This is a genomic window from Arthrobacter sp. 10T419, assembly GCF_056394105.1.
Genome location: NZ_JBFTHF010000008.1, coordinates 112,137 through 216,863, shown reverse-complemented (window position 1 = coordinate 216,863; position 104,727 = coordinate 112,137). Strand labels below are relative to the sequence as shown.

Below are 104,727 nucleotides of genomic sequence, written 5' to 3'. Positions count from 1 at the left end.
CAGCTCAAGACTCTTGGGACGAAGCTGCAGGCCGGTTCTCAGGAGATCGACAACCAGAGGTCGATGCTGACCAAGGTCCTGGCCGGTACCCAGTGGCTGGGACCGGACGCGGAGAAGTTCCGCAACGAGTGGAACGGCGAGCACGTTGCGGCCCTCACCCGGGTGTCCCAGGCGCTGCAGCAGGCCAGCCAGCAGGCCAACCGCAACGCCACCGAGCAGGAAAGCGCCTCCTCGCGCTAGCCGGAACCCTCTCCAGATCAGCCCGGACGCAACCGCGTCCGGGCTGTTCGTTTAGAGCGGCCCGCCCAAAGCGGCCGGGCACCGGCAGGCTGCGCCGCCCGGACCCGCTCCTGACCGGACAATGTCCGGGATCTAGGGCAGGATAGGTCTGTGAGCACAGGGAAGACAGCAGCAGATACCGAAACCCTCAGCCCGGCCGGGGAATTGGTCCCCTCGGAGGCCATCCGCGCCGAGTATGAAGAACTGGTCGAGGAGGTCCGCAAGCACCGCTTCGCGTACTACCAGGAGGACGCCCCGATCATCTCCGACGCCGAGTTCGACGAGCTCTTCCGGCGGCTGGAGACCATCGAGGCCATGCACCCCGAATTGGTCGCCAACGATTCGCCCACCCAGGAGGTGGGCGGCGAAGTCTCCGCCGCCTTCGCCGCCGTCGAACACCTGACCCGGATGTACAGCCTCGAGGACGTGTTCTCGCTCGAAGAGCTGGAGGCCTGGATCGCCAAGGCCGAGGCCGGCGTCGCCAAGCTCGGTAACGGCGGCAACCCGCCGTCGTGGCTCACCGAACTCAAGATCGACGGCCTGGCCGTGAACCTGCTCTACCGCGACGGCGTGCTCGTCCGCGCGGCCACCCGCGGCGACGGCTTCACCGGGGAAGACATCACCCACAACGTCCTGACCATCAAGGAAATCCCGCAGCAGCTCAAGGGCGGGAACTTCCCGGCCGAGATGGAGATCCGCGGCGAGGTCTTCATCCCGTCCAAGGCGTTCGCGGAATTCAACGAGGCGCTGATCGAGGCCGGCAAGGCGCCGCTGGCCAACCCGCGCAACGCCGCCGCCGGCTCGCTGCGGCAGAAGGACCCGGCGGAGACCGCCAAGCGGCCGCTCAAGATGTACGTGCACGGCATCGGCGCCCGCGAGGGCCTGGAAACCGTCAGCCAGTCGGACACCTACCGCCAGCTCGCCGACTGGGGGCTGCCCACCAGCCCGTACTTCGAGGTGCTGCCCGGCCTGACGGAAGTGCTGGACTTCATCCGGCGCTACGGAGACAAACGGCACAGCCTCAGCCATGAGATCGACGGCATCGTGGTCAAGGTGGACGACTTCGCCACCCAGCGCGCCCTCGGCTACACCTCCCGGGTCCCTCGCTGGGCCGTGGCCTACAAGTACCCGCCGGAAGAGGTCAACACCAAGCTGCTCGATATCGCCGTCAACGTGGGCCGCACCGGCCGCGTCACCCCCTACGGCGTGATGGTGCCGGTCAAGGTGGCCGGCTCCACGGTGGAAATGGCCACCCTGCACAACCAGGAGGTCGTCAAGGCTAAGGGCGTCAAGATCGGCGACATCGTGGTGCTGCGCAAGGCCGGGGACGTCATCCCGGAAATCGTCGGGCCCGTGCTGGCCCTCCGCGACGCCCAGGACCCGCCGGTGCGCGACTTCGTCATGCCCACCGAATGCCCCGCCTGCGGCACACCGCTCGCACCGGCCAAGGAAGGCGACGTCGACATCCGCTGCCCCAATGCCCGGTCCTGCCCGGCGCAGCTGCGCGAACGCGTCTTCCACCTGGCCGGCCGCGGCGCCTTCGACATCGAGGCCCTCGGTTGGGAAGCGGCGATCGCCCTGACCCAGCCGGCCGAGCCCGACGTCGCACCGCTCACGACGGAGGCGAACCTGTTCCGGCTCACGCCCGAGGACCTTGCCGGGGTCCGGATCCGCCGCGAAAAGCGCTCCAAGGGCGTGGCGACCGGCGAGTTCGAGCTGGTGCCGTACTTCTACACCAAGGGCACGGCCAAGGTCCCGTCCAAGCCGACCGCCACCACCGAGAAGCTCTTCAACGAACTCGAAAAGGCCAAGACCCAGCCGCTCTGGCGCGTCCTGGTGGCGCTGTCCATCCGCCACGTGGGACCGCGGGCGTCGCGTGCACTGGCCACCGCCTTCGGAACCATGGATGCCATCCGCCAGGCCTCCGAGGAGGAACTGGCCAACGTCGACGGCGTGGGGCCGGTGATCGCCGTCGCGCTCAAGGAATGGTTCGCCGAAGACTGGCACCGTGAAATCGTGGACACCTGGGCCGCCGACGGAGTCCGGATGGAGGACGAGCGCGACGAGTCGACCCCGCGCACCCTGGAGGGCCTGACCGTTGTGGTCACCGGCAGCCTGGAGGGCTTCAGCCGGGACGAGGCCAAGGAAGCGATTTTGGTCCGCGGCGGCAAGGCTGCCGGATCGGTCTCCAAGAACACCAGCTACGTGGTGGCCGGTGAGAACGCGGGCACCAAGCTGGACAAGGCGGAACAGCTGGGGCTGCCGGTCCTGGATGAGGACGGCTTCCGCGCGCTGCTCGCTAACGGCCCGGCCGGGCTCGGCGACGACGCCGGCTCGGGCGGCGACGCCGGCTCGGGCGACGACGGCGACGGCGGCGCCGGGAGTGACGGCGAAGACCACCAGGAGGCGGGCGAGTGAGCTCCGGCCCGGAAGAATTTCCCGCGCCGGCCGCGTTCCTGGAACTGGCGCTGGAGGCGGCTGCCGCGGGCGCCGCGGTGCTGGCCGGCCGGAGTGCCGCCGCGCTGGGCGTGAGCAACAAGGGTGATTCTGGGGACTGGGTGACCTCCTTCGACCTCGCGTCCGAGGCCGCCGTCCGCGAGGTCATCACCCGGGCCCGGCCGGAGGACGCGATCACCGGCGAGGAGGGCGGCACCGTGCTGCCCGCGAACTCCAGCGGTTTCCGCTGGTCGATCGACCCGCTCGACGGCACCACCAACTTCATCCGCAACATCGTCTACTACGGAACCTCGGTGGCAGTGGCCGGCCCGGACGGCGCCTGGCTGGCCGGCGTCGTCCACGCGCCCGCGCTGGGGCGCGTCTACTATGCCTCCCGCGGCCACGGCGCCTGGCTCGAGGAGAGCGGGCAGCGCTCGCAGCTCTACGGACCGGTGCCGGGCCGGACCGGCCAGATCCTGGCGACGGGCTTCAGCTACGACAGGGGCGTCCGGGCCGAACAGGCTTCCGCGCTGGGCGGCCTTATGGACGGCTTCGCGGACGTCCGCCGGCTGGGATCCGCGGCGCTGGATCTCTGCCTGGTGGCGGACGGCACGCACGATGCCTACGGCGAACGCGGACTCAACGAACACGACTTCGCCGCCGGCGCCCTGATCGCCGAGGAGGCCGGCTGCTGGGTGCGCCGTCCCCGGCTGACCAGCGTGCTCGACGGCGGGCCCTCCGACGACGAGCGGCTCGCGGCATGGACCTGCGCGGGGCCCCTGGAGCTCTCCGGCAAGTTCCCGCTCTGACGGCACGTCCGGGCTGGCGCAGCCGGCCCGGCGCCTGATAGTTCAGTCACGGAAACCGCCCGTTGGTCCCTGACCCTGCGCGGGCGCCCGTACCATAGACAGGTGCATTCGCAGATCCTCATTCGCCCCGCCGTCCCGGCCGATTACGATGCCGTCGCCCGCATCACCCGGGACGCCTACCTGGCCGCGGGCCACTTTGAGGACGCGGACCACCCGTACATGCAGGAAATCCAGCGGGTCGCCCAGCGGCACGGGAACGCGACCATCTGGGTGGCGGAGCGCGCCGGCCGGATTGTCGGTTCGGTGACCCTCGCCGTCGCGGGGGAGCCCTACGCAGACATCGCCCGGGCGGACGAGCTGGAGTTCCGGATGCTCGTGGTGGACCCCGCGGTGCAACGCAGCGGCGCCGGCAAAGCCATGGTGCAGGCCATCATCGAGCACGCCAGGTCCCTGCCGGGCATCACCGGCGTCGCCCTCACCACCGGCCGGACCTGGGAAAGCGCCCACGGCCTGTACCGGAAGACCGGCTTCCAGCGTGTCCCCGAGCGCGACTGGTTCGTCCCGGGCACGGACATCAAACTGCTCGTCTACCGCCTCGACCTCTAGAACCAGCCCCTAGCTTCGGACCGCTCAGGGTAGGGTTGCAGCCAGCACACCACCCCAAACCCACGCTGGAAAAACAGCACGAGTACGGCTGGAGGATCCATGGCACCGCACATCCCCGACACCATCGACGAGAAGTTGCTCGGCCTCTATCTGTCCGACCACCTGACCGGCGCCACCGCCGGACTGGGCCGGATCGAACGGATGGTCAAGGACTTCACGGATACCCCGGTCCACACCGAGCTCGCCACCGTGGCCGCGGAGATCCGCCGCGAGCGCGAGCTGCTCCGCAGCCTGCTCCGCGAGCTGGGCGTCCGCACCCGCCCGCACCGCCAGGCTGCGGCATGGCTCGCGGAACATGCGGGCCGGCTCAAGCTCAACGGCCGGCTGCTGAGCCGTTCGCCCATGACCCTGGTGCTGGAATCCGAACTGATGCGCGCCGCCGTCCTGGCCAAGATCGGCGGCTGGCAGACGCTGGAGGAACTGGCGCCGGAACTGGGTCTCGATCCGTCCAGATTTGCCGATCTCACCGCCGAGGGGCAGGCGCAGATCGAAGCCCTGGGCCGCGTGCACGAACACGCCCGCCGCAACGCCTTCCGCAGGGGACGCAGCATCACCGGCTGAGCGGCCGGTCGAGGGTGTTCCTAGCGGCCGGGGAGCGCGGGCACCCCGTAGCGGTGCTCCGGGCGGCCCGTCGTGCCGTAGCGCAGCTGGATGTCGACGGCTCCGTCGTCCGCCAGCGAGGAGAGGTAACGCTGCGCGGTGGCCCGGGAGACGCCCACGCGGGCGGCCACTTCCGCCGCCGAATACTGTTCCCCGGGTTCCAGCGATTCCAGCACCGCCGCCTCCGTGGCGGACCGCGGCCGCGCGGAGGCCGTGACGTCGCCCGGGATGAGGGCGCGCTTGGCCCGTTCCACCGTCTCCTGCGTGAGGTTCCCCGGCTGGGCCAGGATGCGGCGGTAGCGCGCGTAGGAGCGCAATTGCTGGGAGAGCGACTCGGCCGTGAACGGCTTGAGCAGGTAGCCCAGGGCACCGCGCCGGAAGGCGACCCGGATTGACGCCGCATCCGAGGCGGCGCTGAGGATCATGGTGTCCACATCCAGCTGGTGCAGCAGGTCCAGCCCGGAGGCGTCCGGCAGGTACACGTCCAGCAGCACCAGGTCCGGGCGGAGGCTGTGGATGGACTGCAGGGCCTGCGACGCCGACCCGGCGGGCGCCAGCGCCAGGAAGCCCGCCACGGAATCCACATAGGCCGCGTGGAGCTTGGCGACGTGGAAGTCGTCGTCCACAATCAGCACCCGGAAATCTTCAGACATCGTTGTCTCCTTCGGTCGAGTCGGCGATGGTCCCGGGGAGGGTCGCCATGAACACGGCTCCCGGCCCGCCGGGCGCACCCCGCTCCAGCACCGTCACGTCACCGCCGCGGCGCCGGGCCAGCTGCCGGGCCAGGGCCAGCCCCAGGCCCTGCCCGGCACCGGCCCGGGCGGGTTGCCCCGAGGTGGTGAAACCCTCGGCAAAAACGTCTTCCGCACCGCCGTCGGCACCGCCGCCGTCGGCAGTCGTGAAACCGTCGCCGCCGCCGGGCAGGCCGTCGCCGGAGTCGCCCACGATGATGTGCAGTGTGCCGGCGGCCCCGCCATCGCCGGGTGCGTCCAGCACCTCGACTTCCACCCAGCGGTCGGCCGCGGCGCCGGCGACCGCGGCGTTCACGGCGTTGTCGATCAGGTTGCCCAGCACGGTGGTGACCTCCTGCGGCTCGATGACGTGGCCGCGGACCAGGGTTTCGGGGCCGAGCCGCAGGCTGACGCCGCGCTCGTCGGCTTCCACACCCTTGGCGCCCAGGAACGCCTGCAGGTAGGGGTCCTGCAGCAGTTCGGCCTGTTCCACCGGGAACTTCAACGGCCCGGTGGCCGCCAGCCGGGCCAGGTAGTCGCGCGCTTGCTGGTGCTGCCCGATGCTCATGAAGCCGGCGATCGTGTGCAGCTGGTTGGCGAACTCGTGGCGTTGGGCGCGCAGGGCGGTGGACATGGTGCCCACGGCATCGAGCTGGCGGGTGAGCTGCTGGAGCTCGGTCCGGTCCCGGAGCATGACCACCCAGCCTAGGTCCTCCCGGCCGTGCAGGGCCTTGCGGGCGCTCGCCACCAGCACGCGGCCGTCGGCCAGGAACTCCACGGCGTCGCCCTCGGCGGCGTCCGGCCTGGTCAGGGCCTTGAGCGGTACGGGCACCGGCGCCGCCGCCCAGCTGGTTCCGGCCAGGTCCGGCTGGGCCAGCATCCGCCGGGCCGCGGCGTTGAAGACGCTGATCCGGCCGTCGGCGGACACGCCGATAACGCCGTCGTCCACGCCCTGCAGGACCGCCACCTGGTCGTGGACCAGGGTGCTGATTTCCTCCGGTTCCAGCCCCAGGGTCAGCCGGCGGAGCCGGTGCCGCAGCAGGAATGAGACGAGGATGCCGGCCAGCAGCGCGCCGGCCGCCGTCAGTGCGATCGGGACGATGTCGCGGGCGAGGCTCTGGCCGATGGTCTCGGTGGAGTAGCCCACGCTGACCTCGCCCACCACGGCGGACGAGCCCGGCGCGAAGACCGGGACCTTGGCGCCGGCCGAGGGGCCCAGGGTGCCGGTGTTCCGGGTGGTGACCTCCTTGCCGGAGAGCGCCTCGGAGGGATCGGTACTGACCCGTTGGCCCAGCCGGTCGGCGTCGGGATGCGCCAGCCGCAGTCCGGTCTCGTCGGTGACGACGACGAACAGCGCGCCGGTGCGCGCCCGGGCGCCCTCCGCGGCGGCCATCAGCGGGCCGGCGAGGAGCTCTGCGGGCGGGGGAGTGCCGGGCCGTGCGCTGATCTGCTGCACCTCGGCCCGGACCGCCGGGTCCGACGCCACCGTGCGGGCCAGGGTCAGTGCCTGGTTCTCCGCCTCGCGGCCCAGCCGCTCGTACGTCAGCCAGGCGTGCACGGCGCTGCTGAGCAGCACCACGAGGGCCACCACGCCGAGCTGGAGCAGCAGGGTCTGGGTCGTGAACCGCAGGGGAGGGCGGCGTTTGAGGGCTCCCACGGCGGCCCTCCTTCGATGATCCGGTGACTTCAACAGCTGTGAGCAAAATGCGCAAAATGCGTCCAACAAGCAGTATGCCAATCAATTGAGGCAAAGGCACTCCCGTGACGCACGCCACCCTAACGTCTGTAGTGCGCATCACAGCGGAGTGGTGCGGAACACAGAAGAAGGAGCCGGCCGTGCTGGTATTACTTGGATTCGCCATGATTGCGGTCTTCATGGTGCTGATCATGACGAAGAAGCTGACGCCGGTACTGGCGCTCATCATCGTCCCCACCGTTTTTGGACTGTTCGCCGGCGCCGGCCTGGGCATCGGCCCCATGGTGCTCGACTCGATGAAGTCGATGACGTCCACGGCCGCGCTGCTGATGTTCGCCATCATCTACTTCGGCCTGATGATCGACGTCGGGCTCTTTGACCCGCTGGTCCGGTTCATCCTGCGCAAGCTCGGCAACGACCCGGCCAAGGTGGTCCTGGGCACCGCGATCCTCGCCGCGGCGGTCTCGCTCGACGGCGACGGCTCCACCACCTTCATCCTCACCACCGCCGCCATGCTCCCGGTCTACCTGCGGCTGAAGATGAGCCCCGTGGTCCTCACCTGCGTGGCCGGCCTGGCCAACGGCACCATGAACATCCTGCCCTGGGGCGGACCGACCGCCCGCGCCGCCTCCGCGCTGAAGATCAGCGTCTCCGACGTCTTCGTCCCGATGATCCCCTCGCTGGTCGCCGGCCTCGTCATCGTGTTTGTCTTCGCCTGGCTGCTGGGCCTGCAGGAACGCAACCGGCTGCGCACCGTGGCCCCGGAGATCTGGGCCGAGGGTGGTCAGTTCGACGGCGGAGCCGGCGGCACCGGCCGCCTTGGCCGCTTCGGCTCCGGACGGAAGGTCACCGGCCCCGCCGGGGGAGCCCCCGCCGCCGGCGGCGGGTCCGCCGTCGCCGTGCTGGAGCGCACCGAAGACCTCGTCGACGAGCGCGACTCCGCCATGGCGGACACCGCGCTGGATCCCAACCGCAAGACCCTGCGTCCCCAGCTCTTCTGGTTCAACCTGGGTCTGACGGTCGCCGTGATGGTGACACTCGTTGCCAACATCATTCCGCTGCCGTTCGTCTTCATGGTGGGCGCCGCCGTCGCCCTGCTGGTCAACTTCCCCAAGGTCAAGGACCAGAGCGCCCAGCTGATCGCGCACGCACCCTCGATCGTCGCCGTCGTCAGCATGGTCATGGCCGCTGCGGTCCTCACCGGTGTGCTCAACGGCACCGGCATGGTCAAAGCCATGTCCGAATGGCTCGTCGCGATCATCCCGGCCGACATGGGCCCGTTCATGGCCGTCATCACCGGCGTCCTGAGCATCCCGATGACGTTCTTCATGAGCAACGACGCCTTCTACTTCGGCGTCCTGCCGGTCCTGAGCGAAACGGCCGCCCACTACGGCGTCGGCGCCGCGGACATGGCCCGCGCCTCGATTACCGGCCAGCCCTTCCACCTGCAGAGCCCGCTGGTGCCGGCCATCCTGCTCCTGGTCTCCCTGGCCAAGGTGGACCTGGGCGACCACCACAAGAAGGTCCTCTGGCGCACCGCCGTGATCTCCCTGGTCATGCTGGGAGTAGGGGTACTCACCGGAGCCATCGGCATCGGCTGACAAACCGCACGAGATGACAGTTCGCGGCAGTGTTTGCACAAAACATTGCCGCGAACTGTCATCTCGGCGTCCGACGGTAACAGCACTTCAACCCACGTAGACTGGGACGGAAAATAATCCGAACTTGCAGGGGAGATCCATGGCTGCGATCAACCGCGACGACGTCGCGCATCTCGCGCGTCTCGCGCACATCGAGATGAGTGCTGAAGAGCTGGACAGGATGGCCGGCGAACTCGCCGTCATCGTCGATTCGGTTAAGTCCGTCAGTGAAGCCGCCGGTGATGACGTCCCGGCCACATCCCACCCGATCCCGCTGACCAACGTGTTCCGCGAGGACGTTGTGGGCCACACCTTCACGGCCGAGCAGGCACTTTCCGGAGCCCCCGACGCGTATGAGGGCCGCTTCAAGGTCCCGGCAATCCTGGATGAGGACTAAGACCATGACTGAAACCACCCCCGAGCTGTTCCGCCTCTCCGCGGCCGCGCTCGCCGAGAAGCTCGCTGCGCGCGAGGTCACCGCCGTCGAGGTCACCCAGGCGCACCTGGACCGGATCGCCGCCGTCGACGGCCAGGTCCACGCCTTCCTGCACGTCAACGCCGAGGAAGCCCTCGCCGTCGCCGCGGAGGTGGACGCGATCCGCGCCGCCGGCGGCGCCGCTGCCGAAGAGCTGCACGTGCTCGCCGGCGTCCCGATCGCGGTCAAGGACCTGATCGTCACCATCGGCCAGCCCACCACCGCCGGCTCCAGGATCCTCGAAGGCTGGCACAGTCCCTACGACGCCACCGTGGTGGAGCGCCTTCGCGCCGCCAAGATGCCGATCCTGGGCAAGACCAACCTGGACGAGTTCGCCATGGGCTCCTCCACCGAGCACTCCGCGTTCGGCCCCACCCACAACCCCTGGGACCTGGAGCGCATCCCGGGCGGCTCCGGCGGCGGTTCCGCTGCCGCCGTCGCGGCCTTCGAAGCCCCGCTCGCGCTCGGCACGGACACCGGCGGGTCCATCCGCCAGCCCGGCGCCGTCACCGGCACCGTCGGCGTGAAGCCCACCTACGGCGGCGTCTCCCGCTACGGCGCCATCGCGATGGCCTCCTCGCTGGACCAGATCGGCCCGGTCTCCCGCACCGTGCTGGACTCGGCCCTGCTGCACCAGGTGATCGGCGGCCACGACCCGCGCGACTCCACCTCACTGCCGGACCCGCTCGAGGACCTCGTGGCCGCGGCCCGGACCGGCAACGTCGAGGGCATGAAGATCGGCATCATCAAGGAACTCCACGGCGAGGGTTACCAGGCCGGCGTCGAAAACCGCTTCAACGAGGCGCTGGAGCTGCTCAAGGGCGCCGGCGCCGAGATCGTCGAGGTCTCCTGCCCCAACTTCAAGTACGCGCTGGGCGCCTACTACCTGATCATGCCCTCCGAGGCCTCCTCCAACCTGGCCAAGTTCGACGGCGTCCGGTTCGGCCTGCGGGCGCTGCCCGCAGAGGGCCCGCTGACGATCGAACGCGTCATGGGAGCCACCCGCGCTGCCGGCTTCGGCGACGAGGTCAAGCGCCGCATCATCCTGGGCACCTACGCCCTCAGCGCCGGCTACTACGACGCCTACTACGGCTCGGCCCAGAAGGTGCGCACCCTGATCCAGCGCGACTTCGACGCCGCGTTTGCCCAGGCCGACGTGCTGATCTCCCCGACGGCGCCGACCACGGCCTTCAAGCTCGGCGAGAAGCTCAACGACCCGCTCGCGATGTACCTCAACGACGTCGCCACGATCCCGGCCAACATGGCCGGCGTCCCAGGGCTTTCCCTGCCCGGCGGCCTCGCCGACGAGGACGGACTGCCGGTGGGCGTCCAGCTGCTCGCCCCGGCGCGCCAGGATGCCCGGCTCTACCGCGTCGGCGCCGTGCTCGAGTCGCTGCTTGAGGCGCAGTGGGGCGGACCGCTGCTGGACAAGGCCCCTTCCCTGACGGGCTCCGCCCTTTCTGACGCTGCCGCTTCGAGCCACGGAGGTTCACACTAATGACTGACGCAACCCTCAGCTTCGAAGAGGCGATGGAGAAGTACGACCCCGTCCTGGGCTTCGAGGTCCACGTCGAGCTCAACACCAAGACCAAGATGTTCTCCTCCGCCCCGAACGTCTTCGGCGACGAACCGAACACCAACGTCAACGAGGTGGACCTTGGCATGCCCGGCGTGCTGCCCGTGGTGAACAAGACCGCGATCGAATCCTCGATCAAGATCGGCCTGGCGCTGAACTGCAAGATCGCCGAGACCTGCCGCTTCGCCCGGAAAAACTACTTCTACCCGGACACCCCGAAGAACTTCCAGACCTCCCAGTACGACGAGCCGATCGCGTACGACGGCTACCTGGACATCGAACTCTCCGACGGCACCGTGTTCCGGGTCGAGATCGAACGCGCCCACATGGAGGAGGACGCCGGCAAGCTCACCCACATGGGCGGCGCCGCCGGCCGCATCCAGGGCGCGGACTACTCGCTCGTGGACTACAACCGCTCCGGCGTGCCGCTGGTCGAGATCGTCACCAAGCCGATCGAGGGCGCCGGCAGCCGCGCGCCCGAGCTGGCCAAGGCCTACGTCGCCGCGGTCCGCGAAATCGTCAAGAACCTCGGCGTCTCGGACGCCAAGATGGAACGCGGCAACGTCCGCTGCGACGCGAACGTCTCACTCCGCCCGCACGGCCGCGAACGCTTCGGCATCCGTTCCGAGACCAAGAACGTCAACTCCCTGCGCGCCGTCGAACACGCCGTCCGGTACGAGATCCAGCGGCACGCCGCCGTGCTGGAGTCCGGCCAGCCGGTCATCCAGGAGACCCGGCACTGGCACGAGGACACCCGCTCCACCACCTCGGGCCGGCCCAAGTCCGACGCCGACGACTACCGCTATTTCCCGGAACCGGACCTGGTGCCGATCGTCGCGTCGCGCGAGTGGGTCGAGGAGCTCCGGGCCACGCTGCCGGAGCCGCCGGCCGCCCGCCGCAAGCGCCTGCAGGCCGACTGGGGCTACTCCGACCTGGAGTTCCGCGACGTCGTCAACGCCGGCGTGATGGACGAGATCGAGGAAACCATCGCCGCCGGCGCCTCCGCCACCGTGGCCCGCAAGTGGTGGATGGGCGAGATCGTCGGACGCGCCAAGAACGCCGACGTCGACCCCGGCCAGCTCGGCGTCGCCCCGGCCACCATCGTGGAACTGAACCAGATGGTCGAGGACGGCAAGATCAACAACAAGATGGCCTCCGAGGTCCTGGACGGCGTCCTCGCCGGCGAGGGCACCCCGGCGGAAATCGTCGAGAAGCGCGGCCTCGCCGTGGTCTCCGACGACGGCCCGCTGCTCGAAGCCATCGACGCGGTCCTCGCCGCGCAGCCCGGAGTCGCGGACAAGATCCGCGCCGGCAAGCTCCAGGCGATCGGCGCGATCGTCGGCGGCGTCATGAAAGCCACCCGCGGGCAGGCCGACGCCGGCCGCGTCAAGGAGCTGATCCTGCAGCGCCTCGGCGTCGAAGGCTAGGCCCTAGCCGCCCACTAGATCGGTCATGATGGTCTGCAGCGCTTCGCAGACCATCATGACCGATTTGCGTTTAAGGTTCTCCGGCCGGGCCAGGATGTCGATCCGGCGCCGGGTGCTGATCCCCTCCAGCGGCCTGAGCACGATCTCCGGGTTGAGCACAGGGCGCGCGGTGTGCCGGGGCAGCAGCCCGATCACGCTCCCGGTCGCCACCAGCGCCGCCACCGTGGAGTAGTCATTGATCCGGTGCACGATGTTCAGCTCGCGGCTGGATACGGCCGCGACGGCGGAGAGCACGTCGGCGGGGGAGTAGCCGGTGTGGCTCGTCACCCAGGGTTCGCCAACGACGTCGTCGGCCGTCACCGCCCGCTGCCCGGCGAGCCGGTGCCCGGCCGGCAGCGCCACGTCCAGCGGCTCGTGCGCGAGCGGGATCACCGCCACCCGCTCCTGGGGCCACCGAGGGCTGTGGTCCATCCGGTGCGCGAGGACCAGGTCATACCGGGCGGTCAGCGCCGGGAAGTCCTGCTGGGCCACGTCCTCGTCGGAGAGCTGGATCCTCGGCTGCCCGGGTCCGGCCAGCAGCCGGGCCAGCGGCGCGAACAAGGCCTGGCCGGCGCTGTGGAACCCGCTCAGGGACACCGGCGCCACCGGCGAGCCGTGGTACGCGCCGATCGCCGTCCTGGCGTCCGCCATCGCGCTCACGACGGCGGCCCCGGCGTCTGCGAGCACCTGGCCGGCCTCGGTGAGGACCAGGTTCCGGCCCTCCTTCCGGGTCAGCGGCACGTCCACGGACTTCTGCAGGGCGGCCAACTGCTGGGACACCGCCGAGGGCGTGACCAGAAGCGTTTCCGCGACGGCCTTGACGCTGCCCAGGGCGCCGAGTTCGCGGAGCATTTCGAGCTGGTGGATTTCCATGGCCACCATCCTAGAGCTAAGCCAGTGCTAAATCGTCGATTGAGAAAAATCCGGTTGTGCTAATGCTTTCCGCCGGGTCTAATGAGGTGAGTTGTCCCACACCACCGCTCCCGTCCCGGAGCGGCCAGCACAGTTAGGCAGGCCCATGAAGGCTCTCTACAAGTCCGGCGCCCACGCGGGATTCGAACTGGTCGACCGCCCGGAGCCGGAGACCGGGGCCGGGGACGTCAAGATCCGCGTCATGACCACCGGAATCTGCGGCACCGACCTGCACATCCAGTCGTGGGACGCCTGGGCGCAGGGCATCATCAACGCGCCCCTGATCGCCGGCCACGAGTTCTACGGTGAAGTCGTGGAGATCGGCGAGGACGTCATGGACGTCAAGGTCGGCGACCGGGTTTCCGGCGAGGGCCACATCGTCTGCGGCATCTGCCGCAACTGCCGCGCCGGCCGCAAGCAGATGTGCATCAACACCGTCAGCGTCGGCGTCCAGCGCGACGGAGCGTTCGCAGAGTACGTCGTCATCCCGGAAACCAACGTCTGGGTCCACCACGATCCGTCCGTGACCCCGGAGCTCGGCGCCATCTTCGACCCGTTCGGCAACGCCGTGCACACCGCGCTCAGCTTCCCGCTGGTGGGCGAGGACGTGCTCATCACCGGCGCCGGACCCATCGGCCTGATGGCGATCGCCGTCGCCCGCCACGCCGGGGCACGCAAGATCGCCATCACCGACGTCTCCGCCCCGCGCCTGGAACTGGCCCGCCGGCTCGGCGTCGACCTCGCGATCGACGTCTCCCGGATGCGGGTCAAGGACGGCCAGCGCGAACTGGGCATGCGGGAAGGCTTCGACATCGGCATGGAAATGTCCGGGCACCCCACGGCGCTGCCTGAGATGATCGACAACATGAACCACGGCGGCCGGATCGCGATGCTGGGGCTGCCCAGCCAGTCCATCGACATCGACTGGGGCAAAGTGGTCACGCACATGCTGACCATGAAAGGCATCTACGGCCGAGAGATGTTCGAGACCTGGTATGCCATGAGCGCCATGCTGTCCTCCAACCCGGTGCTGCACGCGAACATTTCCGCCGTGGTCACCGATACGCTGCCCGCCTCGGACTGGGAGAAGGGCTTCGAGATCGCCCGCGCCGGCGTCGGCGGCAAAGTCGTCCTCGACTGGACCGTCTTCTAGCCCCCGCCCGTTTCCGGTACCGTACAAAAATTCACCCCTGCACAGGAGCGCACCCCATGTATTCAGCCATCAAGGACCAGCTGCAGCACGAACTCGACGAGATCCGCGGTGCCGGCCTGTTCAAGACCGAACGGCACATCGATTCCCCGCAGGCCGGCCACATCAAGGCGGGCCAGCTCGGCCAGGGCAGCTCGGAGGTGCTGAACTTCTGCGCCAACAACTACCTCGGCCTCGCGGACCACCCCGAGATCATCGCAACCGCCAAGGAGGCCATGGACGAACGCGGCTTCGGCATGGCCAGCGTGCGCTTCATCTGCGGCACCCAGGACCTGCACCTGGCCCTCGAGGCACGGGTGTCGAAGTTCCTCGGCACCGAGGACACCATCCTGTTCTCCAGCTGCTTCGACGCCAACGGCGGCGTCTTCGAGTCGCTCTTCGGCCCGGAAGACGCCGTCATCTCCGACGCGCTGAACCACGCCTCGATCATCGACGGGATCCGGCTGTGCAAGGCCCAGCGCTTCCGCTACGCCAACCAGGACATGGCGGACCTCGAGTCCCGGCTGATCGAGGCCACCACTCAGGAGAACCCGGCCCGCCGCAAGATCATCGTCACCGACGGCGTCTTCTCGATGGACGGCTTCCTCGCCCCGCTCGAGGCGATCTGCGACCTCGCCGAAAAGTATGACGCCATGGTCATGGTGGACGACTCGCACGCCGTCGGCTTCATGGGCGCCACCGGCGCCGGCACCCCGGAGCACGCCGGGGTCTCGGACCGGGTGGACATCTACACCGGCACCTTCGGCAAGGCCCTTGGCGGAGCCTCCGGCGGCTACGTCTCGGGCCGGCGCGAAGTCATCGCCATGCTCCGCCAGAAGGCGCGCCCCTACCTGTTCTCCAACTCGCTGGCACCGGCCATCGTCGCCGCCACGCTGAAGGCCCTGGACCTGGTGGAGAACTCCGGCGAACTGCGCAGCAAGCTCTTCGCCAACGCGGAACTCTTCCGCCGCCGGATGGGCGAGGAAGGCTTCGAGCTGCTCGACGGCGAACACGCGATCGTCCCGGTCATGTTCGGCGACGCAGTGATGGCGGCGAAGGTCGCGGACGCAATGCTCGCCAACGGCGTCTTCGTCACCGCCTTCAGCTACCCGGTCGTGCCGAAGGGCGCCGCCCGCATCAGGGTCCAGCTCTCCGCCGCGCACAGCGCGGACGACGTCGAGAGCTGCGTCCAGGCGTTCGTCCGCAGCCGCGAGACGGTGGCCTGAAAGTACTGACGCGACCTCCCGCCGGGTGCAAGGATGGAGGCATGTCAGCTAAATACGATGTCGTGATCGTGGGCGGCGGCATTGCCGGCCTGTCCCTGGCCTCCGCCCTCGCCGGCAAATGCAGCGTGGCCCTGGTCGAAGCCGAGCAATCGCTGGGCTACCACACCTCCGCGCGCTCGGCCCGGCAGCTGATCCCCAGCTACGGGCCGCCCGTGGTCCAAGAGCTCACCATGCGCACGCTGGAGCTCATCGGCACCAAGGAGGGTACCCGGCCCGAACCCGTGCTCTCACCGCGCCGCTTCATGCTGATCGGTGACGAGGACGCCGTCCGGCAGCAGGCAAGCGGCTTTATGCACCGGATCAGCCACGCCGAGGCCCTGGAAATCTGCCCCGCGCTCAAACCGGACTCCTTCGCGGCCGCCGGCCTGGACTCCGGTTCGTTTGCCTGCAACGCGTCCCTGCTGCTGGAGGACCACCGCGAGCGGGCCGTCGAGGGCGGCGTGGACATCATCACCGGCGCGCGGGTCCACTCGGCGCAGCGCCTCGGTTCCGGCTGGGAGCTCGGCGCCGGGCAGGAAGGTTTCGAAGCCGCGGTCGTGGTCAACGCCGCCGGCGCCTGGGCGGACGAATTCGCGGTGCTCAGCGGCGTCGAAAAGCTCGGACTCCAGCCCTACCGCCGCACCGCGGCGATTGTCGACGTCGAGCACCCCCTCCCGCAGGGCTGCCCGATGGTGGCGTCGGCCGGCAGTTTCTACTTCCGCCCGGACGGACGGCGGCAGGTGCTGATCTCGCCGTCGGAAACTGTGCCCAGCGGCCCCGAGGACGCCCAGCCGTATCCGGGCGACATCGAGGCGCTGATCGCGCGGCTCAACACGGTGACCACGATGGGGATCGGTAGCGTCAGCCGGGCGTGGACCGGGCTGCGGACCGAGGCCTCCGACGGTATCCCCGTGGTGGGATTCGACGCCGAGGCCACCGGCTTCTTCTGGCTCGCCGGGCAGGGCGGCTACGGCTTCCAGACCTCCTCCGGCATCGCGGAGCTGGCCGCGGAGCTGATCCTCGCCGGCCAGGGGTCGGCACAGCCGCTCCCGGCCGACAGTCCGGCATCCCGGACAGCCGCGGCACTGGCAGCGACCCGGATGTCTATCCGGGGCTGAAGAATGGACCCATGAGCACCCTCATCACCAACATCGCCGAACTGATGACCCAGGACGCGGACCACCGGGTCCTGAAGGATGCGGCCATCGTGATCGAGGGCGAACGCATCGCCTGGCTGGGTGCCGCCGCGGACGCCCCGGCGGCGGACGACGCCGTTGACGCCGCCGGCCGCGCGCTCCTGCCGGGCTGGGTGGATTCACACACGCACCTGATCTTCGCCGGCGACCGGACCGCGGAATTCGAGGCACGGATGGCGGGGGAGAGCTACAGCGCCGGAGGCATCGCCGTCACCACCGGAGCCACCCGGGCCACGGGCGACTTCGACCTCACCCGGCTCGCGCTGGGCCGGGTGGCGGAAGCCGTCGCCCAGGGGACCACCTACCTGGAGACCAAGACCGGCTACGGCCTGGACGTGGAGAACGAGGCCCGCAGCGCGAGGATCGCCTCCACCGTCGCGGACGAGGTCACCTACCTCGGCGCGCACCTGGTACCCGAAGGCCTGGACGCGGAGGAGTACACGAAGCTGGTCTGCGGACCAATGCTCGCCGCGGTCCGGCCCTACGTCCGCTGGGCCGACGTGTTTTGCGAACGCGGCGCGTTTACCGAGGACCAGTCCCGCCGGGTGCTCCAGGCCTGCCGGGACGCCGGACTGGGCCTGCGCGTGCACGGCAACCAGCTGGGCGAGGGTCCCGGGGTGCGGCTGGCGGTGGAGTTCGGCGCCGCGAGCGTGGACCACGTCAACTACCTCTCCCGCGAGGACGTCCACGCCCTCGCCGACAGCTGGTCCGGCTGGGAGGCAGCGGCCGGCGCGGGCGAGCGCGGCACCGTCGCGACCTGCCTGCCGGCCTGCGACCTGTCCACCCGGCAGCCGCTGGCTCCGGCCCGGGAACTGCTTGACGCCGGCGTCCAGCTGGCGCTCGCCTCCAACTGCAACCCCGGCACCTCCTATACGAGCTCGATGGCGTTCTGCGTCACCACCGCCGTGCTGCAGATGCGGCTCAGCGTGCACGAGGCCGTCCGGGCGGCGACGTACGGCGGTGCGCTGGCGCTGGGCCGGGAGTCCGGGAACGACGTCGACGGCGAGCGGGCGGTCGGCTCCATCGCCGTGGGCAACCGGGCGGATCTGCACCTGCTCAACGCCCCGTCCGCCACCCATCTGGCATACCGGCCAGGCATGCCGCTCACCCACGCCGTCTGGCGCGCCGGGGTCCGCGCCCGCTGACCGGCGCGCACCGGAGGCCAAGGAGGAACGCCATGACCGGCTTCGCCAGGGAACTCGCCACCATGATCGACCTGGTGCGGGCCAAGCGCGGCGGAGTGCCGGCCCTGGCCCGGCGCCGGGACGCCCGGCTGGCCGCCCTCGTGGCCCATGCCCGCACGAGCTCCCCGTTCTACCGGGAGCTCTACCGCGGCCTCCCGGCCGAGGACATCCCGCTCCGGGACCTGCCGCCGGTCACGAAGCCGCAGCTGATGGCACGCTTCGACGACTGGGTGACCGATCCGGCCATCACCCGGGCGGACCTCGAGGGCTTCGTCGCCGACCCGTCCCTGGTCGGCACTCGCTACCGCGGCCGCTATTTCGCCTGCACCAGCTCCGGAACCACGGGCCACCCCGGATTATTCGTGCACGACCAGGCCGCCGTCGCCTGCTACCGGGCCCAGGGCGTTCGGATCGTCGGGACCGCCCTCGACGCCCGCCGGCTGATCGCGATGCTGCGGCGGGGAATCCGCGCCGCCGCGGTGCTGGGCACCGGCGGCCACTTCGCCGGGGCCGTCTGGCTCGAGTCCGAACGGCGCCGCAGCCGGGGCCGCCGACGGGCCTACCGCATGTTCTCCGTGCAGCAACCGCTGGAGACGCTGGTGCAGGCGCTTAACGCTTTCGACCCGGCCCTGCTGGTGGCCTACCCCAGCGCCCTCGAACTGCTGGCCGAGGAACAGGACGCGGGCCGGCTGCACATCCGGCCCGTGATTGTGGAGTCCAGCGGCGAATCCGTCGGGGACCGGGAGCGCCTGGCCGCGGCGCTGGGCGGCGCGGTGCACAATGTCTACGCTGCCTCCGAGTTCACCCCCATCGCCCTGGACTGCCCCCGCGGCTGGCTGCACGTCAACAGTGACTGGGTCATCCTCGAGCCGGTCGAGGAGGACTACGGTCCCACGCCCGCGGGGGAGCCGTCCCACACGGTGCTGCTGACCAATCTCGCCAACCGGGTCCAGCCGCTGATCCGCTACGACCTCGGTGACTCCGTCGTCGCCAAGCCCGGCCCTTGTGAGTGCGGCAACCCGCTGCCCGCCATCCGGGTGGCCGGCCGGCACGATGACGTCCTGCACCTGGACAACGGCCGCGGCGGCACGGTGAGTGTCCTGCCCCTCGCTATCACAGCCCCCATCGACGACGCGCCGGGCGTCCACCGCTGCCAGCTGGTCCAGTCCGGTCCGGCGGCGCTGCGGGTGCGGCTCCAGCTGGAGCCGGGCGCCGCGGCGGACGCGGTGTGGCAGGACGTGGCGGCGAAGCTGTCCGGGTTCCTGGCCGCCCAGGGCCTGGCGAACGTGGAACTGGTCCGGGCGGAGGAAGCACCGGATCAGACCGGCGCGAGCGGGAAGTTCCACCAGGTCATCGCCCTGAGGCCCGCCCCGGACAGCGTCTGGAAGAACATCCCTTAGAAGAACATAGGCGGGGCGTCCAGCACGGTCTCGTCCACCCGCCGGTCCTCCCACTGGCTGAACGGCTTGTCCAGCTCGTACTTGCCCTGCCGGGTGCGCAGCAGGGTCCGGATTTCGGCATTGTCCGGGTTGTTCAGCGACTCGAAGTACTCCACCGACCAGTGGAACCAGCGCATGCAGAACAGCCGCATGGTCAGCCCGTGCGTCACGAACAAGGCGTTCGGCGCATAGTTCGGCTTGGACCAGTGCCGGTAGAGGGTCTCCATGAACGAGGAGATCCGGTCGTAGACGTCGGAGCCCGATTCGCCTTCCCGGAACCGGTAGAAGAAGTGGCCGTAGGCGTTGCGGAGCTCCTTCTGGTCCTCGATGTCCCCGGCGATCTGGAAATTCGCCCAGTCCTGTTCGCGCAGCCGCGGCTCTTCGATCACGCGTTCGATCAGGGAGCCCAGCTGGAGCGCCTCGAGGGTCTGGTAGGCCCGCAGGTAGGGAGAGACGTAGACGCACACCCTTTGCCCGTCCAGCTCCCGCCGCAGCTGCTCGCCCGCGGCCGTGGCCTGCTCGACGCCGAGCGGGGTCAGCGGGATCCGGTAATCGGGCACCCGGTTGTAGATCGAGGTGTCGGCGTTGGCGGCGGACTGGCCATGCCGGATCATGATGATTTTCCCGGGCGCACTCACAGCCCAAGCATAGGCACTTGCAGTCAACTCCCGGCAACGGCAGGCAAGATAGAACCATGTTGGTTCCCTCCCGCCGTCGGCTGCGGCTAGAAGTCTGGATTGTCCTGGGCCTGTCCCTGGGGCAGTCGGCGGTGTACTCGGTAGTGCAGCTGCTGGACAAGATGACCAGGGCGCCGCTGGCGCAGGGCACCTCGACGCTGAACCGCTCGCAAAGCAGCCGGGAGTATTTCGACCTCACGTACCAGTTGCTGGACATCATCTTCGCCCTGGTCCCGGTGGTGCTGGTGATCCATTTCCTGACCGAACTCCGGCCCGCCGGCATGGCCGCCGGCACGGGCAGCTCGGCGTTCCGGAAGCTGGGCTTCAACTTCGCCCGGCCCGGCAAGGACCTGCTCCAGGGCCTCGGCCTCGCTGCCCTGATCGGCATACCGTCGCTCGGGCTCTACGCGGCCGGGCGGGCGCTGGGGATCACGACGGCGATCATCCCCAGCGCACTGGACTCCTACTGGTGGACGGTGCCGGTCCTGATCCTCTCCGCGATCCGGCACGGGATCGTGGAGGAGGTGATCGTGGTGGGCTACCTGCTGGACCGGCTCGGCAAGTTCGGCTGGGGCATGCCGCTGGCGATCTTCGCCAGTTCGATGCTGCGCGGCAGCTACCACCTCTACCAGGGCTTCGGGCCGTTCATCGGCAACGCCGTCATGGGCGTCATCTTCGCGCTGATCTACACGAAGACGCGCCGGGTGATGCCGCTGGTGATTGCGCATGCGCTGCTGGACATCGTGGCCTTCGTCGGATTCAGCCTCTTCGGCAAGGCGATCGGCCTGGGCTGAGCAGGCATAACCCGCGTTGCCCCCAGTGGCCCGCCGCCGGCGACGGGTTAAAGTGTTTCGGCCGCCAGCGGTGGGTGGCATCATTGGCACCCGCTGCTGGCGGCCGAAGTTTTTCGGGCAGGAAGCGTCAGATCGTGACGGCTCCGGAATCGGTTTCGAAGGTGACGGACAGGATTCCCGGCGTCCCGTGCGGGGCCAGCCAGTTCACGTCCACGTCCTCCAGCGGCTTCTCGACCGGTTCACCCAGCCACTCGGTGACCCGCTCGGCCGAGCCCGCGATCGTGAGGGCAGACATCTTCACGTTGCTCTCATAGGCGTTGGACGGGTGCAGGGCGGGGTCGCCTTCCCACTTGAGCATGTAGGGGACCTGCGGATCCGCGATCAGGCCCAGGATGCCGATCTGCTTCCAGACCAGTTCGCGGCCGTCGGGGAACTTGCGGTTGCCGTTGACGGCGGAGCGGCCCAGCCGCTCCTCGAACGGTGCCAGGTCGTCAACCTCGACGCACCAGCCCATCCAGCCACCGCCGGCGGCCGAGCGGGCGCGGACTGCCTGCCCGAACGGCGCCTTGTCGGAGGCCGGGTGGTCCAGGACCTCCACGACCTCGAGGTACTTGTGCCCGGCAAGCGGGATAATCATGTTGCGGGTCCCGAACCGGGGGTGTATTCCGCCCTTGACGGCTTCGACCCCGAGGGCGGTCGCAATACGTTCGGTGGTGGCAGCCAGGCCATCTTGTTCACAGGCGTAAGAGACGTGATCCATGCGCATGCCCTCATCTTGGCACTTTGTGATGGAGCTCTCAGCTTAGGATGCCCTTACCGTGATGGGATGTCATTTTCCGGAGCTCACCGCGCGGATTTGCCCGGCCAGAACCACGGCACTTTCCGGCTCCCGGGCGTGCGCCGGGCGGCGGTGGGGCCGTTCTTCATTTTCGTCACAAAGCTATCCAGGCGTAATGGCGCGTTCGTAGACTGAAGCCAGGTCATGAGCGCCAGCATCGAGCCCCGGCTTGCTGGCCGGCAACCCTCCTTGCGCGGTGGGGTGCCCCGGGTGAAGACCTGGCCCGCCGGCGTCCGCCGGCAGGCAAGCGCGGCGCCAGAGCCGTTCCGGCCCCAGAGGCCAGGGGCGGCCTGTGCCCAGTCATTAGGGAGCTCTCCGATGTCCAACGCCTGGTCCTTTGAAACCCGCCAGATCCACGCCGGCCAGGAGCCGGACTCCGCCACCGGCGCGCGGTCGCTGCCGATCTACCAGACGACGTCGTTCGTCTTCCCCAGTGCAGAGAGCGCCGCCAACCGGTTCGCGCTCGCCGAGCTCGCCCCCATCTACACCCGGATCGGCAACCCCACCCAGGACGCGGTGGAACAGCGGGTCGCGAGCCTGGAGGGCGGCCTTGGGGCGCTCCTGCTCAGTTCCGGCCAGGCCGCCGAAACCTTCGCGATCCTCAACATCGCCGAGGCAGGAGACCACGTCGTCGCCAGCCCCAGCCTCTATGGCGGGACCTACAACCTGCTGGCCCACACGCTGAAGAAGTTCGGTATCTCCGTGACGTTCGTGGAGGACCCGGACAACCTTGAGCAGTGGCGCGATGCCGTGCAGCCGAACACCAAGCTGTTCTTCGGCGAGGTGGTCTCCAACCCCCGCCAGGACGTGCTGGACATCGAAGGCGTCGCGGACGTCGCCCACCGGGCCGGGGTGCCGCTGATCGTGGACAACACCCTCTCCACCCCCTACCTGATCCGCCCGATCGAGTGGGGCGCCGACATCGTGGTGCATTCGGCCACCAAGTATCTCGGCGGACACGGTGCCGCGATTGCCGGCGTGATCGTCGACTCCGGCAACTTTGACTTCGGCAAGGACCCGGAGCGCTTCCCCGGCTTCAACACCCCGGATCCCACGTACAACGGCCTGGTCTATGCCCGCGACCTCGGGGCGGACGGGGCGCTGGGAGCGAACCTGTCCTTCATCCTCAAGGCCCGGGTCCAGCTGCTGCGCGACCTCGGTTCGGCCGTCTCGCCGTTCAACGCCTTCCTCATCGCCCAGGGGATCGAGACGCTGAGCCTGCGGGTGGAACGGCACGTCGCCAACGCCCTGCGGGTGGCCGAATGGCTGGAAGCCAGGGACGACGTCGAATCCGTCGCCTACGCCGGGCTGCCGTCCAGCCCCTGGTACGAGCGCGGCCGGAAGTACGGCCCGAAGGGGACCGGCGCCGTCGTCGCGTTCAACCTCGCAGGGGGAGCGGAGGCCGGCAAACGCTTCGTCGACGCCCTCGAACTGCACTCCCATGTGGCGAACATCGGTGACGTGCGCTCGCTGGTCATCCACCCGGCGTCGACCACGCACAGCCAGCTCTCGCCGGAGCAGCAGGCGGTCGCCGGCGTCAATCCCGGCCTGGTCCGGCTCTCGGTGGGCCTCGAGCACATCGACGACATCATCGCGGACCTCGATGCCGGCTTCCGGGCGGCCAAGAACGCCTGAGGTCACGCAGCACGCCGACTTTCCCCACCTTTGCGGGGATGGCCCCGGGAATCGCCGACACTTCGGGGCGACCCGCCGGGCGCGTCTGTCAAAGGTGGGGAAACTGCGGTGTTGACGGGTCCGGCTGTCACACAGCCGTCACAATCTTCGCGCTTGCGCGGCCGTGTTTCGTAGAATCGACGCAGGTCATGAGTGCCAGTGACAGCCCCGGCTTGCTGGCCGGCAACCCTCCATTTGCGGCGGGGTGCCCCGGGTGAAGACCTGGCCTGCCGGTCAGCTGACGGCGGGCAAGCGCGAAGTTAGGTCCTCACATGACGATTGCCGTCACCCGCACGGGTGTACCCGAAAGCAAACCCTCCACTGTTCCCGACGGCGCTGGTTCCGACGGCGCTGGTTCCGACGGGACGGTGCAGTACCTCCCGATCGGTTCCCTGGCCCTTGAATCCGGTGCCACCCTGCCTGAGGTCACCCTCGCCTACGAGACCTGGGGGACGCTGAACGCCGATGCCTCCAATGCGGTGCTGATCGAGCACGCCCTGACCGGCGACACCCACGTGACCCGCGGCGCCGGCGAGGAACCGGGCTGGTGGGAGGAACTGGCAGGCCCCGGCGCCCCGGTGGACACGGACAAGTACTTCGTGGTCTCCATCAACATCCTCGGCGGCTGCTACGGCTCCACCGGGCCCTCCACGCCGGCCCCGGACGGCCGGCCCTGGGGCTCGCGCTTCCCGCTGGTCACCCTCCGGGACAGCACCGCGGCGGAAGCCCGGCTCGCCGACGCGCTGGGGATCAGCAGCTGGTATGCCGTGCTCGGCGGCTCGCTCGGGGGAGCGCGCGCGCTGGAGTGGGCGGTGACCTACCCGGCGCGGGTGCAGCGCTGCGCCGTGATTTCGGTCGGCGCCAGCAGCACCGCCGAACAGATCGCCTTCGCCCAGGCCCAGACCCTGGCAATCCGCCAGGACCCCAACTTCAACGGCGGCGACTACTACGGCGGCCCGGAACCGCACGCCGGACTGGCCCTCGCGCGCCGGATCGCGCACATCACCTACCGTTCCGCAGCCGAGCTGGACGGGCGCTTCGGACGCAACGCCCAGGCGGCCGAGGCCCCGCTGGAGGCCGGGTCGCTGGCCGGCCGTGGGCGCTACCAGGTGGAGAGCTACCTGGACCACCAGGGCAACAAGCTGGTGCGACGCTTCGACGCCAACAGCTACATCGCCATCACCGAGGCGCTCATGAGCCACGACGTGAGCCGCGGCCGGGGAAGCCTGGAGCAGGCCGTCTCCCTGGCCACCGCGGAGTTCTTCGTGGCGGCCGTGGACTCGGACCGGCTGTACTTTCCCGCCCAATCCCGAGAGCTCGCCGACGCCCTGCCGGGGGAGGTCCCCGTGCACGTCATCGAGGCCCCGATCGGCCACGACGGCTTCCTGACCGAAATCGGCCAGCTCAGCGAGCAGCTCCGGGGCAACTTCTTCGCCTAGCCGGCACCGCCGTGTGTGCATTTTTGCAGACGCACTCTGCGCGATTAGTCGTTGAGCTTGCCTCGATCGAAGTCCATACTCGTGGAGAATGACGCCGTGTGTTCCAACTCACACACACGTAGTCAACCTAATGGTCCACAGGGTGTCGACGACGACACCGAAGGAGTTCGCATGAGCACGGAAAACGCCGCCGCAAGGCGCGCAGAGGAGCCCGACGTCAAGACGTCCGGCCTGAAGAAGGTAGTAACGGCCTCCATGGCCGGCACGGTAGTGGAGTGGTACGAGTTCTTCCTCTACGCCTCCGCCGCCACCCTGGTTTTTGGCAAGATGTTTTTCCCCAATTCCGGAACGGAACTGGACGGCATCCTCGCCGCGTTCCTGACCTATGCGGTTGGCTTCGTGGCCCGCCCGATCGGCGGCATCGTCTTTGGCCACTTCGGCGACAAGTTCGGCCGCAAGAAGCTGCTGCAGCTGAGCATCATCCTGGTCGGCGTATCGACCTTCCTGATGGGCTGCCTCCCGGGCTTCGCGCAGATCGGCTACTGGGCCCCGGCCCTGCTGGTCTTCCTGCGCTTCGCCCAGGGCTTCGCCGTCGGCGGTGAATGGGGCGGCGCCGTCCTCCTCGTCGCCGAGCACAGCCCCAGCAAGTCCCGCGGCTTCTGGGCCAGCTGGCCGCAGTCCGCCGTCCCGCTGGGCAACCTGCTCGCCACTGCCGTGCTGTTCATCCTGTCCTCCGTGCTGTCTTCCGCGGACTTCCTTGGCTGGGGCTGGCGCGTGGCGTTCTGGCTCTCCGCCGTGATCGTCGTCGTCGGCTACTACATCCGCACCAAGGTCAGCGACGCCCCGATCTTCCTCGAGGCACAAAAGGAAGTTGTCACGGAGAACAAGGGCTACGGCGTCGCCGAGGTCTTCCGCCGCTACCCCCGCGGCGTCTTCACCGCCATGGGCCTGCGCTTCGCGGAGAACATCCTCTACTACCTGGTGGTCACCTTCTCGATCACCTACCTCAAGACCGTTGTCCACGCCGACACCGCCCGGATCCTGCTGCTCCTGCTCGTGGCGCACTTCATCCACTTCTCCGCGGTGCCGGTGGTCGGCCGTCTCTCGGACCGCTTCGGCCGCAAGCCCGTCTACATGGCCGGTGCCGTCCTGGGCGCCACCTGGGGCTTCTTCGCCTTCCCGATGATGGATACCGGCAACGATTTCATGATCCTTGCCGCTGTCATCATCGGACTGCTGTTCCACGCCCTGATGTACGCCGGCCAGCCGGCCATCATGGCCGAGATGTTCCCGACCCGGATGCGCTACTCCGGCGTCTCGCTCGGCTACCAGGTGACCTCGATCGTGGCCGGTTCGCTCGCCCCGATCATCGCCGTCGCGCTGCTGAGCCAGTACAAGTCCTCCGTCCCGGTGGCCATCTACCTGCTCATCGCCTGCGCCGTCACGGCCGTCGCGGTGTTCTTCCTCAAGGAAACCCGTGGCATCTCCCTGCACGACGTCGACGCCGCCGACGCCCAGGGCACCGCCGATCTGCTGGCCGCCGGTAAGCGGTAACCAGCACGCAGCTGCACAACCCAACGAACAGGCAGCCCCCGTTCCCGCGCTGCGGGGACGGGGGCTGCTGTCATCCGGGGATCTTGTGGCGGCCTCCGCAGCGCGCCGGGCTCAGCCGGCAAGCACATCCTGGCGTTCGGCGATCTCGGCCCGGACGGCCGCCACGACGGCCTGCACCGGCGCCGAACGCAGCGATTCCGATCTCGCAACTGCCCAGATCGGCAGCTGCCGCTGGAAGTCGTCCGGCAGGACCGGTACGAGCCCCGGTTTGCCGACGACGAGGAAATTCGGCAGCAGCCCGATCCCGGCGGCGCGGCGGACGGCCTCCAGCTGGGCGAAGATGCTGGTGGCCTGGAAGCTGGAGCGCGGCATCGGCAGCTGGGTGGAGCGGTGGCCGAGCTCGGCGACCTGCAGGGCCGACTCGACGTAGGAGACGAATCCGTGCTGCCGGACGTCGTCGAGCGTCACCGGGAGCCCGTGCTCGCGGGCGTACTCCGGGCTGGCGTACAGCCGCAGGAAGTAGTTGGACAGGAAGATGGTCTGCGCGTTGCTGACCTCCAGGTTGCCGACCACCACTTCCAGGTCCACCCCGGAGCGGTTCTGGCTTACCTTGCGGGTGGCGCTGAGCATCTCCACGTTCAGCAACGGATGTTCCTGCTGCAAACGGACCAGGGCCGGGGCGACGAATTCCGCGCCGAATCCGTCCGGGGTGCTGATCCGGACCAGGCCGGAGAGCACGTCCTCTGTCCGGGCGATCCGGCCGGACAGTGCTCCGAGTGTTCCCTCAATGGCTTCCGCCGCTGCCACGGCCAGTGATCCAAGTTCGGTGAGTTCCCAGCCGTGCGGGCTGCGCTCGAGTGTCCGGCCGCCGAGCTGTTTGTCCAGGGCGAGGATCCGGCGCGAGATGGTGGTGTGCGTGGTGCCCAGGGTCTCCGCGACGGCGTTGAACCGGCCCAGCCGGGCCACGGTCAGCAGGATCAGCAGGTCGTCCGGGCTGGGGAGCCGCTTCAAGTCCACCATTGGCCTTTCGTCGATGTGCATTGATGCACATGGCATCTTCACTTTTTCCCCTTGATTGCACTGTAGCAGGGTGTGATGGTGGACACGGAACAACCGGCAAATGCGCCGGACACAATGCAAAGCAAAGGAGCTTATGCCATGGCAGTTGTCGCCTGGATCGGACTGGGAAACATGGGCGGGTTCATGTCGGTGAACCTGGCCAAGGCCGGAAACGAGGTCCGCGGATTCGACCTCAACCCGGAGGCCCTCGCGGCTGCCGAGGCCGGGGGAGTCAAGCCTGCCGGCAGCATCGCCGAGGCCGTGGAAGGCGCCGACGTCGTCTTCACGATGCTCCCCAAGGGCGAGCACGCCCGGGCCGTCTACCTGGGCGAGGACGGCGTCCTGGCCCACGCCGACACCAGGACCCTGCTGGTGGACTCCTCCACGATTGACATCGCCTCGGCCCAGGCCCTGCACGACGCCGCCGCGGAGGCAGGCTTCCGCTTCGTCGACGCGCCCGTTTCCGGCGGGATGAGCGGCGCCAAGGCCGCCACGCTGACCTTCATGATCGGCGGCGAAGCCGGCGCCGTCGCCGACGCCACCGAATACATCCGCCCGATGGCCGCCAACATCATCCCCACCGGCGGCGCCACCACCGGCCAGGCCGCCAAAATCTGCAACAACCTGATGCTCTTCATCAACCTCGCCTCCACGGCAGAAGGTGCGGTGCTTGCGGACCGCCTGGGCCTGGACAAGCAGGTCTTCTGGGACATCGCCTCCGTTTCCTCCGGCGACAGCTGGGCGCTGCGCACCTGGTACCCGGTGGCCGGCGTCGTGCCCACCGCCGCCTCGAACAACGACTTCGCGCCGACGTTCACTGCCGAGCTCGCCAACAAGGACATCGGCCTGGCCATCAGCGCCGCCCGCGACACCGGCACGCCGCTGGAGATCGGCGAGCACGTCCAGCAGCTCTTCCAGCGGCTCATCGACGGCGGCCAGTCCGGCACGGACTGCTCCGCCATCGTCAAACTGGTCGACGGCTCGTTCGAGTCCGCCAAGTAGCCCCCCAAACCTTTTAGAAAGAGATCCTCCCCATGGAACGCATTCCGCACTTCATCAACGGCGCCCTGGTGTCCGACGCCGAGCGCTACGGCCCCGTCTTCAACCCCGCCACCGGCGAACAGGAAAAGGAAGTGGCGCTCGCCTCCGCCGCGCGGGTCGAGGAAGCCATCGCCGCCGCCCGTGCCGCCCTGCCCGGCTGGCGGGCCACGAGCCTGGCCAAGCGCACCACCATCTTCTTCAAGGTCCGCGAGCTGCTTATGCAGCGCCGCCCCGAACTGGCCGCCCTGCTGACCAGCGAACACGGCAAGGTCCTCTCCGACGCGGAGGGCGAGATCACCCGCGGCCTGGAGAACATCGAGTTCGCCACCGGCCTGTCCCACGCGCTCAAGGGCGAACGCTCCGAGCAGGTGTCCGGCGGCGTCGACGTCCACTCCGTCCGGCAGCCGGTCGGCGTCGTCGCCTGCATTACGCCGTTCAACTTCCCGGCCATGGTGCCGCTCTGGATGATCGGCAGCGCCCTGGCCTGCGGCAACACCGTGCTGCTCAAGCCGAGCGAAAAGGACCCGTCCTCCGCCCTCTTCATCGCCCAGGTCTTCGCCGAGGCCGGCCTGCCGGCGGGCGTCCTGAACGTCGTGCAGGGTGACAAGGAAGCCGTCGACGTGCTGCTCGAGCACCCGGACGTCAAGGCTGTCAGTTTTGTGGGTTCGACGCCGATCGCCCAGTCCATCTACAAGCGCGCCGCGGACCACGGCAAGCGCGTCCAGGCCCTCGGCGGGGCCAAGAACCACATGGTGGTGCTTCCGGATGCGGACCTGGACATGGCCGCCGACGCCGCCGTCTCCGCAGCCTATGGCTCCGCGGGGGAGCGCTGCATGGCCGTCAGCGTCCTGGTCGCCGTCGGGAACATCGCGGACGAACTCGTGGACGCGATCAAGACCCGGATGGCAACGCTCAAGATCGGCCCCGGCACGGATCCGGCCTCCCAGATGGGTCCGCTGATCACCGCCGAGCACCGCGACAAGGTGGCCTCCTACGTGGCCGGCGCCGCAGACGAGGGCGCCGCCGTGGTGGTCGACGGCCGGGAGCAGGAATTCGACTCGAACGGCTTCTTCATCGGCGTGAGCCTGATCGACCACGTCAAGCCCGGCATGAAGGTCTACGACGACGAGATCTTCGGCCCCGTCCTCTCGGTGGTGCGCGTCGAGAGCTACGCCGACGCCGTCAAACTCGTCAATGACAATGAATTCGGCAACGGCGTGGCGATCTTCACCCGCGACGGCGGCGCCGCCCGGCAGTTTGAGTTCGACGTCGAGGCCGGCATGGTGGGCGTCAACGTGCCGATCCCGGTGCCGGTAGGGACCTTCTCCTTCGGCGGCTGGAAGAACTCGCTCTTCGGCGACACGCACATGTACGGCCCGGAGAGCATCCGCTTCTACACCCGAGGCAAGGTCGTCACGACGCGCTGGCCGGATCCGTCCACCTCGGTGATCGACCTCGGTTTCCCGCAGGTCGACTAGGCGCAGCCCTCCCGGACAACAGCAACGCGGGGTCACTTACGGCCTATCCACGAGTGGATTATGGGCCGTAAGTGACCCCGCGTTGCTTGTAGGTTCCGGCGGTCAGCCTTTCATGATCTCCGCGCGCTGGGCCATGTAGTCCTCCATGGCGAGCTCGCCGTTGCTGTACTTCTGGTCCAGCTCGGCGAGCTTGCGCGCGCGGTAGCCCTGCGGCCCCGACGGCACCGGCGGCACCTCCGGGGCGCCAGGCGCCGGCGCCTGGGGCTGCCACTGCTGCGGCGACGCGGGCTGCGGCGGGTTGTTCAGGTACTCCGGGCTGTCCTCGTAGGGGACCGGGTACTGCTGGTTCGCCGGCGGCTGGTTGGCCGGGGGCTGCGGCGCACCCAGCTGGCCGAATCCGCCGTAGTAGTCGCGCTGGGTGAAGCCGTCCCGCGGCTGGTTGCTCTGCTGGCCCGGATATTGGCCAGGGAACTGATCTGGGAACTGGCCCGGGAAGCCGCCGGGCACGCCCTGGTCCTGGCCGCGTCCGCGGACCGATTTGCGGTACATACGAATGGCCGCCGGGACCACGAAGGTCAAGATGATGATCCAAAAGAAAATACTCACGGTACCGCGCCTCTCAAAAGGTGTCTTTCCAGCTTAACGCGCACCCCGTGCCCGGGGTGCCGGGCCGCCCGGCACCCCGGGCACCCGGAGTTCAGGACCGCAGGGCATCCTCGGCGCCGGGCGGCCCCTCGCCCGAGCCGAGCGGGACCCCGGGGCCGAACACCGGTCCGGCCAGCGGGCGCTTGGCCGTGATGCCGTCGCCGGAGGAGCGGTGCCGGAGCCGGCGGACCACCCACGGGACGAAGTGCTCGCGGGCCCAGATCAGGTCCCCGGTGCGGGCCTCTCGCCAGCTGCGTTGCGGCAGCGGCTTCGGGGAAAGCGGCTCCAGCGTGTGCTGGACGTTCAGCGAATCCAGCACCATGGCCGCGATCGTGTGGTGGCCCAGCGGCGAGAAGTGCAGCCGGTCCGCGTCCCACATCTGCGGGTCGTTGAGCTGACGCAGCGACCACATGTCGGCAATGACGGCGTCGTGCCGGGCCGCCACGGTGCGCAGGTTCTCGTTGTAGATCGCCACCTTGCTGCGGATCCGGCCCAGCACCGACGAGCCCGTGTCCGGGCCGTTGAACAGGACCACGGTGGCGCCGCCCAAGCTCAGGATCTGCACCACGGAGTCAAGCCGTTCGGCGAGGACATCCGGGTCCCCGCCGGGCCGGATCAGGTCGTTCCCGCCCGCGGACAGGGTCACCAGGTCCGGCTTCAGCGACAGGCAATGGGCCAGCTGCTGGTCCACGATCTGCTGCAGGAGCCGGCCCCGCACGGCGAGGTTGGCATAGGCAAAATCCTCGTGGCCGCGGCTCAATTCCTCGGCCACCCGGTCCGCCCAGCCGCGGTGCCCGCCCGGGCTCGCCGGTTCGGGATCTCCGATCCCTTCGGTGAAGGAGTCGCCCATCGCCACGTAGCGGGTCCAAGGGTGGTTGACGGTCCGGTCCGGGAAGTTCTCCGTTGCTTCTGTTTCACTCACCTTCATATCCTGCCCCCTTCCCACAAAGCGGCGCCAGCGTAGCTTGTTACTCATAGGTAACTGTAAGAATGGAGCCATGACTGAAGCCGCTGCCTATCCCGCTGCCTTTCCTGCCCCCGTTGTTCTGTGGTCCCGGCCCGAGGAGGACCGCGCCGGCAGGCCCCTGCTGGTGCTGTTGCACGGCTACGGCGCCAACGAGCAGGACCTGCTCAGCCTGGCGGACCTGCTGCCGGAGGAATTCGTGGTGGCCTCGCTCCGCGCCCCGCTGGTCTCCGGTCCCGGCTTCACCTGGTTCCCGCTCACGGCGTCCATCGACTATTCGCTCGACGCCGTCAAGCACGCCGCCGCCTACGCGCAGGACTGGATCGACTCGGTGAGGGACAGCCACCCTTCGGTGACCCTGCTCGGGTTCTCGATGGGTATGGCCATGGCCACGACCCTGCTGCGGCAGCGCCCGGACGGCTATGCCGCCGTCGTCGGGCTCTCCGGCTTTGCCGTCGACGCCGCCGGGGACCCCAGCTTCCGCGACGCGGAACTGGACGGAACCTTGCCGATGTTCTGGGGCCGCGACCAGCAGGACCCCGTGATCACCCCGGACAAGATTGAGTTCACCATGGGCTGGGTGCGCAAGCACGTGAAGCTCACCAAGGTGCTCTACACCGGCATGTGGCACGGCATCAACCAGCAGGAGATCGGCCACGTCGGCGAGTTCCTCACTCACGAGGTCCTCAACAAGTAGTCCCCGACGGCGGGTTAAACTCCGTTAGGTGTGACGATCCGGACGGTCTGCCCGTTCACGGTGACGGTGTCGCCGTGGTGGAGCTGGCGTCCGCGGCGGTCGTCGATCTCGCCGTTGACCTTGACCAGGCCGTTCTTGATCAGCTCGGCAGCCTCCACCCCGTCCTCGACCAGGTTGGCCAGCTTCAGCAGCTGGCCCAGCCGGATCATGTCGTCGCGGATGGGAATGTCTTCAATTTCCGGGTTGCTCATACAAGCAATAATGCCTGACCAAAGGTGGCACCAATGACCCACGCACCGCGGCTTCCACTGCCCGTCGGACTGCTCCTCGCCGTTTCGGCCGGCCTTTTCGTCCCCGTCCAGGGCCGGATCAACGGCGCCCTGGGCACCGTCCTGGCCGACGGACTCGCCGCCGCGGTGGTCAGTTTCAGTGTCGGCCTGGCGCTGATGATCGTCGTATCCTTGGCCCTGCCGAAGGGACGCGCCGGATTGGCCAACGTCCTGCCGGCGCTGCGGGAACGCCGTTTCCCGCGCTACTACGCGCTCGCCGGCGGCATCGGCGCGTTTTTCGTCTTCGCCCAGTCCTTCACGGTCGGGCTGCTCGGCGTCGCCCTGTTTACGGTCGCCGCCGTCACCGGGCAGACCCTGAGCGGACTGCTGGTGGACCGGATAGGGATCGGCCCGGCGGGCAAGAAACCCGTCACCGGCATCCGCGTGCTCGGCAGCATACTGACCGTCGCCGCCGTCGCCTGGGCCGTCTCGCCACGCTTCGACGGCAGCGCGGCGGGCGGCGCAGGCGCTCCCTCGGGGACGGAGGCCGGCCCGCTGCAGCTGCTGGTTCCGGTGCTGCTGCCGGTGCTGGCCGGGTTCCTGATGAGTTTCCAGCAGGCCATGAACGGCACGGCCACCGTGCACTACCGCACGCCCATCACCGCCACCCTGGTGAACTTCATCGCCGGCAGCATCGTGCTGTGGCTTGCCTGGCTGATCAAACTGGCGGTCGCCGGGCCCGGCAACGCCCTCCCCGGCGAATGGTGGTACTACCTCGGCGGGCCGATGGGCTGCATTTTCATTGGCGTCGCCGCCTTCCTGGTCCGCGGCCTGGGCGTCCTGGTCACCGGGCTGGGCATGATCGCGGGGCAGCTGCTGGGCTCGCTCGGCCTCGACCTGGTCCTGCCCGCGCCCGGCACCGTCGTCGCGCTGCCCACCGTGCTCGGCACGCTGCTGACGCTGGCCGCCATTATCCTGGCCAGCCTGCCCTGGTCCCGCGGCGCCCTCAAGAGGTAGCAGCGCGGGTAGGCTAGGAGTTTGCATCACACCGTTCGCAACACCCCGCCCGGCAACCAGCCGGTGACCCGGGGCTGACAGCACGGACCGCACCCAGCGGCCCTGTAGAAATTGGAGTTCCCATGGCAGCAAAATCCGTACTCGACCAGATCATTTCCCTCGCCAAGCGACGGGGTTTCGTCTTCCAGGCCGGTGAAATCTACGGTGGCTCCCGTTCTGCCTGGGATTACGGTCCCCTCGGTGCCGAGCTGAAGGAAAACATCAAGCGCCAGTGGTGGCAGTCCGTGGTCCGCGGCCGCGAGGACGTCGTCGGCCTGGACTCCTCGGTGATCCTGCCCCGTCAGGTCTGGGAAGCCTCCGGCCACGTCGAGGTCTTTTCCGACCCGCTGGTGGAGTGCCTCTCCTGCCACAAGCGCTACCGCGCGGACCACCTCGAGGAAGAGTACGAGGAAAAGAAGGGCCGCCCCGCCGAGAACGGCCTCAAGGACATCGCCTGCGCCAACTGCGGCACCCGCGGCGAATGGACCGAGCCCCAGGAATTCTCCGGCCTGCTCAAGACCTACCTCGGCCCGGTGGCCAGCGAAGAGGGCCTGCACTACCTGCGCCCCGAGACCGCGCAGGGCATCTTCGTGAACTTCAACAACGTGCTCACCACCTCGCGCAAGAAGCCGCCGTTCGGCATCGGCCAGATCGGCAAGTCCTTCCGTAACGAGATCACGCCGGGCAACTTCATCTTCCGCACCCGCGAGTTCGAGCAGATGGAGATGGAATTCTTCGTCGAGCCCGGCACCGACGAGCAGTGGCACCAGTACTGGATGAAGGAGCGCATGGACTGGTACACCGGCCTGGGCATCCGCGAGGAGAACCTGCGCTTCTTCGAGCACCCGCTGGAGAAGCTCAGCCACTACTCCAAGGGCACCACGGACATCGAATACCGCTTCGGCTTCCACGGCTCCGAATGGGGCGAGCTCGAGGGCATCGCCAACCGCACCGACTTCGATCTCTCCACGCACTCGAAGGCCTCCGGCCAGGACCTGAGCTACTTCAACCAGGCCACGAACGAGCGCTACACCCCGTACGTGATCGAACCCGCCGCGGGCCTCACGCGCTCCTTCATGGCGTTCATGATCGACGCGTACACCGAGGACGAGGCACCCAACGCCAAGGGCGGCGTCGACGTCCGGACCGTGCTCAAGCTCGATCCGCGACTGGCCCCGGTGAAGGCGGCGGTGCTCCCGCTGAGCCGCAACGAGGACCTGTCCCCGAAGGCCAAGGACCTCGCCGCGCAGCTGCGCAAGAACTGGAACATCGAGTTCGACGACGCCGGCGCGATCGGCCGCCGCTACCGCCGGCAGGATGAGATCGGCACGCCGTTCTGCATCACGGTGGACTTCGACACGCTCGAGGACCAGGCCGTCACCATCCGTGAACGCGACACCATGAGCCAGGAACGAGTCTCCCTGGACAAGGTGGAGGGCTACCTGTCCGCACGGCTGATCGGCGCCTGAGCATGGCGATCCAATACCGTGAATGGCGTGAGGGCGACGACCTGGCGCTGCTGGAAGTGTGGGGCGGGCCCGAGACGGACCAGGCCCGGCAGTTCCGCGGCACCCTGGCGCCCTCGGGCAACGCGCCGTGGCGCCGCTGCATTGTGGCCGAGGACGTCGTCGACGGCGTCGCCATCCCCGTCGCGGCCGGCGTGGTGCACGAGGCCTCGCTGCACCCGGAACGCCTCTGGGTGTACGTCGAGGTAGCCCGGGACCACCGCCGGAGCGGTATCGGGTCCACGCTGCTGGGCATGCTCCGGCACGAGGCCGAACGGTCGCCGTCGGGCATCTCCCGGCTGCGGACCAAGGTGGAGCCGGGCACGCCCGGCGCCGCCTTCGCCGAGGCAGCCGGTCTCGCCCCGATCCAGCGTTCGCGCCTGGTGGTCGTGGAGCCCGGCTCCCTGAAGCTCCCGGTCTTCGGCGACGGCTCGGAGGCCGCGGCCTCCGAGCAGGTGGAGGACCTGGCCACCGGCTCGGTGGAGCTGAGCGACGTCGTGGGCCGGTACTACACCGCCGTGCACCACTGGGACAGCCCCGGCGAGCTCAGCATCGCCACCGTGCAGCGGCTCTTCCTGGACGACCTCAGCGGGGCGCACGGCGCAATTGTGTTGCGCGCGCCCAAAGCAAGTGCCTTCGGCGCGGGCGTGCCGGCCAGCAAGAAGGGCCGGCTGCAGGCATTCGCGGTCAGCTACGCACAGGGCGGCCCGGAAATGGGCGGTCCCGAAGAGGGTCACGCGGCGAAGGCCGGCGAACCCTCCGACGTGTTCCTGGGCCATGATCCGGAGCTGTCCGACGACGATGCCCGCGCCGCGGTGCGGGACCTGCTGGCGCTGATCGCGTACCAGTACCCGGTGCTGCTGGAACTGGACGATTCGATGACGGCCCTGCGCGCCGTCGTCGAGCCGCTGCTGGACAGCGGCAAGGCCCGGCAGGCCGGCGCGGACACCCTGATCGTCTCCGACCCCGCCTAGGCCTTCAACACGCAACTGACCCGCAGTTGTTGTCGTTTTGATGCGACAACAACTGCGGGTCAGTTCGGTTTAGGGGGCGGCTAGGGGAGGACCGGGGGAACAAACTGGAAGGTCATCCCGAGCAGCCAGACCAGCAGCAACACCACCGGCAGGTGGAAGACGAACTGCAGGAAGGTGAAGCCGACCAGGTCCCGGGCGCGCAGCCTCAGCACCGCGAGCAAAGGCAGCATGAAGAACGGGTTGACCAGGTTTGGCAGCGCCTCGGCGATGTTGTAGATCTGCACGGTCCAGCCGAGGTTCATCTGCACATCGGTGGCGGACTGCATCACGTAGGGCGCCTCGACCAGCCACTTGCCGCCGCCGGAGGGGACCAGCAGGCCCAGCACGGCCGTGTACAGCGCAATGACGACGGCGAACCCGCCGCCGCTGCCGATCTCCGAGAAGAACCCGGCGAGGTGCGCCGAGATGGACATCCCGCCGTGGCCGGTGGCCTTGGTCAGGATCGCCGCCATCGCCGCGTAGAGCGGGAATTGCACGAGGATGCCGGCGGTCGCCGGGACGGCCTTGGTGACGGCCTGCAGGAAGTTGCGCGGCGTGCCGTGCAACACCAGGCCCAGGATCAGGAAGACCAGCAGGTAGCCGTTGAGGCTGCTGACCACGCTCAGGAACGGCTTGGTCAGGAACTGCGAGACCAGCCAGCCGAGGGTCAGGATGCCGGCCAGGACGGGCAGGGTCTTGCTGTATTCGAGCCACTCGCCCGGACGGGACCGCGGCGCCGGCTCGCTCGGTTCGTCGTCGAGGTCGACGCCGAGGTCTTCGGCGGTGCGGATCGCGCCGCCCTGCGGAGCCGAGAAGTGCGCGATCACCGTGGTGAGCGCCATCAGGATGGCCAGGGTCAGCAGCGACTGCCAGGTGAAGATCGTGGTGCCGAAGTCCAGGATGCCGGTGATCTTCAGCAGGGCCGGCGGCAAGGAGGCCGCCGTGGCCTGCAGCTGCGCGGCGGACGAAGACAGGCCGAGCGCCCAGACGGCGCCGAGGCCCATGAAAGCGGCCGCGCCCAGGGCCCGGTAATCCACGGTGAGGTCCTTGCGGCGGGCAATGGCCCGGGCCAGCAGACCGCCGAATATCAGGCTCAGGCCCCAGTTGAGGAAGGAGACGGACATCGACATCAGGGCAACGAAGCTCACGGCGGTGCGGGCAGTGGCCGGGACGAGGGCCAGTCGGTTGATCAGCTTCGCCACCGGCGGGGAGGTCGCCACGACGTAGCCGGTGAGGACCACCATGGCCATCTGCAGGGTGAAGGCGGTCAGGTCCCAGAAACCGTTGCCGAAGGACTCCGCGATGGACTGGGGTGAGGCGCCAATGGCCAGTGCGGCCAGGGCAATGATGATCACGCCGGCCAGGGCGAAGATGTAGGCGTCCGGGAACCACTTCTCGGTCCACGCGGCCATCCGTTGGGCTATTCGGGCGAGACCGCGTTCTTCGCCGATTCGGCTTTTCGTCAGGACTGTGTTTGCCACAGAGGGGTACCTCTCCATTGAGTGCGTTTTTGTACCCGATGGAGTTTAGTCAAGTCGCTGGGGTGAACCGGGCTTATCGGCGCCGGCTGCGCGCGCGCCGCGGCCCCTCAGCCTCGTCCAGCCGCTGGCGCTCCTCCTCGGTGGGGGCCCCGCCGCCGAGCGCGGCCGGCATCCACCAGGCGCCGGGTGCCGGCTTCAGGGGGAAGTCCGCGATGCCGGCGTCGATCCCGCGCTGGAGGACTTCGCGCAGCGCCTCGGTGGCCGCCGGGACGTCCAGCCCCGGGGCCGGGGTGAGGGGTTCGCCCACGTGCACACGCACGGGTGCCCGCCAGGCGCGGAGAGGGGAGAAGCCGTGGTGCCGGGTCATGATCCGGTGCGCGCCCCAGACTGAGACCGGGATGATGGGCACCCCGGCCTCGGCGGCCATCCGCACCGCGCCGGTCTTGCACTCGCGGACCTGGAAGCTGCGGCTCACCCCGGCCTCGGGCAGGATCGCGATGTATTCGCCCTCGCGGAGCTTCTGCACGGCGGCGTCGTAGGCGTGCGCTCCGGTGTCATAGCCGACGACGACGTGCCCGGCGGCGCTGACGGCCGGCCCGGCGAACCAGTGGTCGGCCGCGCCCTGGGTGATCAGGAAGCGCATCTGGGCCCTGTTGTGCCCCCACAGCAGCAGCTCGGCGAAGGCAAAATCGAGGTAGCCGAAATGGGTGATCGCGACGACCGCGCCCGTCCCCGGGGTGGGGTGCCGCGAGCCGCCTTGCGGGGCGCTGTCGCGTGCGTTGTCCGGGAGCACCGGAGGCAGGTTTTCCCGTCCGGTGACGAGGACCCGGATCCGGAACAGCCAGCGCAGCGCCTGGCCGGTCCGGACGATGACGCGGTAGAAGCGGTCGCTGGGCGCCGGCCGCCAGCTCACGTCGAACCGCGCATCTCAGCGCTCCGCCGGCCGGCGCGGCGGCCAGGGCAGGAAGCCGGAGGTCGATTCGACGTATTCCTTGTAGCCGGGCCGGGCGGACATGGCCTTCTCGGTCAGGGGCTTCCCGGTCTTGCCGGCCAGCGTCCAGATCATCAGCGCGGGGGAGAGGATGGTCAGCACGCCGGGCCAGGAGTCCGCGGCGACGAGGAATAGGCCGGCCCAGACGGCGGCGTCGCCGAAGTAGTTCGGGTGCCGGGTATAGCGCCAGAGACCGGTGTCCAGGACGGTGCCGCGCTTGGCCGGATCCGCCTTGAACTGAGCCAGCTGCCAGTCCCCGACAGTCTCGAAGACGAAACCGACAATCCACAAAAGGACGCCCAGCAGCGCCAGCCAACCCAGGGTGCCGGTGCTGAACATGCCCACCTGGATGGTGAGCGAGACGAAGAACATCACGATGCCCTGCGGCAGGTACACGCGGCGCAGGGCGTAGGTGTTGCGGGAGCCGGGGGCGGAGGAGAGCATGTCCACGTAGCGCGGATCCTCATGGCCGCCGCGGGCCCGGATGCCGATGTGGACGGCCAGCCGGATGCCCCAGACCGCAACGAGGGCCAGCAGCAAGAGGCGGCGGCCGTCGTCGCCGTGGCCTGCGGACAGCGCCCAGGAGACCGCGGCTGCCACCACAAAGCCGAGGCCCCAGACAGTGTCGATGACCGAGTGGCGGCTCTGGCGCACGGCGACGGCAAATGTCACGGCCAGCAGCGCCAACAGTCCCAGCGCCACCCAGGGCAGACTGGCCAGGAACGCTTCCAGCGGGAAGGCCGGCATCACAGCACCACCGGGAGGCTGGCCGCGGCGGGGAGGACCTGGCGGAGCGCGTCCGTGCCAGGGAGTTCTGTGCCGGCGCTGTTGCCGAAGGCGTCAAGGATGAAGCCGTTGGCAAGTGAGTTCCAGAGCCGGACCCGGCGGAACATGAAGTGGCCGGCGCCCTTGAGCGAGACGTAGTCGATCGACGCCGCCACACCCTCGGCGCGCCGGGCATAGGCCAGCGAGTTCTTGGGACTCGTCCAGCGGTCCTCGCTGCCGTGCACGATCAGGACAAGGCGCCCGGCGACGGGTTCCACCGGCGTGGACCGGTCCAGCCACGGGGCCAGCGCGACGACGGCTTCCACCTGCGGGTGGTCCGCGACGCAGAGCGCGGTGAGGCCGCCCATCGAGTGGCCCAGCAGGTATACGGGCACGCCGGGATGTTCGCGGCTGATCTGGGCAAGGGCCCAGCGGGCATCCTGGACCGGGGACATGTCCGGCCCGTTCCAGCCCCGGTACCGGTTCCGGAGCGTCCAGACGGCCAGGCCGTGCGGGGCGCCCTCGTTCCGGAGCGCCTGGGCGAAGGGCAGCATCCTGGCCGGGCTGAGGTGCCGGGCGCGGACCGCCTCGAAGCTGTCCGCGCGGCCGCCGTGCAGCACCAGGGCGACGCCGCGCGTCTGCCCGGCGGCGTCCGCGATGCTGAGCTCGGCGCGGGCCGCCGGGCCTGCCCCGGCTGCCTGGTGCTCCCGGTCGTCTGTCATGCGTCTGGCCACGCTAGTGTCCTCCACCTCGTTTGGTCCCTGCAATTACCAACAATAAGTTGCGCGCCGGCGTTCCCGTGAGCGTTTCCGCGCCGGTTTGCACGCTCATTCCCATAGGTCATTCGCGGCCGGGTTGCCGGGGGATGGGCGTTGCGCGGGGGCAGGGCACTTTGGATCCTGCCCGGCGGCAGGGCACTGGCACCGGCCGGCGGTTCCGACCCCGTAAAGTTTTCGGCATGAGGTTGAACTGCTGATGGGCGCCGGACATTCACACACGACCCCGGGGCACCTCGACCCGACTCCCCGGGCGCTCGCCGCGCGGAAGAAGGCCAACTGGATCCTGGCCGCCGTCCTGGTTCCGCTGACCCTGCTGACCATCGTGGCCATGGTGTTGCTGTGGCCCTCGGGCAGCAAGGAAGGCCTTAAACTCTCAAGTCCATATGCGGCCGCGCCAGGCGTCAGCTTCGACACCGGAAAAATCCAGCGCGTCGTCGTCGCAGGCTGCATGGACGGCACCGCCCAGCCGGGCGCCCCGGCCGCTGCCGGGCCCGGACAGGGCTCGCAGTGCACCTTCGCCTACACGGACCCGGACAAGGGCGGCAACCCGGTCAAGGTGGTGATCAACCCCGACGTCGCCAAGTCCCACGGCGTCAAGGTCGGCGACAATATCCGCTACCTCAACCTCTCCAAGGCCCAGGGCGCCGCCGCGGGAGGCGCGCCCGCCTACGTGTTCGTCGACTTTGTCCGGACGCTGCCCATCATCCTGCTCGCCGTGCTCTACGCCGTGGTCGTGATCGCAGTGGCGCGCTGGCGCGGGCTGCGCGCCCTCATCGGCCTGGTTGGCGCCTACGCCGTGCTGGTCTCGTTTATGCTTCCCGGCCTGGTGGAGGGCAAACCGCCGCTGCTGCTGGCCCTGGTCGGATCCACGGTGATCATGATCGGCGTGCTGTACTTCGCGCACGGCTTTACCGCCCGGACCTCGACGGCGCTGCTGGGGACGATGTTCGGCCTGGGCATCACCGCCGCGCTCGCGGCCTGGGCCACCGACGCGGCGAACCTTGCAGGGGTGGGCAACCATGACGCCGCCACACTCGCCAACGTTTCGGACCACATCTCGATCTCGGGGATCATCCTGTGCGGGCTCATCATTTCCGGACTCGGTGTGCTCAACGACGTGACAATCACCCAGTCCTCCGCGGTCTGGGAGCTCTGGGAACTCGCTCCCGGGACGTCCGCGCGGAAGCTGTTCGCCGCGGCCATGCGGATCGGCCGGGACCACATCGCCTCCACCGTCTACACCATCGCCTTCGCCTACGCCGGGGCGGCCCTGCCGATCCTGATCATCGTGATGCTCTACGAGCGCCCGCTGGGCGACGCCCTCACCAGCGCCGAACTCTCCGAGGAAGTGATCCGCACGCTCGTCGGCTCCATCGGCCTGGTCCTGGCCATCCCCGTGACCACGCTGATCGCGGTGCTCGTCGTGAAGGCCACCGGGCTGAAGGGCGGGAGCGCGGCGGACGACGGCGGCCGGCCCGCCACCGCTCCCGCCAGGGGCCCGGTCGAGGCCGGCCCGTCCGGTGGGGGCTCTGCTGATGGGGGCTCTGCTGATGGGGACTCGTCCGACGGGGGATCGCCCGACGACGGGGGCTCGGAACCGGCGCCGGCGGGCCGCCGCGGCCGACGCGCCGCCGTGCCCGGCTGACCGGGCCGCTGCGCGCCGCCCGGTACACGCCGCGATTTCCACATAGCCGGCCTGGATCCCGCCGATTTGCCCGGCTTTGAGACAATGGACGGGTGACTGTTGTAGCAACGCCTCCCGCCCCCAAGCTGGAACTGCCGCCCCTGAAGCTGGGTCCCCTCACGGTGGACACTCCCGTGATCCTGGCTCCGATGGCGGGCATCACCAACTCCGCCTTCCGCAGGCTCTGCCGTGAATACGGCGGCGGCCTGTACGTGGCGGAGATGGTGACTTCCCGTGCCCTGGTGGAGCGCACGCCCGAATCGCTGCGCATCATTTCGCACGACGAGGACGAGAAAGTCCGCTCCGTCCAGCTTTACGGCGTGGACCCTGTGACCGTCGGCCAGGCCGTCCGGATGCTGGTCGAGGAGAACCGCGCGGACCACATCGACCTCAACTTCGGTTGCCCGGTGCCCAAGGTGACCCGGCGCGGCGGCGGCTCGGCGCTGCCCTGGAAAACGGATCTCTTCACCTCGATCGTCCAGACCGCGGTGAAGGAAGCGTCCAGGGGCAACATCCCGCTGACCATCAAGATGCGCAAGGGCATCGACGATGACCACCTCACGTATCTCGACGCCGGCCGCATTGCCCGCGACTCCGGCGTCGCCGCCGTCGCCCTGCACGGCCGCACCGCCGCGCAGTTCTACTCCGGCAAGGCCGACTGGTCCGCCATCGCACGGCTGCGCGAGGCGCTCCCGGACATCCCGGTCCTCGGCAACGGCGACATCTGGTCCGCCGAAGACGCGGTGCGGATGGTCCGCGAGACCGGCGTGGACGGCGTCGTGGTGGGCCGCGGCTGCCAGGGCCGGCCATGGTTGTTCGGTGACCTCATGGCTGCCTTCGAGGGCAGCGACGTCCGCCACACCCCGGCACTCCGCCAGGTGGCGGAAAGCATCTACCGGCACGCCGAACTCATGGTTGAGACCTTCGGCGACGAGGGCAAGGCGCTGCGCGAGATCCGCAAACACATGGCCTGGTACCTCAAGGGGTACGTGGTGGGCAGCGAGCTGCGGAACCGGCTGGCGCTCGTGACAAGCCTCGAGGTGCTCCGCGGCACCCTCGACGAACTGGACCTTGATTCGCCGTACCCGGGCGCCGACGCCGAGGGCCCGCGCGGCCGCGCCGGTTCACCCAAGAAGCCCGCCCTGCCCAAGGACTGGCTGCTCAACCGCAGCCTGGACTCCGAACAGACCCGCGACATGTCCTTCGCCGAACTGGATGTCTCCGGTGGCTGAAACCAGGACGAGCGCGCCCGTGCTGGACGGCTACGTGGACCGCGACTGCGCCCGCTGGGTCGAGGAGCCGCCCAAGAGCACCTACCGCTCCGACTTCGAACGCGACCGCGCCCGCGTCCTGCACTCCTCGGCGCTGCGCCGGCTCGGGGCCAAGACCCAGGTGGTCGCGCCGGACACGGACGACTTCGTCCGCACCCGGCTGACCCACAGCCTCGAGGTGGCGCAGGTAGGCCGTGAACTCGGCCGCGCCCTGGGCTGCGACCCCGACGTCGTCGACACCGCCTGCCTCAGCCACGACCTCGGCCACCCGCCGTTCGGCCACAACGGCGAGTCGGCCCTGAACGAGGTCGCGCACGCGATCGGCGGCTTCGAAGGCAACGCCCAGACGCTGCGCCTGCTGACCCGGCTGGAGCCCAAGGTGCTGGCCCCGGACGGCCGCCCCGCCGGCCTTAACCTGACCCGCGCCAGCCTCGACGCCGCCGCGAAATACCCGTGGTCGGCCGAGAACGCGCCGGTGATCCACGGCCAGCGGACCAGCAAGTTCGGCGCCTACGAGGACGACCTGCCGATCTTCGACTGGATCCGCGAGGGGGCACCCGAGCGGCGCTCCTGCTTGGAGGCCCAGGTCATGGACCTCGCGGACGACATCTCCTACTCGGTGCACGACGTCGAGGACGCGATCGTCGCCGGGCACTTCCAGCTTCGCTGGATGGACAATCCCGACCACCGCGCCCGGGTGGTGGGCTACGCGAAGCAGTGGTACCTGCCGCACAACGATCCAGCCGCCATCGACGCCGCCCTGGCCCGGCTGGAGGCCACGAGTGTCTGGGTCCGCGAGGCCGACGGCAGCCGCAAGTCCATGGCTGCGCTCAAAGACATGACCAGCCAGCTGATCGGCCGGTTCTGCCAAAGCGCGCTCGAGACCACCCGCACCGTCTACGGCCCGGAAAATCTCACCCGCTACAACGCCGAACTCATCGTCCCGGACGAGACCGTGATGGAGATCGCCGTGATGAAGGGCCTGGCCACCACGTTCGTGATGACCACCGAACACCGGCAGCCCATCTACGAACGCCAGCGCGAGGTCCTGCACGCGCTCGTGACCGCTGTTAGCGCCAGCGGCGACCGCCACCTGGAGCCGATGTTCGCCGCCGACTGGCGCGCCGCGGAGGACGACGGCGCCCGGCTGCGCGTTGTCATCGACCAGGTCGCCTCACTGACCGACGGCTCAGCGCTGGCCATGTACGAACGGCTCGTCGGCAGCCTGCCGTCGCTGTGGTGACGGTGCGGGTGACGGGCGCCATACGCCGCCGACCGGCGTCGTACCCGGGTACTAGGATGGCACCGTGGCCGGCCTGATTAAACGTGAAGACATCGACGAGGTACGCCAGCGCACCGACATCAAGGAAGTTGTCGACGGCTATGTGACCCTCAAGGGTGCCGGGCTGGGGTCCTTCAAGGGCCTGTGTCCCTTCCATGATGAGCGCTCGCCCTCGTTCACCGTGCGCCCCCAGGTGGGCCGCTATCACTGCTTCGGCTGCGGCGAGGACGGCGACGTCATCTCCTTCGTGCAGAAACTTGACCACACCACCTTCCATGAGGCCGTGGAGAAGCTCGCTGCCCGGATCGGCTATGAACTGCGCTACGAGGACGGCGGGTCCGGCCCCAACCGCGAGGAAATCGGCCGCCGCCAGCGTCTCCTCGATGCGCACAAGATCGCCGACGAATTCTTCCGCGCGCAGCTGCTGACCCCGGGCGCCACCGAGGGCCGGAACTTCCTCTACGGCCGCGGCTTCGACCGCGCCGCGGCGGAACAGTTCGGCGTCGGCTACGCCCCGCAGGGCTGGGACTCGCTGCTCAAGCACCTCCGCGGCCGCGGCTACACCGACGCGGAACTCAAACTCACCGGCATGTTTTCCGAGGGCGGCCGGGGGATCTACGATCGTTTCCGCGGCAGGCTGATCTGGCCGATCCGCGACATCGCCGGCGACACCATCGGCTTCGGCGCCCGCAAGCTTTACGAGGACGACCAGGGCCCCAAGTACCTCAACACCCCCGAGACCGCGCTCTACAAGAAGTCGCAGGTCCTCTACGGGATCGACCTCGCCAAACGGAACATCGCCAAGGACCGCCAACTGGTGGTGGTGGAGGGCTACACCGACGTGATGGCCTGCCACCTGGCCGGGATCACGACGGCGGTGGCCACCTGCGGCACGGCGTTCGGCACCGAGCACATCAAGATTGCCCGCCGGCTGCTCTCCGACGACGGCAGCGGGGGAGAAGTCATCTTCACCTTCGACGGCGACGCCGCCGGCCAAAAGGCGGCGCTGCGCGCCTTCGAAGAGGACCAGCGCTTCGTGGCGCAGACCTACGTCGCAGTGGAACCCGGCGGATCCGACCCCTGCGAGCTGCGACAGGCCAAGGGCGACTCCGCCGTCCGGGACCTGATCGGCACCCGCCGGCCGCTGTTCGAATTCGCGATCCGCGCCAGCCTGAGGCGGCACAACCTGGACACCGTCGAGGGACGGATCGCGGCCCTGCGAGAATCGGCTCCAGTGGTCGCCCAAATCCGTGATGCCGGCATCCGGCCCGCCTACGCCCGCGAACTGGCGGGGTGGCTGGGCATGCCGGTCGAGGAAGTCAGCCGTGCCGTTGGCGCCGCGATCAAACGTAACGCCCAGGGAACGTCCGGAGGCGCCGGACAGGGATATGGCCAGGGCCATGGCCAGAACCCGACGCGCCCGGCCGGAACGGCCCCCGGTGCCGCCCCGGGCGTGGCGCCCCTGCCGCCGTCGGCCACGCTGCCGGCCTTCAACCGGCCCGACCCGCGCGATCCGGTGGCCGCGATGGAGCGCCAGGCGCTCGAGGTGGTACTCCAGCATCCTTCGACCCTTGAGGGGGCGACATGGCAGCGTTTCTCCGAGGCGCGGTTCTCCACGCCGGCCTACCTCGCGATCCACGAAGCGATCCGTGCCTCCGGTCCGGGTTCCATCGGTGACCCTGCGCGGTGGGTCGAGCAGCTGCTGCAGGAGGTCCCTGAGCCGCTCCGGCCGCTCGTGTCCGAACTCGCCGTCGTGCCGCTGCCAGCCAGCACCGCCGAAGCCGTCCAACGCTACTGCCGCGACATTCTGGCGCGGCTGTTCGAGCTGCAGATCACCCGGGTCAAGGCCGACAAGATGGGCCAGCTGCAGCGTCTCGACGCCACGGCGGACCCGGAAGCATTCCAGCGGCTGAACCGGGAACTCATGGAACTTGAGATGCAGCGGCGCTCGCTCCGCATGGACTCCTGATTGCCCCGCTGGGCGGCCAATTTCGCTTCCCGGCACGGTGTTTGCTAGGCTTATATCCGCTTCATTCCTCCTTAGCTCAATTGGCAGAGCATTCGACTGTTAATCGAAGGGTTGCTGGTTCAAGTCCAGCAGGAGGAGCGCACAGTCCCCGTTCCGGGTCACCGGGACGGGGACTTTTTGTATACCCGGTGGGGGTATTCGATTTTGGCGGAGTGCGCGGGTTCCGTCTCCTGCGCCGCCGATTTCCCTAGCGGTAAAACCTTTGCTAATGTCATACCTGCTTCATTCCTCCTTAGCTCAATTGGCAGAGCATTCGACTGTTAATCGAAGGGTTGCTGGTTCAAGTCCAGCAGGAGGAGCAGACAGGTCCCGCGGCCGGTGAATAACCGGCTGCGGGGCCTTTTTTCTTGGCTCGATACGCTGCCCTGGCTTTCTGTGGTTCAGGTCACCGGGGCGGGCGCGGGGCCGTCGGTAAGACTCCGGGTTTCGGCGTACGAGCCCTCAGACGAAGAACATCTCTACCTGCAGGAAGCGCTCCGCCTCGGCCACGGCGGCCTGGAAGGCTTCATCCTCCGTGGGGGACTGCCGCGGCTCCCGCGGGTGCCACTCGTGGGCCGACGAATGGACGCGGGTGAAGCCGCCACGCGGGGGCGCGTAGAAGATGCCGAAGCGCTGCACCGGCCATTCGGGCGAGGTCTCGGGGGCCACCAGCAGGGCTGAGTCGTAGGCTGGGTTGTACCACTGCGCGATCGGCCGGCGCCGGTCCTCAGTGAACAGCCCGGCCGCATAGAGGGCCGCCGACTGGGGGCTGGTCTGCGAGCACAGCCGCTCCCACCACAGAGGCAGAATACCGTCGTCGCACCGCTGCCACGTGGCCGGTAGGGGAGGAGGGTCCTGCCAGTCAGGCACACAACAACTTTATCGCCAGCCGCAGGCCGCGAACAGGGCAGCATGGCCCCAGCCCAGCCCAGCCCAGCCCAGCCCAGCCCAGCCCAGCCCAGCCCAGTCTCCGCTGCTGGGCATGCCCCTACGTGCCGTCCAACACCGGACATGCCCCTTCTGCGCCTCGAAGCATGGACATATGCCTGTTATGTCCACTCTTGGTCGCGGGGACCGGGCATGTCCACCCTGGGAGCATGTGCGGTGCCCGTGCCTGCCATCGGACATGTCCCTTGTGCGCCTCGAAGCATGGACATATGCCTGTTATGTCCACTCTTGGTCGCGGGGACCGGGCATGTCCACCCTGTCGTCTCCGCAGAGGGCATACCCACTGCGCGTGCCGTGCGTGGGGCATGTCCCCCCAAGGGCGGCCGGTGCTAGTGGATGGAAGGCACGGTCCGCGGCCGGACCACGAGCCAGAGTGACGCGGCCGCCAGGAGGATGCAGCCGGCCTGGACGGCACCCATCGGCGTCGCCGAGCCGAGGCCCAGCCAGCCGACCACGGGGGAGATGATGCCGGCCATCAGGAAGGTCGCAGCACCGAGCAAGGAGGCTGCGGTTCCGGCCTGGGCGCCGTGCTTGGCCAGGGCCAGCACCTGGACGCAGGGGAAGGTGAATCCGGCGCCCAGGATGTAGAACCAGAGCGGCACCATGACGCCCCACAAGCCGAAGCCCAGCTGGTCGAAGACCACGATCAGCACCGCCATGAGGAACATCCACGCCGTCGAGCAGGCGAGGATCCACTGCGGCGGGACGCGCTTGATGAGCCGGGAGCTGGTCTGGACCCCAGCGACGATCCCCAGCGAGTTGATGCCGAACAGCAGGCCATACTGCTGCGGGGAGAAGCCGTACACGTCCTGGAACAGGAACGGCGAGGCCGAGAGATATGTGAAGAGACCGCCAAAGTTCATGCCGCCCAGCAGCAGCAGGCCAACGAAGATCCGGTCGGCGAAAAGGACGCCGTAGCGCTGGCGGACCGTCAGGCCTGTGGTGCCGCGCAGCTCGCGCGGCAAGGTCTCGCGCACCACAAACACGGCCGCGATGATCACGCAGCTGCCGTAGCCGGCAAGGAAGAAGAAGATGCCCGGCCACGGCATCAGCAGCAGCAGTTGCGATCCGATGACCGGTGCCAGGATCGGGGCCAAGCCGTTGACGAGCGCCATCCGGGAGAACATCCGGACCATCGCGTAGCCGCTGAAAAGGTCCCGCACCATCGCCATCGCCACCACGCCTCCGCCGGCGGCACCGATGCCCATGAGCACGCGGAAGAGGCCCAGCGTGCCGATGTCGGTGGAAAGGGCGGCCCCGAGCGAGGCTCCGATGTGCACCGCGGTGGCCAGGATCAGGGGAAGACGTCGTCCGAACTTGTCGCTCAGCGGCCCCACCACCAGCTGGCCCAGGGCGAAACCTACCGTCGTGCCGGTCAGGGTCAGCTGCACTGCGGCCTCGGTGACACCGAGGCTCGCCTCCAGGGCAGGAAATGCCGGCAGGTAGAGGTCCACCGTGAACGGCCCAAGGGCCGTCAAGGCGCCGAGCATCAGGATGTAGAGGAGCTTCCGACGGCGGGTCAGGGAGTCCCCGGGATTGCTGTGTGTATGCACAGAGGTCAATCCTAGGCCCGCCCGGCGTCGACCGCGGCGCCTGCCCGGCGCAGCCCGTCGCGCCTGCCCGGCGTAGCCCGCGGCGGCTGCCCGGCGCAGCCCGTCGCGCCTACCCGGCGCAGCCCGCTGCCCGGGACGGCCCAGCCCGACGTCGTCCGCACCAAGCAGCCCGACGACGCCGACGCGGTGCTCGCCGGGCGCCGTCGTAAGCCGCCGCACGGCGGCCCAGCCCGCCACGCCCGTCCCGACGGGCGCGCGCGGGACGCCGGCCGGACCCTGAATGGTAGTTTTGACACCTGGGAGTGCGCGAAGCCGCGCAGACCCGGCAATCCAGCGGAAGCGGAATCACAGATGGAACCAGTTAGGCGGAACCGATGAGCGGACGGCACACCGGCAGGACAAACGGGGGGCTGCGCCTTTCCGCGCTGCCCAAGACCCTGAAACTGATCTTCAAGCTGGCACCCCGGCAACTCAATGACGAGATTGCCTTCGCGAAGGCCGAACTCAAGCGCAAGGGCATCCAGCTCGGGGTCGCTGCAGCTTTCTTCGGCGTCGCCCTCGTCTTTGTCGCCTTCCTCGTGATCGGGCTCATCGTGGCGGCCATCATGGGCCTGGCCACCGTCATGCCGGCCTGGCTCGCGGCCCTGCTGGTCTGCGCCGCCTTCCTGGTAATTGCCCTGATCGTGGGCCTGATCGGCTACGGCCGGTTCAAGAAGGCCATGCCGCTGCTCCCCGAGGAGACCATCCGCGGCCTCAAATACGACCTCGGCATTGCGAAGGAAGGCTCTTCCTTCGACCCCGCCGTCCTTGACCCCAACTCCCCGCAGGCCAAGGCAGCCAAAGCCGCCAAGGAAGAGGCTGCCGCAAAGGCTAAGGCCGAAAAGGAAGCCAAGAAGGCCGCAGAACAGCCCGATCTGGGCCCCGCCCCGACCGAGGACGAGCTGCGCCGCCGGCTCGAGACGCGCCGCCGGCACCTCACCGGCGTGCGCGACGAGCTCGGCCAGGAACTCGACGTCAAGACCCAGGCCCAGGCCCTCCTCACCGCCACCCAGCACAAGCTGGAGGAGGGCAGGGAGCTCGTGGACGACAAGATCGCCGGGTTCCGCAGCCAGGCCAAGGCCTCGGCCGAAAGGGCCGCCACCCCCGGTGCCACGGCCAACAGGTCTGGAGCCGCTGCCGAACTCGGCAAGCGCTGGAAGCCGCTCGCCGCCCTTGCAGCTTCCACAACGGCGCTCGTGTTCCTGCTGCGCCGACTCCTCAAGGGCTAGGCTTCGCCCTGAACTCCGACACTAAATCGTTGCCGGCTGTGGAAAGGGGGAACGGATGAAGTTCATCGGCGCTGGCACACGCCCCGGACAGCCCCAGATCCATCACGACCTGGTCTTCACCGTTCCCAACCTGCTGACCGTGGTCCGGTTCCTCGGCGTCCCGCTCTTCATCTGGCTGGTCCTGGCCAAGCAGGAATACGGCGCCGCCGCCCTGGTGCTGGCGGTCATGGGCAGCACCGACTGGGTGGACGGCTACATTGCCCGCCGTTTCAACCAGATGTCCAAGCTGGGCCGCATCATGGATCCCATCGCGGACCGGCTCTCGCTCATCGCGGTGGCCGTCACCCTCGTGATCGCCGGCGTCGTCGAGTGGTGGTACCTGACCGCGCTGCTCGTCCCTGACCTTGTGCTGCTCTCCATCTCGCTGTTTTACTTCCACAGCCACCCGGACCTGCCCGTGAGCCGGACCGGCAAGATCCGCACCGCCCTGCTGCTGGTCGGCACCCCCCTGCTGGTGCTCTCCAAGCTGCCCGTCCCCGGGACCGACGCCTACTTTGTGGCTGCCTGGATCTTCCTGGGGCTGGGCCTCGTGGGGCACTGGATCGCGGCCTACAACTACTTCTGGGCCATCATCCGCAAGGGCCGGGACCTCAAAGCCGGCAACGCCCGCGGTCAGCACGCCAGCGAGGGCGACATCGACGACGGCGGCCTCCGCTGATGGTCTGGCTTGCGGTTGTGCTGGCGGTACTTGGCGCCTTCTTCCTGGCCTTCGGCGCCCAACGGCAGGGGAGTGCGGTCAAGGCAGACACCGGAGGGCTGGCGCTCAGTTCCCACGGACTGCTCCGCCTGATCCGCAACCCGCGCTGGGTCCTGGGGCTCATGCTGCTCTGCGTCGGGACGGCGATGAATGCCGTCGCCCTGGTCTCGGCGCCACTGACCGTGGTCCAGCCGATCGGAGCGATCGCCCTCGTCATCACCACCATCATCAATGCCAAAGACCAAGGGCTGAGCATGAACCGGGCCACCGTCGTGGCCATCAGTTCGTGCGTCACCGGTTCGGCCCTGTTCGTGGTGCTCGCTGTGAACGTCACCCAGGAAAACCACCACGTCAGCGGCTCGGACGAGCTGACCATCGTGCTGCTGCTGGCCCTGGCCGTAAGCCTCTTTGGAACACTGGCGCTGCTCTTCAAGCACCGGATGAGCGCCTTCGTGTACATCCTCGGCGCCGGCGTCCTGTTCGGCTTCGTGGCGGTCCTGACCCGCATTATCGGCAAGCACCTGGTCGACCCGAACGGGCAGTTCCTGCTCAACGTCCAGTGGTACACGCTGGTCGCCATCCTTGCCGCCGGCGGGCTGGGCTCATGGTTTGTGCAGAGCGCCTACTCCGGAGGTCCGCCCGACCTCGTGATCGCCGGACTGACCGTCATCGACCCGATTATCGGCATCGCGATCGGCATCGTGATCCTGGGGGAGTTGCGGCCCGACGTCCACGCCGTGACGGCGATTGCCATGGGCGCGGCCGCACTCCTTGCTATCGTGGGAGTGATCGCCCTTTCAAGGCACCACCCCGAGGTCACCAAGCGCAAGAAGGACGCGCGGAAAGCCGCGGGACGGCTGTCCTAGGGCGGCGCCACAGACTTCTGGCGCAGGCCCGCCGCCTGTGCCGATGGCCAGCCGGCCACCACAGCCCCGCTGACCGCACCGTGACCACCAGGAGCTATCCCCGTGACCATGCCCGAGAATGACCAAGCCGACAAAAAGCTGACCATCCTGATTGCCGCTGACACCTACCCGCCGGATGTCAACGGTGCCGCACAGTTCGGCTACCGCTTGGCCAAGGGCATGACCGGCCGCGGGCATGACGTCCATGTCCTGGCGTGCCGGCCCAGCAAGGGCAAGAGCTTCAGCGAGTTCCGCGACGAGGCCACCGTGCACCGGCTCCGCTCGCACTCGGTGCCGACCCACGAGTACTTCCGGATCACCTTCCCGTGGGAGATCAAGAAGGAAATAGGCCTGCTGTTCGACCGGATCCAGCCGGACGTCGTGCACATCCAAAGCCATTACATGATCGGCGAACACGTCCTCTACGAGGCGGTCAAGCGCGGCATCAGGATCGTCGCGACCAACCACTTCATGCCCGAAAACCTCAACCCGTTCCTGCCCTTCCCGCAGTGCTTCAAGGACATCGTCGGCCGCGTGTCGTGGCGCGACATGGGCAAGGTCATGGGCCAGGCCGACGTCGTCACGACGCCGACGCCGCTCGCGGCCAAGGCCATGCACCAGCACGCCTTCCTGCGCAAGGTCCTGCCGCTGTCCAACGGCATCGATGCCGCAGCCTACGAACTGAAGCCGGGCGAGGAATCAACGCCGCACGCCAGCCCCACCGTGCTGTTCGTCGGCCGCCTCGCCGAAGAAAAGCACATCGACGTGCTGATCGACGCCGTAGCCAAGACGCCGGCGGCGCTCGACGTCCACCTGGAGGTCGTCGGCGGCGGCGAGGTCCGGCCCGCACTCGAGGCACAGGTGGAACGGCTGGGCCTGCAAGACCGTGTGAAGTTCCTTGGCCTGGCCAGCGACGAGGAACTGCGCCGGGCCTACCTGAGCGCGGACCTGTTCTGCATGCCCGGCACCGCCGAGCTGCAGTCCCTCGTCACCCTGGAGGCGATGTCCGCGTCCACCCCGGTGGTGCTGGCCGACGCCATGGCCCTGCCTCACCTGGTCCACGACGGCGAGAACGGCTACCTGTTCACGCCGAATGACAGCAACGACCTGGCGGCCAAGATCGAACGCGTGCTGTCGTTGCCGGCGGACGAGCGTGCGGCCATGGGCAAGGCGAGCCGAAGCATGGTGGAAAGCCACAGCATCGAACGCACCCTGCAAACCTTCGAGGACATCTACCGCGGCGCCAGCTACGACGACCTGGTCGTCTAAGCGGCCCGGATCGCCGTAGGCGGTCGTTGCCCGAGCCGGGGCGACTACTATTGCTAGAGTGTTTTTGCCCGGAATGGTCGGGCCCGTCAGGGCGTGACCGTTCCGGCCCACGGGGCTATAGCTCAGCTGGTTAGAGCGCGGGACTCATAATCCTAAGGTCCTCGGTTCAAGTCCGAGTAGCCCTACATCATCAACAGTTCCCTGGACACGCCGTGTCCCCGGGGCCGGAGCGGACGTCCTTCGTCAGCTGCGGCCCTTTTCGTCTCCCGCCCCAGGGGCCGGTCCAGCGACCGCGCCCAGCGGCCCCGCGCAGCGGCCTGCCCGGCGACCCCGCGCAGCGACCGTCCCGGCGACCCCCTGCCATCCGGCAGCCATCCCGCTGCGACCCGGTATCCGGGCGCACCCCTCGCCTCCTGCCGGGAGGATCCATGGCCTGCCGTGTGCCCCGTCACTTGCCACCCGGCCGAAAGCTGGGATATGTTACTCACGAGTAACATATCCGCGGCGCGAAGCCCGCGCCCTTTTGATCGCTGCCGATCACAAGTGAAGGAACAACATGTCCAAAGCTGCAATCGACATCAACAACCTCCCCTACGCCGATGGCGATTTCTTCGCTTTCGAACAGCTGCTCAGCGGCAAGGAGAAGGACCGGCTGGCGGAGGTGCGCGAGTTCCTGGCCCGTGAGGTGAAGCCGATCGCGGTGGACTGCTGGAACCGCGGCGAGTTCCCGATGGACCTGATCCCGAAGCTGGCCGAGATCGACCTGGTCAGCCCGGTCAAGCGCCAGGGCTACTCGAATCTCTTCGCCGGGATCCTGCATGCCGAGGCAACCCGTGCGGACACCTCGATCGCCACCTTCTTGGGCGTGCACGACGGGCTCTTCACCGGCTCGATCGAGGCGCTCGCCTCGCAGGAGCAGCAGGACGCCTGGCTGCCGGACATCTACTCCCTGAAGAAAATCGGCGCCTTCGGCCTGACCGAGCCGCTGGGCGGCTCCGACGTCGCCGGTGGCACGCGCACCACCGCCCGGCGCGAGGGTGACAGCTGGATCCTCAACGGAGCCAAGCGCTGGATCGGCAACGCCACCTTCTCCGACTGGGTGGTCATCTATGCCCGCGACCTCGCCGACAACCAGGTCAAGGGCTTCCTCGTGGACACTAAGACCGAGGGATACACTGCCACCAAGATCGAGAACAAGATCTCGCTGCGCACCGTCCAGAACGCCGACATCACCCTCGAGAACGTCGTGGTGCCGGACTTCTTCAAGCTGGCCAACGCCAACAGCTTCCGGGACACCAACAAGGTCCTGAAGGTTACCCGCCTGTCCGTCGCGTGGCAGGCCGTCGGCCAGCAGCTCGCCGCGTTCGACGTCGCCCGCCGCTACGCCGTCGAGCGCAGCCAGTTCGGCCGCCCGATCGCCTCCTTCCAGCTGGTCCAGCACCAGCTCGTGCAGATTCTCGGCAACGTCGTCAGCTCGATGGGCATGATGGTCCGCCTGTCCCAGCTTGAGGACGCCGGCGAGGCCAAGGACGAGCAGTCGGCCCTGGCCAAGGCGTTCACCACGGCGCGGATGCGCGAAAGTGTCGCCATCGGCCGCAGCCTCCTCGGCGGCAACGGCATCGTCACGGACTACGAGATGGCCAAGATCTTCTCCGACGCCGAAGCGATCTACTCCTACGAGGGCACCCACGAGATCAACACCCTCGTCACCGGCCGGGCAATCACGGGGATCTCGGCCATCGTCTAATCGGTCCGCGGCCGGCCGTGCACGCCGGCCGTCCCGCGCAGCACCCTTCCGGCCCTTCATCCGGAGCCGCCCTGTCCCGAACCGGGATTCACGGGCGGCAGCAGGATGGAGGGCCGCAGGTCCATCACGAAGGCCAGCGGATTGAGGTAATCGTCGCCGCGCCGCACGCCCCAGTGGATGCAGGGCGTCCCGCCGCAGTGGCCGGGCAGCGCCCGTCCCAGCACCGACCCCTCCGCGACGGCGTCGCCGGGCCGCAGCGTGCTTTCGACGGGTTCGAAACTGCTCCGCAGGCCGTTGCCGTGGTCGATGGTGACCACCGGCCGGTCCACCACAAAGCCCACAAAGGCGACCGTGCCCGCCGCCGGCGAGGTCACCGGAGCGCCGTCGTACGCAGTCTGCAGGTCCACGCCGCGGTGGCCGCTGAGCCAGGGCCGGTCCGGCGGGTCGAAGACGCGCAGCACCGCGGGCCTGGGGGAGAGCGGCCAGCTCCAGCTCCCGGGCGGGGAAGCCGGCTGTCCTGTTGCCGGGGCCGGGACCAGCAGCAATGCTGCGAATAAGAGAGAAGCCTTCATGCTGCCAGCCTGCGCCGGCCGGCCCGGGCCCGGAAAGTCCCCTCGAAGGCTATGTGGATTTCCCGCCGGAGCCACACCCGGAGCCCCCTCCGCGGGCACCCCGAGACGGTCCATTCGGGCAGGTCTGCTGTAGTACACTTGGTGGAGCAGTTTGCTGTGCCCTCATGCCTTGTTCACTTTGGCTGGATCCGTTTTTGTTCCAGTCATTTGGAGCGGCAGCACATCTCATTCAGGAGTGCGGGAGCAGTGGCTGACTACGCGTATCCAGCCCTCCCTGTCCGAAGCCCGGCTTCCGGGTGCGGAGGACTGCGCCTCTTACGGTCCGGCCCCAGGGTCCGGATGAGGGGTGCGGTGGATGCCAGGAGGAACACCCGCCTGGGTGTTGCTAAATAACCGTCAACTATTGGCAGGGTAAGAGAGCCCAGGGCTTTCTCATGAATGACCTGCCGGAAGGAGCGTCGGCATGCCCGTCGTAACTATGCGCCAGCTGCTTGACAGCGGCGTCCACTTTGGACACCAGACCCGTCGTTGGAACCCGAAGATGAAGCGTTTCATCTTCACGGAGCGCAACGGCATCTACATCATTGACCTGCAGCAGTCGCTGTCCTACATCGACCGTGCCTACGAGTTCGTGAAGGCCACCGTTGCACACGGCGGCACCGTCCTCTTCGTCGGTACCAAGAAGCAGGCACAGGAAGCCATCGCCGAGCAGGCAACCCGCGTCGGCCAGCCGTACGTGAACCAGCGTTGGCTCGGCGGTATGCTGACCAACTTCCAGACGGTTTCCAAGCGCATCCAGCGCATGAAGGAACTCGAAGAGATCGACTTCGACGACGTCGCCGGTTCCGCTTACACGAAGAAGGAACTGCTGCTCCTTCGCCGCGAGCTGACCAAGCTGGAGACCAACCTCGGTGGTATCCGCAACCTGACCAAGGCGCCTTCGCTCCTCTGGGTTGTCGACACCAAGAAGGAACACCTCGCCGTTGACGAGGCCAAGAAGCTGAACATCCCGGTTGTGGCCATCCTGGACACCAACTGCGATCCGGACGAAGTCGACTTCCCGATCCCGGGCAACGACGACGCCATCCGCTCCGTAAACCTGCTGACCCGCGTTGTTGCCGACGCCGTTGCTGAGGGCCTGATCGCCCGCAACCAGCGCGCCACCGGCACCACGGAAGCTCCGGAAGAGCCGCTGGCCGAGTGGGAGCGCGAGCTCCTCGAAGGCAGCAAGGCCGAAGAGGCTGCCGCTCCGGCCGCCGCTGAAGCTGCTGCTCCGGAAGCCGCAGAGGCTGCCCCGGAGGCTCCCGCCGCCGAAGCTGCCCCGGCCGCTGACGCTGCCGAAGCTGCTCCGGCCGCCGACGAAGCCAAGTAGTCAGACAAGTAAATCTGGATCTCCCCGACCGCTGCAGGCAGCTGCCTGCTGCGCAAGGGGTACTGACAGGATGGCCGCTCACTCGGTGAGCAGCCGTCCTGTCAGTCCGTACACCACACAAAATTTCTAGACAGAGGGGTTCACATGGCGAACTACACTGCCGCTGATATCAAGGCTCTGCGCGAGCGCACCGGCGCCGGCATGATGGATGTCAAGAAGGCTCTTGACGAAGCCAACGGTGACGCCGAGAAGGCCATCGAAATCATCCGCATCAAGGGCCTCAAGGGCGCCACCAAGCGCGAAGGCCGCTCCACCGCGGAAGGCCTGGTTGCTGCCAAGGTCGACGGCGGCGTCGGCGTGATGATCGAGGTCAACTGCGAGACCGACTTCGTCGCCAAGGCTGACAAGTTCATCCAGCTCGCCGACAAGGTGCTCGCTGTTGCTGTTGAGTCCGGCGCTGCCGACCTCGACACCCTGCTGGCCACCGACGTCGACGGCAAGCCGCTCTCCGAGGTCGTCGTCGAAGAAGGCGCCATCCTGGGCGAGAAGGTTGTCGTCCGCCGCATTGCCCGCATCGAGGCCCCCACGGTCGACGCGTACCTGCACAAGACCTCCAAGGACCTCCCGGCCCAGGTCGGCGTGCTGTTCGCCGTTGACGGCGAAGGCGAAGCTGCTGCCACCGCCGCCCACGACGTCGCCGTGCACATCGCCGCGATGGCCCCGAACTACCTGACCCGCGAGGACGTTCCGTCCGAGCTGGTCGAGTCCGAGCGCCGCATCGCCGAGGAAACCGCCAAGGCCGAGGGCAAGCCCGAGGCTGCCATGACCAAGATTGTGGAAGGCCGCGTTACCGGCTTCTACAAGGGCGAGGTCCTCGTTGACCAGGCATTCGCCAAGGATGCCAAGAAGTCCGTCGCGCAGGTCCTCGAAGAGGCCGGCGTCAAGGCAACCGCTTTCACGCGCTTCCGCGTCGGTTCCTAAGTAAGTCACGCTGAGGGGGTGGTCACTGCGGTGGCCGCCCCTTTTGCATGCACCCGCTCACGCTGGCCCGGGGCGGAATGCAGCCTTTGGCCCCCGGCACGATAACCTTTTTCAGAGCTCACCAACGGGAAGGCACCATGGATACCGTCAACAATTCAGCCCAGCCAAAGAAGACCAGGCGCCGCGTGCTCCTGAAGCTGTCCGGCGAGGTCTTCGGCGGCGGCAAACTGGGCGTTGACCCGGACACGGTCCGCGGAGTCGCCAAGCAGATCGCGGCCGCAGTTCCCGACGTCGAGGTCGCAATCGTCGTCGGCGGCGGAAACTTCTTCCGCGGCGCCGAACTCTCGCAGAGCGGTATGGACCGCTCCCGCGCCGACTACATGGGCATGCTCGGCACCGTGATGAACTGCCTCGCCCTCCAGGACTTCCTGGAGCAGGCCGGCGTGGAGACCCGCGTGCAAAGTGCCATCACCATGGGCCAGGTGGCCGAGGCGTACATTCCGCGCCGCGCCATCCGGCACATGGAGAAGGGCCGCGTCGTCATCTTCGGCGCCGGCGCCGGGCTGCCGTACTTCTCCACCGACACCGTCGCCGCGCAGCGCGCCATGGAGGTGCACGCCGACGTCGTCCTGATGGCCAAGAGCGGGGTCGACGGCGTCTACACCGCCGATCCGAAGAAGGACCCCGCTGCCGAGAAACTGCACCGGCTCAGCTACGACGAGGCCCTGCGCCGCGATATCCGGGTCATGGACCAGACGGCGATGACCATGTGCAAGGACAACAACCTGACCATGGTGGTGTTCGGCATGGAGGGCGAAGGCAACGTCACCCGGGCCATCCGCGGCGAGGACCTGGGCACCGTAGTCACCCCCTAGCTGCGGCTAGGATGTTTTTAGGACAGCTCCGCTCCCCGGGCAAAGGGGTGCGCACCAATTTCTGAGGAGAGAACGTGATCGAAGAAACCTTGCTCGAAGCCGGGGACAAGATGGACAAGGCGGTTGAGGTAGCCAAGGAAGACTTCGCCTCGATCCGCACCGGACGTGCCACCCCGGGCCTGTACAACAAGGTCCTGGTGGACTACTACGGTTCGCCGACGCCGCTGCAGCAGCTGGCCTCCTTTGCTGTCCCGGATGCCCGCACCATCCTCATCACCCCGTTCGACAAGACCGCCCTGCGGGACATCGAGCGGGCCCTGAGCGACTCCGAGGTGGGGGCCAACCCCTCCAACGATGGCAACGTCATCCGGATCACCATCCCGGAGCTGACCAAGGAACGCCGTAAGGAATACGTCAAGATCGTCAAGTCCAAGGGCGAGGACGCCAAGGTGTCCATCCGCAACATCCGCCGCAAGGCCAAGGAAACCCTGGACAAGCTGGTTAAGGACGGCGAAGCCGGTGAAGACGAGGGCACCCGCGGCGAGAAGGAACTCGACGCCCTGACCAAGGCCCACGTCGACGGCATCGACGAGCTGCTCAAGCGCAAGGAAGCCGAGCTGCTCGAGGTCTGATGGGGGACGAACAGCAGGCACCCGGACCGCGCGTCCGGGTGCGGGGGAGAGAGCGGAAGAATCCGACGCCCAAAGCCGGCAGGAACCTTCCCGCCGCCACGGCGGTCGGCCTTGCCATGCTCTTCGCCGTGCTCGGCGGCCTGCTGTTCCTGCCCCTGGCCTTCGTACTGATCGTCACCGCCTTCGCCGTTTTCGGTGTCTGGGAGGTGTTCCGTGCGCTGGAGGCCTCCGGCACCCGGCTGCCCATCATCCCGGCGATGACGGGCACCGTGGCGATGCCGCTCGCAGCCTACTTCGGTGGCCCCGAAAGCCTACTGTTCGCGCTGCTGCTGAGCAGCGTCGCGGTGCTCCTGTGGCGCTCCCTGGAGGGGGCGGCCGGGTCCGCGCGCAGCATCTTCGCCGGCGTCTTCACGATGACGTGGGTGCCGTTCCTGATCAGCTTCGCCGTGCTGCCGCTGCATGCCTCCGGCGGCGTCACCCCGATCGGACCCTGGCCCGGCGGTGTGGTGCCGATCGGGGCCTGGCAGATCGGCACCCTGCTGCTGCTGGTGGTCTCCAACGACACCTTCGGCTACCTCGTCGGCGCCTCCCTCGGCAAGCACCCGATGGCCCCCAAGATCAGTCCGAAGAAGTCCTGGGAAGGCTTCGGCGGGTCGATCGCGGGCGCCGTCCTGGTCGGCATCCTTGCCAGCGTCTACGTGCTGGGCGAACCCTGGTGGTTCGGCGCCGCCCTCGCCGTGGGCATGGTCGCCGCGGCGACCGCCGGCGACCTGGCCGAATCCATGGTCAAACGCGAACTCGGCATCAAGGACATGAGCAGCATCCTGCCCGGCCACGGGGGAGTCATGGACCGCCTTGACTCCATCGTTTTCGCCTCCCCGGTGGCATTCATGATCTTCTCCGCCGGCGCCGGCGGCTAAGGCGGCATCCCGCCTCCTCCCGGTGCCTAGAATGGTGCCGGGCAAACACGCCTGAAGTTGGCGCAACCAGAGCCGAACGGCATCGAAGGAAACATAGTTACAGTGGACATTCAACGGCAGATCCCGGCCTCCTTTGACCGCGTGCAGCGGAACCAGTACGGCTACAACGCCAAGCAGGTGGACCAGTTCCTGCAGCGCGCGCGGGTCTCGTTCGAAACACCCCAGGCCGCGGGACGGGCGGTCAAGAGCGCCGATGTCCGGGCCGTCTCCTTCGACCCGGTCAAGGGCGGCTACTCAGCCGCCGGGGTGGACGCGGCCCTGGACCGCCTCGAGGACGCCCTGGCCCGCCGGGAACGCGACGAACTGATCGGGGAGCGCGGCGAGGAAGCCTGGCTGCGTGAAATCGGCCGGCTCGCGGGCCTGCTCCGCGGCCGCCTGCACCGCCCCGACGGCCAGCGCTTCCGCCGCCCGGCCAAGGCCAAGGTGCGCAGTTACAACACCACCGACGTCGACGACCTTTGCCACGAGCTGATCGGCTACCTCGAGGAAGACCAGCCGCTCAGCGTGGACAACATCCGCCGCGCCGTCTTCCGTCCCGCCGTCGGACGCGAAGGCTACGAGGAAAGCCAGGTCGACGCTTTCCTGGACCGCGTCGTCGAACTGATGGCCGCGATCGACTGACGCCACCGGCCGACGCGTCACAGACTGGCGCGTCACCGTTCGGTGGCGAGCGGCCGTTCCGGGGTGTGCAGCCTTGTCATCAGCCGGGTGATGGTCCGCGGAACCCGGCCCTGGGTGGCCCGCGAGACGAGGACCATCACCGCGAACGCAGCCGGGACCGTCCACGCGGCCGGCTGCGCGAGCCACGGCGGCGTGCCGGCGGAGCCCAGCATGGCGCCGGCCAGCATGGCGCCGCCGCAGGACACCGCCCCGGTCAGCATTCCGGCGATCGCGCCGGCGTCTGTCAGCCCGCGCCACCAGATGCCCAGCAACAGCACGGGGCAGATGGTCGAGGCCGTGAAGGCAAAGACCAGCCCCACGCTCCCGGCCAGCGCCGTGGAGTCCGTCATGGTCGCGATCCCCAGCGGAACCACTGCCGAGATCAGCGCCGCGAGCCGGAACCCGCGCACGCTGCCGCCCAGGATGTCCTGGCTGATGACACCCGCCAGCGACACCACCAGCCCCGAGGTGGTGGACAGGAAGGCGGCGAAGGCGCCCGCCACCACCAGCGCGGAGAGCAGGTCGCCTGCCGTTCCGCCGATCATCCGGCCCGGCAGCAGCAGCACCAGGGCATCGGCCTGGCCGCTCTTGGCCAGACCCGGGGCGAACGTCCGCCCGATCAGGCCGTACGCCGTCGGGAACAGGTAGAAGACCGAGAGCAGGCCGAGCACAATCAAGGTCGTCCGGCGCGCCGACTGGCCGTCCGGGTTGGTGTAGAAGCGCACCAGCACGTGCGGCAGCCCCAGGGTCCCGAACAGCAGCGCCACCAGCAGCGAGATGTTCTGGTAGGGCCCGGCCGGGGCCATCGCGGTGGGGTTCACCGACGCCTCGGCGACCGCACGGGAGCCGTTGCCGGCCAGCACCAGCAGGATGAACAGCGCAGGGACGGCCAGCGCGGTCAGCTTCAGCCAGTACTGGAACGCCTGGACGAAGGTGATGGAGCGCATCCCGCCGGACACCACCGTCACGCACACGACGGCGACTACGGCCACCTGTCCCACCCAGGCCGGCAGCCCGGTGGTGATCCGGATGGCCAGCGCCGCGCCGTGGAGTTGCGGGACGATGTAAAGCCAGCCGACCACCACCACCACGAAGCTCGTGACCCGGCGGACCGCCCGGGAATCCAACCGGGCCTCGGTGAAGTCGGGAATCGTGTACGCGCCGGACCGGCGGAGCGGGGCGGCCACGAACAACAGGAGCATCAGATATCCCGCTGTGTACCCGACCGGGAACCACAAGGCATCGGTGCCGGAAAGCAGGATGAGTCCGGCGACGCCGAGGAAACTGGCGGCGGACAAGTACTCGCCGCCGATCGCCGAGGCGTTCCACCAGGGCCGCACCGTGCGGGAAGCGACGTAGAAATCCCCGGTGGTGCGCGAGACCCTGAGGCCGTAGAAACCAATGACGGCGGTGGCCAGCGAGACTGCCGCGAAGGCCGCGATGCCGACGACCGGGTTCACCCGCGCCTCACTTGTCCCCGGCCAGGTCGCGGTAGCGGGACTCGTTCCGCGCGGCCGTGCGGACGTACAGCCAGGCGCTGAGCCCGATCACCGGGTAGATCCCGGCGCCCAGCAGGACCCAGTCGAAGGGCAGCCCCGCGATCCGCAGCTCGGCCAGGCCAGGCACCAGCCCCAGTATCAGCGCGAAGGCGAGCAGGATGAGCAGGAAACCGGCGGCCACCACGATGCCAAGCCGGAGCTGGGAGCGGATCAGCGAGCGGACGAATACTTGCCCGGCGTCGGATTCCTCGGCGGCCTCGCGCGTGTCGGCGGCCGAGCGCCCGGCGGCGATGCTGCCTGACGCGGCGCTGCCTACCTTGAAGCTGCGCGGTGCGGTGACGCGGACCCGGGTCATGCCTGCGGCCGGATCCGGGTCGCCTCGAGTTTCTCCCGGACCGGCGGCAGGTGCCGGCGGCTGATCGGCAGTTCGGCCCCGGCGACGGTCACGCTGGGACGGGCCGCGGCCAGTTTCATGTGGCCGACGTGGTTCAGGGCGATCAGGTACGAGCGGTGGATACGCAGGAACCCGGCATCGGCCCACTGCTGCTCGAGGTCTGCCAGCGGCACCCGGATGAGGTAGCTGGCGTCCGCGGTGTGCAGCCTGGCGTAGTCGCCCTGCGCCTGGACGTAGGTGACGTCCTCGCGCCGGATCATCTTGGTGGTTCCACCCAGATCCACCGTGATCATCTCCGGCGCCGGTGCCCCCTCACGGATCAGCTCACTGATGCGGCCGATCGACCTGGCCAGCCGCTCGGCGCGGACCGGCTTGAGCAGGTAGTCGACGGCCGCCAGCTCGAACGCCTCCAGCGCGCAGTCCTCGTCGGCGGTGACGAAGACGACGGCGGGAGGCTTGGCGCTGCGGGCGATGACCCGGGCGATGTCCAGGCCGGAGAGGGCCGGCATATGGATGTCCAGGAACACGGCGTCGACCTCCTGGGACTCGAGGGCGCGCAGCGCCTCGGCGCCGGAGGAAGCACGGTGGATCGCGCCGATCCGCTCGTCCCGGCCCAGCAGGAAGGCCAACTCCTCGACAGCGGGCAGCTCGTCATCGGCGACGAGGACGTTAATCATGGTTCTAGGGTACTGCCGGGTATGGGCTCAGGCGTCGTGCCGCGGCTGGGACTTGGGCACCCGCATGGTGATCAGGGTGCCTTCGCCCGGCGCCGTCTCGATCACCAGGCCGTTGTCCTCGCCGTACACCTGCCGCAGCCGGGCATCGACGTTGTGCAGGCCGACGTGTTCGCCGTCGCTGTGCCCGGCCAGGACGGCACGCAGTTTCTCGGGATCCATGCCGACGCCGTCGTCTTCGATGGTCACCTCGGCGAAGGCGCCCGAGTCGTTGGCCGTGATGCTGATGTGGCCCGGGCCCTCCTTGGCCTCCAGCCCGTGCCGGACCGCGTTCTCCACCAGCGGCTGCAGGCTCAGGAAAGGGATGACGGTGCTGAGCACCTCGGGGGCGATCCGCAGGCTCACCTGCACCCGGTCGCCGAAGCGCGCGCGCTCCAGGAGCAGGTACCGGTCAATGCAGCGCAGTTCCTCGGCCAGCGTGGTGAAGTCGCCGTGCCGGCGGAAGGAATATCGGGTGAAATCCGCGAACTCCACCACCAGCTCGCGGGCGCGGACCGGGTCGGTGTTGATGAAGGACGCGATCGCGTTCAGCGAGTTGTAGATGAAGTGCGGGCTGATCTGGGCCCGGAGCGCACGGACCTCGGCCTCCATCAGCAGCGTCCGGGACGCGTCCAGCTCTGCCAGTTCCACCTGCGTCGCCACCCAGTCGGCCACCTCACTGGTGGCGCGCACCAGCCCCGCGCCGGCCGCCGGGGCGAAGGCCGCCACCACGCCCACCACCCGGGTGCTGGCCTTGATCGGGGCGATCACGACGGCGCGTTCCGTCCCGGGGGCCAGCGGCGCGGCGGCCTTGCCGTTGGCGAGCAGTTGCAGTTCGCCTGCCGGGATCACGGCGGTGTGGCCGCCTTCCAGTACCTTGGCGGCGAGGCCCATCAAGGCGGGCTTGAGCTCTTCGGCGGCACCGTCCCAGGCCAGCACCCCGGTCGTGTCGGTGATCGCGAGGGCATCGCAGCCCAGCAGGCTGCGCAGCTGGCGGCTCGCCTTGGCTGCGCCGGCCGGGTTCAGTCCGGTGCGCAGATACTGGCCGGCGCGGGACGCCGCGTGCAACGTCTTGTAGGTGGCGCGTTCCGCGTCGGTACCCAGCTCGCGGAAGGAGCGCAGGACCTTGAGCCCGACAGCCACGACGACGGCGATTGCCAAGGCGATCACGGCGATCGCCGCGGCGGTGAAGAGGGGAGAGTCCGGCATGCTGCCAGCGTAGCGTGGCGGCCCGCAGGCCGGGGGAGACCACCGGCGGAACGGCCGAAAGGCGCCGTTGGGCGCAGCATCGCGACCGTTGAGCGACGGGAAACACGGCGGTGCTGGAATGTAATACGCATCACGAGGCACAGTGATTGCAGTCACACAAGGCCGGAAGTCTGTTTCCCGGAGCCCGGGGTAACCGGGGGTGGCTCGCCAGTCTCAATGAGGAGGAACGATGGGTCACGAAGCCCAAGAAACGGACGCACCGGCGTTCGTGGACTTCAAGGAAGTCCAATCGACGGAGCAGTTTCAGGAACTGCGTAAACGTCACCGCAGCTTTGTCTTTCCGATGGCCATCGCATTCCTGCTGTGGTACTTCGCCTACGTCCTGCTGGCCGACTACGCGGTGGGCTTCATGTCCACCAAGGTCTGGGGCAACATCAACATCGGCCTGATCCTGGGCCTGCTGCAGTTCGTCTCCACGTTCGCCATCACCGGCTGGTACGTCAGCTACTCGAACCGGAAACTGGACCCGATCGCCGCCGATATCCGCCACGGAATCGAAGGCCACGAGTTCGACAAGCACGGCAACCGAGTGAGCGGAGAAACAAAATGACGTCTATGGTTCCCGCGGTCAACGTTGCGGATCTCAAGGACACCACCGCGCTGAACATGGGCATCTTCGCCCTATTCGTCGCGATCACCATGGTAATCGTCGTCAGGGCGAGCCGAAACAATAAGACCGCGGCGGACTACTATGCCGCCGGCCGCTCCTTCACGGGCCCGCAAAACGGCACCGCGATCGCCGGCGACTACCTCTCTGCGGCTTCGTTCCTCGGTATCACCGGCGCCATCGCCATCAACGGCTATGACGGCTTCATGTACTCCATCGGTTTCCTCGTGGCGTGGCTCGTCGCGTTGCTCCTGGTGGCCGAACTGCTGCGCAACACCGGCAAGTTCACCATGGCCGACGTCCTTTCATTCCGGCTCAAGCAGCGCCCAGTCCGCATCGCCGCGGCCATCTCGACCTTGGCCGTTTGCTTCTTCTACCTGCTGGCCCAGATGGCGGGAGCCGGCAGCCTGATCTCGCTGCTGCTGGGCATCAGCGACTGGGGCGGCCAGGCGCTCGTGATCGTCGTCGTCGGCGCCTTGATGATCATGTATGTGCTGATCGGCGGCATGAAGGGCACCACCTGGGTCCAGATCATCAAGGCCATGCTGCTCATTGCCGGCGCGGCCGTCATGACCTTCTGGGTGCTGGCCATCTACGGCTTCAACCTCTCCGACCTGCTCGGCGGCGCGGTGGAAACCTCGAAGAACCCGAGCATCCTGAACCCGGGCCTGCAGTACGGCAAGAACGAGACCTCCAAGCTTGACTTCATGTCCCTTGGCCTGGCGCTCGTCCTCGGCACGGCGGCCCTGCCGCACGTCCTGATGCGCTTCTACACGGTTCCGACCGCCAAGGAAGCCCGCAAGTCCGTGGTGTGGTCCATCTGGCTGATCGGTATCTTCTACCTGTTCACGCTGGTCCTGGGCTATGGCGCAGCCGCGCTGGTGGGTGCCGACACGATCAAGGGGGCGCCGGGCGGCGTCAACTCGGCAGCGCCGCTGCTGGCCTTCCACCTGGGCGGACCCCTGCTGCTCGGATTCATCTCCGCGGTGGCGTTCGCCACGATCCTGGCCGTCGTCGCCGGCCTCACGATCACGGCGGCAGCGTCCTTCGCGCATGACATCTATGCCAGCGTCATCGCCAAGGGCAAGGCCGACGCCAATACCGAGGTCAAGGTTGCCCGTCGCACGGTCGTCGTGATCGGGTTGCTCGCCATCATCGGCGGAATTTTCGCCAACGGACAGAACGTCGCGTTCCTCGTAGCACTCGCCTTCGCGGTGGCGGCCTCGGCCAACCTGCCCACGATCGTGTACTCGCTGTTCTGGCGCCGGTTCACCACCCAGGGAGCCATCTGGAGCATGTACGGCGGGCTCGGCTCGGCCATCATCCTGATCGCGCTCTCCCCGGTGGTCTCCGGCGCCAAAACGTCGATGATCCCGGGGGCCAACTTCGCGATCTTCCCGCTGAGCAACCCCGGCATCGTCTCCATCCCGCTCGCCTTCCTGCTGGGCTGGCTGGGCACGGTCCTGGACAAGAAGCTCGAAGACACCACGAAGCAGGCCGAGATGGAGGTTCGCTCCCTGACCGGGGTGGGCGCCGAAAAGGCCACCAACCACTGACCGCCCGGCCGGGCCGCGAACCACAAATAGTCGGCCCCGGCAGGCAATACCAATGACGAGGAGCCCCCGTGCGGTTGCACGGGGGCTCCTCTTTGCCTTGCGGTTGCCAGGCAGCCAGGTGAACGGCTCAGGCCTCCGCGGAGCCGCGTTCCAGCAGCGGCTGGATCCGGAAGGGAATCAGTTCACCCATGGCCAGGGCGGTATCGGTGCGCTCCACGCCGGCGCAGGCGAGGATCTTGCCGTTGATCCGGAAGAGGTCCTCGGCGTCGAGGGCGACCACCCGGAGCAGCAGGTCGGCGGAACCGGTGAGGCCGTAGCCTTCCAGGATTTCCGGGATGCCCGCCAGTTCCACCGCCAATTGGCCCAGTTTCTGCTGCTGGACGTGGACGGAGATGAACGCCATCAGGGGATAGCCCAGGGCGGCCGGGTTGATCCGGCGTTCGAAGGAGAGGAAGACGTGCTTTTTCTCCAGCTGGGCCATCCGGGCCTGCACCGTATTGCGCGACAAGCCCAGCTTCTGCGCCAGTGCCACCACGGTGCGCCGGGGATCCCTCGCCATGGCCGAAAGTAGGCGGGTGTCGGTGCCATCCAAAGCTTGCATAATGCGCAAGGTTAGCACGGTCCGAAAGGGCCCGACAGGGCAGAATGCTCAATTTATTCGAGGGTGGTTGTACCCAATGGCAGTTGTGAGTAGGGTCACAATTATCCGGGGCAACGGCGCCCGGGTGGCCGTCGCGCGTTGGGATCACGAGTCCCGCGGGCAGGGTCAGACGACGTCAGAAGGTGCGGACAAACTGTGTTTACCGACGACGCGGGCAAGGGCGGCATTGCCGCCGGCGGCCCCGGGAACAGTGCAGAATCAAACAGGCGCTCGGGCGGCGATCTCGTCCAGCTCATCACCCCGGGAGGTGAGCGCGTAAGCCATCCGGAGTTCGATTCCTGGGTCCAGGACGTGAGCGACGAACAACTCACCTCGCTCTACGAGGACATGGTGGCCATCCGCCGGATCGACGCCGAGGCCACCGCCTTGCAGCGCCAGGGTGAGCTCGCCCTGTGGCCTCCGCTGCTGGGCCAGGAAGCATCCCAGATCGGCTCGGCACGTGCGCTCCGCGACGACGACTTCGTCTTCCCCAGCTACCGTGACAACGGCGTCGCCTATGTCCGCGGGGTCCAGCCGGCGGACATCGTGAAAGCCTGGCGCGGCAACGCCCTGGCCGGCTGGGATCCCTACACGGTGAACGTGGCGACGCAGCAAATCATCATCGGCGCCCAGTCGCTGCACGCCACCGGGTACGCCATGGGGATCCAGAACGACGGCGCTGATTCGGTGGCCGTGGCCTACTTCGGCGACGGCGCCACCAGCGAAGGCGACGTCAACGAGGCCATGGTCTTCGCGGCGAGCTTCCAGGCCCCCGTGGTCTTCTTCTGCCAGAACAACCACTGGGCCATCTCCGAGCCCGTAATGCTGCAATCCCACATCCAGATCGCGGACCGCGCCTCCGGCTTCGGCATCCCGAGCATGCGCGTCGACGGCAATGACGTGCTGGCCGTCATGGCCGCCACAAGGATCGCCATCGACCGTGCCCGCCGCGGCGGGGGACCCACCTTCATTGAGGCCGTCACCTACCGGATGGGACCGCACACGACGGCGGATGACCCCACCCGCTACCGGGACGCCAACGAGCTCGAGGACTGGGCCGCGAAGGACCCGATCGCCAGGCTGAAGACCCTGCTCGACCGTAAGGGCCTGCTGACCGCAGAGCTGGAAACCGCCGTCGCCGCCAAAGCCGACGCCGTCGCCAAGGAACTGCGCTCCGGCACCATCAACATGCCGGAACCGGCGCCGATGGACATCTTCAAGCACGTGTACAGCACGCCCAACTCCTCGCTGGAGCGCCAGCAGGACCACTACACCCGTTACCTGGCTTCCTTCGGCGATCCCGCAGAGGCCGCTTCCGAAGAAGGTGCACGCTGATGACGCAGATGACCTTTGCCCGAGCCATTAATTCGGGCCTGCGCAAGTCCCTCGAAAACGATCCCAAGGTGATCCTCATGGGCGAGGACATCGGCACCCTCGGCGGTGTCTTCCGCGTCACCGACGGCCTGCAGAAAGACTTCGGAAAGCACCGCGTGGTGGACACCCCGCTCGCCGAATCCGGCATCCTCGGCACCGCCGTCGGCCTCGCCTACCGCGGCTACCGCCCGGTGGTGGAAATCCAGTTCGACGGCTTCATCTACCCGGCGTTCGACCAGATTGTCAGCCAGGTTGCCAAGATGCACTACCGCACCCAGGGCGCGGTCAAGATGCCGATCACCATCCGCGTGCCCTTCGGCGGCGGCATCGGCTCACCGGAACACCATTCCGAGTCGCCCGAGGCCTACTTCACCCACACCTCGGGCCTGCGCGTCGTCAGCGTCTCCAACCCGCAGGACGCCCACACCATGATCCAGCAGGCCATCGCCTCTGACGATCCGGTGCTCTACTTCGAGCCCAAGCGCCGCTACCACGACAAGGGCGAAGTCGATGAGTCGCTCGACCTCGCCGCCGCCCTGTCCATGGAGAAGGCGCGCGTGGTCACCGAGGGCACCGACGTGACGCTGGTCGCCTACGGTCCGCTCGTGAAGACCGCCCGCGACGCCGCGCTCGCTGCCGCGGATGAAGGCGTCTCCGTCGAGGTGATCGACCTGCGCTCGCTGGCTCCTCTGGACTTCGCGACCCTGGAGGCCTCGGTCCGGAAGACCGGCCGGCTGGTCATCACGCACGAAGCCAGCCAGTCCGGCGGCCTCGGCGCCGAAGTGGCCGCCAGCATCACGGAACGCTGCTTCTACCACCTCGAAGCGGCGCCCGTCCGGGTGACCGGCTTCGATGTCCCGTACCCGTATTCAAAACTTGAAATGCACCACCTGCCGGGCCTGGACAGGATCCTCGACGGCGTCGACCGGGCCCTGGGCCGCCCCAACTCCCTTAGCGGGCTGGAAGGATGACCGCCACCATGATCAAGGAATTCCGGCTTCCGGACCTCGGCGAAGGCCTGACGGAATCAGAAATCGTCGCGTGGAAGGTGGGCGTCGGGGACACCGTCACGCTTAACCAGATCATCGCCGAGGTGGAAACAGCCAAGGCCGTCGTCGAACTGCCCTCGCCGTTCGCCGGCGTCGTGACGGCGCTGCATGAGCAGCCGGGCACCGTGGTTGAGGTCGGCAAGCCGATCGTCTCCTTCGAGATCGAGGGCGACGACGGCGGCGGTGACTCCGGGGAAGCCCCCGCCAAGCGGGAACCGAACCTGGTCGGCTACGGCGCCGTGCTGGAAGGCTCCGGCCGTCCGGCCCGCCGCGCCCGCAGCTTCGCCGCCGCGGCAGCCCCGACGGCTCCTGTGGCAGCTCCCGCTGAAACCCCGGTTGCCGCGCCGGTCGTGGCAGCCGTGCAGACCGTGGCCGAACCCGCGCCGGTGGCAGACACCCATGGCGCTGACACCACTCCGGCAGAGCGTCCGCGCTCCACGCCGCCGGTGCGCAAGCTGGCCAAGGACCTCGGCGTCGACCTCGCAGCCATCACCGGCACGGGGGAGCGCGGGCTCATCACCCGCGATGACGTGCGGAACTTCGTTGGCGGCGGCGACCTTCCGGTGGCGCCCCAGGAACTCGCCGGCGGCCAGGCCGCTGCGCCGGCACCGGTACAGGGCGAGCGGGAAACCCGGACCCCGATCAAGGGCGTGCGGAAGTTCACCGCCGCGGCCATGGTATCCAGCGCCTTCACGGCGCCGCACGTCACCGAGTTCCTGACCCTCGATGTCACGCCCACCATGGAGCTGCTGGGCCGGCTCAAGGCCAGCCGCTCGTTCGCGGGCTACAAGCTGACACCGCTGACGCTGGTGTCCAAGGCTGTGCTGATCGCGCTGCGCAACCACCCGACGCTCAACGCCCGGTGGGACGAGGCCAACCAGGAGATCGTCCAGTTCAACTACGTCAACCTCGGCATCGCGGCCGCCACGCCGCGGGGGCTGACCGTGCCGAACATCAAGGACGCGGACCAGATGTCGCTGCTGCAGCTGTCTACCGCGCTTACGGAGCTGACTGAGACCGCCCGGGCCGGCAAAACGGCCCCGGCGGACCTCTCCGGCGGGACCATCTCCATCACGAACATCGGCGTCTTCGGCATCGACGCCGGCACGCCCATCCTCAACCCCGGCGAGGCCGCCATCCTGGCTCTCGGCGCGGTGCGGAAGATGCCGTGGGAGTACCAGGACGAGGTGGCGCTGCGGCAGGTCATGACGCTGAGCCTGTCCTTCGACCACCGGCTGGTCGACGGCGAACAGGGCTCCCGCTTCCTGCAGGACCTGGGCGCCATCCTCGCCGATCCCGGCATGGCGCTGGCGATGGTCTAGGCACTTCGGGGCCGGGCATCCACGCTATGGGTGCCCGGCCGTTTGCCGTCCGGGGGCACTTTGAGGGCAATGTTCGACGGCTGGCCCTGGTTGTCGGCGTGTCCGCGCCAATGTGCCCCGGAGTGCTGCGGGGTTGAGCCGCCAATGCTTCTGGCCGTGGGTGCCGGCAATAGCCTGTCCTGTTCGACGGGCCGCCTGTTTATTTCTCCCCAAGGAGTCGCTTGATCGCTTCAGCAAGCATTCCACGTATGGATGTGTCCTCGCCCAGATGAGACCGCTGGTCAAAGATCAGTCTTTCAAGTTGGTTCTCTTGCTGGTTCCGGGCCAACCAAACTATGCCCAGTTCCGTGATGACCTCTTCAGCGGCTTGGTCCGTGACCGGGTAGAAATCAAGCATCTCTTCTTCCGGAGTAGAGCTTGGTATGAAGGTCCAAGTCTCCAGAGCGTCCGGATAAACCAAAACCAGACGATCTGCCCACGTTCCTTGGGTAATTACTCCGACACGGCCGTCGTGCCCCCAGAAGCCTGGGTCGCGTAACGCTGCCACTCGCACCTCCTCCGCTTGGGGTTGATCTGCAACGAACAGTAAGTCATTGGGCCTCCCAGCCGCATCCCGCTGTGCCCGGCCGGTTGCCGTCCGGGGGCACTTTGAGGGCAATATTCGACGGCGGGCCCTGGTTTGTCGGCGTGTCCGCGCCAATGTGCCCCGGAGTGCTGCGGGGTTGAGCCGGGAAGAGGCCAGCCCTCAGCCGAGCGGGCGCGGTGTGGCCGGCGCCGTCAAGGCGGCCAGGGCCATGCTTTCCAGCAGCGGCCGGGCCCGTTTGAGGGCCATCCGGCGCCCGTGGTTGCGTACCGAGTGCGGCGTGGAGTTGATCAGGCCGAAGGTGGCGTGCGCGCGCATTCGCAGCTCGGCCGGATCGGTGTCCGGATGCAACCCGGCCAGGACGTCCACCCAGAGCTCCACATAGTTGCGCTGCAGTGTGCGGACCTCGGCCTCGTCATCGTCGTCGAGGTTGCTGAAGTCCTGGTCCTGGACCCGGATGACGTCCGGGTTGCTGAGCGCGAAGTCCACGTGGAATTCGACCAGCCCGGCGAGGGCCGCGGCGGCACCCTCGGATCCGGCCACCACACTGCGGCCGCCCTCCAGCAGGTCCTGGCTGACACTGAGCAGCAGGGCCCCGAGGACCGCCTGCTTGCCGGCGAAGTGGCGGTACACGGCGGGCCCGCTGACCCCGGCGGCGGCGCCCAGGTCCTCCAAGGAAACGCGGTTGAAGCCGTCCGCTGCGAAGAGGGCGGCCGCCGCAGTGAGCAGCGCCTTCCGGCGGTTCTCCTTGGCCTGGCTTCGCTGGGTTGTCTGGCTGGACTCGGTCACCGGCGTCCCTCTCGACTGTCCTGTGTTGAGACTATCCTGTGTTGGACATCACAGTTAATAGAGACTAACCTAAATCTCAGTTATGCGTTACTAACCGAAATGGCCGGGACGCCCCGCGGGGGCGGGCACCGCACGGCCGGGGACGGAAAGCAGTCAATGGAGACAATCGCCAGCCAGCTGGACGCGGGCAGCCCGGGCTACGCCGCGAACCGCGAGGCGCAGCTCGGCCTGGCCCGGGAGCTGAAGGACCGCCTCGCCGCCGTCGCGCTGGGCGGGCCGGAGAAGTCCCGGCAACGGCACGTGGCACGCGGCAAGCTGCTCCCGCGGGAACGGATCGACCGGCTGCTCGACGACGGCAGCCCCTTCCTGGAGATCGCCCCGCTGGCGGCCGAGGGCATGTACAACGGCGACTCGCCGGGCGCCGGGGTGATTGCCGGGATCGGCCTGGTCCACGGCCGCCAGGTCCTGGTCATCTCCAACGACGCCACCGTCAAGGGCGGCACCTACTATCCGATGACGGTGAAGAAGCACCTCCGGGCGCAGGAAATCGCGCTGGAGAACCGGCTGCCCTGCATCTACCTCGTGGACTCCGGCGGCGCCTTCCTGCCAAAGCAGGACGAGGTCTTCCCGGACAAGGAGCACTTCGGCCGGATCTTCTTCAACCAGGCCAAGATGTCCGCAGCCAAGATCCCGCAGATCGCCTCGGTGATGGGCTCCTGCACCGCCGGCGGCGCCTACGTTCCCGCGATGAGCGACGAGACCGTGATCGTCCGCAACCAGGGCACCATCTTCCTCGGCGGCCCGCCGCTGGTGAAGGCCGCGATCGGCGAGATCGTCACGGCCGAGGAGCTTGGCGGCGGCGAGGTGCACTCCAAGATCTCCGGCGTCACCGACCACCTCGCCGAAAACGATGAACACGCCCTGCAGATTGTCCGGGACATCGTCTCCACCCTGCCGAAGCCGGCGGCCCCCGTCTGGGACGTGGACGCCGTCGTCGAACCGCAGGCGGACCCGGACGAGCTGTACGGCGCGGTGCCCACCGACGTCAACGCGCAGTACGACGTCCGCGAGGTTATCGCCCGGCTGGTGGACGGCAGCCGCTTCCACGAATTCAAGAAGAACTACGGCACCACCCTGGTCACCGGCTTCGCGAAGCTGCACGGCCACCCCGTGGGCATCGTGGCGAACAACGGCGTGCTCTTCAGCGAGTCCTCGCTCAAGGGCGCGCACTTCATCGAACTCTGCGACCAGCGCTGCATCCCGCTGATCTTCCTGCAGAACCTCTCCGGCTTCATGGTCGGCAAGGACTACGAGCAGGGCGGCATCGCCAAGAACGGCGCCAAGATGGTCACCGCCGTCGCCACCGCCCGGGTTCCCAAACTCACGGTGGTGATCGGCGGGTCCTTCGGCGCCGGCAACTACTCGATGTGCGGCCGCGCCTACTCGCCGCGCTTCCTCTGGATGTGGCCGGCTTCCCGGATCTCGGTGATGGGCGGCAACCAGGCCTCCAGCGTGCTCGCCACCGTCAAGCGGGACCAGTACGAGGCCCGCGGCGAGGAATGGTCCGCCGCGGACGAGGAAGCCTTCAAGGCCCCCATCAAGGCCCAGTACGAGGACCAGGGCAGCCCGTACTACTCCACTGCCCGCCTCTGGGACGACGGCGTGATCGACCCCGCGGACACCCGCACCGTCCTGGGACTGGCGCTCGACGTCGTCTCCCGCACCCCGCTGCCGGAGACCTCCTTCGGCCTGTTCCGGATGTGAGCCAGCAATGACTACTTCTTCGCCGACTACTCCTCTTCCAGCACCCCGGAAGCCGCTCTTCGGCACCGTCCTCGTCGCCAACCGCGGCGAGATCGCCTGTCGCGTGATCCGCACCCTCCGGGCCCTCGGCATCCGTTCCGTGGCGGTCTATTCCGACGCCGACGCCGACGCCCGCCACGTGCGCGAGGCGGACGTCGCCGTCCGGATCGGCCCTGCGGCCGCCACCGAAAGCTACCTCAAGATCGAGGCCATCATCCAGGCCTGCCGGGACACCGGCGCCGACGCCGTGCACCCCGGCTACGGCTTCCTGAGCGAGAACGTCGACTTTGCCCGCGCCCTGGAAAAAGCCGGGATCACGTTCATTGGGCCCGGCGTCGAATCCCTGAACGTCATGGGAGACAAGATCCGTTCCAAGAACCACGTCACCGGCTACGGCGTCCCCGTGGTTCCGGGCATCGCCGAACCCGGCATGAGCGACGCGCAGCTGATCGAGGCGGCGGCCGGCGTCGGCTTCCCGCTGCTGATCAAGCCCTCCGCCGGCGGCGGCGGGAAGGGGATGCACGTCGTCGAACGGCCTGAGGACCTGGAAGCCACGCTGGCCACCGCCCGCCGGGTGGCGGCAAGCGCCTTCGGCGACGACACCCTGTTCCTGGAACGGCTCGTCACCACGCCGCGCCACATCGAGGTCCAGGTGCTGGCGGACAACCACGGCAACGTCATCCACCTCGGCGAGCGTGAGTGCTCCCTGCAGCGCCGGCACCAGAAGGTCATCGAGGAGGCACCCTCGCCGCTGCTCGAAACCCTGCCCGACGGGGCGGACATCCGTGCCCGGATTGGCGAGGCCGCCTGCCAGGCCGCACGCAGCGTCAGCTACAGCGGCGCCGGCACCGTGGAGTTCCTCGTCTCGGACAACGCCCCGGACGAGTTCTTCTTTATGGAGATGAACACCCGGCTGCAGGTCGAACACCCGGTCACCGAGATGGTCACCGGCGTGGACCTGGTCGAATGGCAGGTGCGGATCGCCGCCGGGGAGGAACTCACCCTCCGCCAGGACGACGTCGTGCTGACCGGACACTCGGTGGAGGCCCGGGTATACGCCGAGATACCGGAGAAGAACTTCCTTCCATCCATCGGACGCGTCGTGCTGCTGGACGAAGAGCCGGATGCCGCAGCGGGCCGCGTCCGAGTCGACTCGGCCCTGCTGGAGGGCCTCCAGATCTCCAGCAGCTACGACCCGATGATTTCCAAGGTCATCGCCTGGGGCGGGGACCGGGCGGAGGCCCTGGACACCCTGGACCGGGCGCTCGCCGGGTACACCGCCCTGGGCATTGACACCAACGTCGAGTACCTGCGGCTGCTGATCAATGACGCCGATGTCCGCGCCGGACGCCTCGACACCGGCCTGATCGAACGCAAGATGCCCGAGTTCACGTTCCGGCATGCGGGCGACTTCGAGGTGGCCGCTGCCGCCGTCTTCGCCGCGGCGATGCGGGAACCCGATTCAGTTGACGCCGGGGAAGGACCTTGGCACCGCCGTGACGGCTGGAGGCTCGGTGTAGCTGCCCCGCGCCGGATCAGTCTCGGAACGCCCGACGGCGGAATCGCCACCGTTGAGGTGTCCGGCTCGCTAGGGCGGGGGACTGCGACGGTCAGCGTCAATGGCGGCCCGCAACGCACAGCATCGTTGGGTTTCGCCGGGCGCAACCAGGCAGAGGTGACCCTCGGCGGGGAAGCCCGACGGTTTTCCCTTGCACAGGTGTCCACGGGCCCCCACCACCCGGGGCCGGACAGCCCTGCGCCCACCGACATATTCCTCGGCAACGACGGCTGGTCCTGCCGCCTCGAGGTGCTGAGCCGCGAGGCCCGGCTCGCCCGGGTGCTGGCCGCCGTCGAACGCGAGGAAGGCGCCGCCGACCCGGCGGTGCGCTCGCCGATGCCCGGCACCGTGGTGTCCGTCTCGGTCAGCAACGGCGAGACCGTGACAGCCGGCCAGGTCCTGCTCTCGGTGGAGGCCATGAAGATGGAGCACCAGCTGGTGGCGCCGCTGGACGGCACCGTCCACATCAGCGCCGGCACCGGAGACCTCGTCAAGGCGGACCAGGTGCTGGCCACCATCCACCCCGCCGAGCCGTCGAAAGCCGAAGACACGATCGAAGAAGCCGTCATCGCGATGGGCGCGGCGGATTAGCCCCGCACGCTCACCACCACACCACAGCCACACCAGACACAGGAGTCACCCCCATGCCAGATTTTGAACTCAGCGAGGACTACCAGGACCTCAGCAACACCGTCCGCGAATTCGCCGACCAGGTGGTGGCCCCGGTTTCCGCCAAGCACGACGAAGAGCACAGCTTCCCCTACGAGGTCGTCTCGCAGATGGCGGACATGGGCCTGTTCGGCCTGCCGTTCCCGGAAGAGTTCGGCGGCATGGGCGGGGACTACTTCGCCCTCGCCCTGGCCCTGGAACAGCTCGGCCGGGTGGACCAGTCGGTCGCGATCACCCTCGAGGCCGGCGTCTCGCTTGGCGCCATGCCGATCCACCGCTTCGGCACTGACGCGCAGAAGCAGGAATGGCTGCCGCTGCTGGCCTCCGGCAAGGCGCTCGCAGGCTTCGGCCTGACCGAGCCCGAGGCCGGCTCGGACGCGGGCGGTACCAAGACCACCGCGCGCCTCGAGGGCGGGGAGTGGGTCATCAACGGGAACAAGGAGTTCATCACCAACTCCGGCACCGATATCACCAAGCTCGTCACGGTCACCGCGGTGACCGGCCAGGAGGAACGCCCGGACGGAAGCATCAAGAAGGAAATCTCCACGATCCTGGTGCCCGCCGGCACGCCCGGCTTCACGGCGGAGAAGGCCTACAACAAGGTCGGCTGGAACGCCTCGGACACCCACCCGCTGACCCTCGACAACGTCCGTGTCCCCGAGCAAAACCTGCTCGGCACCCGGGGCCGCGGCTACGCGAACTTCCTCTCCATCCTCGACGAGGGCCGGATCGCGATCGCCGCCCTCGCCGTCGGCGCCGCCCAGGGCTGCGTGGACCAGTCGGTGAAATACGCCAAGGAGCGCAGCGCCTTCGGCCAGAACATCGGCAAGTACCAGGCCATCGCGTTCAAGATCGCCCGGATGGAAGCCCGCGCCCACACCGCCCGCCTGGCCTACTACGACGCGGCCGCCCGGATGCTCGCCGGCAAGCCGTTCAAGACACAGGCGGCCATCGCTAAGATGGTCGCAGGCGAGGCAGCCATGGACAACGCGCGGGATGCCACCCAGGTGTTCGGCGGCTATGGCTTCATCAACGAATTCACCGTGGCGCGCCACTACCGCGACTCCAAGATCCTTGAAGTCGGCGAGGGCACCACGGAGGTCCAGCTGATGCTGATCGCCCGCGAACTGGGACTGTAGCCGGCCGGAAGGGTCACCGATGATCAACAAAGTTGTTGCCAGCGCCGCCGAGGCCGTCGCGGACATCCCCGACGGCGCCTCCCTCGCCGTCGGCGGCTTCGGGCTGTGCGGCATCCCGGTGGCGCTAATCGACGCCCTGCATGAGAGCGGCGCGACCGACCTGGAAACCGTGAGCAACAACTGCGGCGTGGACGACTGGGGGCTCGGCATCCTGCTCAAGGACGGCCGGATCCGCCGCACCATCAGCTCATACGTGGGGGAGAACAAGGAGTTCGCCCGGCAATACCTGGCCGGCGAACTCGAAGTAGTCCTCACCCCGCAGGGCACGCTGGCCGAGAAGCTGCGGGCCGGCGGAGCCGGCATCCCGGCCTTCTACACGCCCGCCGGCGTCGGGACCCAGGTGTCCGACGGCGGCCTGCCGCAGAAGTACGACGCCGACGGGACCGTCGCGATCGCCTCCGCGGCCAAGGAAGTCCGCAGCTTCCACGGCGCCGACTACGTGCTGGAGGAGGCGCTGACCCCCGACTTCGGCCTGGTGCACGCCTGGAAGGGCGACCGGCACGGCAACCTCGTGTTCCATGCCACCGCAATGAACTTCAATCCGCTCTGCGCCATGGCCGGCCGGATCACCATCGCCGAGGTCGAGGAGCTCGTGGAGCCGGGGGAGCTGGACCCGGAGCACGTCCACGTCCCCGGCATCTTTGTCCAGAGGGTGGTCCTCGCGCCGCAGGCGGAGAAACGGATCGAAAAGCGCACCACCTCCAGCACCACCTCCAGCACCACCGAGAAGGCAGGAGCATAGCCGTGGAGACGAACAACGCGCAGGGCGCGCCGCCCAGGCCCGAAGCGGTCCGGCACGAATACCGGCGCTCCGCCGTCGAACACCCCGCCGGTGTGCAAGGCAAGGGCTGGACGCGCAACGAACTGGCCGCCCGGGTGGCCCAGGAGCTGCACAACGGCCAGTACGTCAACCTCGGCATCGGGATGCCCACGCTGATCCCCAACTACATTCCGGCCGGCGTCGAGGTGGTGCTGCACTCGGAGAACGGGATCCTCGGCGTCGGGCCCTACCCGGCCGAGGACCAGGTGGACCCGGACCTGATCAACGCGGGCAAGGAAACGGTCACCGTCAACAAGGGCGCCGCGTTCTTCGACTCGGCCGCATCCTTCGGCATGATCCGCGGCGGCCACGTCGACGTGGCGGTGCTCGGCGCCATGGAAGTGGCGCAGAACGGGGACCTCGCCAACTGGATGATCCCCGGCAAGATGGTCAAGGGCATGGGCGGGGCGATGGACCTGGTCTTCGGCGCCAAGAAGGTCATCGTGATGATGGAGCACGTGGACCGCAACGGCAACCCGAAGATCGTGGAACGGTGCACCCTGCCGCTGACCGGCAAGGGCTGCGTCGACCGGATCATCACCGACCTTGCCGTGATCGACGTCGTGACCGAAGGCGGCAAGTCCCGGCTGGTGCTGCGCGAGCTGGCGCCCGACGTCACCGCGGAGGACGTGGCCGCGGCCACCGGCGCCGAACTCTTCGAGGAAGACCAGGAACTCACCGTATGACAACGAATGCAGCGCCCGGGCCCGGAACCGGCCGCCGGGTGATTGAACAGCGCGGCCTCTACTTCGACGAACTTGAAGAGGGCGTGCTCTACGCGCACCGGCCCGGCCGGACCGTGACGGAGACGGACAACGTCCTGTTCACCACCATGACCATGAACACCCAGGCGCTGCACCTCGACGCCGCCTGGAGCGCCGGACAGCCGTTCGGCCAGCGGCTGATGAACTCGATGTTCACCCTCGCCACCCTGGTAGGGCAGTCCGTCCCGCAACTGACCCAAGGAACCATCATCGCGCAGCTGGGACTGACGGACGTGTCCTTCCCGCACCCGCTGTACCACGGGGACACGCTCTACACGGAGACCGTGGTCACCGGCAAGCGGCTCTCCTCGTCCCGGCCAGGCCAGGGCATCGTGACCATGCAGCACACCGGCCGGAACCAGGACGGCGTCGTGGTGGCCCAAGCGACCCGCAGTTGCCTGATGTGGACGCGGGAGGCGCACGCCTCGCAGCAGGAACCCGCGCAGCAGGCACCGGGGCAGAAAGACGCAGCCGAAAAGGGGACAATCGAAGCATGAGCTTCCTGATGGGCCCCGCCCTGCTGTTTTGCCCCGCCGACCGACCCGAGCGCTACCAAAAGGCCGCCGAGCGCTCCGATGCCGTCATCGTGGACCTCGAGGACGCCGTCGCGCCGGCGGACAAGCAGCGCGCCCGCGGCGCCATTCTCGCCCAGCTCGGCTCCGCCGGGGACGTCCCCGAACTGGATCCCAGCCGCACAATCATCCGGCTCAACCCGGCCGGTACGGAGGAGTTTGAAAAAGACCTGCACTGCCTCAAGCACACCCCCTACCGGCACGTGATGCTTGCCAAGGCCGAAAGCGCCGCCCAGCTCAAAGAGCTCGAGGGCTACAGCGTGATCGCCTTGTGCGAGACGGCCGCCGGCATCGTCAACGCCGCCGCTATCGCCGCGGAACCCAACGTGGTGGGCCTGATGTGGGGCGCCGAGGACCTGCTCGCCTCACTTGGCGGCACCTCCAGCCGGAGCGACGACGGCGGCTACCGCGCCGTGGCGTTGCACGCCCGCTCCACCGTGCTGTTGGCCGCCCGCGCGTTCGGCAAGGAAGCGATCGACTCCGTCTACGTCAACATTCCCGACCTCGACGGCCTCGGAGCCGAGGCCCGCGACGCCGTCGCGTCCGGCTTCGGCTCCAAGGCCTGCATCCACCCGAACCAGGTGGCCGTGGTCCGGGACGCCTACGCCCCGTCCGAATCCGACGTCGCCGCGGCCACCGAACTGCTCCGCGCCGCCGCTGCCGCCGGAACGGGCGTGTTCCAGTACCAGGGCAAGATGATCGACGGTCCGATCCTCAAGCACGCCGAAGCCACGCTCCGCCGCGCCGGACGCCCGTGACAACTGCCCTCGCGAGATGACACTTCGCGGCAATGCTGCACCCAGGCATTGCCGCGAAGTGTCATCTCGGGCTTAGGGCCCGGTCAGGGCTGGTGGCCGGCCTTTACGGCAAGCACCGGGCAGCCTGCCTCGAGGAGGATCTGCTGGGCCGTGCTCCCCATGATGAGTTTCCCCACCGGGGTGCGCCGCCGAAGGCCGATGACGATCAGGTCCGCCCGGTGCTGTTCTGCTGCCTGCAGGACCTCGGTGGCTGCGTCGTTTCCACGGACCGGCTGCTGGACGAGGTGCTCGATGCCCTCCTTCTTCAGCCGTTCCTCGATCCCGACGATCTCCTCATCCTCGGCGTAGCGCTTGTCCACGAGGGCGTCGCCCCGTGAGGAATTGATCACCACCAGGAGTTTCGCATCCTTGCGGGCCTGGCTGATGGCTGCTTCGAGTGCCGCCGTTCCCTCCGGAGTGGGAAGGTAGCCAACGATGATGCTCATGGTCGCTCCTGTCGTCCTGCTGCTGTGTTTTGGGTGCTGTCCAGATCGCGGTCATCGAAGGGGTGGGGCTTCGCGCCACCGGCGTCTGTCCGGTCAGGGTCGGCCTCCGGCGTGGCGTGCATGCCGGCAAACGCCGGCTCCGCCTGTGGCCGCGACTTGCGCCAGGCCTTCAGCAGCAGCGGCCACGCCAGGATGATCGCCACGATGACGTAGATGCCGACGGCGATCGGCTCGCTCCACAGACCGGCCGGGTCCCCGGCGCTGAGCTGCAGTGTTTTGCGCAGCTGGCCTTCGACCCGGGGGCCCAGGATCACTCCGAGGATGAGCGGCAGGACCGGCAGGCCGAACCGGCGCATCATGAACCCGAGCGCGCCGAGCACCAGCAGGATCACCAGGTCGAACGCCTGCAGGTTCACGGAGTAGGCGCCCAGGGTGGCGAAGAACAGGATCCCGGCGTACAGGTACGGTCGCGGCAGCTGCAGGAGTTTTGCCCAGAGCGGTGCCAGCGGCAGGTTGATGACCAACAGCAGGAAGTTTCCGATGAAGAGGCTGGCAATAAGGGCCCACACCAGCGGTCCTTCGCTCTCGAACAGCTGCGGCCCCGGCTGAATGCCGTAAGAGGTGAAGGCCGCCAGCATCACGGCGGCGGTGGCGTTGGTCGGCAGCCCCAGCGCCAGCATCGGGGTCAGGGTGCCGGCCGCCGCCGCGTTGTTGGCGGCCTCCGGTCCGGCGACACCCTCGATGGCGCCCTTGCCGAACTCCTCGGGGTGCTTGGTGAGCCGCTTTTCCGTGACGTAGGACAGGAAAGTCGGGATCTCCGCGCCCCCGGCGGGCAGCGCACCAAACGGGAAGCCGAGCACGGTTCCCCGCAGCCAGGGCTTCCAGGACCGCTTCCAGTCCTCTTTGCCCATCCAGGGCTGCCCCACCGGGATGATGTGGAGCGGGGTCCGGCGAAGGTGGGCGGCCACCCACAGGGCTTCGCCCACGGCGAAGATGGCCACGGCTACCACCACGATGTCGAGCCCATCACTGAGCAGCGGCTGGCCGAACGTGAGGCGCGCCTGCCCTGTGACGGAGTCCATTCCGACCAGCCCAATCGCCAGGCCAAGGCCCAGCGAGGCGAAACCGCGGAGGCGGGAGGAACCGAGCACTGCGGTGACGGCCAGGAGCGCCAGGACCATGATGGCGAAGTAGCTCGGCGATCCGAGGCTGACGGCGAATTTGACCACAATGGGTGCGCAGACCGCGAGGAGGGCGGTGCCGATTGTCCCGGCCACGAAGGAACCGATGGCCGCGGTGGCCAGCGCCTGGGCGGCCCGACCGGCCTTGGCCATCTTGTTGCCTTCAATGGCCGTGACCACGGACGAGGACTCACCGGGGGTGTTGAGCAGGATCGAGGTGGTGGATCCGCCGTACATGCCGCCGTAGTAGATGCCGGCGAACATGATGAAGGCGCTGGTGGGCTCCAGCACGTACGTGACGGGCAGCAGCAGCGCCACGGTCATCGCCGGGCCTAGTCCCGGCAGGACGCCGACGGCGGTGCCAAGGACCACGCCGATCACGGCGTAGAGGAAATTCATGGGGGTCAGGGCGGTGGCGAAGCCGTCCATCAAGGAACTAAAGACGTCCATTTAGAGGATCCCTTCCAGCAGCCCGGCGGGCAGCGAAATTCCGAGGCCGAGGTAGAAGCCATAGAAGGTGAGCAGGGACAGGGCAACGGAGATCAGCCCGTCGCGGACGTAGTGCCGGCTGCCGAGGGCCCAGACGCTGCCCCAAAAGAGAACGGTTCCGGAAATGACCCAGCCGGCCCAATCAATGATCAGGACGTTGGCGATGAACGCGCCCGCGAGGGGAAGCACGGTCTTCCAGTCGGCCGGATGGGACAGGTCGACGTCTTCGCCGCCTTCAGTCTCGCCATGTCCGCCCCGCAGGACGTTGATGGCCAGCATCACTGCGCACACAATCAGCAGGCCGGCCACGATGTAGGGGACCGTTTTCGGGCCGACCGGGTCCGATTTGGAGTACGGGGTTACCAGGCCGACGGCGTCCCATAGGACCACCCCGCCGGCCGCCCCGAGCAGGAGGGCGACCCCCAGCTCGGAGCGGCCTTTGAGCCTGGAAGTCAAAGACGTCACGCCAGTCCAAGCTTCGTCAAGACATCGGCCACGCGCTTGTCCTGCTCGGTCAGGAAGGACTTGAATTCGTCACCGGTGAGGAAGGCGTCGGACCAGCTGTGCGACTTGAGGGCCTCCTTCCACGAAGCGGTGCCGTGCATCTTCTCCAGGGCAGCGATCAGGGAAGCCTTGTCGGCGTCGCTGATGCCGGGAGGGGCAACAACACCGCGCCAGTTGCTGAAGACCAGGTCGATGCCGGATTCCTTGAGCGTGGGGGCGTCGACGCCGTCGAGGCGCTTCTCCCCGCTGGTCGCCAGCACGCGGACTTCGCCGGACTCGATCTGCTTCAGGTACTCACCGGCGCCGGAGGCGGCGAAGCCGAGCTTGTTGCCGAGGATGGCCGGAAGGAGATCGCCGCCGCCGTCGTAGGAAACGAAGTTGACCTTCGTCGCGTCGATGCCGACGGCGCCGGCCAGCTGCATGGGGAGAAGGTGGTCGGGTCCGCCGGGGGAGGAGCCGCCGCCTACGCTGATCGATCCGGGATTGGCCTTCCAGGCGGCCACCAGGTCCTTGATGGTTTTATACGGGGAGTCCTTGGCGACCATGATCGCGCCTGGCTCTTCGATGAGTCGGGCCAGCGGAGTGGTGTCCGTAAGCTTCGACCCGGACTTGTTGGTGTAGCTCGCGCCGACGACGCCGAGGCCCATCAGCATGGCGAGGTCGCCGTTGCCCTTCTCGTTGACCACGCGGGCCAGGCCAACCGTACCGCCGGCGCCGGCGAGGTTGAAGACCTCCGTGTTGCTGGCGATCTTCTCGTCGTCGAGGACCTTCGCGGCGGCGCGGGCCGTGGTGTCGTACCCTCCGCCCGGGGTGTTGGGCACCAGGATCTGCAGGCCCGTGATGGGCCCCGCAGCGGCTCCGGAGCTGGCCGTACCGGTGGAGCTCTTGCCGGTGGCACCGCAGCCGGTGGCCATCAGCGCGATGCCGGCAGCGACGGCGGCAATTCGCAATGCGCGGATTTGGCGCATGTTTCCTCTTCTCAAATTTGGTTAGTCAATAATCGGCCAGCGGACTGACCGGTGGTTTGATGTTAGGGGCCGACGTGACGGGGGCCACTCTTGTGTACGCAGAGAAAGTTAAGTTCATTTCGTTCACGTTTCCGGCACTTCACGTGGCCCGCAGCGGAGCGGAAGCGGCACCGTTGGGTGGGGTATAGTTCACGGCACCGCCGCGGATTGTGATGCACAGACGCGCCGTTCCCGCGCTCCCGCGGCGTGGCAAGCACCCTGAGGAAAGACAGTTCGTGACTCGACGAAGAGGAATGTCCCTGGCAGGACAGTATCTGGTTCTGCAGTTGCTTATTGTCATGGCCGTGTTGGTGGGCGTCGTCGCTATTTCGCTGGCGCAGTCTGCTGCTGCCTTCGAGCGCATCGAGGGCCGCCGGGCGTTGTCCGCCGCCGAAGCGCTGGGCAGCAATCCCGCCGTCCGGGCGTTGCTTCCCGCGGCAGAGCCGGCAAAAGGCTCGGCCCTGCCGTCGGTCGCGGAATCCGTCCGGACGGTTTCCGGGTCATCGCAGGTCGCGCTCGCCAAGCTGGACCGCACGGTTGTGGCCTCCTCAGACCCGTCCTTGCTGGGCCGCTCGCTGCAACTAGGGGAGAGCCGCGTCATGGAGGGACGGGCCTGGACCGGTGTGGTGGGAGGAACGGGCACCGTCCTGCTCTCAGCCCACGTTCCCGTCCTGGACGATTCCGGCACCATGATCGGCATTGCCTCGATCGGCCGGAACTACCCTTCCGCATGGGAACGGCTGGGCGACGCCATCCCCAACCTGCTCACTTACCTGGGCGTCGCCAGCGTGCTCGGCGTCGCCGGCTCCTTGTTGCTGTCCCGCAGGGTGAAGCGGCAGACCCTCGGCATGGAGCCGAGCGAAATCTCCGGCCTGGTGGAGAACCGCGAGGCGATGCTTTTCGGGCTCAAGGAGGGAGTGGTGGCACTGGACCTCCGAGGACGGATTACCGTGGCGAACGACAGTGCCCGGGCGCTGCTGGGCCTGCCGCCGGACTGCGTGGGCAAGGACCTGGCCGGGCTCCCGGTTGAACCGGCGCTCAAGGAAGTGATGACCGGCGAACAGCCGGGCCAGGACCAGATGGTTTTGGTGGGGGAACGACTCGTGGTGCTGAACCGGGTGCCCATTCGTTCGAAGGGCCGGGTTATGGGTTCCGTCGCTACCTTGCGTGACCGGACGGAGCTCTCGTCACTGGAACGCGAGCTTGGTGCAACGCGTACGGCCACGGACACCCTCAGGGCGCAGGCCCACGAGTTCGCAAACCAGCTGCACGTCATTTCGGGACTGATCCAGATCGGCGAGTACGACTCCGTGGTGCAGTTCGTCAACGGCGTCACCGTGGACCGGACGCGGCTCAGCGACGACGTGACCAGCCGCATCCAGGACCCGGCGCTCGCCGCTTTGCTCATCGCCAAGTCGAGCCTCGCCGTGGAGCGCGGAGTGCTGCTGCAGCTGGACCCCGCGTCGTCACTGTCGCGGGTGGGGGACGAACTTTCCCGGGACCTGACCACCGTCGCCGGAAACCTCGTGGACAACGCACTCGACGCCGTCACGGGGGCAACGGAGGCCTCTGTCCGGGTCCTTGTCGAGGACAGCCAGGGGGAAGTTGTCGTGACCGTGAGGGACACTGGCCCGGGCATTGACGGCGCGGCGGCCGATGAGATCTTCCGCCAGGGGTTCAGCACCAAGCAACCCGGTCCCGACGGCGGCCGGGGCTTTGGCCTGGCGCTCTCGCGCGTGGTCTGCCGGCGCAGCGGCGGAAGCCTCACAGTGGCTAACGACGGCGGGGCAGTCTTTACGGCCCGGCTGAAAAGGACGCCGGCCAAGCGGGCGCCGGCGAAAGGAAAGGTGGGCAGGCTGTGATCAATGTCCTCATCGTCGACGACGACTTCATGGTGGCAAAAGTCCATTCCGGATTCATTCAGCGCACACCCGGCTTCGCCGTCGTGGGCCTGGCGCACACCGGAGCCCAGGCGCTCGCGGAAACCGCCCGGCTGCAGCCTGACCTGGTCCTTCTCGACATTCACCTCCCCGACATCAATGGGCTGGACCTGATGGCCAGGCTGCGGGAGACGGCGCCGGAACTGGACGTGCTGGTGATCAGCGCGGCCCGCGAGGTCGAGACCGTCCGCCGGGCACTGCGGGGCGGGATTGTGCATTACCTGATCAAGCCGTTTTCGCAGTCGGACCTGCAGGAGCGGCTGGAGCACTATCGCAACGCCTACCAGGGGCTGGACCAGGCCAAGGACGTGGCCGAACAAGCGGACGTGAACCGCGTCTTCGGGCTGGAACGCACCGAGCGCGGGGAGCGCACGGAAATCCGCCTCCCCAAGGGGTGCAGCGCCGAGACCCTGCGGCGGGTGGTCGACGTGCTTCAGGCGGCCGAGGCGGATCTGTCGGCGGCCGAAGTCGCGGACCTGCTGGGCACGTCCCGCGTCAGCGCCCGCCGCTACCTGGAGTACCTGCACGACGAGGCGAGGGTGGGCGTCCGCCTCAAGTACGGCGCGGGCCGTCCCGAACGACGCTACGAGCTGAAGCCGGCGTGACGCCGCCCGTGTCCGTGTAATCGCCGAGCTGACAGATCACGGCAGTGTTCCTCGCAAACACTGCCGTGACCTGCCACTTCGCGCGGTGCGGGATACTTAAGCCATGCAGCCGCGCACAATCGTCCTCCTCGGATCCACGGGGTCCATCGGCACCCAGGCCATCGACGTCGTCGACGGCGCCCCGCACCTCTTCGAGATCGTGGCCCTCAGCGCCGGCGGCGGCAACCCCGACCTCCTCGCCCGGCAGGCCGTGCACACCCGGGCCCGGGCCGTCGGCATCGCCAGCGGGGACGCGGTGGCGCTTCAACAGCTGATCGACGACGCCGCCCGCGCGGCCGGCGTCACCGGCTACCGTCCGGAGATCATCACCGGCCCCGACGCCTCCACCCGGATTGCGGAAATCCCCGCCGACGTCGTGCTCAACGGCATCACCGGCTCGATCGGGCTCGCCCCCACCTTGGCTGCGCTCAAATCCGGTGCCACGCTGGCTCTGGCGAACAAGGAATCCCTGATCGTGGGCGGAGCCCTGGTCAAGGCGGCCGCCCGCGAAGGCCAGATCGTCCCGGTCGATTCCGAGCACTCGGCGATTGCCCAGTGCCTGCGTTCCGGCACGGCCGCCGAGGTGGACCGGCTGGTGTTGACGGCCTCGGGCGGCCCGTTCCGCGGCATGACGCGGGAGCAGCTGCAGGACGTCACCCCCCGGGATGCCCTCGCGCACCCCACCTGGGACATGGGCCTGATGGTCACCACCAACTCCGCGAGCCTGGTCAACAAGGGCCTGGAAGTCATCGAGGCCCACCTTCTCTTCGACATCCCGCTGGAGCGGATCGACGTCGTGGTCCACCCGCAGTCGGTGGTGCACTCGATGGTCCAGTTCGTGGACGGTTCCACCATCGCCCAGGCCTCGCCGCCGGACATGCGGCTGCCCATCGCCCTGGGCCTGGGCTGGCCGGACCGGGTGGCCGGCGCCGCGCAGCCCTGCGACTGGAGCAAGGCCACCAGCTGGACCTTCGAGCCGCTGGACACCCGGGCGTTCCCCGCCGTCGGCCTGGCCAAGGACGCCGCCGGGCGGGGCAGCACCTTCCCTGCGGTCTTCAACGCCGCCAACGAGGAAGCCGTGACGGCCTTCCACGCCGGACGGATCCGATTCACCGATATTGTCGATACCATCGAAGCCGTCCTCAGTGAGCATTCAGGATCCTCCGGGCTGACGGTCGAATCCGTGCTGGATGCTGAACAGTGGGCACGTGCGCGGACGCTCGAGCGTTTGTCCGTGGGAAGTGCCTAAGAAGTAGCCCACCAGTGCCCAGGAAGTAGCAAAGCCCAGCATGAGTCCCGTTGTCCTCTTTATCCTCGGCGTCGTCTTCGTCGTGATCGGCATCGCCGTGTCCATCGCCCTGCACGAGGTGGGGCACCTGGTCCCGGCCAAGCTCTTCAAGGTGCGGGTCACGAAGTACATGATCGGCTTCGGACCCACCATCTGGTCCAAGCGCCGGGGCGAGACCGAGTACGGCTTCAAGGCGATCCCGCTCGGCGGCTTCGTTTCCATGATCGGCATGTACCCGCCGAACAAGGCCGACGGCAGCGTCCGGCCCTCCAGCACCGGCATGTTCCAGTCCCTCGCCGCCGACGCGCGTTCCCTGGCGCACGAGGAAATCGGTCCGGACGACGGGAACCGGGTCTTCTACCGGCTCCCGGTCTGGAAAAAGATCATCATCATGCTCGGCGGCCCCGCGATGAACCTGCTGATCGGCGTGGCGCTGACCGCCGTGCTGCTGATGGGCTTCGGCGTGTCCGCGTCCACCACCACCATCGCCGACGTCTCCAAATGCCAGGTAAAGGCCGGCGAGACCGTGGATCCGAACTCGGCCGACTGCAAGCCCACTCCCGCCGCCGCCGCGGGCCTCAAGCCGGGGGACCGCATCACCTCCTTCGACGGCAGGGCGGTCACCAGCTGGGAGGAGCTCACCGGCTGGATCCGCGCTTCGGCGGGCAAGCAGGTCGGCATCACGGTGGAGCGCGACGGCGCTCCGGTCGCCACCACTGTCACTCCGGTGCTGTCCTCGCGGCCGGTCGTCGGGGCGGACGGCCGGCAAGCCAAGGACGCCGACGGCAAGCTCCGCTACCAGGACGTCGGCTTCCTTGGCATCGGCGCCCAGACCGCGCTAGTGCAGCAGCCGGCGTCGGCCGTGCTGCCGCTGGCCGGCGAGAACATCAAGCAGATCGCCGGCGTCGTCGTGAACCTCCCGGCCCGCGTGGCCGGCGTGGCGCAGGCCGCCTTCAGCGAGGAGCCCCGCGACCCCAACGGTCCCATCAGCGTCGTCGGGGTGGGCCGCGTGGCGGGCGAGGTCGCCGCCATGGAACAGGTTCCGCTGCAGAGCCGGCTGGCCGCCTTGGTTGGGCTGCTCGCCGGGCTTAACTTCGCGCTGGCCGTGTTCAACCTTGTCCCGCTGTTGCCGCTCGACGGCGGCCATGTTGCCGGGGCGCTGTACGAGGGGGCCCGCCGCCAAATTGCCCGGCTGCTGGGCCGGCCGGACCCCGGTGCGTTCGACATCGCCAAGCTGCTGCCGGTGACCTACGTTGTGGCCGCGCTGCTGATGGGCATGGGCGCGCTGTTGATCTACGCGGACATCGTCAAGCCGGTCAACCTCTTCGGCTAGGCCGGCAACGTCCTGGCGGCCGGGCACCGCGGGCACCGGCCGCCGCGGGCTCCGCCCGCCCCAACCGGTAACCAGTTAACCGTGGGGGACTGTTTCGCTATTCTCAGCTTATTTCGGCTGATTTTGAATAATCAGTCCTAAATGGTTGATACATTAGGATCAGCCGCCTAGGGTTGGGCTATGTACGTGATGACCATCGATCAGCGCGGCAGCAGCACCGACGTCGACCGCGTCCCGGGGCTCCTGGCCGAACTTGTGCAGCTTTGCCCCGGCGCACGCTTCGAGCGCTCCGTCGGCGACGAGGTCCAGGGCGTGCTGGAACGCCCCGGCCAGGTCGTGGAGATTGCCCTGCACGCGCTCCGCAGCGGGCGCTGGTATGTGGGCATCGGCGTCGGGTCCGTGAACCTCCCGCTGCCCGCGAGCCCGCGGGAAGGCTCGGGGCCGGCCTTTGTCGCGGCCCGCCTCGCGGTGGAACGGGCCAAGTCCGCCTCCTCCCACGTCCCGCTCGCCGTCGTCTCCGGCGGCCGACGGCGGGGGAGTAGCGCCGGCCCGGCGGACGATTCGCCGGGCGCCCGCGAGTGCGCCAACGCGGAGGCCGTGCTGCGGCTGATCGGGCGCCTTGTCCAGGACCGCACCGCCGCGCAGTGGAAGGTGGTCGACGTGCTGCGCGGCGTCCGGCAGGGACTCGCCGGCGCCCACGGGACCCAGAAGATCGCGGCCAGGCAACTCGGAATCACGGAACAATCGGTGAGCCGCGCGCTGCTTCGCTCCGGCTGGCAGGAAGAATGGGCGGCGAGGCCTGCTGCGGAAATGCTGCTGGCCCTGGCCAACGGCCTGACCGCCGGGCCGGACAAAGACGCCGGCCGGAACGCCGCCCGCCAAACCCCTAGCGAAGGAGACCGGTGAACACCCTCTGGATCACGCTGGCCCTGCTGATTGCCGGGTTCGCCGGCTGGCCGGTGACCGCCCTGGTGTTCCGGCTCGCCCGGACCATTGATGACCGCTCGGACAGCCGGGCCGACGCCGCCGGCGGTTCCCGTACCCCTGACAGTCCCGACGCCGACGGAACGGTCGACGGCGAGATCACCCGGCCTGCGGCGGCGCCGTCCCTGCCCGCGGAGGACGGTGCCACCCCGGAGGCTGCTGCGGACGGCACCGGACCGGTGCCCGCGGTTCCGGGAGCCGGCACCCGCATCCTTCGCGGCGGCGCGATCATCGGCGTGCTCGAACGGTTGGCGGTCTGCCTGGCCATCCTGACCGGCCAGCCCGTCGCGATCGCCTACGTCGTGGCGATCAAGGGCCTCGGACGCTTCGCGGAGCTGAAGGAAACGCCGGTGGCCGCGGAACGGTTCATCATCGGCACCCTCACCTCGCTGCTGTGGGCGGCCGGAGTCGCGGCCCTCGCCAAGGTGCTTTTCCTCGGCTGAGACGCCCGTCCCGGCGGAAACGGCGCCAGGCGGCGCAAACGGAAGCCGGGCCGGCGTCGGACATCCCCGACAATGCGAACGGGCCCGCGCGGATGGGAACCGGGCGGGCAGGGCGATAGGGTAGCTGTATGACTGTTTTTGCTGTTGAGTACGTTTACGATGCCGAATCCGCCGAAGCCCGGGACGCTGCCCGTCCCGCGCACCGCGAATGGACCGCCGCACTTGCGCAGGAGGGCACCATCCTGGCCAGCGGCCCCTACTCGGACGGCGCCGGCGCCCTGCTCATCTTCAAGGCCGCGGACGAAGAGGCCCTGAATGAGCTGCTCAAGCAGGACCCCTTCGCCGGTGCCAGCGCTATCTCCGGCACCCGTACGATGGCTTGGGCTCCGCTGACCGGCCTGTTGGCCGGCCCTGCGGCCTAGCCCGCACCGCCAATCCCGCCATCGATCCATCGACCTAGAATTCGATTCACAGAGGAGTCCACGTGACCTCGGTCAGCCTGGGAATGCCGTCGGCACCGCCCCCCGTTCTTGCCCCGCGCCGGAAGACCCGCCAGATCAAGGTGGGCTCGGTCGGCGTCGGCTCCGACTCGCCGATCAGCGTGCAGTCGATGACGACGACTCCGACCACGGACATCAACGCCACCCTGCAGCAGATCGCCGAACTCACGGCCTCAGGCTGTGACATTGTCCGGGTGGCCTGCCCGTCCGCGGACGACGCCGAGGCCCTGCCGATCATTGCCAGGAAGTCGCAGATTCCGGTGATCGCGGACATCCACTTCCAGCCGAAGTACGTGTTCGCCGCGATTGAGGCCGGCTGCGCGGCCGTCCGCGTGAACCCGGGCAACATCCGCAAGTTCGATGACCAGGTCAAGGAAATCGCCCGTGCGGCCAAGGACCACGGCACCTCTATCCGGATCGGCGTCAACGCCGGGTCGCTGGAGCCGGGCATCCTGAAGAAATACGGCAAGGCCACCCCCGAAGCCCTCGTCGAATCCGCCGTCTGGGAAGCCTCGCTCTTCGAAGAGCACGGCTTCCACGACTTCAAGATCTCGGTCAAGCACAACGACCCCGTGATCATGGTGGCCGCCTACGAAATGCTGGCGGAAAAGGGCGACTGGCCGCTGCACCTCGGCGTGACCGAGGCGGGCCCGGCCTTCCAGGGCACCATCAAGTCCGCCACCGCCTTCGGCGCCCTGCTCTCCCGCGGGATCGGCGACACCATCCGGGTTTCCCTTTCCGCACCGCCGGTGGAGGAAATCAAGGTGGGCAACCAGATCCTGCAGTCCCTGAACCTGCGCCCGCGCAAGCTCGAGATTGTTTCCTGCCCCTCTTGCGGACGTGCCCAGGTGGACGTCTACACGCTGGCCGAGCAGGTCACGGCCGGACTGGAAGGCATGGAAGTCCCGCTGCGCGTCGCCGTCATGGGCTGCGTCGTGAACGGTCCCGGCGAGGCCCGGGAAGCGGACCTCGGCGTCGCCTCCGGCAACGGCAAGGGCCAGATCTTCGTGAAGGGCGAAGTCATCAAGACTGTTCCCGAAGACCAGATTGTTGAAACACTGATCGAAGAGGCCATGCGTCTCGCTGAAGAGATGGGGGAGTCCGATGGCGAAGATGCTGTCCAGGGTAGCCCCGTGGTTAGCGTCTCGTAGGGACGGCGCCGCAACCGGCGCCGCCACTGGCCTCACCGCCGGCCTCACCGTCAGGGTCCTGGCGGGCGCGGACACCCGTGCCCTGCTGGACCTGGCCCGGCAGGACGCCGTCGCCAACGTCTTCATTCTGTCCCACCTCGAGACCGCCGGGACGGCGTCGCCCACCGCCGGCGGCGCCAGCATCTTCGGCGTGTTCGACGGCGGCGCCCTGGTCGGCGCCTGCTGGGCCGGCGCCAACCTGGTGCCGGTGCAGCTGGATCCGGAGCTGGCCGGCCCGGTGGCAGCCGCGGCGCACCGCGCAGGCCGCCGCTACGCCTCCATCTTCGGCCCCGCCGAGGCGGTCCTGGCGCTCCATGCCGCGCTGGAGCAGTTGGGCCATTCCGCCCAGGAAATCCGCAGCGAGCAGCCACTCCTGACCATCGCCGGGCCGCCGGCCGTCGAGCCCAACCCTGCGCTTGGCTTCGGCCACCTCGCCGACTTCGACCGGATCCTGCCCGCCTGCGCGGCCATGTTCGAGGAGGAAGTGGGCTATTCGCCTTACCTGGGCGGCCGCGAGTACTACAGCCGCCGGGTCAAGGGCCTGATCCGGGCCGGCCACTCGCTGGTCCATCTGGGTCCGGACGGCGACGTGGTGTTCAAGGCCGAACTCGGTGCGGTGACACCGGAGGTCACGCAGGTGCAGGGCGTCTGGATGAACCCGGCCTCCCGCGGGCTGGGCCTGAGCGCCGGCTACATGGCCGCCGTCGTGGTCCTCGCCCAGACCCTGGCGCCTGTCACGAGCCTGTACGTCAACGACTTCAACACCCGTGCCCGCGCCAGCTATGAGCGGGTGGGTTTCCACCAGGTGGGAACTTTTGCGACCGTGCTCTTCTAGACACGTTCGTGACAGCCATTTATGACAGAAATCTGGTTGCAGACTCTTGTTTTAGCGACTTGGATCACATAGGTTCTAGCTAGCCGCGCCGTGCAGGCGCGTGCGGTCTCAGGGGGAAACCAACCATGGGCTGCGGGTGCCACCCGGCAGGGCAGCATCAGTCAACCCGGCAGCCTTGGACTTAGCGGCACTGGGGTCGCAGGGGCCACGCCATCACAGGATGACCAGCCGGAAACGGCCAGGGGCTTCCGTGTCATGGCGTGGCTCTTCCATTTCCGGAAGGGAACCCGGGCCCCGGCTTGGCGGTAGATTAGTCTCTGGACATTTTCGTACCTACCCAGTCCACCCGCACTTCCTCAGAAACGGATACCTCCCAGTGGTCCTTCGACTCTCAAAGCTGTTCCTGCGCACCCTGCGTGAAGACCCCGCCGACGCCGAAGTGGCCAGCCACCGGCTGCTGGTCCGGGCCGGCTACATCCGCCGCGCGGCCCCGGGCATCTACACCTGGCTGCCGCTGGGGCTGAGTGTGCTGCGCCGGGTGGAGCAGATCATCCGTGAGGAAATGACCGCCATCGGCGCGCAGGAAGTGCATTTCCCCGCGCTGCTGCCCAAGGAGCCCTACGAGGCGACGAACCGCTGGACCGAGTACGGCGACGGCATCTTCCGGCTCAAGGACCGCAAGGGCAATGACTACCTGCTGGCTCCCACGCACGAGGAAATGTTCACCCTGCTGGTCAAGGACCTGTACTCCTCGTACAAGGACCTGCCGCTGAGCATCTACCAGATCCAGAACAAGTACCGCGACGAGGCCCGTCCCCGGGCCGGCCTGCTGCGCGGCCGCGAATTCATCATGAAGGACTCCTACTCCTTCGACGTCGACGACGCCGGCCTGGACGCCAGCTACGCCGCACACCGCGGCGCCTACCTGAAGATCTTCGTACGCCTCGGCCTGGAGGTCATCCCGGTCACGGCCACGGCCGGCGCCATGGGCGGGTCCAAGAGCGAGGAATTCCTGCACCCGACCGAGATCGGAGAGGACACCTTCGTGCGCTCCGCCGGCGGCTACGCAGCCAACGTCGAAGCCGTCACCACCGTTGTCCCCGCGGACATCGACTTTTCCAACGCCCCGGCCGCGGAGGTCCGCGACACCCCGGACACGCCGACGATCGAAACGCTCGTCGACGCCGCCAACGCCCTGGCTCCCCGCAGCGAGGCCGACGGCGGCGCCTGGACCGCCGCGGACACGCTCAAGAACGTGGTCCTCGCCGTGACCCTGCCCACCGGTGAACGCCAGCTCGTCGTGATCGGCGTGCCGGGCGACCGCGGCGTGGACCTCAAGCGCGTCGAAGCGAACATCGGCGCCTTCCTGCCCATCGGCGGCGAGATCACGCTCGAGGCAGCCAACGAGGAAGACCTCAAGAAGCAGGCCCTCCTGGTCAAGGGCTACATCGGCCCCGGCCTGTCCCTGGACTCGCCGCTGCTCGGTGCCGAAGCCGCCTCGAAGCTGCTCTACCTCGTTGATCCCCGCGTGGTCCGCGGGACCGCCTGGGTCACCGGCGCCAACGAGGCCGGCAAGCATGTCTTCGGCCTGGTCGCCGGCCGCGACTTCGGCTGGGACGGCGTAATCGAGTGCACCGAGGTGCGCGCCGGCGACGAAGCCCCCGACGGTTCCGGCCCGCTGGAAACCGCCCGCGGCATCGAGATGGGACACATCTTCCAGCTAGGCCGCAAGTACGCCGAGGCCCTGGACCTGAAGGTCCTGGACCAGAACGGCAAGCAGGTCGTCGTGACCATGGGCTCTTACGGCGTCGGCGTCACCCGCGCGGTGGCCGCGCTGGCCGAATCCAACCACGATGACAAGGGACTGGTCTGGCCGCGCGCCGTCGCTCCGGCCGATGTCCACGTCGTCGCGGTGGGCCGCGGCGAGGAGATCTTCGCGGCCGCCGAGCAGCTGGCCCTCGACCTGGAGGCCGCCGGCCTCGAGGTCATCTACGACGACCGCCCCAAGGTGTCCCCGGGCGTCAAGTTCGGCGACGCCGAACTCGTGGGCGTCCCCACCATCCTCGCCGTCGGGCGCGGGCTGGTGGACGGCGTCGTGGAGATCAAGGACCGCCGCAGTGGCAACGCCGAGAACGTGACCGTTGACAAGGCCGTTGATTACGTGGTCAACGCCGTCCGCAACAACTGACCCGCCCCGGCGTTGCAGGGAATGGTTTCCGGACTTGAGTCGATCCAGCTCGGCACGCTCATCCTGGTGGTGGTGGCCGGTTTCGCCGCCGGCTGGGTCGACGCGGTGGTGGGCGGCGGCGGGCTGATCCAGCTCCCGGTCATGCTGCTGATCCCCGGTATCAGCCCGGTGCAGGCACTGGCGACGAACAAGATGGGTTCCATCTTCGGCACCACCACGAGCGCCGTCACCTTCTACCGGCGCGTGCGGCCGGACCTGCGCACCGCGGTGCCGATGGCGGTGATCGCCCTGGCCGGCAGCTTCGGCGGGGCGGTGCTGGCGGCGACCCTGCCGGCCAGCGTGTTCAAGCCGATCATCGTGGCGGCGCTGGTCGCCGTCGCCCTGTTCACCGCCTTCCGTCCCAACGTGGGCGAGCTGACCAGGCTGCGGCACGACGGCCACCGGCACTATGTCGTGGCCTGCCTGATCGGCGCCGTCATCGGCTTCTACGACGGCATGATCGGCCCGGGCACCGGTTCCTTCCTGATCATCGCGCTGGTCTCCGCGATGGGCTACGCCTTCCTGGAGGCCAGCGCCAAGGCCAAGATCGTCAACATGGCCACCAACGCCGGCGCGCTGATGTTCTTCCTGCCACACGGTTCGCTGCTGTGGGGGCTCGGGCTGGTCCTGGGCGCAGCGAACATGGCCGGCGGCTACCTCGGCGCCCGGACCGCCGTCAGCCGGGGCAGCAAGTTCATCCGGATCGTCTTCCTCGTAGTGGTGGGCGCGCTGATCCTCAAGCTCGGCTCCGACGTCTGGCAGGACGCCTTCGCCTGAAGGACCACGGCCCCCCGGCGCCGGCACCTCCAAGCACTCCCGGACCGGCGCGGCCAGGCGTAGCATGCAGCTATGCCTGACGGTCCGGACCCTTACCGCGCTGCCCTGGAAGCCGCCGTGCGCCACGCCCACGAATGGCTGGACAGCCAGTCCAGCCGCAAGGTGGCGCCCAGCGCCACCGCAGCGGAACTGGCGGCCGAGTTCGGCGGCCCGCTGCCGGAGACAGGAACCCCCGCCGCCGAAGTGGTGGAGCACCTTGCGGCCAGGGCGGAACCCGGCCTGATGGCCATGCCCTCCGGCCGCTTCTTCGGCTGGGTCATCGGCGGCACGCTTCCGGCCGCGCTGGCGGCCGACTGGCTGGTCAGCGCCTGGGACCAGAACGCCGTACTGCGCTATGCCGCGCCAGCGGTGTCCGCGATCGAGGAAGCCGCCGGGAACTGGCTCGTCGGACTGCTCGGACTTCCGGCGGAGTCCGACGTCGGCTTCACCACCGGAGCGACCATGGCGAATTTCGCCGGGCTCGCCGCGGCCCGCTGGCGGCTGATGACCGACGCGGGCTGGGACCTTGAACGGGACGGGCTCTTCGGCGCCCCCAGGATCCGCTGCCTGGTGGGCCGGGAACGGCACGACTCCGTGGACCTGGCGCTGCGCTACCTCGGGCTCGGGACGCCCACCCCGGTTCCGTCGGACCGGCAGGGACGGATCATCCCGGCCGAACTGGAACGCCAACTCGCCGAGGGCTCCGGTCCGGCCCTCGTCTGCCTGCAGGCCGGGAACCTTCACTCCGGAGCCTTCGACCCGTTTGCCGAGGCAGTCAGGGTGGCGAAGGAGCACGGCGCCTGGGTCCACGTGGATGGCGCCTTCGGGCTCTGGGCCGCCGCCGTGCCCGAACTCGCCGGCCTGACGGCGGGCATGGGGCTGGCCGATTCCTGGGCTACCGACGCGCACAAGACCCTCAACGTCCCCTACGACTGCGGCATCGTCGTGGTCCGGGACCGCACGGCTCTCCGCTCGTCGCTGGGAGTGCACACGAGCTACCTGATCCAAGCCGGGGACGGGGCGGGGGATCCGCTGGAAACCGTCCCGGAGCTCTCCCGACGGGCCCGCGGCGTCCCAGTGTGGGCGGCGCTGAAATCGCTCGGGCGCACCGGGGTGGCAGAGCAGGTCCGCAGGCTGGCCCAGCGCGCCGCGCAGCTCGCCGAACGACTCGCCGGGCTGGACGGAGTCGAGGTGCTCAACGACGTCGGCTACACCCAGGTCTCGCTGGCCTTCGGCGACGACGCGAGCACGCGCGCCGTGACGGCCCGGATCATTGCCGAGGGCCGGGTCTGGATGTCCGGCTCACGCTGGCAGGACCGGGACATCCTGCGGATTTCGGTGAGCAACTGGAGCACGGACGACGACGACGTGGCAGCCGCCGTCGACGCCGTGCGGGACGCTGTGGCAGCGGTCCGGGGGCACCGCTAGGGCTGGCCCGGCTGGTGGATGGCATCCCCGGGCGCCGGCAGCTCCTGCGGCCCGGGCAGGCCCTCGAGGGTGTTCCCGGCGAGGGTGCTGGCGACCCACAGCGAGCGGGCCAGGTCGCCGTCGTGGTTCCGTTTGGCCGCGTACCACAAGGCGTTGTCCACCTCGCGGGCCAGGGCCCATTGCCGGGCGGTCTCGCCGTCGAGGCCGGCGGCGGAGCTGAAGTCCAGGCAACGCTGCAGCAAGGCTTCGCCGGCGCCGGACCGGGGCAGCTCGGCCAGACGGTTCCAGAGCAGCGGGGCCACCCCGAACTCCGCTTCGCCGATCATGGGCTGCGGGTCGATCGCCTTGAAGTCCCCGGGTTTGAAGTCCCCGGGCGCCGCCGGGGCACCCGGCACGGCGAGGATGTTCAGGAAGTGCAGATCCGTGTGCACCAGCACGTCGGTGCCGGAGCGACGGCCGACGGCGCCGCGGGTCTGGCAGACCTCCAGGGCGGCCTCCAACAGCCAGCGGGGGAAGGGCCGGCCCAGCTGTTCCCAGCTCTCCGGGAGTTCGTCGCTCCATTGCTCGGCGCGGGCCGCCACATGGTCGAACTCGCGCCACTCCGGCCGGCCGTCCGGAGGCAGGCTCAGCTGGTGGACGATGCCGCCCCAGATGTCCGCGGCGGCATCCAGGGGAACGTCCTGCAGCGAGTGCCCGGCGTCGAGCCGCTCAAGTAGCAGCGCGCCGGCGTCGGGGTCGGATGCAAGGGCCAGGACGGCGCCCTGGCCGCCCCACAGCGCCAAGGCGTGGCGTTCGACCAGTGCTTCCTCGTGCGGATAGGCAAGTTTCAGGACCGCCGCTGAGCCGGCCCGCTGGCGCCCAGTCCCGCCGTTATCTGCGCGGCGGCGCACCGGGACCACGACGGCGCCGTGGCCGTGCCAGGGCAGCACGCCGGGGGCGAGGTCAGGCTCGAGCTGCCATTGTTCCAGGCAGCGTCCGATCAGCCGGGGGAGTGACGCCAGCCAGGACCGGCCCTCGGCACTGTTGCCGTAGCGGCCGGTGAGGCCGGGCGGGATCGGGACGGCTGCTGGCGTTCTCATCGCCTCCAGCGTAGTGGCTGGCCTAGGCAGTGATGCCGCTGGCGCCCAGCCAGCTGCCGATCAGGAAGGTCGCCGCCAGTGCCGCGGCACCGCCGATTACCACCCGGACGGCTGCCTTCATCTTCGAGCCGCCGCCAATCCAGGCACCCATGGCTCCGGTCGCCGCGAGGGCCACGAGCACGGCCGCGAAGGTCAGCGGGACACGGATGTTTTCCGGCGGCAGCAGGATGGCCAGCATCGGCAGGATGGCGCCGACCAGGAAGGCGACGGCGGAGGCGAAGGCCGCGTGCCAAGGACTGACGATGTCCGTCTCGTCAATGTGCAGCTCGGCCGACAGGTGCGCGGCCAGGGCATCGTGCGCGGTCAGCTCGGTGGCCACCGTGCGGGCGGTTTCCGGGCTGAGTCCCTTGCCCTGGTAGATGGCGGCCAGCTCCGCCAGTTCCTCCTCGGGCTGTTCGGCCAGCTCGCGGCGTTCCTTCTCGACCAGCGCCTGCTGGCTGTCCTTCTGGCTACTGACCGAGACGTACTCGCCCAGGGCCATGGAGATGGCGCCGCCCACGAGCGCCGCGGAGCCGGCGATGAGGATCGGCCCCGAATCCGTGGTCACACCGGCGACGCCGACGACGACCGCAGCGACCGAGACGATGCCGTCGTTGGCACCTAGAACCCCGGCCCGGAGCCAGTTGAGCCGGTGCGCGATGTCGTTGTGGTGGGGCTCGTTGTCATGAAGTGCTGCTGCTCCGCTGGTTTCCATGCCTACAGCAAATCATCAGCTGGCGCCGCGGGCCAGTATTGGAAGGCTAAGCAAGGTAAGCAGGACCTTGGTCGTCCGGGGGAGAACCGGCCCGGGACGCCTTGACGCGGACACGTCCGCGGCCAGCCTCAGCCCGCGGGCAGGGAGGGGAACGACGCCGGATCCGCGCCCAGCCCCGGCACCGCTCCCGGGTCCGCGCCCCAGAGGGCGGCGCGGCGCGCAGCGCCCAGCAGCCCCGCGACGGCCCACTTCCGGGTCTCGCCGTCGCTGAGGGCCACGAGATCCCCGTAGGCGGGCAACGTGGCGGCCTCCAGCGCGGCCAGTCCGGGCCCCGGCGAAGCCAGGAACGACGGGTCCAGGGCGTAGCCGGGTTCCCGTGGAGGGATTGGGGCACACTGCGACCGGCTCAGGGATTCCGCCCCGGAGACCAGCGCTTCGTGCCGCGCGAGCTGATCGGCGGCCGACCTGGCCGCTGCACCGTTCAAGCGGGTCAGTGCCACCTGGTAGCCGTAAACGGTCTCCAGCTCGGTGCTGACCAGGGCTGCCAGGGCGCCCGGCAGCCCGGCGTTCCCGGCTGCGGCTCCGGGGCTGCTGGCGGGCGCGGCCGAGGGCGACGCCGTCGCAGCGGAGCAGGATCCGGCGGGGGCCGCTTCCAGTGCGGCCGCCCCCGGGGCGGGCACCGAGCCAGCAGGGTCGGGAGCGCCGGCCGCGGCGGCGAGGGCGGAGGACTGAAGCAGCTGAGCGGTCCCGACAGCAGCCAGCAGTCGGGCCATCCCGCCGTCGGCCGCGGCTGCATCGCTGAGCCGCTGCCGTCCGCTCTTTGCGAGGTCCGCGGCGAGCCTGGCGGCGTCGGCGGGGGCTGCAGAAGCCGCCGCAGAAGTAACCGCCGTTGCCGGCGCGGCAGCCGGCGCCTGGCCTGTGCGCAGCAGTGCGCGGGCCTGGGTTGTCAGCAAACTCACAGTCCGCGTGAGGGCGGCCCGGGCGGCAGCCGGCGCGGCGGGGCGGCCGGTGCCGGTGGGGGCGGCGCCGAGCTGCTCGCCGGCGGTCCGCAACTGCAGGGTATCGGCCAGGGCGGCGGCCCGCGCCTGCTCCGAGAAGGGCGGTTCCGGTGGTTTCGGCGGATTTCCGGGCCTAAACGCGATACCCAGGCTCACCACCACGAGGGCGAGGCAGACGAGGAGGGCCAGCCGGGGAAGGTGCCGGGGAACCCGGAGCCGCCGTCGTTCTTCCCTGCTGTCGTCTTTCACAACAGACCATGTTGTCATGCCGGCCGGGAAGTGGGTGCACCACGTCGCCGGGAATATCGCTACGCTAGTAGACACAACATCATCTAGCGGGAGGCGGGCGGCATCATGACCAACGCAGAAGCCACGACTTCGACAGACCGGACCGGGACGGGGAAGGCTGAAGCCGCACCCGCTCACAATCTGGAGGCCGAGCGCCTGTACGCGCTCCTCGAGCCTGCAGTCCTGGCAAACCGGCTGTACCTGGAGGACGTTTCCATCCACATTGCCGGCGCCAACCGGGTGGTCCACGTGGTGGTGGACCTGCCGCAGGAGGAGACCGGCGGCGTCAGTCTTGACGTCATCGCCGAGATTTCGAAGACCCTCTCGGACATCCTGGACAACGATCCGAGCACCGACTCGCGCCCCTACGACCTTGAGGTCTCCTCGCCCGGTGTCGGGCGGCCGCTCACCGAGGAACGGCACTGGTACCGCGCCCGCGGACGGCTCGTCACGGTCAACGTGATCCAGGGCGACAACGTCACCGGCCGCATCCAGTCCGTCGACGACGGCGGCGTGACCTTGGTTCCGGAGCTGGCCGTCAAAAAGGGGATGAAGCCCAAGCAGGGCGAACCCGTCAAACTTCCTTTCGACAGGATCCGTAGTGGAAAAGTCGAGATAGAGTTCAGCCACCTCGAAGAGGCCGGTCTGGAGAACGACAATGGACCTTCCGAGGAGGCCTAATGGATATTGACATGAGCGCACTGAGACTCCTGGAGCGTGAGCGCGAAATCCCGCTGGATCTCCTGATTCCGACCATCGAGCAGGCCCTGCTGGTGGCCTACCACAAGACCCCGGGGGCCTTCGAGAAGGCCCGTGCAGAGCTGGACCGCAAGAGCGGCCACGTGACGATCTGGGCCACCGAAATCGACGACGACGGCGCGCCGATCGGCGAGTTCGAGGACACCCCGGCCGGCTTCGGCCGCATCGCGGCAAGCACCGCGCGGCAGATCATCCTGCAGCGCCTTCGCGACGCCGAGGACGACAACGTGCTGGGCCAGTTCAAGGGCCGCGAGGGCGAACTCGTCGCGGGCACCATCCAGCAGGGCAACAACCCGCACATGATCCAGGTCAACCTCGGAACGGTGGAGGCGCTGCTGCCGCCGCCCGAGCAGGTTCCAGGCGAGAAGTACACCCACGGCAACCGGCTCCGCGCTTTCGTGATCGACGTGCACCGCGGTACCAAGGGCCCCTCGATCACGCTGTCCCGGTCCCACCCCGGGCTGGTCCGGAAGTTGTTCGAGCTGGAGGTCCCGGAGATCGCGGACCGCTCGGTCGAGATCGTCGCGCTGGCCCGCGAGGCCGGCCACCGCACCAAGATCGCGGTGAAGGCCAACACCCCCGGCATCAACGCCAAGGGTGCCTGCATCGGCGAAATGGGTTCGCGCGTCCGGGCCGTGATGACTGAACTGAACGACGAAAAGATCGACATCGTCGACTACAGCGACGATCCCGCCTCGTTCATCGCCAGCGCGCTCTCGCCGTCACGGGTGAATTCGGTCACCATCACGGATGAGGCCACCCGGTCCGCCCGCGTGGTCGTCCCGGACTACCAGCTCTCCCTGGCCATCGGCAAGGAAGGCCAGAATGCACGCCTGGCCGCCAAGCTCACCGGATGGCGGATCGACATCGTCTCCGACGCCGCGGAGAACCGCGACAAATAGCACCGGACCGGGGCCGTCCCGCGGCACCGCACCCGTGGCCCCTCCGGGGTTCCCGCGTAGCCCCCATTTCGGGCGACGGGGGCCGGAGGGGCTAGAATAGACATGACCGCGCCTAACGGCCGGTGTCCGCGTGCCTTCGACGCGACCGGTTTTCCGACCGGGAGCCGGGGGCCGGCAGATGCGTACTGGCAGGAAGATACTCGTAGTGGCAGAAGTGCAACACCTCGGGAATCAGCCGCAGCGCACCTGCATCGGGTGCCGGAAGAAGGGTCTGCGGTCGGAGTTAGTCCGGCTCGTCGCCGACGCCAGCGGTTCATCCGCTGTCGTGGTGGATGAACGACGCCGGATGGCTGGCCGGGGTGCATGGCTGCACCCCAGCGAAAAGTGCCTGGCACTGGCGGTCAAACGTCGAGCGTTCGGACGCGCCCTCAATGGCGCTGCCGGAACCGCCGACGTCGAACGCCGGATCATGGCAGGCACGCAAGCAGTGGACACCCCGGTGGCCGCAGCAACAACCGTCCAACCTGAAAGCGGGTCAGAAAACTGATGGAAACCCGATGAGTTCCCAGCGATGAGTGCGCAACGATGACAACTTTGTTGCGCTCTGCAATGGGCCTTTCAGCTGCAATCGCGGCGGAGGCCCGCAGTAAGAAGTAGACGGTTCGTGCCTGGCTCGGTGCGGACCGAGACAGGAGAAATGTGGCCAAGGTCCGCGTACATGAGCTTGCAAAAGAGCTCGGTATTACTTCCAAAGATGCAGTAACCAAACTGCAGGAACTGGGCGAATTCGTTCGCTCCGCCTCTTCCACCATTGAGGCCCCCGTTGTGCGGAAACTCCGCAACGCCTACCCCGACGCGCCTGCCGCTCCGAAGTCCGAAGCGCCCGCGTCCGCCCCCAAGGCCAGCCCCGCAGCGACACGACCGGCGCCCGCGCCGGCTCCGGCCGCGCCGAAGGCCGCCGAAACCAAGACTGAAGCCCCGGCTCCGTCGGCTCCCTCTGCTCCGGCCGAGGCGCCCGCAGCAGCGGCACCCGCCGCCGCTCCGGCTGCCGAGGCCCCGGCGGCTCCGTCCTCCGGCGCCAAGCCCGGCGCACGTCCGGCACCGAAGGCCGAAACCCCGGCTGCTCCGGCACGCCAGGGCGGCTCGGCGCCGCGTCCGGGCGGACCCCGTCCCGGCAACAACCCGTTCGCCACGTCCCAGGGCATGCCCCGCGGCCGCGGCGGCGACAACGAACGCACCTCCCGTCCGGGCAATAACCCGTTCGCTCCTTCCCAGGGCATGCCGCGTCCGGGCGGAAGCCGCACCGAGGGCGAACGCCCCGGCGGCCCCCGTCCCGCAGCAGGCGCTGGTGGTCCCCGTCCGGGCGCACCCCGTCCGGCCGGCGCTGCCGGTGCACGTCCGGGCGCTCCGCGTCCGGCCGGCGCTCCCGGCGCCCGTCCCGGAGCCGGCGGAAACCGTCCGACTCCGGGCATGATGCCTAACCGCACCGAACGTCCCGCACCCGCTGGTGCCGGCCGTCCCGGCGGCGGCGGCCGTGGTCCGGGCCGCCCGGGTGGCGCTCCCGGAACCGGTGCTCCCGGTGCCGGCGGCGGCGCTCCGGCCGGCGGTGGCTTCGGCAAGGGTGGCCGCGGTCGCGGTGGCACCCAGGGTGCCTTCGGTAAGGGCGGTGCAGG

At 68.5% G+C, this 104,727-nt stretch carries 97 protein-coding genes, 3 tRNA genes and 2 riboswitches (1 of these 102 cut by a window edge); of the genes, 70 read left to right on the top strand and 30 right to left on the bottom strand.

Annotated elements, in window-relative coordinates; translation table 11 throughout:
• The 5 genes from AC1DBD_RS14340 to AC1DBD_RS14320 form a co-directional block, all read left to right on the top strand.
• Positions 1 to 240 (top strand): hypothetical protein (locus AC1DBD_RS14340; RefSeq protein WP_441419175.1); only part of this gene is annotated, 240 nt, incomplete at its 5' end.
• 150 nt (positions 241 to 390) lie between these two features.
• Complete coding sequence (gene ligA / locus AC1DBD_RS14335) at positions 391 to 2,697, top strand: NAD-dependent DNA ligase LigA (RefSeq protein ID WP_476909732.1); 2,307 nt, start codon at positions 391 to 393, stop codon at positions 2,695 to 2,697.
• Positions 2,694 to 3,524 carry an inositol monophosphatase family protein gene (locus AC1DBD_RS14330; protein WP_441419499.1) on the top strand — a complete coding sequence of 277 codons (831 nt, stop codon included), beginning with the start codon at positions 2,694 to 2,696 and terminating at the stop codon, positions 3,522 to 3,524. The genes ligA and AC1DBD_RS14330 overlap by 4 nt, the downstream gene beginning before the upstream one ends.
• 102 nt (positions 3,525 to 3,626) lie before the next feature.
• Entirely contained in the window at positions 3,627 to 4,130 is a 504-nt protein-coding gene (locus AC1DBD_RS14325) for a GNAT family N-acetyltransferase (RefSeq protein ID WP_476982363.1), read from the top strand.
• Between the two features lie 99 nt (positions 4,131 to 4,229).
• The gene (locus tag AC1DBD_RS14320) at positions 4,230 to 4,751 is read left to right on the top strand and encodes a hypothetical protein (protein WP_476982362.1); all 522 of its coding nucleotides are present in this window, start codon (positions 4,230 to 4,232) and stop codon (positions 4,749 to 4,751) included.
• A gap of 20 nt (positions 4,752 to 4,771) precedes the next feature.
• Here the strand turns inward: AC1DBD_RS14320 and AC1DBD_RS14315 are convergent, their stop codons facing one another.
• The gene (locus AC1DBD_RS14315) at positions 4,772 to 5,443 is read right to left on the bottom strand and encodes a response regulator (protein ID WP_441419502.1); all 672 of its coding nucleotides are present in this window, start codon (positions 5,441 to 5,443) and stop codon (positions 4,772 to 4,774) included.
• On the bottom strand, positions 5,436 to 7,178 hold the full coding sequence (locus tag AC1DBD_RS14310; RefSeq protein ID WP_476982361.1) for a sensor histidine kinase: 1,743 nt from the start codon (positions 7,176 to 7,178) through the stop codon (positions 5,436 to 5,438). The genes AC1DBD_RS14315 and AC1DBD_RS14310 overlap by 8 nt, the downstream gene beginning before the upstream one ends.
• Before the next feature lie 179 nt (positions 7,179 to 7,357).
• On the opposite strand from AC1DBD_RS14310, the gene AC1DBD_RS14305 reads away from it, so the two are divergent.
• The 4 genes from AC1DBD_RS14305 to gatB all read left to right on the top strand — a co-directional run bounded on the left by AC1DBD_RS14305 (position 7,358) and on the right by gatB (position 12,335).
• The gene (locus tag AC1DBD_RS14305) at positions 7,358 to 8,818 is read left to right on the top strand and encodes a CitMHS family transporter (protein WP_476982360.1); all 1,461 of its coding nucleotides are present in this window, start codon (positions 7,358 to 7,360) and stop codon (positions 8,816 to 8,818) included.
• Between the two features lie 139 nt (positions 8,819 to 8,957).
• Positions 8,958 to 9,254, top strand: coding sequence for an Asp-tRNA(Asn)/Glu-tRNA(Gln) amidotransferase subunit GatC (gene gatC, locus AC1DBD_RS14300; RefSeq protein WP_175323093.1), 297 nt, complete (start codon positions 8,958 to 8,960; stop codon positions 9,252 to 9,254).
• 4 nt (positions 9,255 to 9,258) lie between these two features.
• A complete protein-coding gene (gene gatA / locus AC1DBD_RS14295; protein WP_476909730.1) occupies positions 9,259 to 10,830 on the top strand; it encodes an Asp-tRNA(Asn)/Glu-tRNA(Gln) amidotransferase subunit GatA in 1,572 nt (523 codons plus the stop codon).
• The gene (gatB, locus tag AC1DBD_RS14290; protein WP_476926389.1) at positions 10,830 to 12,335 is read left to right on the top strand and encodes an Asp-tRNA(Asn)/Glu-tRNA(Gln) amidotransferase subunit GatB; all 1,506 of its coding nucleotides are present in this window, start codon (positions 10,830 to 10,832) and stop codon (positions 12,333 to 12,335) included. The genes gatA and gatB overlap by 1 nt, the downstream gene beginning before the upstream one ends.
• A gap of 3 nt (positions 12,336 to 12,338) precedes the next feature.
• On the opposite strand, the gene AC1DBD_RS14285 is transcribed toward gatB, so the two are convergent.
• Positions 12,339 to 13,247 (bottom strand): LysR family transcriptional regulator, encoded by a 909-nt coding sequence (locus AC1DBD_RS14285; RefSeq protein WP_441419507.1) that lies wholly within the window; start codon positions 13,245 to 13,247, stop codon positions 12,339 to 12,341.
• Between the two features lie 145 nt (positions 13,248 to 13,392).
• Between AC1DBD_RS14285 and tdh the strand changes: the two genes are divergently transcribed.
• From tdh to AC1DBD_RS14260, 5 genes are read left to right on the top strand one after another with little or no spacing between them, the layout of a single operon-like run.
• Positions 13,393 to 14,439, top strand: a complete 1,047-nt coding sequence (tdh, locus tag AC1DBD_RS14280) for an L-threonine 3-dehydrogenase (protein WP_476893508.1) — start codon at positions 13,393 to 13,395, stop codon at positions 14,437 to 14,439.
• A 56-nt stretch (positions 14,440 to 14,495) separates the two neighbouring features.
• A complete protein-coding gene (locus tag AC1DBD_RS14275) occupies positions 14,496 to 15,701 on the top strand; it encodes a glycine C-acetyltransferase (RefSeq protein WP_476926390.1) in 1,206 nt (401 codons plus the stop codon).
• A gap of 41 nt (positions 15,702 to 15,742) precedes the next feature.
• On the top strand, positions 15,743 to 16,858 hold the full coding sequence (locus AC1DBD_RS14270) for an NAD(P)/FAD-dependent oxidoreductase (protein WP_476982359.1): 1,116 nt from the start codon (positions 15,743 to 15,745) through the stop codon (positions 16,856 to 16,858).
• An 11-nt stretch (positions 16,859 to 16,869) separates the two neighbouring features.
• Entirely contained in the window at positions 16,870 to 18,081 is a 1,212-nt protein-coding gene (gene hutI / locus AC1DBD_RS14265; protein WP_476926392.1) for an imidazolonepropionase, read from the top strand.
• Positions 18,082 to 18,113: 32 nt separating this feature from the next.
• Entirely contained in the window at positions 18,114 to 19,520 is a 1,407-nt protein-coding gene (locus AC1DBD_RS14260) for a phenylacetate--CoA ligase family protein (RefSeq protein WP_476926393.1), read from the top strand.
• On the opposite strand, the gene AC1DBD_RS14255 is transcribed toward AC1DBD_RS14260, so the two are convergent.
• Complete coding sequence (locus tag AC1DBD_RS14255) at positions 19,517 to 20,173, bottom strand: histidine phosphatase family protein (RefSeq protein ID WP_441419530.1); 657 nt, start codon at positions 20,171 to 20,173, stop codon at positions 19,517 to 19,519. The genes AC1DBD_RS14260 and AC1DBD_RS14255 overlap by 4 nt on opposite strands.
• Before the next feature lie 80 nt (positions 20,174 to 20,253).
• Here AC1DBD_RS14255 and AC1DBD_RS14250 point away from each other — a divergent pair, with 80 nt between their 5' ends.
• A complete protein-coding gene (locus AC1DBD_RS14250; RefSeq protein ID WP_476926394.1) occupies positions 20,254 to 21,030 on the top strand; it encodes a CPBP family intramembrane glutamic endopeptidase in 777 nt (258 codons plus the stop codon).
• A 127-nt stretch (positions 21,031 to 21,157) separates the two neighbouring features.
• Here the strand turns inward: AC1DBD_RS14250 and AC1DBD_RS14245 are convergent, their stop codons facing one another.
• Positions 21,158 to 21,796: a VOC family protein gene (locus tag AC1DBD_RS14245; protein ID WP_441419514.1), complete on the bottom strand. Its 639-nt coding sequence runs from the start codon at positions 21,794 to 21,796 to the stop codon at positions 21,158 to 21,160.
• A gap of 212 nt (positions 21,797 to 22,008) precedes the next feature.
• Positions 22,009 to 22,124: riboswitch (SAM riboswitch) on the top strand.
• A gap of 62 nt (positions 22,125 to 22,186) precedes the next feature.
• Between AC1DBD_RS14245 and AC1DBD_RS14240 the strand changes: the two genes are divergently transcribed.
• From AC1DBD_RS14240 to AC1DBD_RS14230, 3 genes are all read left to right on the top strand, one after another.
• Positions 22,187 to 23,503 (top strand): bifunctional o-acetylhomoserine/o-acetylserine sulfhydrylase, encoded by a 1,317-nt coding sequence (locus AC1DBD_RS14240; protein WP_175323105.1) that lies wholly within the window; start codon positions 22,187 to 22,189, stop codon positions 23,501 to 23,503.
• A gap of 184 nt (positions 23,504 to 23,687) precedes the next feature.
• A riboswitch (SAM riboswitch) is annotated at positions 23,688 to 23,803 on the top strand.
• Positions 23,804 to 23,814: 11 nt separating this feature from the next.
• Positions 23,815 to 24,981, top strand: coding sequence for a homoserine O-acetyltransferase MetX (metX, locus tag AC1DBD_RS14235; RefSeq protein WP_476893512.1), 1,167 nt, complete (start codon positions 23,815 to 23,817; stop codon positions 24,979 to 24,981).
• A gap of 171 nt (positions 24,982 to 25,152) precedes the next feature.
• Complete coding sequence (locus tag AC1DBD_RS14230) at positions 25,153 to 26,535, top strand: MFS transporter (protein WP_441419516.1); 1,383 nt, start codon at positions 25,153 to 25,155, stop codon at positions 26,533 to 26,535.
• 111 nt (positions 26,536 to 26,646) lie between these two features.
• Here the strand turns inward: AC1DBD_RS14230 and AC1DBD_RS14225 are convergent, their stop codons facing one another.
• Entirely contained in the window at positions 26,647 to 27,546 is a 900-nt protein-coding gene (locus AC1DBD_RS14225; RefSeq protein WP_441419531.1) for a LysR family transcriptional regulator, read from the bottom strand.
• A gap of 147 nt (positions 27,547 to 27,693) precedes the next feature.
• On the opposite strand from AC1DBD_RS14225, the gene mmsB reads away from it, so the two are divergent.
• Entirely contained in the window at positions 27,694 to 28,596 is a 903-nt protein-coding gene (gene mmsB, locus AC1DBD_RS14220; RefSeq protein ID WP_175323116.1) for a 3-hydroxyisobutyrate dehydrogenase, read from the top strand.
• Between the two features lie 32 nt (positions 28,597 to 28,628).
• On the top strand, positions 28,629 to 30,113 hold the full coding sequence (locus tag AC1DBD_RS14215; protein ID WP_476926396.1) for a CoA-acylating methylmalonate-semialdehyde dehydrogenase: 1,485 nt from the start codon (positions 28,629 to 28,631) through the stop codon (positions 30,111 to 30,113).
• A gap of 102 nt (positions 30,114 to 30,215) precedes the next feature.
• On the opposite strand, the gene AC1DBD_RS14210 is transcribed toward AC1DBD_RS14215, so the two are convergent.
• Both AC1DBD_RS14210 and AC1DBD_RS14205 read right to left on the bottom strand, forming a co-directional pair.
• On the bottom strand, positions 30,216 to 30,719 hold the full coding sequence (locus AC1DBD_RS14210; RefSeq protein ID WP_476982358.1) for a hypothetical protein: 504 nt from the start codon (positions 30,717 to 30,719) through the stop codon (positions 30,216 to 30,218).
• Positions 30,720 to 30,810: 91 nt separating this feature from the next.
• Entirely contained in the window at positions 30,811 to 31,686 is an 876-nt protein-coding gene (locus AC1DBD_RS14205) for an SGNH/GDSL hydrolase family protein (RefSeq protein WP_441419519.1), read from the bottom strand.
• A gap of 70 nt (positions 31,687 to 31,756) precedes the next feature.
• Between AC1DBD_RS14205 and AC1DBD_RS14200 the strand changes: the two genes are divergently transcribed.
• Complete coding sequence (locus tag AC1DBD_RS14200) at positions 31,757 to 32,419, top strand: alpha/beta hydrolase (RefSeq protein WP_476893517.1); 663 nt, start codon at positions 31,757 to 31,759, stop codon at positions 32,417 to 32,419.
• 14 nt (positions 32,420 to 32,433) lie between these two features.
• Here AC1DBD_RS14200 and AC1DBD_RS14195 read toward each other — a convergent pair whose 3' ends face one another.
• Complete coding sequence (locus tag AC1DBD_RS14195; RefSeq protein WP_441419521.1) at positions 32,434 to 32,670, bottom strand: RNA-binding S4 domain-containing protein; 237 nt, start codon at positions 32,668 to 32,670, stop codon at positions 32,434 to 32,436.
• A 33-nt stretch (positions 32,671 to 32,703) separates the two neighbouring features.
• On the opposite strand from AC1DBD_RS14195, the gene AC1DBD_RS14190 reads away from it, so the two are divergent.
• The 3 genes from AC1DBD_RS14190 to AC1DBD_RS14180 all read left to right on the top strand — a co-directional run bounded on the left by AC1DBD_RS14190 (position 32,704) and on the right by AC1DBD_RS14180 (position 36,223).
• Complete coding sequence (locus tag AC1DBD_RS14190; RefSeq protein WP_476982357.1) at positions 32,704 to 33,705, top strand: DMT family transporter; 1,002 nt, start codon at positions 32,704 to 32,706, stop codon at positions 33,703 to 33,705.
• 122 nt (positions 33,706 to 33,827) lie between these two features.
• A complete protein-coding gene (locus tag AC1DBD_RS14185; protein ID WP_476926397.1) occupies positions 33,828 to 35,213 on the top strand; it encodes a glycine--tRNA ligase in 1,386 nt (461 codons plus the stop codon).
• A 2-nt stretch (positions 35,214 to 35,215) separates the two neighbouring features.
• Entirely contained in the window at positions 35,216 to 36,223 is a 1,008-nt protein-coding gene (locus AC1DBD_RS14180; protein ID WP_476893519.1) for a GNAT family N-acetyltransferase, read from the top strand.
• Positions 36,224 to 36,303: 80 nt separating this feature from the next.
• Here AC1DBD_RS14180 and AC1DBD_RS14175 read toward each other — a convergent pair whose 3' ends face one another.
• From AC1DBD_RS14175 to AC1DBD_RS14160, 4 genes are all read right to left on the bottom strand, one after another.
• Positions 36,304 to 37,743, bottom strand: coding sequence for a short-chain fatty acid transporter (locus AC1DBD_RS14175; protein WP_476926398.1), 1,440 nt, complete (start codon positions 37,741 to 37,743; stop codon positions 36,304 to 36,306).
• Between the two features lie 73 nt (positions 37,744 to 37,816).
• The gene (locus tag AC1DBD_RS14170; RefSeq protein ID WP_476909723.1) at positions 37,817 to 38,656 is read right to left on the bottom strand and encodes a lysophospholipid acyltransferase family protein; all 840 of its coding nucleotides are present in this window, start codon (positions 38,654 to 38,656) and stop codon (positions 37,817 to 37,819) included.
• Positions 38,657 to 38,671: 15 nt separating this feature from the next.
• Positions 38,672 to 39,481: a DUF1295 domain-containing protein gene (locus AC1DBD_RS14165; protein ID WP_476893522.1), complete on the bottom strand. Its 810-nt coding sequence runs from the start codon at positions 39,479 to 39,481 to the stop codon at positions 38,672 to 38,674.
• Complete coding sequence (locus AC1DBD_RS14160; protein WP_476926399.1) at positions 39,481 to 40,221, bottom strand: alpha/beta hydrolase; 741 nt, start codon at positions 40,219 to 40,221, stop codon at positions 39,481 to 39,483. The genes AC1DBD_RS14165 and AC1DBD_RS14160 overlap by 1 nt, the downstream gene beginning before the upstream one ends.
• Positions 40,222 to 40,474: 253 nt before the next feature.
• Here AC1DBD_RS14160 and AC1DBD_RS14155 point away from each other — a divergent pair, with 253 nt between their 5' ends.
• From AC1DBD_RS14155 to AC1DBD_RS14130, 6 genes are all read left to right on the top strand, one after another.
• A complete protein-coding gene (locus AC1DBD_RS14155) occupies positions 40,475 to 41,923 on the top strand; it encodes a YibE/F family protein (RefSeq protein WP_476982356.1) in 1,449 nt (482 codons plus the stop codon).
• 92 nt (positions 41,924 to 42,015) lie between these two features.
• Complete coding sequence (dusB, locus tag AC1DBD_RS14150; RefSeq protein WP_476982355.1) at positions 42,016 to 43,194, top strand: tRNA dihydrouridine synthase DusB; 1,179 nt, start codon at positions 42,016 to 42,018, stop codon at positions 43,192 to 43,194.
• Positions 43,178 to 44,476, top strand: coding sequence for a deoxyguanosinetriphosphate triphosphohydrolase (locus tag AC1DBD_RS14145; RefSeq protein ID WP_476982354.1), 1,299 nt, complete (start codon positions 43,178 to 43,180; stop codon positions 44,474 to 44,476). The genes dusB and AC1DBD_RS14145 overlap by 17 nt, the downstream gene beginning before the upstream one ends.
• Positions 44,477 to 44,540: 64 nt before the next feature.
• Positions 44,541 to 46,484, top strand: coding sequence for a DNA primase (gene dnaG, locus AC1DBD_RS14140; RefSeq protein ID WP_441419311.1), 1,944 nt, complete (start codon positions 44,541 to 44,543; stop codon positions 46,482 to 46,484).
• Between the two features lie 65 nt (positions 46,485 to 46,549).
• Positions 46,550 to 46,622, top strand: a tRNA-Asn gene (locus AC1DBD_RS14135).
• Between the two features lie 148 nt (positions 46,623 to 46,770).
• Positions 46,771 to 46,843: transfer RNA gene (locus AC1DBD_RS14130), tRNA-Asn, on the top strand.
• Between the two features lie 142 nt (positions 46,844 to 46,985).
• On the opposite strand, the gene AC1DBD_RS14125 is transcribed toward AC1DBD_RS14130, so the two are convergent.
• Positions 46,986 to 47,393 carry a hypothetical protein gene (locus AC1DBD_RS14125; RefSeq protein ID WP_476893526.1) on the bottom strand — a complete coding sequence of 136 codons (408 nt, stop codon included), beginning with the start codon at positions 47,391 to 47,393 and terminating at the stop codon, positions 46,986 to 46,988.
• A gap of 407 nt (positions 47,394 to 47,800) precedes the next feature.
• The gene (locus tag AC1DBD_RS14120; RefSeq protein WP_441419369.1) at positions 47,801 to 48,961 is read right to left on the bottom strand and encodes a multidrug effflux MFS transporter; all 1,161 of its coding nucleotides are present in this window, start codon (positions 48,959 to 48,961) and stop codon (positions 47,801 to 47,803) included.
• A 437-nt stretch (positions 48,962 to 49,398) separates the two neighbouring features.
• Between AC1DBD_RS14120 and AC1DBD_RS14115 the strand changes: the two genes are divergently transcribed.
• From AC1DBD_RS14115 to AC1DBD_RS14090, 6 genes are all read left to right on the top strand, one after another.
• On the top strand, positions 49,399 to 50,292 hold the full coding sequence (locus AC1DBD_RS14115) for a phage holin family protein (protein ID WP_476909719.1): 894 nt from the start codon (positions 49,399 to 49,401) through the stop codon (positions 50,290 to 50,292).
• 55 nt (positions 50,293 to 50,347) lie between these two features.
• Positions 50,348 to 51,010, top strand: coding sequence for a CDP-alcohol phosphatidyltransferase family protein (locus AC1DBD_RS14110; protein WP_441419314.1), 663 nt, complete (start codon positions 50,348 to 50,350; stop codon positions 51,008 to 51,010).
• Entirely contained in the window at positions 51,010 to 51,915 is a 906-nt protein-coding gene (locus AC1DBD_RS14105) for a DMT family transporter (protein WP_476893528.1), read from the top strand. Before AC1DBD_RS14110 ends, AC1DBD_RS14105 begins: the two co-directional genes overlap by 1 nt.
• 108 nt (positions 51,916 to 52,023) lie before the next feature.
• Entirely contained in the window at positions 52,024 to 53,223 is a 1,200-nt protein-coding gene (locus tag AC1DBD_RS14100; RefSeq protein WP_476982366.1) for a glycosyltransferase, read from the top strand.
• A 111-nt stretch (positions 53,224 to 53,334) separates the two neighbouring features.
• Positions 53,335 to 53,408: transfer RNA gene (locus tag AC1DBD_RS14095), tRNA-Ile, on the top strand.
• Between the two features lie 371 nt (positions 53,409 to 53,779).
• Positions 53,780 to 54,970 carry an acyl-CoA dehydrogenase family protein gene (locus AC1DBD_RS14090; RefSeq protein WP_441419316.1) on the top strand — a complete coding sequence of 397 codons (1,191 nt, stop codon included), beginning with the start codon at positions 53,780 to 53,782 and terminating at the stop codon, positions 54,968 to 54,970.
• Between the two features lie 56 nt (positions 54,971 to 55,026).
• Here AC1DBD_RS14090 and AC1DBD_RS14085 read toward each other — a convergent pair whose 3' ends face one another.
• Complete coding sequence (locus tag AC1DBD_RS14085; protein ID WP_476917524.1) at positions 55,027 to 55,542, bottom strand: murein hydrolase activator EnvC family protein; 516 nt, start codon at positions 55,540 to 55,542, stop codon at positions 55,027 to 55,029.
• Between the two features lie 463 nt (positions 55,543 to 56,005).
• Here AC1DBD_RS14085 and rpsB point away from each other — a divergent pair, with 463 nt between their 5' ends.
• From rpsB to AC1DBD_RS14055, 6 genes are all read left to right on the top strand, one after another.
• Positions 56,006 to 56,914 carry a 30S ribosomal protein S2 gene (gene rpsB, locus AC1DBD_RS14080; protein ID WP_476893531.1) on the top strand — a complete coding sequence of 303 codons (909 nt, stop codon included), beginning with the start codon at positions 56,006 to 56,008 and terminating at the stop codon, positions 56,912 to 56,914.
• A 144-nt stretch (positions 56,915 to 57,058) separates the two neighbouring features.
• Positions 57,059 to 57,895, top strand: coding sequence for a translation elongation factor Ts (gene tsf / locus AC1DBD_RS14075; RefSeq protein WP_441419319.1), 837 nt, complete (start codon positions 57,059 to 57,061; stop codon positions 57,893 to 57,895).
• Between the two features lie 137 nt (positions 57,896 to 58,032).
• A complete protein-coding gene (gene pyrH, locus AC1DBD_RS14070) occupies positions 58,033 to 58,770 on the top strand; it encodes a UMP kinase (RefSeq protein WP_138769831.1) in 738 nt (245 codons plus the stop codon).
• A gap of 74 nt (positions 58,771 to 58,844) precedes the next feature.
• Complete coding sequence (frr, locus tag AC1DBD_RS14065) at positions 58,845 to 59,402, top strand: ribosome recycling factor (protein WP_138769830.1); 558 nt, start codon at positions 58,845 to 58,847, stop codon at positions 59,400 to 59,402.
• Positions 59,402 to 60,322, top strand: a complete 921-nt coding sequence (locus tag AC1DBD_RS14060; RefSeq protein ID WP_441419320.1) for a phosphatidate cytidylyltransferase — start codon at positions 59,402 to 59,404, stop codon at positions 60,320 to 60,322. Before frr ends, AC1DBD_RS14060 begins: the two co-directional genes overlap by 1 nt.
• Before the next feature lie 102 nt (positions 60,323 to 60,424).
• Positions 60,425 to 61,003 (top strand): DivIVA domain-containing protein, encoded by a 579-nt coding sequence (locus AC1DBD_RS14055; protein ID WP_441419321.1) that lies wholly within the window; start codon positions 60,425 to 60,427, stop codon positions 61,001 to 61,003.
• A 32-nt stretch (positions 61,004 to 61,035) separates the two neighbouring features.
• Here the strand turns inward: AC1DBD_RS14055 and AC1DBD_RS14050 are convergent, their stop codons facing one another.
• From AC1DBD_RS14050 to AC1DBD_RS14035, 4 genes are read right to left on the bottom strand one after another with little or no spacing between them, the layout of a single operon-like run.
• Positions 61,036 to 62,502 (bottom strand): sodium/solute symporter, encoded by a 1,467-nt coding sequence (locus AC1DBD_RS14050; protein ID WP_441419322.1) that lies wholly within the window; start codon positions 62,500 to 62,502, stop codon positions 61,036 to 61,038.
• Positions 62,503 to 62,509: 7 nt separating this feature from the next.
• On the bottom strand, positions 62,510 to 62,896 hold the full coding sequence (locus AC1DBD_RS14045) for a hypothetical protein (RefSeq protein ID WP_441419323.1): 387 nt from the start codon (positions 62,894 to 62,896) through the stop codon (positions 62,510 to 62,512).
• Positions 62,893 to 63,612, bottom strand: a complete 720-nt coding sequence (locus AC1DBD_RS14040; RefSeq protein WP_175323149.1) for a LytR/AlgR family response regulator transcription factor — start codon at positions 63,610 to 63,612, stop codon at positions 62,893 to 62,895. The genes AC1DBD_RS14045 and AC1DBD_RS14040 overlap by 4 nt, the downstream gene beginning before the upstream one ends.
• Positions 63,613 to 63,639: 27 nt before the next feature.
• The gene (locus AC1DBD_RS14035; protein WP_441419324.1) at positions 63,640 to 64,857 is read right to left on the bottom strand and encodes a sensor histidine kinase; all 1,218 of its coding nucleotides are present in this window, start codon (positions 64,855 to 64,857) and stop codon (positions 63,640 to 63,642) included.
• A gap of 229 nt (positions 64,858 to 65,086) precedes the next feature.
• Between AC1DBD_RS14035 and AC1DBD_RS14030 the strand changes: the two genes are divergently transcribed.
• Both AC1DBD_RS14030 and AC1DBD_RS14025 read left to right on the top strand, forming a co-directional pair.
• Complete coding sequence (locus tag AC1DBD_RS14030; RefSeq protein WP_441419325.1) at positions 65,087 to 65,467, top strand: DUF485 domain-containing protein; 381 nt, start codon at positions 65,087 to 65,089, stop codon at positions 65,465 to 65,467.
• The gene (locus AC1DBD_RS14025; RefSeq protein WP_476982353.1) at positions 65,464 to 67,080 is read left to right on the top strand and encodes a solute symporter family protein; all 1,617 of its coding nucleotides are present in this window, start codon (positions 65,464 to 65,466) and stop codon (positions 67,078 to 67,080) included. The genes AC1DBD_RS14030 and AC1DBD_RS14025 overlap by 4 nt, the downstream gene beginning before the upstream one ends.
• Before the next feature lie 127 nt (positions 67,081 to 67,207).
• Here the strand turns inward: AC1DBD_RS14025 and AC1DBD_RS14020 are convergent, their stop codons facing one another.
• On the bottom strand, positions 67,208 to 67,681 hold the full coding sequence (locus AC1DBD_RS14020) for an Lrp/AsnC family transcriptional regulator (RefSeq protein WP_476982352.1): 474 nt from the start codon (positions 67,679 to 67,681) through the stop codon (positions 67,208 to 67,210).
• Positions 67,682 to 67,876: 195 nt separating this feature from the next.
• Here AC1DBD_RS14020 and pdhA point away from each other — a divergent pair, with 195 nt between their 5' ends.
• From pdhA to AC1DBD_RS14005, 3 genes are read left to right on the top strand one after another with little or no spacing between them, the layout of a single operon-like run.
• Positions 67,877 to 69,055: a pyruvate dehydrogenase (acetyl-transferring) E1 component subunit alpha gene (gene pdhA, locus AC1DBD_RS14015; RefSeq protein ID WP_476982351.1), complete on the top strand. Its 1,179-nt coding sequence runs from the start codon at positions 67,877 to 67,879 to the stop codon at positions 69,053 to 69,055.
• Positions 69,055 to 70,065, top strand: a complete 1,011-nt coding sequence (locus AC1DBD_RS14010) for an alpha-ketoacid dehydrogenase subunit beta (protein WP_441419329.1) — start codon at positions 69,055 to 69,057, stop codon at positions 70,063 to 70,065. Before pdhA ends, AC1DBD_RS14010 begins: the two co-directional genes overlap by 1 nt.
• Positions 70,062 to 71,465: a dihydrolipoamide acetyltransferase family protein gene (locus AC1DBD_RS14005; protein WP_476893534.1), complete on the top strand. Its 1,404-nt coding sequence runs from the start codon at positions 70,062 to 70,064 to the stop codon at positions 71,463 to 71,465. Before AC1DBD_RS14010 ends, AC1DBD_RS14005 begins: the two co-directional genes overlap by 4 nt.
• Positions 71,466 to 71,664: 199 nt before the next feature.
• On the opposite strand, the gene AC1DBD_RS14000 is transcribed toward AC1DBD_RS14005, so the two are convergent.
• Together AC1DBD_RS14000 and AC1DBD_RS13995 are read right to left on the bottom strand one after the other, a co-directional pair.
• The gene (locus AC1DBD_RS14000) at positions 71,665 to 72,012 is read right to left on the bottom strand and encodes a hypothetical protein (protein WP_476917526.1); all 348 of its coding nucleotides are present in this window, start codon (positions 72,010 to 72,012) and stop codon (positions 71,665 to 71,667) included.
• A 198-nt stretch (positions 72,013 to 72,210) separates the two neighbouring features.
• A complete protein-coding gene (locus AC1DBD_RS13995; protein ID WP_441419331.1) occupies positions 72,211 to 72,837 on the bottom strand; it encodes an SACE_7040 family transcriptional regulator in 627 nt (208 codons plus the stop codon).
• Positions 72,838 to 72,993: 156 nt separating this feature from the next.
• Here AC1DBD_RS13995 and AC1DBD_RS13990 point away from each other — a divergent pair, with 156 nt between their 5' ends.
• From AC1DBD_RS13990 to AC1DBD_RS13960, 7 genes are read left to right on the top strand one after another with little or no spacing between them, the layout of a single operon-like run.
• Entirely contained in the window at positions 72,994 to 74,601 is a 1,608-nt protein-coding gene (locus AC1DBD_RS13990; RefSeq protein WP_476917527.1) for a carboxyl transferase domain-containing protein, read from the top strand.
• 7 nt (positions 74,602 to 74,608) lie between these two features.
• The gene (locus AC1DBD_RS13985) at positions 74,609 to 76,789 is read left to right on the top strand and encodes an acetyl/propionyl/methylcrotonyl-CoA carboxylase subunit alpha (RefSeq protein ID WP_476917528.1); all 2,181 of its coding nucleotides are present in this window, start codon (positions 74,609 to 74,611) and stop codon (positions 76,787 to 76,789) included.
• A gap of 53 nt (positions 76,790 to 76,842) precedes the next feature.
• The gene (locus AC1DBD_RS13980; protein WP_476893537.1) at positions 76,843 to 78,006 is read left to right on the top strand and encodes an acyl-CoA dehydrogenase family protein; all 1,164 of its coding nucleotides are present in this window, start codon (positions 76,843 to 76,845) and stop codon (positions 78,004 to 78,006) included.
• A gap of 19 nt (positions 78,007 to 78,025) precedes the next feature.
• Positions 78,026 to 78,808, top strand: coding sequence for a CoA transferase subunit A (locus AC1DBD_RS13975; protein WP_441419335.1), 783 nt, complete (start codon positions 78,026 to 78,028; stop codon positions 78,806 to 78,808).
• Positions 78,809 to 78,810: 2 nt separating this feature from the next.
• Entirely contained in the window at positions 78,811 to 79,572 is a 762-nt protein-coding gene (locus AC1DBD_RS13970) for a CoA transferase subunit B (RefSeq protein WP_476893539.1), read from the top strand.
• Entirely contained in the window at positions 79,569 to 80,147 is a 579-nt protein-coding gene (locus AC1DBD_RS13965; protein WP_476917529.1) for a MaoC family dehydratase, read from the top strand. Before AC1DBD_RS13970 ends, AC1DBD_RS13965 begins: the two co-directional genes overlap by 4 nt.
• Positions 80,144 to 80,980, top strand: coding sequence for an HpcH/HpaI aldolase/citrate lyase family protein (locus AC1DBD_RS13960; RefSeq protein ID WP_476982350.1), 837 nt, complete (start codon positions 80,144 to 80,146; stop codon positions 80,978 to 80,980). Before AC1DBD_RS13965 ends, AC1DBD_RS13960 begins: the two co-directional genes overlap by 4 nt.
• 83 nt (positions 80,981 to 81,063) lie before the next feature.
• Here AC1DBD_RS13960 and AC1DBD_RS13955 read toward each other — a convergent pair whose 3' ends face one another.
• The 4 genes from AC1DBD_RS13955 to AC1DBD_RS13940 are packed head-to-tail and all read right to left on the bottom strand — an operon-like array spanning position 81,064 to position 84,607.
• Positions 81,064 to 81,465, bottom strand: a complete 402-nt coding sequence (locus AC1DBD_RS13955) for a universal stress protein (protein WP_476909708.1) — start codon at positions 81,463 to 81,465, stop codon at positions 81,064 to 81,066.
• Entirely contained in the window at positions 81,462 to 83,096 is a 1,635-nt protein-coding gene (locus AC1DBD_RS13950) for a tripartite tricarboxylate transporter permease (protein WP_476982349.1), read from the bottom strand. Before AC1DBD_RS13950 ends, AC1DBD_RS13955 begins: the two co-directional genes overlap by 4 nt.
• Positions 83,097 to 83,600, bottom strand: a complete 504-nt coding sequence (locus AC1DBD_RS13945) for a tripartite tricarboxylate transporter TctB family protein (RefSeq protein ID WP_441419341.1) — start codon at positions 83,598 to 83,600, stop codon at positions 83,097 to 83,099.
• Positions 83,597 to 84,607 carry a Bug family tripartite tricarboxylate transporter substrate binding protein gene (locus AC1DBD_RS13940; protein WP_476893544.1) on the bottom strand — a complete coding sequence of 337 codons (1,011 nt, stop codon included), beginning with the start codon at positions 84,605 to 84,607 and terminating at the stop codon, positions 83,597 to 83,599. The genes AC1DBD_RS13945 and AC1DBD_RS13940 overlap by 4 nt, the downstream gene beginning before the upstream one ends.
• A 293-nt stretch (positions 84,608 to 84,900) precedes the next feature.
• Between AC1DBD_RS13940 and AC1DBD_RS13935 the strand changes: the two genes are divergently transcribed.
• The 12 genes from AC1DBD_RS13935 (at position 84,901) to AC1DBD_RS13880 (ending at position 98,274) form a co-directional block, all read left to right on the top strand.
• Positions 84,901 to 86,508: a sensor histidine kinase gene (locus AC1DBD_RS13935; RefSeq protein WP_476982348.1), complete on the top strand. Its 1,608-nt coding sequence runs from the start codon at positions 84,901 to 84,903 to the stop codon at positions 86,506 to 86,508.
• Positions 86,505 to 87,191 (top strand): response regulator, encoded by a 687-nt coding sequence (locus tag AC1DBD_RS13930; protein WP_476893546.1) that lies wholly within the window; start codon positions 86,505 to 86,507, stop codon positions 87,189 to 87,191. The genes AC1DBD_RS13935 and AC1DBD_RS13930 overlap by 4 nt, the downstream gene beginning before the upstream one ends.
• A 103-nt stretch (positions 87,192 to 87,294) precedes the next feature.
• Entirely contained in the window at positions 87,295 to 88,479 is a 1,185-nt protein-coding gene (gene dxr / locus AC1DBD_RS13925) for a 1-deoxy-D-xylulose-5-phosphate reductoisomerase (protein WP_476893547.1), read from the top strand.
• 40 nt (positions 88,480 to 88,519) lie between these two features.
• On the top strand, positions 88,520 to 89,851 hold the full coding sequence (locus AC1DBD_RS13920; RefSeq protein WP_476893548.1) for a M50 family metallopeptidase: 1,332 nt from the start codon (positions 88,520 to 88,522) through the stop codon (positions 89,849 to 89,851).
• A gap of 180 nt (positions 89,852 to 90,031) precedes the next feature.
• Positions 90,032 to 90,757: a MarR family transcriptional regulator gene (locus AC1DBD_RS13915; RefSeq protein ID WP_476982347.1), complete on the top strand. Its 726-nt coding sequence runs from the start codon at positions 90,032 to 90,034 to the stop codon at positions 90,755 to 90,757.
• A complete protein-coding gene (locus AC1DBD_RS13910) occupies positions 90,754 to 91,278 on the top strand; it encodes a hypothetical protein (protein ID WP_476893550.1) in 525 nt (174 codons plus the stop codon). Before AC1DBD_RS13915 ends, AC1DBD_RS13910 begins: the two co-directional genes overlap by 4 nt.
• A gap of 128 nt (positions 91,279 to 91,406) precedes the next feature.
• Positions 91,407 to 91,700 carry a YciI family protein gene (locus AC1DBD_RS13905; RefSeq protein WP_441419349.1) on the top strand — a complete coding sequence of 98 codons (294 nt, stop codon included), beginning with the start codon at positions 91,407 to 91,409 and terminating at the stop codon, positions 91,698 to 91,700.
• A gap of 62 nt (positions 91,701 to 91,762) precedes the next feature.
• Positions 91,763 to 92,929, top strand: a complete 1,167-nt coding sequence (ispG, locus tag AC1DBD_RS13900; RefSeq protein WP_138769799.1) for a flavodoxin-dependent (E)-4-hydroxy-3-methylbut-2-enyl-diphosphate synthase — start codon at positions 91,763 to 91,765, stop codon at positions 92,927 to 92,929.
• The gene (locus tag AC1DBD_RS13895) at positions 92,892 to 93,803 is read left to right on the top strand and encodes a GNAT family N-acetyltransferase (RefSeq protein WP_476893551.1); all 912 of its coding nucleotides are present in this window, start codon (positions 92,892 to 92,894) and stop codon (positions 93,801 to 93,803) included. Before ispG ends, AC1DBD_RS13895 begins: the two co-directional genes overlap by 38 nt.
• Before the next feature lie 376 nt (positions 93,804 to 94,179).
• Positions 94,180 to 95,991 carry a proline--tRNA ligase gene (locus AC1DBD_RS13890; protein ID WP_476909700.1) on the top strand — a complete coding sequence of 604 codons (1,812 nt, stop codon included), beginning with the start codon at positions 94,180 to 94,182 and terminating at the stop codon, positions 95,989 to 95,991.
• A 21-nt stretch (positions 95,992 to 96,012) separates the two neighbouring features.
• On the top strand, positions 96,013 to 96,807 hold the full coding sequence (locus tag AC1DBD_RS13885; protein WP_441419352.1) for a sulfite exporter TauE/SafE family protein: 795 nt from the start codon (positions 96,013 to 96,015) through the stop codon (positions 96,805 to 96,807).
• A gap of 72 nt (positions 96,808 to 96,879) precedes the next feature.
• A complete protein-coding gene (locus AC1DBD_RS13880) occupies positions 96,880 to 98,274 on the top strand; it encodes a pyridoxal phosphate-dependent decarboxylase family protein (protein ID WP_441419353.1) in 1,395 nt (464 codons plus the stop codon).
• On the opposite strand, the gene AC1DBD_RS13875 is transcribed toward AC1DBD_RS13880, so the two are convergent.
• The 3 genes from AC1DBD_RS13875 to AC1DBD_RS13865 form a co-directional block, all read right to left on the bottom strand.
• On the bottom strand, positions 98,271 to 99,353 hold the full coding sequence (locus AC1DBD_RS13875; protein ID WP_476982346.1) for an aminoglycoside phosphotransferase family protein: 1,083 nt from the start codon (positions 99,351 to 99,353) through the stop codon (positions 98,271 to 98,273). The genes AC1DBD_RS13880 and AC1DBD_RS13875 overlap by 4 nt on opposite strands.
• Positions 99,354 to 99,375: 22 nt before the next feature.
• Positions 99,376 to 100,107 (bottom strand): VIT1/CCC1 transporter family protein, encoded by a 732-nt coding sequence (locus tag AC1DBD_RS13870; RefSeq protein ID WP_441419355.1) that lies wholly within the window; start codon positions 100,105 to 100,107, stop codon positions 99,376 to 99,378.
• A 128-nt stretch (positions 100,108 to 100,235) separates the two neighbouring features.
• Positions 100,236 to 101,354, bottom strand: a complete 1,119-nt coding sequence (locus tag AC1DBD_RS13865; RefSeq protein WP_476909696.1) for a ferritin-like domain-containing protein — start codon at positions 101,352 to 101,354, stop codon at positions 100,236 to 100,238.
• Between the two features lie 105 nt (positions 101,355 to 101,459).
• Here AC1DBD_RS13865 and AC1DBD_RS13860 point away from each other — a divergent pair, with 105 nt between their 5' ends.
• From AC1DBD_RS13860 to infB, 4 genes are all read left to right on the top strand, one after another.
• Positions 101,460 to 102,074 carry a ribosome maturation factor RimP gene (locus AC1DBD_RS13860; RefSeq protein ID WP_441419357.1) on the top strand — a complete coding sequence of 205 codons (615 nt, stop codon included), beginning with the start codon at positions 101,460 to 101,462 and terminating at the stop codon, positions 102,072 to 102,074.
• The gene (gene nusA / locus AC1DBD_RS13855) at positions 102,074 to 103,054 is read left to right on the top strand and encodes a transcription termination factor NusA (protein WP_175323181.1); all 981 of its coding nucleotides are present in this window, start codon (positions 102,074 to 102,076) and stop codon (positions 103,052 to 103,054) included. Before AC1DBD_RS13860 ends, nusA begins: the two co-directional genes overlap by 1 nt.
• Before the next feature lie 205 nt (positions 103,055 to 103,259).
• Positions 103,260 to 103,601 carry a YlxR family protein gene (locus AC1DBD_RS13850; RefSeq protein WP_441419358.1) on the top strand — a complete coding sequence of 114 codons (342 nt, stop codon included), beginning with the start codon at positions 103,260 to 103,262 and terminating at the stop codon, positions 103,599 to 103,601.
• A gap of 152 nt (positions 103,602 to 103,753) precedes the next feature.
• A protein-coding gene (gene infB / locus AC1DBD_RS13845) for a translation initiation factor IF-2 (protein WP_441419359.1) crosses the window boundary here: on the top strand, positions 103,754 to 104,727 show its start. 1,903 nt of this gene lie beyond the right edge of the window; only the first 974 of its 2,877 coding nucleotides appear in the window; it begins with the start codon at positions 103,754 to 103,756; its stop codon lies beyond the right edge, outside the window.

Coding starts and splice junctions, on each gene's coding strand:
- AC1DBD_RS14320 (WP_476982362.1), top strand. CDS start 4,230: ATGGCACCGCACATCCCCGACACCATCGACGAGAAGTTGCTCGGCCTC.
- AC1DBD_RS14315 (WP_441419502.1), bottom strand. CDS start 5,443: ATGTCTGAAGATTTCCGGGTGCTGATTGTGGACGACGACTTCCACGTC.
- gatC (WP_175323093.1), top strand. CDS start 8,958: ATGGCTGCGATCAACCGCGACGACGTCGCGCATCTCGCGCGTCTCGCG.
- gatA (WP_476909730.1), top strand. CDS start 9,259: ATGACTGAAACCACCCCCGAGCTGTTCCGCCTCTCCGCGGCCGCGCTC.
- gatB (WP_476926389.1), top strand. CDS start 10,830: ATGACTGACGCAACCCTCAGCTTCGAAGAGGCGATGGAGAAGTACGAC.
- AC1DBD_RS14285 (WP_441419507.1), bottom strand. CDS start 13,247: ATGGAAATCCACCAGCTCGAAATGCTCCGCGAACTCGGCGCCCTGGGC.
- tdh (WP_476893508.1), top strand. CDS start 13,393: ATGAAGGCTCTCTACAAGTCCGGCGCCCACGCGGGATTCGAACTGGTC.
- AC1DBD_RS14275 (WP_476926390.1), top strand. CDS start 14,496: ATGTATTCAGCCATCAAGGACCAGCTGCAGCACGAACTCGACGAGATC.
- AC1DBD_RS14270 (WP_476982359.1), top strand. CDS start 15,743: ATGTCAGCTAAATACGATGTCGTGATCGTGGGCGGCGGCATTGCCGGC.
- hutI (WP_476926392.1), top strand. CDS start 16,870: ATGAGCACCCTCATCACCAACATCGCCGAACTGATGACCCAGGACGCG.
- AC1DBD_RS14260 (WP_476926393.1), top strand. CDS start 18,114: ATGACCGGCTTCGCCAGGGAACTCGCCACCATGATCGACCTGGTGCGG.
- AC1DBD_RS14255 (WP_441419530.1), bottom strand. CDS start 20,173: ATGATCCGGCATGGCCAGTCCGCCGCCAACGCCGACACCTCGATCTAC.
- AC1DBD_RS14250 (WP_476926394.1), top strand. CDS start 20,254: ATGTTGGTTCCCTCCCGCCGTCGGCTGCGGCTAGAAGTCTGGATTGTC.
- AC1DBD_RS14245 (WP_441419514.1), bottom strand. CDS start 21,796: ATGCGCATGGATCACGTCTCTTACGCCTGTGAACAAGATGGCCTGGCT.
- AC1DBD_RS14240 (WP_175323105.1), top strand. CDS start 22,187: ATGTCCAACGCCTGGTCCTTTGAAACCCGCCAGATCCACGCCGGCCAG.
- metX (WP_476893512.1), top strand. CDS start 23,815: ATGACGATTGCCGTCACCCGCACGGGTGTACCCGAAAGCAAACCCTCC.
- AC1DBD_RS14230 (WP_441419516.1), top strand. CDS start 25,153: ATGAGCACGGAAAACGCCGCCGCAAGGCGCGCAGAGGAGCCCGACGTC.
- mmsB (WP_175323116.1), top strand. CDS start 27,694: ATGGCAGTTGTCGCCTGGATCGGACTGGGAAACATGGGCGGGTTCATG.
- AC1DBD_RS14215 (WP_476926396.1), top strand. CDS start 28,629: ATGGAACGCATTCCGCACTTCATCAACGGCGCCCTGGTGTCCGACGCC.
- AC1DBD_RS14205 (WP_441419519.1), bottom strand. CDS start 31,686: ATGAAGGTGAGTGAAACAGAAGCAACGGAGAACTTCCCGGACCGGACC.
- AC1DBD_RS14200 (WP_476893517.1), top strand. CDS start 31,757: ATGACTGAAGCCGCTGCCTATCCCGCTGCCTTTCCTGCCCCCGTTGTT.
- AC1DBD_RS14195 (WP_441419521.1), bottom strand. CDS start 32,670: ATGAGCAACCCGGAAATTGAAGACATTCCCATCCGCGACGACATGATC.
- AC1DBD_RS14190 (WP_476982357.1), top strand. CDS start 32,704: ATGACCCACGCACCGCGGCTTCCACTGCCCGTCGGACTGCTCCTCGCC.
- AC1DBD_RS14185 (WP_476926397.1), top strand. CDS start 33,828: ATGGCAGCAAAATCCGTACTCGACCAGATCATTTCCCTCGCCAAGCGA.
- AC1DBD_RS14180 (WP_476893519.1), top strand. CDS start 35,216: ATGGCGATCCAATACCGTGAATGGCGTGAGGGCGACGACCTGGCGCTG.
- AC1DBD_RS14165 (WP_476893522.1), bottom strand. CDS start 39,481: ATGCCGGCCTTCCCGCTGGAAGCGTTCCTGGCCAGTCTGCCCTGGGTG.
- AC1DBD_RS14160 (WP_476926399.1), bottom strand. CDS start 40,221: ATGACAGACGACCGGGAGCACCAGGCAGCCGGGGCAGGCCCGGCGGCC.
- AC1DBD_RS14155 (WP_476982356.1), top strand. CDS start 40,475: ATGGGCGCCGGACATTCACACACGACCCCGGGGCACCTCGACCCGACT.
- AC1DBD_RS14145 (WP_476982354.1), top strand. CDS start 43,178: ATGTCTCCGGTGGCTGAAACCAGGACGAGCGCGCCCGTGCTGGACGGC.
- AC1DBD_RS14120 (WP_441419369.1), bottom strand. CDS start 48,961: ATGCTCGGCGCCTTGACGGCCCTTGGGCCGTTCACGGTGGACCTCTAC.
- AC1DBD_RS14115 (WP_476909719.1), top strand. CDS start 49,399: ATGAGCGGACGGCACACCGGCAGGACAAACGGGGGGCTGCGCCTTTCC.
- AC1DBD_RS14110 (WP_441419314.1), top strand. CDS start 50,348: ATGAAGTTCATCGGCGCTGGCACACGCCCCGGACAGCCCCAGATCCAT.
- AC1DBD_RS14105 (WP_476893528.1), top strand. CDS start 51,010: ATGGTCTGGCTTGCGGTTGTGCTGGCGGTACTTGGCGCCTTCTTCCTG.
- AC1DBD_RS14100 (WP_476982366.1), top strand. CDS start 52,024: ATGCCCGAGAATGACCAAGCCGACAAAAAGCTGACCATCCTGATTGCC.
- AC1DBD_RS14090 (WP_441419316.1), top strand. CDS start 53,780: ATGTCCAAAGCTGCAATCGACATCAACAACCTCCCCTACGCCGATGGC.
- AC1DBD_RS14085 (WP_476917524.1), bottom strand. CDS start 55,542: ATGAAGGCTTCTCTCTTATTCGCAGCATTGCTGCTGGTCCCGGCCCCG.
- rpsB (WP_476893531.1), top strand. CDS start 56,006: ATGCCCGTCGTAACTATGCGCCAGCTGCTTGACAGCGGCGTCCACTTT.
- tsf (WP_441419319.1), top strand. CDS start 57,059: ATGGCGAACTACACTGCCGCTGATATCAAGGCTCTGCGCGAGCGCACC.
- pyrH (WP_138769831.1), top strand. CDS start 58,033: ATGGATACCGTCAACAATTCAGCCCAGCCAAAGAAGACCAGGCGCCGC.
- AC1DBD_RS14060 (WP_441419320.1), top strand. CDS start 59,402: ATGGGGGACGAACAGCAGGCACCCGGACCGCGCGTCCGGGTGCGGGGG.
- AC1DBD_RS14045 (WP_441419323.1), bottom strand. CDS start 62,896: ATGACCCGGGTCCGCGTCACCGCACCGCGCAGCTTCAAGGTAGGCAGC.
- AC1DBD_RS14040 (WP_175323149.1), bottom strand. CDS start 63,612: ATGATTAACGTCCTCGTCGCCGATGACGAGCTGCCCGCTGTCGAGGAG.
- AC1DBD_RS14035 (WP_441419324.1), bottom strand. CDS start 64,857: ATGCCGGACTCTCCCCTCTTCACCGCCGCGGCGATCGCCGTGATCGCC.
- AC1DBD_RS14030 (WP_441419325.1), top strand. CDS start 65,087: ATGGGTCACGAAGCCCAAGAAACGGACGCACCGGCGTTCGTGGACTTC.
- AC1DBD_RS14025 (WP_476982353.1), top strand. CDS start 65,464: ATGACGTCTATGGTTCCCGCGGTCAACGTTGCGGATCTCAAGGACACC.
- AC1DBD_RS14020 (WP_476982352.1), bottom strand. CDS start 67,681: ATGCAAGCTTTGGATGGCACCGACACCCGCCTACTTTCGGCCATGGCG.
- AC1DBD_RS14010 (WP_441419329.1), top strand. CDS start 69,055: ATGACGCAGATGACCTTTGCCCGAGCCATTAATTCGGGCCTGCGCAAG.
- AC1DBD_RS14005 (WP_476893534.1), top strand. CDS start 70,062: ATGACCGCCACCATGATCAAGGAATTCCGGCTTCCGGACCTCGGCGAA.
- AC1DBD_RS13990 (WP_476917527.1), top strand. CDS start 72,994: ATGGAGACAATCGCCAGCCAGCTGGACGCGGGCAGCCCGGGCTACGCC.
- AC1DBD_RS13985 (WP_476917528.1), top strand. CDS start 74,609: ATGACTACTTCTTCGCCGACTACTCCTCTTCCAGCACCCCGGAAGCCG.
- AC1DBD_RS13980 (WP_476893537.1), top strand. CDS start 76,843: ATGCCAGATTTTGAACTCAGCGAGGACTACCAGGACCTCAGCAACACC.
- AC1DBD_RS13975 (WP_441419335.1), top strand. CDS start 78,026: ATGATCAACAAAGTTGTTGCCAGCGCCGCCGAGGCCGTCGCGGACATC.
- AC1DBD_RS13965 (WP_476917529.1), top strand. CDS start 79,569: ATGACAACGAATGCAGCGCCCGGGCCCGGAACCGGCCGCCGGGTGATT.
- AC1DBD_RS13960 (WP_476982350.1), top strand. CDS start 80,144: ATGAGCTTCCTGATGGGCCCCGCCCTGCTGTTTTGCCCCGCCGACCGA.
- AC1DBD_RS13955 (WP_476909708.1), bottom strand. CDS start 81,465: ATGAGCATCATCGTTGGCTACCTTCCCACTCCGGAGGGAACGGCGGCA.
- AC1DBD_RS13950 (WP_476982349.1), bottom strand. CDS start 83,096: ATGGACGTCTTTAGTTCCTTGATGGACGGCTTCGCCACCGCCCTGACC.
- AC1DBD_RS13940 (WP_476893544.1), bottom strand. CDS start 84,607: ATGCGCCAAATCCGCGCATTGCGAATTGCCGCCGTCGCTGCCGGCATC.
- AC1DBD_RS13935 (WP_476982348.1), top strand. CDS start 84,901: ATGTCCCTGGCAGGACAGTATCTGGTTCTGCAGTTGCTTATTGTCATG.
- dxr (WP_476893547.1), top strand. CDS start 87,295: ATGCAGCCGCGCACAATCGTCCTCCTCGGATCCACGGGGTCCATCGGC.
- AC1DBD_RS13920 (WP_476893548.1), top strand. CDS start 88,520: ATGAGTCCCGTTGTCCTCTTTATCCTCGGCGTCGTCTTCGTCGTGATC.
- AC1DBD_RS13915 (WP_476982347.1), top strand. CDS start 90,032: ATGTACGTGATGACCATCGATCAGCGCGGCAGCAGCACCGACGTCGAC.
- AC1DBD_RS13905 (WP_441419349.1), top strand. CDS start 91,407: ATGACTGTTTTTGCTGTTGAGTACGTTTACGATGCCGAATCCGCCGAA.
- AC1DBD_RS13895 (WP_476893551.1), top strand. CDS start 92,892: ATGCTGTCCAGGGTAGCCCCGTGGTTAGCGTCTCGTAGGGACGGCGCC.
- AC1DBD_RS13885 (WP_441419352.1), top strand. CDS start 96,013: ATGGTTTCCGGACTTGAGTCGATCCAGCTCGGCACGCTCATCCTGGTG.
- AC1DBD_RS13880 (WP_441419353.1), top strand. CDS start 96,880: ATGCCTGACGGTCCGGACCCTTACCGCGCTGCCCTGGAAGCCGCCGTG.
- AC1DBD_RS13875 (WP_476982346.1), bottom strand. CDS start 99,353: ATGAGAACGCCAGCAGCCGTCCCGATCCCGCCCGGCCTCACCGGCCGC.
- AC1DBD_RS13870 (WP_441419355.1), bottom strand. CDS start 100,107: ATGGAAACCAGCGGAGCAGCAGCACTTCATGACAACGAGCCCCACCAC.
- AC1DBD_RS13860 (WP_441419357.1), top strand. CDS start 101,460: ATGACCAACGCAGAAGCCACGACTTCGACAGACCGGACCGGGACGGGG.
- nusA (WP_175323181.1), top strand. CDS start 102,074: ATGGATATTGACATGAGCGCACTGAGACTCCTGGAGCGTGAGCGCGAA.